Here is a 115343-nt window from a genome sequence, read left to right as displayed (position 1 = left end):
ATGCTTTGTCTATACCTCAGTTAAATGCTCTAATTACTGAAGCTATTAACCTTAACAAACATTGGATAATTGCTAACCATAACTTGCATAGCATTTACCTCTATCATCATGATCCTAAAATGCGAGCTTTTTACGATAAAGCGGATTACACCCATGTTGATAGTATGGCATTAGTTTTGCTTGGGCGCTTTTTGGGTCTTCCCTTAAAACGAGAACACCGAGTTACATACGCAGATTGGATAGAACCGCTCATAGCTGAGGCAGCTTACCAAGGATGGCGGGTATTCTATCTTGGTTCTAAGCCTGGAGTAGCTGAACAGGGAGCTAAGAACCTCAAAGATAGGTTTCCCAACTTAGAGATAGCTACGGCAGATGGATACTTCGATCCGACTATGGAGAGTTCAGAAAACTGCGATCGCTTGGCAATCATTAACGCTTATCAACCTCACATATTGATGGTAGGTATGAGTATGCCACGACAAGAACACTGGATACTCGATAACCTAGAACACCTTTGTGCTAACGTCATTTTACCATCAGGGGCAGCTATAGATTATGTTGCAGGTACAGTTCCTACTCCACCACGGTGGTCGGGAAAATGGGGCTTAGAATGGCTATTTCGACTAATAGCAGAACCGAGGCGATTATGGCGGCGCTACTTGGTTGAACCGTGGCTTTTATTGAAACTACTTTTATCAGAAGGATGGATAAGATTTAAAGGAGGTTAATCTTAGAATCTCACTATCGGCTTAGGTAGATTGCTAACAAGCAAAAATTATGGCGAAAAAAAATCTTTTCACAAGAAGGCAAACATTATTTTTTTGGTCAAGCATGTTTGTTAGTATTAGTGTTTTAACTAGTAAGAATGCACTCGAACCAAGGCAAATCTATCCTCTAAATAAAAACTTTGTAGCAAGTGGAAATATGTCTTTAGGTAAGCGAGCGCTGATTAAGGGATTATTGTATGGAGCAGCAGTTAACAAAGATTCCTTATCTGCAAATCCGCAATTGGTAGCAAGCGTTGCTAAAGAGTGCGCCATCATTGTTTCAGAGTGGGAATTAAAGTGGAATTTTCTGCGCCCCACATCTACTTCTTTTGACTTTATGCCTGCTGATTGGCTGGCTGATTTTGCCCGCACTCACGGGTTACTATTTCGCGGGCATACTTTAGTTTGGCATGAAGCTATGCCCAAATGGTTTCTCAAAACTATCAATAGCAAGAATGCTAAACAGTTATTACTAGAACACATTACTACAGTTGTTAAACATTATGCTGGAAATATCCATTCATGGGATGTGGTAAATGAAGCAATTAATTTACAGGACAGACGATCTGATGGGTTGAGGAAAACACCTTGGCTGCAATTTATAGGACGAGATTACATCGAAATAGCTTTTCGTGCAGCGGCAGAAGCCGATCCTAAAGCAATGCTAGTTTATAATGATTATGGACTGGAATATGACACTCCTGAACATGAGGCTAAAAGAAAGGCTGTACTGAATTTATTAAAGAATTTAAAGTCTAAAGGTACACCAATTCATGCTCTGGGTATTCAATCTCACTTGTCAGGCAACGAAACTCGCTTTAATTCTCAGAAGTTTCAAAAATTTCTCAGTGAAATAGCTAATCTAGATCTCAAAATCTTAATTACAGAAATAGATGTCAAAGATAAAAACTTGCCTGTAGATCTCAAAGTTCGCGATCGCATTGTCGCCGCCACTTATGAAGATTATCTGTCGGTAGTACTAGATGAGCCAGCAGTCATTGCAGTTTTAACGTGGGGATTGAGCGATCGCTATACCTGGCTCTCGGAATATCAACCACGGCGAGATGGTGCAAAGGTACGACCTTTACCGCTAGATGCCAATTTTAAACGTAAATTGGCATGGAATGCGATCGCCCGTGCTTTTGACAATGCTCCCTATCGTTAAAACACTTACGAATTTAGAAATCAATAAAAATTGAATTTTGGATTGATAAATTATGGAATCTAGAGAATCTATTGATTTAGACTTGAGCCAATATTGGTTGAGCTTAAAACGAAGATGGTTACCCACTGTCAGTATTTTTGCAACTACAGTTACCCTCAGTATTGTAGCCGCTGCTTTCATGAAACCATCTTATGAAGGAGAAGGAAAACTATTATTTAAAATTCCCTCGTTTAACGTCGTAGGTTCTAATCTCCTACCTAGTATTTCTGAAGGACAAGAAACAGGAGATTTGAGAGCGCTAGTCTCAACTCAGAATCCTATCAGTAGTCAAATCGAAGTTATATCATCTCCTACTTTGTTACAGCAGACGATAGACGAATTGCAACTCAAAAACGAGCGAGGTGAACCGCAAGAAGTTGAGGCGTTCAAAAAGGCTGTAAAGCTAAAAATCGTTGGTGGCACAGATGTATTACGAATTACCTATAAACACCACAACCCTGAGAAAGCAGCAGCAGTAGTTAATAAAATCATGGAGTTGTACTTAGAAAATGATATCCTTACAAGTCGCTCCGAGGCAGAAGCAACTCGTCTATTTATGGGAAAACAGCTTCCTAAATCTCAAGCCGCCGTTCACCAAGCAGAAGTAAAACTACGCATCTTTAAACAAAAAAACAACATTGTCGATCTATCAGAAGAGGCTAAAACAGCTGTTGCAAATATTGGTAGTTTAGATAACCAAATTGATAATCTTAAGGCTGAACTGGACCAAGCAAATACCCAAACTAAAGAGCTTCGTCAAAAAGTAGGTCTAAATCCTCAACAAGCAAGTGCAGTGAGCGCCCTCAGTCAATCGCCTGCGGTACAGGGAGTCCTTATCCAACTTCAAGATACAGAACGACAATTAGCGAGTCAGCGCAGCCGTTATTCGGATAACAACCCTGTAATTATCGATTTAACAGCGAAGAAATCTAACTTAGAGGCTCTCCTACAAAAACAAATAAAACAAACTGTTGGTAGTCAAACAAAAGTTGCAGCGGGACTATTGCAAATTGGAGAACTCAGGCAAGACTTGATCGAAAATTTGTTGCAATCAGATGTACAGCGTCGTAGTTTGGCTCAAAAACTAGCTTCTCTGTCTAATTCTCGTTCTACTTACGAACAACGAAAAAACACTATACCTCAATTAGTCCAAAATCAGCAGGAGTTAGAACGGAGACTTGTGGTCGCTCAGTCTACTTATCAAACTTTACTGAAAAAAATACAAGAATTACAGGTGGCTGAAAATAAAACTACAGCTCATGCGCGGATTATTGCTCAAGCTTTAGTTCCCGAAAAACCAGTATTAGAGCAAAAACTCATCATTTTAGCGCTGGGGATAATGTTTGGTGCTTTGTTGTCCACAAGTACTGTTCTCTTTCTTGAACTAAGAGATCGCTCTCTAAAAACACTTGAGGAAATTAGACAAAGGTTTAGATATACGTTGCTAGGAGTTATTCCCCTAGCTACTAATAAAGTCCGCTCCAATAATTGGGATGTGGAATCAACAAATCCAGAAATTTCTGTTAGAGATAAACCCTACTCCTTGACTAGCGAAATCTATCGCATGATTCAAGCTAATCTAAAATTTCTCAGTCCAGATCGGGCATTGAAAACTATTGTGGTAACTAGTGCTGTTCCTCAAGAAGGCAAGTCTACAGTTTCTGCTAATTTAGCAGCGGCGATCGCTCAACTAGGACGTAAAGTCTTACTCGTTGATGCAGACATGCGAGATTCTTCTCAGCATCATCTCTGGCAACTCACTAATGCAACAGGTTTGAGCGAGGTACTTGTAGGACAGGCTCAAGTTAGCATTGCCACGTCTAAGGTCATGAATAATCTTGATGTCTTAACTGCTGGAGTTACTCCTCCCAATCCACTAGCCTTGCTTGATTCCATACAGATGGCAGCACTAGTTGAAGGTTTTGCATCTCAGTATGACTTTGTGATTATCGATGCTCCTCCCCTTCTTCTTGCTGCTGATGCTCTGACTTTAAGCCAAATGACTGATGGAATTTTGTTAGTAGCTCGACCTGGAGTCATTGATGCTAACAGTGCCAATGCTGCTCAAGAGATGTTGGAGCGTTCAGGTCACAACGTCTTAGGTTTGGTAGTTAATGGGATCGTCGATCAAAATGAATATAGCAGTTATTTCTCTCATGCTAACGAAGGTAGTGTTAATGAGGTTATTGTATGGTGAACACATTTATCCAAATATTATTAATACAGAGTTAGAACTTAGAGAGCCTTCAGAGAATAAATGGGTGATAACTATTCTCTGCTCCTAGTAGTAACAGCAAAAAGAAATACGATCGCTAGCCTTGACTCAAGGAGACAAAATCATGAACCCTAACATTTCCTTCGAAACAGTACTTCAGCTTCTGACAATGGCTTATGTGGCAAGCGCGATACTCGTACTGCTAGCTTCCAATATTTGCTTAGCGGTAATTGAAACAATTGAAGAAGCTAGCGACAAATAAGCAAACTTTTGTCATATCTATAAACGAGGTTATATGACTCAACATCAAGAAACAAAACCAATGAACGCGCTGTCCGTACTTCCAGTACCCAATCCCACAAACATTATAGTAACTGAGTCACGCCCTTGGGGTTCTTTCACGATTTTAGAAGAAGGACGTGGATACAAAATCAAGCGCATAGAAGTTAAGCCTGGACACCGTCTCAGCCTGCAAATGCATCACCACCGCAGCGAACACTGGATTGTTGTCTCTGGTACAGCTAAGGTAACTTGTGGCGATCGAGAAGTGTTGCTGAAGAACAACCAGTCTACCTATGTACCTCAGTGTGCAGCTCACCGTTTAGAAAATCCAGGCATCATTTCCTTAGTTTTAATTGAAGTACAAAATGGTGAGTACTTAGGAGAAGATGATATCATCCGCTTTCAAGATGACTATGCTCGTACCGAAAACTAAATGCTGAATAATAAACCACTATGGAGGTGAATGATTCTACTGCAAAAGTTTTGGTAGAGTAGCGCCAGATTTTATAAATTATCGAGTAGAAAAGTCAAGGTTTAAAAGTCAGAATTTAAGTATTTACTAATATGATTTTTTTCCAATATTACGTGATTTAGATTTACGCATAGTTTTTGTTCAAAATTGCTTGTATATAAGTTCAAAATTATGGAAATTAGTAAATGAAAAATAGCAAAAAAAACAAAATCGATATTCTTATGGTGGGAGACAGCTTATCTAAGCAGGGAGGAATTGTAACTTTAGAAAAGCATATGTTGAAACATGCTCCTGCTAACGTGCAAATTCAACATATTGGCACGGCAGTTGATGGTTCGGCAATGCAAAAAGCTTTTGGGTTTGCGATCGCCCTGGTTCGGGTTATCTTGGTGCTATTAACGAAAAAAGTGGATATCGTTCACGCGCATGTAGCCGAGAGAGGCAGTGCTTATCGCAAATCAATTGTGATTCTAATTGCTAAATTCTTGTTTTGCAAACCCGTAATTCTACATTCTAATAGTCCTGAGTTTTATAAATTTTATCAGGGGTTATCGTTAAATGTCAGACAAGGATTGTTGCGGGCATTTAGTCAGTGCGATCGCTTCATTGCTGTTTCCGAGAGTTGGCGTAATTTCTACGTGGATAAATTTGGTTTAAAACCAGAACAAGTCTTGGTACTGGCTAATCCGATTGAATTACCAACTCAAGTTCCTCACCGAGAGCGATCGAACCAGATTAATCTTGTTTTTTTAGGACGCATCGGACAGCGTAAAGGCACTTTCGATCTGATTCGCGCTTTTGCCATGTTACCTGAGCCGATCAGAAACCAAGCAAATTTAACCTTGGCAGGAGATGGAGAGGTTGACAAAGCCCGCGATTTAGTCACGAGTTATAGTTCAAGAACTAGTACTATTTGCGATCGCATTACTATATACGATTGGCTCAATCCACAGCAACGAGATGCTTTATTAACTAAAGCACATGTCTTTATCTTACCTACTTACAATGAAGGATTACCCTTAGCTTTGCTAAAAGCAATGGGGTGGGGATTACCTGTCATCGCAACGCAAGTAGGGGGAATTCCCGATTTGATTGTCTCGGGAAAAAATGGTTTATTAGTCCAGCCTGGAGATATTCAACAACTCTCCACTGCCATTGAATCGCTAATTCAGAATCAAAATTTGAGACATTCTTTGGGTAGTGCGGCGAGGGAAAGCGTCACACCTTTGGATGTCAAAAGTTATTTCAGTTTCTTGTTGCCAATCTATGATTCAGTATTAGACTCTTAGAGAACTAAGTGAGTCAAAACTTCGCTATCAAGCATTGTTTTGACGAAATATTATCAACTACAAAAATAAATTCAGAATTCTTAGGAAGGTCAGTTTGATAAATGCGGGATTGTTTATTAATCTTTCAATAGTGCAAAACTTTCAGTAATGCTGGCAAAAGAAATGTTTCCTCAATTTTTGCTCGTACGCTAAAACTGATTTCACGACTCTTTTTAAGGCACTTTACTACTAAGTACTTAGCAACATAGTATTGCTGAAGTATTGCCTTCTGATATTCGCTGAACTGCCATTGGTAACCGATATTACGCTCCCAGAGGATCTGAGACCTCATTTCCTCAACCCAAGTTTGACCATTAGTACTCCACCATTCCTTGAGCTTTTCTTGGCTTTGTTGAGGGTTGGGTAGTTGTTCTCTAAGTTCTTCTAGTAAATTTTGCAATTTGGAGTGACAATCGAGATCTATCTTGTAAGGAAAGGCAGAGATTATAGCAAGAATTTGTTCCTCAGACGGGCGATCGCAGATAGTAAGTCCTATGGATAGCAAGCGTTTCAAAGCTAGATCCAAATATAGATCGTAAGTCAGCTTACTCGTAAGTCTTGGATCGATCTCAATGGAGAGAGACAAGTCGTAAGCTGGTTCTGATTCGCCGTGAAGCTCCAACGATAGATAAAAAGCACGAACTGCGGCAGGTTCGTAAGGTACTTCGACTGAAAGAGATTTCTGCTGAAGCCAGATCAGAAACTGCTGCAATTTCTCATCAGCATCTACCAGCTCATCGCTGCGTTGTTGCATTAACTGAATTAGAGGATCGGCATCTTCTATCATTTCCATAACGAATAGAAAAACTTCATGCCAGCGAGGATCGCTCATGTGGATAGTCAACTGCCTCAGATTTCTATTTAAAGCTTCTGGCTCAAGATTAGCAACAATATTTCTAGCCGTGAAATATTCTTGAAAAGTGGGATATGAGAATGAGTAGATTCCTTGAGCTTGTTCTACTATGACTCCATGTTCTACCAAGAGCGACCTTATCACTGTTTCACTAATGAAGTAAAGTTCTTCTGAATCAGATGGAGTATTGGGTAAAGTGCGAAGATAGTCTTTGATATAATGCAAGAGATTACTCTGCGTAAAATAGTAGTTGTCTTGCTCAAAGGTAATAGCGGCAATCTGGCTGAGTAGTTTTATCTTATGAGGTAAAGATAACTGATAGAGACTTTTATCTGGTTTAATTCCTCTGACGCGATCCCACCGAACTAACAAAATATCTAATGCTTGTTTGTATAACTCAGCGTGTTGAGCAGCAAAGCTTAAATTGGTTTGAAATAGAGAACAAGCTAGGTGCAGAAAAAGAGGTGTTCTAACAAGGCTATAAATTGACTGATTTTCAGGCAACATTAGTTCTTTTAGAACCCGATCTGCTTGTACTAACCCTTGTTCTCTGGGGTTATTGCTGACGTTTACAAACCACTGCTGAGCGAATGCTTCGACTTGAGAGAAGTTTAAATCAGCTATCTCAACATCAGTAAATTTCTCAAGCCAGTACCACGGTGTGGAAGTGCGACAGGAAACTATAAACTGATTTTTGTCATAATCTTTTGACAAAACACTAATCTGTTGCTGAACCTCTGCTCTATACTCTTCTTCTACTTCATCTAAGCCATCCAGTAGAAACAATGCTTGACCGTGATGAAGTAAAGTTTCAATTTGCGGCTCAGAAAATCCGATTTTACATAACTCTTGACTAATATAGCTGAATAAACTAAAGTGTTGAGTTTTGCTGGCATCCTCAGCAAAGCTTCTTAGTCGGATAAAGATTGGTAGCCGATCTGAAAACAAGCCACCTCGATTGCACTGAATAGCAATGTACTGCAAAAGTGTGGTTTTGCCAGACCCTGGTTTACCTAGAATCGTCAGCTTAGAATAAGTTTCAATTACTTGTGCTGCTGAGACGTGTTTTTGACGAACTTCATTACAACTCTGGCAGCTCGGATCTTCGATCCTAGGGCAATTTAAATGAGATTTGTCTAACCGTCTATTACTTGTAACGTCCTCGAATACATCAAGTTTAATATAAATATCTTCTAACTCTATTGGTCGGGCTGTATCTAATAACCGTATAGCCCCATACTCTGCTTGAATTTTATCGTGACAATGCGATCGCGCTGCTCGTACTAAGGTATCGAGATTTGCTCTCTCGTCGTTCTCGTTCTCTTCCTTTGTCGATATGCTATCAGTTGGTAGAGCTGCAATCTCTTGCCAATCTAAACCTAGACGAAAGCAAATTTCTAGAAATGTCTGCCGCTCAATCGGTTTGCCTGCGAAAAACTTCCATATTGGTTGGCGTGTTTCAATTCCAACTTCACATGCTAGATCTTCTTGCGTCCATTGCGTATGTCTAAAAGCCCTTTTCGCTTTTTCAATACCTATAGTAGATGCTTGTAGGGAGCGTCGTGCCATATGTCAATAAATATGAGGAATCAAAATTAAGTTGAATTGAATAGTTATGAAAAATCTACAAAAATCCATTTGACTAGTTGGCAAAATTCCTAGCCATGTAGACAGATTTAAAACGAACGCAAATTTAGTTGGATTGCAATAAGCATTTCCAGACAAAGCATTTAGTTGTCTTAAAGCGATCCAGTAGCTAATTTAAACAGCCCATATATCAATCATACTATAAAAAGTTCTTATTATTTGTTTTTTGATTTCTTTAATTAATGCCTTCATTTCATAACATACTCTATTGTTTTTTTCAGCGTTAGACAACAGAAAGTAGTATGGCGATCGAGTATTTAGCGATACTTATGATGAAATTCTAACTCATGGACATATTAAAACTAGTAATTTTCTTTTTGTTTTAGTAGTACATATCTTCTATTTTTTAGAGTACCCCCCTACAAGATATTATCCAAGCGAATGATAAATAGCGTAACAAAATTTTAAATTATATGCAACGACGTGTAGCATTATTGATATTATATAGTAAAAAATTGGTATTAAGATACTAATGCGTATGAAAATAATAAGCACTAATACTTTATTACTTAATTACTTAAGATACTTGAACGTCTTTTAATTTTTACTGACCAGAGCAGAGATTAGTTAACGTAGTAAGTGTAGCTACGTCGAGAGTATGCTACAAAACTCAAAGACGCTCGCCACTTGTCAGCATCAGCACGAGAAGCACTGCGGTATCGAGTCGTGAATGCAGATCGATTATGGTATGAGTAAATCCGTTGCAGCTCGCGTGTTTTAGGTGTCGCGCAGCAGTGCATCATTGAACGCTCGTCTGTAGCAAATGGTAATGCATCATCGTTGAAAGGGACGTGCCTCAAGCAAGTGTGGAATAAGCAGCAATATCATTCCAAGTCCAAGGACGATGCGAATGTCCTGCTGTTGCTGCCGCACTTGACGAGCGGCTTCGTTTTGGTCGATGATGCGATCGCTTCAAATTCCTGAACCTGACGCAGCATGATTTCAGCTCCAGGAATTTTACTTGCCCCTTCAGCAACGGCTGGCGCTAGTTTCCAGGTATAACCTTACATCGAGTAGTAAACAATTAGAATTTTCATGATTCCTCCTAAGTTAGTTTTGCTACGTTGCTGTCAGATTTAATTACTACCTTCAAAGGTGGTAATTAAACAAGTAAAACTTAGCGAGTGACTTCTGACTCCCGTGCTGGCTCTGATAATTGTTGTTGAGAACGTTTAGACTTGCGATCTTTATGAAACCAGCGATCGCCAAATGACTCAAATGTAATGTACAAAATCGGTACGACAAACAAACTCAAAACCGTAGCCACCAGCATTCCGCCAAATACAGCCGTACCTAAAGATTGACGACTACCCGCTCCCGCTCCGCTAGCTATCACTAAGGGGAAAATTCCCACTAGAGTAGAAATTGCCGTCATCAAAATCGGTCGCAAGCGTTCTTGAGCTGCTTCTAAAGCTGCTTGTGTAATTGACAACCCGCGATCGCGCAATTGATTGGCAAATTCTACAATTAAAATTGAATTTTTACTTGCCAACCCAATCAACATCACTAACCCAACTTGACCGTAGACATCATTAGGAAAACCGCGTAAAGTTAGAGCCAATAATGCACCCAGAACAGCTAGCGGTACAGCTAAGAGAATAATCAACGGATCGAGATAATTTTCATACTGAGCTGCTAAAACTAGAAAGACAAAAACGATCCCCAAACCAAAAATGATTGGTGCTTGTCCGCCAGACTCTAATTCCTCCGCCGTAATTCCCGACCATTCATAACCGATATTAGGTGGTAGCACCTCAGCAGCAATTTGTTCCATCTTTTGAATTGCTTCGCCAGAACTGAAGCCTTCAGCTGCCGAACCAGTAATTTCAATTGAGCGAAATAAATTGTAGCGATTAATTGTCTGCGCTCCAGTTGTCGGCGTAATTTTCACTAAATTAGCTAGAGAGATCGTGCGTCCCTGTGCCGATCGCACGTAGAGCTGGCGAATATCATCGGGGTTATTACGAAACTGTCCGTCTGCTTGTACGTAAACGCGATAGCTGCGCTGTTCTAAATTAAAATCATTCACGTACTGCGAACCTAAAAAAGTCTGCAACGTGTTATAAATATCGTCAATAGAAACTTGTAGTGCTTTAGCTTGGTTGCGATTAACTTCTACTATTACTTGTGGTGTATTAGCAGTAAAAGTTGTAAATACTCTTTGCAACCCCTCTGTTTGACTGGCTCTACCTATCAATTGATTAGCTGTTTGCAATAAGGTATCTAAACCAACATTCCCTCGGTCTTGTAATTGAAATTGAAAGCCACCAATGCTACCCAAACCAGGAATTGCCGGCGGATTTGTGGGAATAATTCTTGCTTGCGGAATTGCTGCTAATTGTCCGCCTAACTTCTGCGTAATTGCTTGAACTGATTGCCCCGTACCTTTACGTTCATTCCAAGGTTTGAGCGAGGTAAAAATAATCCCATTATTAGCAGTATTGCCGCTAAAACTAAAACCACCGACAGTAAAAGTCGATTGCACTTCGGGAATTTTGAGAATTTGCGTCTCGACTCGCCGCATCACATCATCTGTATAGTTTAAAGAAACTCCAGGCGGACCCTGCACCAATGTAATAAAATATCCTTGGTCTTCTTCTGGTAAAAAGGCAGTAGGCACAGTCACAAATAACCAAGCTGTAAAGGCGATCGCGGCAGCAAATAGCGCCAAAACAATGTATTTGATTCTGACTAGGCGATGGAGAATTTTTTGATAACCTCGCCGCAACCAGTCAAGAAAACGATTGATTTGGTGGAAAATTCGACCTAACCAGCCGCCTGTAGTTTGTTCTCGTCGCAGCAAAATACCTGCTAAAGAAGGCGTAATCGTAATAGCAAGAAAGGTAGAGATGGCGATCGAAAAGGCAATTGTCAGCGCGAATTGACGGTATAATGCCCCTGTAGTACCTGGGAAGAAAGCTACGGGAATAAACACCGCCATCAATACTAAAGACGTGGCAATGACTGCACCTAGTAGTTCGTGCATCGCTACCGATGCAGCTTGACGCGGCTCCATGTTTTCTTGTTGCAACAAGCGGGAAATATCTTCAACTACGACGATCGCATCGTCTACCACCATCCCTGTAGCTAAAGTTAGACCAAACAGCGTCAAGCTATTAATCGAAAATCCGAAAACTTTAATAAAAGCAAACGTACCGATCAAAGCTACAGGGATCGTAATCGCAGGAATGACAGCAACTCGCCAGTTTTGCAGAAACAGGAAGATTACGGTAATAACTAGGGCGATCGCAATTAATAGCGTAATTACCACTTCGGAAAGCGATTCTTGCACGAATAAAGTCGTGTCAAAGGCGACATCATACCTCATGCCTGGAGGGAAACTTTGTGACAGTCTTTGAATTTCAACTTTAACCGCACTAGCAACTTCCAAGGCATTACTACCTGGTAATTGATAAACCCCCAAGCCTACAGCATCTTGTCCCCGAAATCGCAAGAAGGAATCGTAATTTTCTGCGCCTAATTCTGCCCGTCCGACATCTTTCAGCCTCACCAGCGTTCCATCTGCACCCGTTTTGAGGACGATATTTTCAAATTCGGAGGCATCTTGCAGGCGACTTTGCGCCCGCACGTCGATTTGATATTGTTGATTGTTAGGAAGCGGCTGTTGACCCAATCGCCCCGCACCAACTTGAATGTTTTGTTCGTTGAGCGCCGCCACGACATCTTGTGCTGTGAGATTGCGACTGGCAAGTAAATTCGGGTCTAACCACACGCGCATCGCATATCTGCGTTCGCCAAAAATTGTAATATCGCCAACACCCTCGATTCTTTTGAGAGCATCTACGAGGTAGATATCGGCATAATTACTTAAAAAGATCGGGTCGTATTTGTTCTGTTCGGAAAACAGCCCAAGTGCCAACAACAGAGTGCTAGACCGCTTCGTTACCGTCACTCCCGTGCGCTGTACTGCTTCTGGTAACTGTGCCTGGGCGACGGATACGCGATTTTGTACGTCAACAGCTGCCAAATCTTGGTCGCGAGTCGGCTCGAACGTGACCGAAATCGAACTGCTACCATCGTTGTTACTGCTAGAACTAATGTACCTCTGACCGCGAACGCCGTTAATTTCCCGCTCTAATACAGTTGTGACAGTGTTTTCGACAATTTCTGCACTAGCTCCAGTGTAGTTTGCCGTGACATTGACTTGAGGCGGACTAATTTCGGGATACTGGGCAGCAGGTAGCGTGGGAATGCTAATCGCTCCTGCCAACAGAATAATGATGGTACAGACGCTAGCAAAGACAGGGCGCTTGATGAAGAAATCTACGAACATAACTAGGGAGTAGGGAGTTGGGAGTTGGGGGAAATTTTAGATTTTAAATTTTAGATTGCTCTTAGTTTCCTCTGCCCCTCTGCTCCTCTGCCCCTGCTCCCTGCTCTGGCACAGGGGCGATCGCAGCGCCATCTCTGAGGTTGAGTAAACCAGAGGTAACGATTCTGTCTCCCGATCGCAATCCCGATCGCACTTGGTAGCGATCGTCTTGAATCTCACCTAACTTCACTGGTTGCTGTCGAGCCGTTAGTTGAGTTTGTCCCGATGGGGATTTTGTTTGTTGTACCACATAGACAAATGTTTGCCCTGCAACTCGCGATACTGCTGTAGTAGGAATCAAAATTCCTTGTCGCTGGTTCCAAATCACTCTGGCGCGGACAAAGCTATCGGCTCGGAGCTGGGTTGGGGAATTAGCAAATAAGGCTTTAATTAAGACCGATTGCGTGTCGTTTGTCACTTGGGGCGAGATAAAAAATACCTTGCTCGTACCGATTTGCTCTCCCTGTTCGTTTAATAATTCTACTGGCGTACCGATCTCCACTTGTGCCACCCGTTCCCGTGGGATAGAGACGTTCACTTCTAAAGGTTGATTTTGAGTCACGGTGGTTAGTTGAGTCGAAGGCGTGACGAGATCGCCAACTTTGACGGGAATCGCGCCTACTGTACCTGCAAAAGGAGCGTTGACTTGGAAGTATTGCAGTTGCACTCGCGCCTGGTTAGTATTTGCCTCTGCTTGCTGTACGGCTTGTTGAGCTTGAGCGACTGCCGATGTCTGTGCTTCGATTTGCTTATCGATCGCATTCAAATTAGCGCGGGCTGTTTGCAGTTGGTTGTAATATTGGTCTCTCGTCTCTCGCGATACTGCTCCTTGACCAGCTAGTGCAGAATATCGTTTGTACTGCTCTTGGCTCAGTCTTAGATCGGATAGAGTGGCTTGCCTTTCTGCTCTGAGCGATCGCAGTGTAGCTTGTGCAGTTGCGACTTGAGCGCGAGCCGCTGCTGCTGCCGCAACTGCACCCGATACGGAGGCTTGTTGCTCGTCAGGATCGATTTGCACCAGTGGTTGCCCAGCTTTGACTTGAGTACCTGGTTGGACGTAAATTTGCGCGACTCGTCCCTGAACTTGTGGCAAAAGAGTCACCGACTGCCGCGATTCCAAATTAGCAATAAATTCCGAGCTTTCAACTATAGTGCCAGATGAAACTGTTGCCGTGTTGACGGGAACAGCACGCGGCTGGCTTTGTCCTGGTGGTGACTGACCTTGCTCTTGACGCTGCCACCACTGCCAACCCAAAAAGCCCCCACCCAGAAGGATAGCGATCGCACCTATAATTGATACCCACTGGCGCTTCTGTCTAGAGGAAGATTTTGTCCGTACTCGCTCGGGAGGGGAATTGTCTTGCACCTCACCAGTTTTTTCGACCGATACTACATTTCCAGAGCGAGATCCTGCATCATCCTCTTGCTTTATCGTTTGATTTTCTGGTTCCGTGCCTTTAGAATCCGAATAGCTCATTTATCTGATACTTTTTTTAAGAATATTTTCTTTAGAGTGCGTAGTAATTTATGCCAACTAACTCACCAGCCAAATGTCCCCTTCGAGCTTACATAGAAATAGTAGAAAACTGGTGTAGCCAAACGGTAGATATCGTCTGATTTATTGAGTCAAACTATCTGAAGGTAGAGATTGTACTAAGCTTAGAGTTAAAGGCATTTGACTAATAGACCGAGCATAATCAGCACTCAGATAGGGAAGGTATTGCTGCGAACCTGCTATGTAAGTCTCAAAAAAGCCACGCTCCAATTTCTACTGCTGCGGTAGGAAAGCGTAATTCATCAATGCCTAAAGCCTCACCAATCTCGGTAATATTGTCTTGGAAGTCGGACAGTAGGGTAGAGCCTGCTATTGTGGCAAGTCCTAGTGTAGGATTTCCTCTACCCAAAGTATTGATAAAGGAACCGCCTAACAGCGCGACGCTCTCTGCTTTGCTGCGATTCGGTTTGCCGATCGATTCTAGGTTATCCGCCAATTCACTCGCAGAACCCTCTACCACTGCTTGCACGCGCACGGTGCGAAAAGTGCCGAAGCTTGACGATAGGATTAGAAGGAGTGGGAGCGATCGCCTGCGCTTACAGATTTTCGTAAGTAAGTTCTTTGTTTGCCCAGTGAGTTTCTGCCAGAAATTCACTAAATGTAGTCAGGAGTGTGGGAAATTCCGCTTCTCTTAAGCGCCTAACATCGGCTTGATAGCCTTGAGTGCGATACCAGCTAATCAGGGCAAATAGTTCCCATCGCCAAAGCAGTAGAAATATCCATGCAGGTATTTCTCTGTAGACAACTGGCATGGACTGTGCTTCTGAGAAGCTCTGCGCCATTTGTAGAGGGGTTAGCACGTCGCCTGCCAGCTCGATTTCTTGACCAATGTACTTTTGTGCGTTTTTCATGACATAAGCAGCAATGCGTCCCATATCCCTAGTTGTAATTAGATGTAGCGGTCGGTCGGGCTGAAGCGAAAAGGAGAAGACCCCTTTGAGGATGGATGGTCGCGTGTACTTCTTCCAAAACTCTTCCATGAATAGACAAGCTCTGAGCATAGTTGTTGGCAAGCCAGCCTGTTTGAAAACTTGCTCCACCTGATACTTCTGCTCGATATGGCTGACTCCAGAATTTCTCTCTGCTCCACCTGCGGAGTTATACACCAAATGCTCGATCTTGGCATCAACAGCCGCTCGTGCCAGTCGGTGCGCTCTCTCGATCTCTTGTGGATCGGGTTTAGCAGCATCGGCAGACAAACCGTGGCAGTAGACAGCCGAAATTCCCCTCAAAGCTGCTTGAAGCGATGCTTCATCATCCAAGTTAGCCTCAACTAGCTCAACGCCTGCATCACTGATCTTTGACAAATTGGGGCGGCTCAGGTCGATTTTTCTAGTGATGGCGTGTAAGTCAGTAACTCCAGTATCGAGAAATCCCTTGACTGCGTTTTTGCCAGTGCCACCAGTCACTCCAATAAGCAAAACCCTACCAATTTTTGATTCCATGTCATTAGGGAAAAGCGATCGGGGAAATTCAAAATCTTTGCTTGTCATTCTATATAGCGATTCTATTTGAGTCATGAACCGATCGTTGTGGTGGTTGACTGTTAACAGTTGACAGCTAACCGTTAACCGTCAACCGTCAACCAGCAATATCCCAGATTCACAAATCATTTAGGCTCGCTATATATTATTGAGCCACAAAAAGCCCCCTTCTGGTGGTTTGGACTGCGAGAAAGACTGCTGGTAGATGGGCGATGGTCGCGACAAGCGCGTTTCACCCTCGGCATCGCGATGAAGACGAAGCAGCTGCGATGGGAGCAGGCTGACATAGATCGGTTTTCTCTCTACGATTTTCCTACCCGTCGCAGTGCGAATAGAGACACAATAATAAATAGAAATAACTTTTTGAGGTAAGCTATGTTTCCTTTTTGGGGTAGTAGCTGCTACGGTGGCGAACCTATGTCTCGCAAAAGCTTTTTAGAACGTAGGCTTCGGTTTCTCAAGTGGATGCGAGACGATCTAGAAACCAAATTAGCGGGCATTAATGCGGCGATTGGTAAAGTAGAACAGCAGTTAGGTGAAGATGAAACAGCTCAGGTTTGAAGTTAGAGCTTGAGGCTATATCCATACGCTACAGCTAATTAGGTAAATTCGAGCGTAGTCCCAGTGAAGCAACTGGGACTTTTCTATCAGCAGCAGGGTTCAGCAGAATAGCGATAACTACGCCCACACTGCGCTAGTTTTACCGACTGACTGTCTACAATTGCGGCAGTAGCTTGGGGAGATCTTTCTTGCTTCAAAAGATCGCTTAGTAAAACTTGTTTGCCGTAAGGCACTCTCATTAGTAGCAATATAGTGCTTTATCTTTATCAGATTCATTCGTTAGATAGGACAGAGCCTTGAACCGAAGGCTAACAAATTGCTCGTAAAAAGGATTTAGCTTGCATAGAGGTGGAATGTGAAATAAAGTACGACCAAAAAGCTTAATGTCTCGTTCAAAAGGACAACTTGCTGGGATCGACTGGCATAATAACTTAGCAAGCTTGCGATCGCGCACCTCCACCTGCTCGAACCATTGGTCAACCAAATCCCGTAGATTGAGAAGTTTCACCATAACGATCGCTCCTTGTAATCCAGTTGAATCATGTTTGGTTTTTTGAGTCTATTCATATAAAGATGCATACTCTCGAAAAATTGGTCTGACTCCACTTTTTCGCGTTACACCCCTTGATAACGGTTTTCAATTGGGTAAAACACGCGATCTATAGGGGCGCACGGCTGTGCGCCCCTACAAGTGTCACGCACGCAATCGAGAATTGCTATGAGTTATGAACGCTAATCAATTATTGATTAGTATTCATAGTATGAAAGCGGTCTGTTTGCGATCGGGTTCAATCAGATGTATAACTTCGTGTATAACTTCTGCTAGCGGTAGCGGATAATTTAAAAGTAGATATTGCACGGCAACGGACAGCAATAGAGGCGCATTTTAAACCAGAGCGTCAGGAGGAAATGAGATCTAATGCTCGCATCACTAAAAGCACTCCTCACCTCAGTTGTAGACTATGCCGGACTGTTCCCCCCAGCAAAGCTTGACTTGCGACAAGCAATGGAGAATTACGTCCAAGACTCGGCATCACCCTATGCTTGGATGCTCAATCGCTTTGTCATCCCAATTTCCCGTTTGTCGGAGTTCGCGGAACTCTTATCGGCGTTTTCTTTAAAGCATTGGTCGCTCAGTGTAATTCTTTCGGGACTACAATCGGAAATCGACCAGGTGCGATCCCTTAATATTGGCAACAAGGTAGCGATCGCAGCTCTCGAATTTTCGCCTCTTTCACCTTCAGCAATAGAAAGAGTGTTGCCCGATCTTCCTGTCGGAGTTGAGGCATTTTTTGAAATTCCCTTTAATAGCGACTTAAAGCCATATCTAAAGGTTCTGCGGCACACTAGTGCAGCAGCTAAAATTCGCACTGGTGGGGCAACCATCGATGCTTTTCCCAGCGTTACTCAATTGAGCCAATGCATCTTTTCATTTGCCGAAGCCCAAGTTCCTTTTAAAGCAACCGCAGGTTTGCACCACCCCTTACCAGCTCAATATCCCTTGACTAGCGAACCAGACAGTCCTGCCACATTAATGCATGGCTTCTTGAATGTGGCAACTTTAGCAGCACTCGTATACTGGCAAAAAGTCACGCCAACAGAAGCCTTAGAACTTCTCCAAGCATCCAGCAACACTTTCCAATTCAAACAAAATAGTATTTGCTGGCGCGATCGCTATATAGATATTTTAGAGATAGAAGCAGCTCGACAACATTTCTTCCGCTCATTTGGTTCCTGCTCCTTTCAAGAGCCAGTCAACGATCTTAAGCATATTTTTAATTGGTAAGAAAGTGGTGCGTGGTGTGTGAAATATTTTTGACTTTTGACTTTTGACTTTTGACTTTTGACTTTTGACTTCTGTACGGGCGGGTTTACCAATTGTCTTTGACTCTGACCAGTATTTCTGGTGAACCCGCCCCGACAATTTTTGACTTTTGACTTTTGACTTTTGACTTTTGACTTTTGACTTACTATGATCCGTCCCATCAATTCCACCCACAATCCAAATTTACGCAGTTGGGTTGACTCGGCAAATCAAAAGAACACTGATTTTCCGATCCAAAACCTGCCGTTTGGCGTGTTTCGACCTCGGAACAGCAATAATTCCCGAATTGGGGTGGCGATCGGCGATCGAATTTTAGATTTAACTGCGTGTTGCCAAGCTGGATTGCTGCAAGAACTGCCCCAGGAACTACAAGCAGCATGTACTGCACCTAAATTAAATCAATTGATGGCGATGGGAAGTAAAGCAGCCTCAGCATTGCGCAATCGCTTGAGTCATCTGTTACGAGCCGATGCCCAAAATCCCCCTTTGGAAAGCAAAATTCTTTGCTCGATGTCTGAGGCAGAACTTTTATTACCTGCGAATATTGGCGACTATACTGATTTCTACGCTTCGATCTTTCATGCCACTAATGTTGGTAAGTTGTTTCGTCCCGACAATCCACTCCTGCCTAACTACAAATACGTCCCGATCGCTTACCACGGTCGTGCTTCTTCCATCGTGCCTAGCGGCACTGCGATCGCGCGTCCCAAGGGTCAGAGGAAAAACTCTGGGGAATCAGTGCCAAGTTTCGGATTTTCTCAACATTTGGACTACGAATTGGAAGTTGGGTTCTTCATTAGTAATGGAAATCAGCTAGGTCACCCCATCTCAATTGACGATGTGGAGGAACACATATTTGGGCTTTGCTTGGTGAATGATTGGTCGGCAAGAGATATTCAAGCTTGGGAATATCAGCCCCTCGGTCCCTTCTTATCCAAAAGCTTCGCAACGACGATTTCTCCTTGGGTAGTAACCCTAGAAGCTCTAGCACCATTCCGTTGTGCATCTTTTCAACGTCCCCAGGGAGATCCGCTACCACTGCCTTATCTTTCCTCAGCACATGATACTAAACTAGGTGGCATTGACCTTACGGTAGAAGCACTAATCCGCTCAGAGCAAATGCGTGCAGCAGAAATGCAGCCGTTTTGCTTAAGTCGCGCTTCTTTCAAGTCGATGTATTGGACTTTAGCTCAGATGCTCGCTCACCACTCAAGTAATGGTTGCAATCTCCGCTCTGGAGATTTGCTAGCCAGTGGCACAGTTTCTGGTGCTGAAGCAGGAACGCAAGGATGTTTACTCGAAATCACTCAGCGTGGCTCAAAGCCGATTCAACTACCAACAGGCGAGGTAAGTTCCTACCTAAATGACGGAGATGAAATTGAGCTGCGCGGATACTGCGAGCAGGAAGGCTATGCCAGAGTTGGTTTTGGAGAGTGTCGAGGTAGAATTCTTTCAAATAGCTGACATTCCACTGATACTAAGTTTATTCGTGGGAATGGCAACGTATCTTTGAGAGTAGGTTGACAGTTATCCATTCGAGAATTAATGAGGTTTTTACCTATGCGAGAATGGTAACAATCTCCCTACGCATACATTTCATCGCTAGTTCCAGAGGGGTATCCCCATACTTGCTTCTAGTATTTAACTGTGCGCCCGCATCTACAAGTAGCTTGACCCCTTCAATATTATTTTGCACAACTGCATCGTGGAGCGCAGAATATCCGTTGTAAGGACCCTGAGCATTGAGATCGATCCCATATTCAATTAAAACTTTCATCACTGCTGGATACCTCAGATAAGAAGCGGCGTGCAGTGCAGTACCTTTCATGCTGGAGTCAACGGCACGAAGATTAGCACCAGAGTTAAGCAACAGCCTGACCATTTCAGAGTCACCATTGGCAGCACTAATTATGAGCAGGCTATTTCCATTACTGTCCATTTGGTTAATATCCGAGCCGCTAGCAATCAATTTCTTTGCTAATTCAAGGTTATTGTCGTTCACAGCAGCAACTAGACTGGTACTCGTAACTAAATTATTTTTCATTAGTTTGTCCTCATGTTTGCAGAATGTTTGCACTACCCATGTATGTAAGAGTGCAAATAAAATCTTAAAAAAATCTTAAGATAGAGAGCGTCAGGTTGCTAGGGTGAAACTTTTTGAGTGAGTTAGCATTTTTTTGATTGTATGCGGTATACAGTAATATCAGTTTTTGGTGCGTGACGCAAGGCGCGTAACACACCCTACTCATACTGAGATTTTTTCGATAATCAAATCGGATTCCTAATAGAACTGAAGACTCAAATGAAGTTCGACCGCAATAGACGTGTTGGGAAATCAGGGAGAATAGAGTCATACTTCGGCGTTAATTGTTAATTTAAAAAGTAACCTTGCTTAACACGCTTTATTGCTCTACTACTCGCGATCGACTTACCGAATGTTACAGTGCTACCAAAAGTGCAGCATAAAGACCTGCACCGAGGACAAAAGCCCAGAAGCGACTTTGACGTTCTTCGGGGAGTTCTTCTTTCAAAACATTAAGTACGACTCCTCCGGCGAGAAAAGCAAAGAGTAAAGCGATCGCCGCCTTAGACAGTTGAGTTCCCAGCCCGAGCGCCCAACCAAAAATAACTGCTGCTGCCAGTATCCAACGACCGATTTTCTTATAGGCACGCTTATGATGCTCGCGCAGTCCGTTGTCATTTACGACAAAGTGCAAAGCCATTGCAATAAAGAAAAATAAAAGACTCTGAATTTCTGGTTCCTCGCGGTGCAATAGCAGATAACCAATGAGGGCATTGTAGAAGGCAAACGAGGCAATATGCACCCAGAAAATTCCTTCGGAGGTCACATCTCCCTTGCCTACCTTGTGATTGCGCTGACGCGATAATTTGGCAGCTCGTTCTAAGCCATAAAACACGGCTAACCCCAATAATGCTAAAAGATATACGTGATGTTCTAGAAACAATAGTGCCTTGCCCACCGTACCCTTAATTGTCTCTTGTGCCTGACTCAATTCGGGCAGGATATGGACGAAGACATAGGCAACCGAGACACCGCCACTTACAGACAGCCAAATACTGCGAGGAGTTCTGTCGAGAAAGCGGAGTTGACCAGAAAACAGATGCACCAGAGCTAAAGTAACAGCAAATAGTGCCGATAACCAAACGATATTAGAATTAGATGTCGATGGCTCGGCAACTGCAAACAAAATTCTAAACATTTATCATTAAAGTCATTTTTCTAAGACCTGAGATTGCAAATGACTTGCATTGCAAGTCATTTCTTTCTTTAGGCTGAGCTGGTTGAAACAATATTGCTTCTGTCAATGAGTGGATCTTGCAGCGATCGCCACTGGTCATTTAAAGCACTTTCAAAACTGCTTGATATCGCTGTTCGATATCTTGCCGATCCAACTCTTGAGAAACTGCTTCGTGACTATCATGTAGAATCATGTCGGCGTGGCGGCGTAGTGCCGCACGGTCTGGCTCGTTTTGGGTATAACGCGCAATAGTAGCGATCGCTTCTAACATCCGAATTATGACTCCCACATCCGATTTGCCATACTGACGAATTTGGTTGAAAGCTGCATCAGTTAGTCCGGCAAAGTTGAACGGTTCGGCAATGACGCGCAGGTTGTTATCGTCGTCGTAGCGGTAGGCAGAAGGAATTTCTCTTTGCGCTAAATGAGATAATCCAGCACTTAGTTGGTCAATACACTGAATTGCCGTCGTCGGGTCGTTGATCCCAGGAGAAATGGCACGTAGAGCAATGTCAACTAATTGATTCACGGGAAACTCGACATCCTGTTGTTCGGTGCGTTGTCTGCCAAACATAAAAGCATCGTTGATGCGATCGCTCAGTTTCCGATTGACCTTATCCCCTGGAAACACCATGACTAAATCGCTGCCCTTGACCACAAACCTGCCTGGTCGAGATTTTATTTGCAATAGTAAAGAGCGACCGCCAGCGATTTGCATTAATTCTTCCTCGTCGATCGCTTGAACATAACCGCTACTCTTAGCTTTGACGGGATAAGCATCTACATCGAAATTAGCTGGGATAGCGCGATCGTGCGGCTTGGCATTGGGCAAACTCCGCCCTAGCTTTTCGGGAAACAAGCGATCGATGGCTTGGTGAAGCTCTTTACTAGCCTCCATAATGATATGGGATGCCTGAATAATTGTAGAGGCGTGATGGATAAAGTAAATCAGTACGCCAATACTGGCAAGTCCTAACAACAACCCAACGGTAACTGCAAGCTGCGGTACAAAAGAGTCGTAATCATCGCCATCACCGCGTACAGTTCGCAGTACCAGTAGGCTGTAGATGAACGTACTAATAAATGTTCCCAAGACAAGTTGATTGCCCGTATCCTGCATAAAGTTACGCAGCACGCGAGGAGTGTAATTAGACGCAGCTAGCTGAAGCGCCACGATCGTAATTGAGAAAGCAGTCGCAGCCACAGAAATCACCGAACCAGCTACAGATGAAAGCACTTCTCGCGCTCCGTTAGCACCACCTGTATAGATCCAGCCCCATTTTTCCAGCGGACCGTAGTAACCAGCGCGATCGAGATTCAGCATCGTAAATGCCAGGGCGATCGCGATAACTGCCATAATTGTCGGCAAGAACCAGTAGCTTGAGTGGAGCGAGTCCCAAATTTTGCCAATTTTGACGTTTTTCATCGGTTGTCGTCCGCTGTGAGATTTCGATCGCTGCCATTACCGTTTTTTGACGCTTGGATTTGAGCGATTCGTTTGAGAGAACCGCTAATGCTGCGCGGTTTGGGGACTTCTTTGTTGCCAGCAGGCCACCCTTCACGCTGACGAGAGCGATCGCCATCTGTCTCTTCGGTTTGGTCGTGGAATAAAATTTGGCGTGTAGGATAAGGCAAGTCAATCCCATTTTCCACGTAGAGCTTTTGTTTAATCGCAGAAATTACCTTGTCTCGCGAGTTGAGATCGTCTATCCGTCTTGGCGGTTTAATCCACCACCTCGCGCGAATATTAACGCTACTTTCGGCTAGTTCTAGTACCAAAACATCGGCAGCCGGAGATCGCAAAACATCATCCACGCTATAAATTGCTTCTAGCATCAATCGTTTTGCTTGGTTAACATCGTCACCGTAGCCAATGCCAACATCATATTCAATCCGGCGAGCATTAAAAGCAGTGTTAACAGTCACCGAATTTGTAAATAATTCGGAATTGGGAATGACAATTCGGCGACCGTCGTAAGTTCTAATTGTCGTAGCGCGTGTCTCGATGTTTTCTACCGTGCCTTCAAAGTCTTTGAAAACGATTTGATCCTCAATTTTGAACGGTTCGGTTAAAAGAATCAAAATCCCAGCTAAAAAGTTTTGTAGAATATCGCGGAAAGCAAAACCAATTGCTACACCACTAATACCGAGTAGCTGTACCAAATCTCCGGCTCTAAATGTAGGGATAACTATTGAAAGTGCGACAAACAAGCCCAGGAGAATGACAGCTCCCTGAGCCAATCGCCCCAGTACCATGCCTAAATTTCGCGCTTGCCGATGCCTGCGGGTAAGGCGTTTGACTAATAACTTCAGCCAGCGAGCAGCGAAGAAAAATATGATAAAAACAACGCTCGCCAAAACAATGTTTGGCAGCATGATAATAAAGCCGTCAATTAATCCGCCAATTTTCTGCCATGCTGCTGTTATTGCTGCTTGAAAATTCATATTCGTTTATCCTAATGCCTAAAATAACGCAGTAAATTAATGCTGTGAATTTTCTTTTGTATTACTAAAGCTATTCTCGATCTGAAGTGGAGGAAATCCGACAACATTATAAGTCGTCGTTGCAATTCTAATTCCAGCAGCATCGAAAGCTTTGAGAAGATCGCGGCTAACGGCATCTTTGAGATCGCGAATTCCGTGTTCTCTGACGACAAAACGGACAGTCAGTTCCAGCCAGTTGTTAGTAATGCGATAGTAAACCTTGGGTGTTAAATCGTGAGAATGGAGAAAATAGCGATCGCGCATCACTCTCAAAGATTCCTGACTCATCTGGTTAATATTTTCTGTATGACGGGCGGCGCATTCTAATAAAATTTGTTCGGCACGATCTCGGTCGGCTGTATAAGAAATGGGAATGCTAATTTCTTCCCAAAGATAGGGGAAATCTTGCGTGTAGTTGTAAACGGGCTGGTCAAAAATTTTGTCGTTGGTGATACTGACAACTCTGCCAGTAAATTGACGGCTTTTCACCCAACTCGCAGAAGTTGAATCTTGGAACGAAACTGGCTGTCCCATTTCCATAATTTTCGTATGGATAAAACCCAAAGCAATGACATCGCCGCGCACGCCACCCATCGTAATCCGATCGCCAACGCTAAAAATATTACTCCGCAAAATTACAAAATAACCCGCGATCGCCGTAATGACTTTTTGCAGGGCAAAGGCTACACCTGCTGTCACTAAACCGATTGCAGTAGCAAGCCGATTCGGGTTGTCAAACCAAATTTCGAGCAGCCCTAAAATTAACAATACTGCTGTAACTAAATTTAATCCCTGCCCTGCCCAAAACCAAATCCGCCCGTTGTAGCGATCGCGGATCGATTCTCGAATAAAAGCATTAGCGACACGACGCAGCAACCAGAGGACAATCAGGAAGGCGAGCGTAGCTAATACCTTTAGCCCAATTTCGGTATTGAAGCTAATCAATTTAAAAACTTGCTCCAACTGTTGCCTCCTGTTTCAGCCGCGATCGCCATTCCATTTCAAGAAATGTATAGTCTTGCAGAGCAGCGCGATCGATTAAAGTATCCCACAAGTAATTAACAGGCTGAATCTAGCTCAAGTTTTAGTTGGTGCTTCTAAGACGTTGACATCAATCAACGGTGTCACGTTAAAACCTTGTTCTAATAAGCGCGTTTGGATCTGACGGGTGAGCGCGGTGCGGATTTCCTCTGTTGATGCAGTGACTCCGGCGTGACGCTGGACGTAAACCACACCCAGCAGCGTATTCTGTCCTGGAATTTCCGAGCGAGTAAAGCGGATGTTAGCCTCGACTAAGTTGGCAGTATTATTTGCTTCTACCACTTGCTGAATTTCAGCCGTAGCTCGTTGGGCGCGGGTAGAACGTTGAAAATTTGGCGGATTGCTCAACTGCCAAGTTAATAATCCTCCCAGAGCTGCCACAGTCACAGCCAGAGTCGCCGCAAATACCCATTGCTTGCCCCGCCGATAGCGAGATCCTTGCGTAGATAAGCCAAAGACGCGAAATAATATCGTGGCAGTCAAATTGATTCCCACCAGTTGTAGCAAGAGGACGAACAATCCGCTCGTTGCCATATCCCACCTGCCGATCGCCACTGCCATTCCCACGAGTCCAGCAGGCGGTGCTAGCGAGGCAGCGACGAGCATTCCAACTGCTGCACCAGATACCAAGCTACTTCTTTGAGATTGCACAAGATTGAGCGCCCCAGCTGCGCCAGCTGCTAACGGCAGCAACACCGCCACTGAGGATAATTCGCTCGTTTGTATCATTTGAGTTGTGGGAATTTCCTGCCGCAGAATCAGGCTGAGGGCGAGAGTGACTAAAATTGTTACGCTCAAGGCGCTAAAGTAACGGATGATGCTGCGCTTGAGCAAAGTGATATCTCCCCGTGCCGTAGCGATCGCCAGATTCATTGCTGGACCCGCAAACGGTGCAATCAACATCGCGGCAACCAGTAGATAATTCGTATTCGTATACAAGCCAATCCAAACTACCACACCCGCAGCCGCCGCATATCCCAGAAAACCTTTCCAAGAGCCGACGCTTTGCAAACCCGCCAGAAAGATTTCAATCGGGCTGCGAAGTTCTACATTTGTGACTTGCTGCGGTGCTTCTTCTGGTGGTGGCTGGAGCGCCATCACTCCCTGCGGGATCAGCGTGACGTGTAGTTGTGGCAGAGATTCCAACTCTCCCAGCAGTCCTTCAACTTTGCTATTAGAGATGTGGGCGATCGCTAAATCGATCTCGCCATCGCTCCCCGTCGCCTCAATTAGTGTTAAGTTTGCTCCGTCAAATGCCTTGGCAATTTCCAAAACTTGTTTGCCACAGCCACGCGGAACCTGTATTAGTAACTGACGCACGTTATCCTTATATCTAATGCGATCGCTTCCATATTTCAATAGTAAAGAGCGTTGCGCGATCGCCGTAACGATTTAGCAATTTTTCCGGGAAAATCTTAACTAAATTGCTCATAAGACACGCAACGCCAGCATTTGTTGAAACAGGAGTTATGAACAACAGTTAACTCGGTTTAACTACCTGTGTTTTGAAGTTAGATCCAAATAGTGGAAAAGTCGGGGAGAGCGAGCGAAATTTTCAAACAATCGCTCTTAAAGTTTAGATAGACATAGCAACTTCCTGAATGGGTTAGCCACCAAATTCACGGTTCCAATTTCTGCTGAGATAGCGCCTGAATCTCTTGACGCAAAGCTGTAATTTCGGCGTGCAGTGCTGCTATAGATTTAGCTCCTGCGATTTCCGCCTCGTCATCATCGGCATCGCGACCGATAAAAAATGTGGCGATCGCAGCTGTCAAGTATCCAAATACGGCAAAAGCATACAGCGCCAGAAGGAAGCAAAGCACTCGTCCTTCGGGAGTTTGGGGCCAATACTCCGAACCCAGTGTGGTCATGAGCATTGCCGTCCACCACAGCGCCGAGCCGTAGTCATTTAGACCGCGCCCATCAGGAGGATTGCTTTCAAACGCATACATCCCCGCTGCTCCAACTAGGGTAATTACTAGCGTTGTTGTAACAACGTAGCCGAAACCGCGACGACCTAAACTCGCACCGATCGCCCGCATTCCCCGATTCGTGCGGGTAATGACACGTAGTAACCGAATGCCACGAGCTGCCCGTGCAGTATTTAGCACCCGTAAAACGCGCACGAACCTAAACAGGCGCAGTGCGGGTAGTGGGAGGGAAATAACTGTCAGCCAGTTGCGTTGCAGATAGGCAAGCTTATGTGGAGCTAGAGTAAATTCGAGGATGAAATCTAGAATAAAAATTATCCAAATCACCGTGCCGATCGCTTGGAGTAAAGGAGTCAAACCCCAAATTAACTCAACGACAAACAACGCCAACCATGCAAAACTGAGCAGGAGCATGGGTGTTTCCAGCCAGTCTTCTAGCTGTTGCAAAATCTCCTGCCGTTCTCGATTGAGTAGGTGTTTCTCTGAGGTTTTCATCTATCTGTGATGATTCATAGCTGCTGTCCCTTTGTCATTTTTAGAGCAATTCAGTGGCGATTGCCTGCTGTATCTTAGGGAAAAAAGGTGTAAAACTCGTGGAAACGAAATTTTCAGGGCTGGCTTGAGTGCCTGGGTATGTTGTCGCGACCGAGGGACAGGACGTTTAAGAAATTTTGTTTGAGCGATCGCCTGCTGTGTCTCTATTTAAATTAACTCAAGCCGTGACTCTCTAGAACTCGGTTTTGGCTTCAGAAATTTTTGGCAGTACGAGTCTCTGGATCGAACTCAAAGCGTTGGAAATAGTCTGTAACCCCGTAAAGGTTAAAAGTAATCGCAGGTTCTGTACCTAGAGGCTCAACGCTGTGAATAGCATCAGGCAAAAAGCCAATAATATCTCCAGGAACTAATATTCTTTCACCAACCAGATCGATCCCGTCGGGGTATTCTGGAGTAGGCGATCGCCGCCAAAATCGATTTTTTTCCTGTCCGCTAATTAAGGCGACAATTCCCCAAGTGGCATGGTTGTGAATTGGCGAAAAATTTCCTGGCAACCAAGCCACCATTTGCACTGTCAGAGGAAAGTCTCGATCCTCGTAGAGAAAACGCACTGACCAGCCAGGGTCAAGCGGTGGGTCGATAAATTCCATTTGCAGCCAGTAGGAACTGGTCAAGAGCTTTCGCACCAAGGGAGCGATCGCTTCTATGCGACTGCGATCGTCTGCTACGGTATCAAGAATGTCCTCTAGTTGAGTGAGAAATCGATACAGGCGATAAGGCTTTACTGGAGATTGAAGTTCATCTAGGGTAAGCGCAATACATTCGCCATTCTCAGTTACTAGCCAATCTTGACTCTCTACACAAAGACTATTTTCTTCCAGCACGATCGTCTCAGACCTAAATCAAATGTTGAGCAAAAAAATTAATTACCGTCTTTCGGCAGACAGCATTAAATCTGCGAACTCTGCATTACCACAGGTCCCGTGGGACGAGCAGAATTCCGATCGGTCTCCAGCGTTACGACGAGACCAGAAAACTGTGGATGATAGAAGTCTCTATACATTTCGGGGGTGAATGGTAATCTAGAGGTGGAGTCTCCCCAAGCATAAGGCTTAACTTCACCGCAGGGTAGCTTTTTATTATCGACTATTGCCCATAGTAAATAGACTTGCCCTGGAGGTGGAGCAGGCAGATTCTGGACAAGCATTACCACTTTTTGTTGTTCGGGATTCATTATAATGCTACCGGAAGCAGTATCTAATGAGTTAACTCCCTGGAAGGTAAACAGTCGAGTTTCGGCATTCTGGAGTAGGGTACTGACAGCATGAGCCTGACCGAGTTCCTGGCGCAAGCGGTAATTATCAAACCCCAAAGCCACCACAAACAAAGCTGCAAGGCTGCCAGCGATTCTTCTCCACGATCGCCCAGACCTTTCGATCGCAGCCATTCGACTCCCCGCAGCTTCAGCTTGATTTAGAATGTTTGGCAGCAGATGGGGTGGGGCTTCTACCTCGGTGAAGCCATCTAGCAACTGCCTCAAAACTTCCTGTAAGTCATCAATTTCTTGGACGAGTTCGGGATTGTTGACAAGCAACTGCCGGAACTCTTCAGCTTCTTCAGGGGTGAGGTCATCGGCGACAAACCCTGCTGCTAAGGCTTTAATGCGTTCGCGATCTGAAGATTCATTCATAGCTCAGATGCCAAAATCTAAGAGAATTTGTTTGAGTTTCAGCAAACCTTGACGGGTACAAGTCTTGACTGTCCCTAAGGGAATATCTAATCGCCGAGCGATTTCCACCTGCGTGAGTCCTTCATCGTAAGCCATCTCCAGCGCCTGACGTTGTTTGTCTGGAAGTTGGGTTAGGGCAGCGCGAATGCGTTGAGAACGTTCTGCTAAGGTAGCTCGCTCAACCGGAGTGGGAGAGAGTGTTTCTAAAGTCATGGTTTGTCCCCATTGTTCTAAGAGTTTTAGATGCCTGCCGCGAGAACGGAGTTTGTCGATCGCCCGCGATCTCGTCATGCTAATGAGATAGCGCCCGAAATAGCGACAATCAGGATATCTAGATGCATTGCGCCACAGTGCTAGAAAAATCTCTTGAGTCAGATCTTCTGCTTCTTGAGAGTTTTTCAGGATTTTCAACGCCAACCCATAGACAAGCCGACCGTAACGATTGAAAAGAATGCTCAGGGCGGAGGCATCCTTCTTTTTCAGCGCTTCAAACAATGCTTCATCCGTTAAAGACAAAGCCTCCGTCGGATTGGATTTGGGAAGTTGAGGCTCCATGTCTCAACAACAGGTTTGAGTTGATAATTTCCGCATCGGTAAGCATCTTGATTCCACAACTCTCCTCCATCAGAATAAAGAACACTCTATTTTATAAGACGCTTGACGTGACGAATTGGATTAGATGAATGCGATCGCCAAATGCTCAACGCATCTCAAATCCTAAATTTCGACTGATTTAAATCCAAAACTCATCCTGGTTCGTCTTGAAATACAGATGCTAAACAATCCAACGAGAGTCACCATGCACAAGTCTTCCAACTTACTACTCAATCTGTGCTTAAGCAGCCTGGTCTTCAGCGTATCCTTGCTAGCTACCACATCAGCTAGCAATTCTTCTACTCCGATCGAATCGGCGCTTACCCAGGTTGCTCAAGCAAATCCCTGTGCCTCGGCAAATCCCTGTGCCTCGGCTAATCCCTGTGCTGCCAAACGCAACTCTGTTGGAGGACCGCTCTCTAAAGAGCTACAGGGAAAACCTGTTGTGGTTGACATCTTTGCTAGCTGGTGTCCGGCTTGTAAAAATATCAAACCTACTCTGTCACAACTGCGGCAAGAATATGCCGGACGAGTCCATTTTATTGTCTTGGATGTGACAGATAAATCCGCTACCAGTCAATCGGAAAGTAAAGCCAAGCAGTTAGGACTGGGGCAATTCTTCGCTGCTAACAAATCTAAGACAGGCATGGTAGCGATCGTTGACCCAGCTACGGGCAAAATCTTGGCACAGCACAGCAACAATCCTGACGAGTCTGCTTACACTAGCGTACTCGACACGGCGCTGGCTAAAAAGTAGTAGAGAGTTCTTATGTCACGCATCCCAAAACCAGACCGGAAGCTTTTTCTTGCCAAAATTCCCAAACAACAAAAATTTTGGTTGCTATTTGGCGGGTTGGTACTGCTAGGATTAGTCATCGCTCTAGTTGCTACTGAACCAATCTCTAGGGAGATCGAACGCTCGATCTCGCTGATGGAAAACAGCTATCAGCAATGGCTAGACAAACAGGACACCACTAATCCACTGGTGCTTTTCCCCCTGGCTTTTATCGGCGGACTGATTGCCAGCATTTCGCCTTGTATCTTGGCACTGTTGCCAATTAACTTGAGCTACATCGGTACGCGAAATATCAAATCTCGTCAAGATGCATTGAGCAAGGCAAGCCTGTTCGTACTCGGTGTTGTGACTATTCTCAGCCTGTTTGGATTGGCTTCATCCTTTGCTGGTGCAGTTATGGTCGAATACCGAGGTTATATTAACCTCGGCGTTGGAGCAATTATTTTAGTGATGGGCTTGAGCCTGCTGGGAATCATTAAGCTACCCTTGCCAGAAGTTAAAGCCGATGCCTCCGGCTTTGGTCCCTATGGGGTCGGCGTGACATTTGCGTTAGTGAGTTCGCCTTGCGCCAGTCCAGTTCTGTTTGCAGTGCTGGCAGCGGCAGCGGCTACAGGCTCTCAGGTCTTGGGGACGCTAACGATGGTTAGTTACGCTTTGGGCTACACCATCATCATTTTTCTATCCAGCCTGATGGCGGGACTGGTAAAGCAAACCCGTCTTCTACTGGACTACTCGGAGTGGATTATTCGTATCGGTAGTGCTGCGTTGATTCTGGCAGGTGGATACTACCTGGTCGTCGGCAGTCTTTGGTTTTTCTGAGCGTTCTTAGGAGAGCAAACATGCAAGAATTTTATTCCTTCAATGAAACCTTTTATGCTGGTAGATCGGCTTGGGAAATGTTGATACAAAAGTCAGACAAGCCTATATTAGTCAAGTTTATTGCGCCACATTGCAGTTCCTGCGTCACTTTGAAGCCCGTGCTAGAACAGTTGGTAAAGGAACGCGCCGATCGCCTGCACCTAGTCGGGTAAGAGAGAGCAAGTCACCCTGTCTCCCTCCCCTCAGAACGGCTCGTGATACTTTCATATCAAGCCGCTCAAGCCTCTTGCTTCACAAAAACTCCACCTGCATGGATATGTTTATGGCACGCAACGTGCAAATGCACGAGGTTGTCGATTGAGTCGGTGCCACCTTCTTTCATGCTTTTGAGATGGTGAATGTGTAGTTTCTCACCGTTAAGCAGATGCTCTCCACAGATTGGGCATTTCCATTTCTGGTTTTCTGCCACTTTTCTGAGTTTTGAGCCGTTTTCCCACCGGACTTTGCCCAGTTTAGTGAGGCGTTTTAGCCAGTATGATTTTAAGCTAGGGTCATCTAGAGAGGCGGTTCCTTCGACTTTTACATGCCGTTCGATGGGGATCGTTGCGGCTTGTAGCAAGTAAATGAAGGTTGGTTCTCCTTGTCTATCACGCGCTTTAGCGAAAAATCTCCATTTTCGGTTTTGATGAGTGCGGAAGTATTTCTTCTGTACCCAGTGTCGACCTTTATTTGGATGTCTTCGTTTTGCCCAGCGCCATAGTGCCTTCCATACTTCTTTGTCGAAGTAAGACATGACCCGTTTGCTGCTGCCGATGCGGTAATAGTTTCCGAATCCCCGGATAATTGGATTGAGGTAGTTAATTAGCATTTCAGGACTGATTTGTTGGTGATTTTTCAGCCAAGTTCTGATTTCCCTTAACTTATGGAGAACTTTCTCTTTTTCAGGCATTTCCAAAGTTTTTCCCTTGAATTGTCTGATAGTGAATCCCAGAAAGTTTACGCCATCATTGATATTTTTGATGTTTGTCTTTTCTAGGTTTAGTTCCAACCCTCTTTCCCATAACCATCGTTGAATCGCGGGAACAATCGTCTCAATATCGTTCTTGTTCGTCGCAGTAATTAGAAAATCATCGGCATAACGAATATAACCGTATGCGTTGGATTTTTTATTCCTGTTTCTCACTTTCCCCCGACTTTTATCAAAGAATGGGGCTGGTTTGACTTTTTGATATCGAGACAAGAGTTCTTCTAATCCAGTCAGGGCAATATTCGCTAAAAGCGGGGAGCAAATCCCACCTTGAGCTGTGCCTTTCAACGTTGGATAGAAGATTTCGGATTCTACATAGCCTGCTTTCAGCCATTGTTTGACCAACTCTCTGCCTGGTATTGTCCCAAGAGCTTTGAGAATGGATTCATGACTGATATTGTCAAACGCACTCTTGATGTCCGCATCCAGAATCCAGCTGTCATGTCCTTTTCTTAGCCGATTGTGACATTGGACAAGGGCATCATGACAGCTTCTGCCGGGGCGAAAGCCGTAGCTGTTTGCTTCAAAACGAGCTTCCCAGCTAGGTTCAAGCGCATTTTTGACCATTGCTTGTGCGACGCGATCTTGCAGAACAGGAATTCCGAGTGGTCTTTGTTTTCCATTAGCTTTTGGAATATATATCCGTTTGGTTGGGCGGACTTTCCACAGCGTGTATTCCTGCATCTGGTGAACTAATTTCACTCGGTCACTAGGGGTTAATGCCTTTTGACCATCTATCCCAGCTGTTTTCTTGCCGTGATTTTCTAGAGTGACTCTTCGCACGGATTGTAGCAGGTTAGAGTAACTGCGTAGCATCAGTTTTGTCAGGCTTCTCACCTGGTTCCACCGATGATTCTGTGTTGCACGATAAATCCGCTGTCTCAGGTTTTTCACTCGCTTTTTGATTGGCTTCCATTGAATGGCTGTCCAATCTGTCAGCGGTTCCTTAGCTCCGATTTCAAGTTTGAATCTATCTTTCACTAGGGTTCAATTCCTTTTCTTTGGCTTATCGTTCGAGACCAACGGGAAGTCTGCCACCTTTCGGTGTGAGGCAAAGTTTGAACCTCTATCTTTTGCATTATCAAGAGCATTTGCTTTTTCCCGTTTCCTTTACCCGCTAGGTGGTTCTGTCTCCCTTGCGGTTGACTTACTCAAAGATTCGACCATCCTTCGAGAACCCATCGGGCTTACCCTTTTCATTGCGCTCTACATTCGCTTTGGACTTAGGTGCCAACTATATTCCGGTGAGACTTGAGACCTGCTTGTTCGCTACTTCGACAACCAGCGAACCTCTTCTGGGACTCTTTCGAGTGTTTCAGTTTGCTCACGTACCTTTTGGTTCAGGTGTAACAACCTCCTTTCACCTGTTAATCAATAACGGAACTTACGTTGATTCACAAATATTCACCTTATCCAGCTTTCCCTTGCCTTACCACCCTTAGAGGTTAAAGATGATTCAGGCTTTTGTGCCTTGCGCTCCATCAGTTTCATTACTTACTGCTGATGTAGGCGGGGTCAGCGACCCTTTTACAGGGGAATATGGGGCAGGAACCCAGAGGGAAGACGGCTTCCCAGTAAAGACGCAACGCTTAAGGTCGCGCGTCGAAATTGACATGGTTGAGGAACCCGAATTAGCGATCGACATGGGGGTCAGAAATGCTCCAACCGTGGTGCTATTTAAACAGCAGCAAGAATTGACTCGAATTGCTGGACTGAAGCCGAAAAAGCAATATCAGGAAATGGTGCAGCAGGCACTCTCAACTTAAACCCGACAATGCTGGTCAATCCATTGCACCGGATAACGAGATCGCTCCGCGCTCGCTTCGCTAACGCCTGCTTGCGTTAAAAAGTTATCGAGTTGCTGTAGCGTCAGCGGTTCTGGCATTGGGTAACGTCCCTCAAGTTTCTTCAAATCGGTGTAGTGGCGGGTATACGATGCTAAATCCCCAGGATAGGTCTGCTCGTTCACGCCAATAAACTGACCGCGATCGCGGGCGCGGTTGAGAATAGAAAGCCATTCCTCAATTGAAGCCTGACCGAGTGCTTTCAAACCGTTCGAGAACAAAGTCATGTAAATCTCATCGTATGACTTAGCAGAGTCCAAATAGTTATTGAGCCGCTCCGCTGACATGCGATCGTTGAAGACCGTCCAAAATGGTACTAATCCGAGGCGTAACGCCCACCACGGCTGGAGGTAAACAAACGATTCCACCAAGAGGCGATCGCTTGGTAAACCGCGTTCCTGATACCACCAACGATACAAATCAGCCACCAGTGGACTCAGATCTTGAGGAAAATCGAAAACAATCCGACGAACGCGAAAGCCATGCTGACGGGCAAATTGCTCTACATCATCGCGTAAAGCTCCTTCAAACCCCCACTCTGATTCTGGCAACCTACCATCTGGGGCGGGCGGTTCCCAATATCGGTGTTGAGATCCGTTCTGTTGCAGGAAGTCAGCGATCTGTTGGCTGTGCTGAAAATAATCATCTGGAGCTAATTTGCCTTTACCGCCAAACTGGAAGAAATGGCGATCGCTCACTTGTGTGGACAACCAACTATATTGACACTCTAGTAAGAATAGCGTCGCCCCTGGCTCCAAATTCTGCTGAAGAAACTGCTGGAATTGCGTGCCGAGACGAGTGCGCTTCAGCCGAAAGTAAGTGACGCGAGGAACCTTTAAGCGATCTTGGTTCGGGTCGTGCATTTGGTACACGCACAAATCGGGATTCCTGGCGAGCAGTTGTTGGGCTGGTGCTTTAGCCCACTCTAATTCCTGTTTTGGTTCGTCAGGATCGACAGGGTGTCGCAAAGAGACGAGGAGTGTTTGCGGCAACCAGGGAATACCAAGTGCCGCACATAGATGCACGGCAGCACCGTTTGAAGAACCAATAACGGCAGCAGGATAACGCCGTTGAGGATATTGGTTCACTACCCATTGGGACATAGTTTCTGCCCGCACGTCGTTTAGCACGTTAGGCGAGGATGCACTGACCCAGCCTGACACAGTAGACAAATCTTTCCCAAGTTCTTTAGGGAGATAGCTAACGGCATCTGTAATTGAAGCAGCAAGAGATGGTGCAAAGCCCCCCGATCGCAATTCCTTGCCATGCAGGAATTTAGCAGTTGCCCGCAATGCCGTCGTTGCCGAATCAAGATCCGTAATATATTTGGGCTTGACTCCCATTGATGCCAGTTGATTAGTTATTGTTAAATAGGGAGAGGGAAATTGCATACGCCTTCCTTGTAACTTACTGGCTGTTTTGTTATGACCTAATACATTCGTTGCGCTAAGAACACTTGACTTCTCAATCGCGCAAAATTTATCTAGAAGTTGTTTGTTATTCGTAGTATCTAAGTAAATGTTCTCATTAACTATGTATAGAAGAGTAGGCTTAAAATTGAATCGCTCCTGAGATAGATGGATAATTAATTCTTTGAGGAGAAGAACGACAGTGACTCAGTAATTAATCTGAAAAGAATGACTCAGTAAACCGCAAGCGATAGTTAAAATTCTGAGTTATATGAAGTATTTTATAGAGAACTAAGAAAAAGAAGCCCTTTGTTTCTCTTGAAATTCGTACTTGGGGCGATCGCGAGTTAATAATTACACATTATTTTGAAGAGTTAGGACAGTTTGAAAAGTTATGGCGTTTCTCAAACAGCTATCGCTGCAAATAAATTACGTTTTCAAGTCGCTGTTTTTTCTCCAGTATATACCGCACGCATTTTTCTATTCTTTAAAACGCGATCGCCTCCATCGTCAATATCTGACTGACTCCTCTGTAAATCCAGTTACCCAACCTGGAAAATTACTTCAAGCTAAAACAATAGATCGAGGTGCGTATTTCTATTTCGAGCAAGCTGAACTAGAAATTTCTTTTTTAACTCCCGATTTGGTACGAGTGAACTGGTCTACCGATCTGCTACCGATCCCCTATGCTGTTGTCGATCGCAACTGGGAGACGGTTGAAACAACCCTATCAGAAATGGGTAACGATTGGGCGATCGCCAGCGATGCGTTGAGCGTTACTGTTGGTGTAGATGGCAGCCTTAAGTTTTGCGATCGCGCAGGGCAAATCCTTAGAACAGAATTACCACCCCAGCGACAAGGGGAAAAATGGATACATCAATCGCAGTTGCGCTCGGAAGAACGCATTTATGGTTTGGGAGAACGCGCCTCCTCTCTAAATCTACGCGCCGCCAAGGACGAGCTACAAAAGCCTAAAATCTACCAGATGTGGAATAGAGATCCTGGTGGTAGGTATAATCCAGGCACAGATCCAATTTATATCTGCATTCCGGTTTACTTAGGGTTGCACGATGAGGGCAGCTACCTAATTTTCTATGAAAATTCTTTTCGGGCTGAATTGACATTTGCAGATATGGCGATCGCCAACTTTGCTGGTGGATCGCTGCGTTACTACATAACAATTGGCGAGCCATCACAACTGAGCGATCGCTATACCCAGTTAACAGGTCGTGCGCCGCTACCCCCGCGCTGGGCATTAGGCTATCATCAATCGCGCTGGGGATATCGCACGGAAGCAAACGTGCGCCAAGAAGTCAAGGCATTTCAAACTTATAATTTACCCTTGAGTGCCGTTCATCTCGATATTGATTGTCAAGTCGAACATCGCGCCTTTACGATTGACCCCAAACGCTTTCCCAAGATCGACAGTTTCACCCAAGAACTAGCAGAAACAGGCGTGCGGTTAATTGCAATTAATAACCCTGGAATTAAATTCAGCCGTAGGAGTAATTTATTTCTAGAAGGACAAGTCCTGAATGGCTTTTGCACGTACCCCACTGGAGAGTTAGCGATCGCCTCTGTGTGGGCGGGTCCGATGGCATTCCCCGACTTTACTAACCCCAAAGTTCGAGCTTGGTGGAGCCGTCAATACGCTTATCTTCTAGATGTAGGAATAGCGGGATTTTGGCACGATATGAACGAACCTGCGGCATTCGTTTCCTGGGGCGATCCCTCGCTGCCTCAAGTCGCGCAACATTGCTTGGAAGGCAGAGGCGGCGATCATCGCGAAGCACATAATGTCTACGGGTTACTAGAAGCCCAAGCCGCTTACGAGAGCATTCGTCAATATCGACCGCAGCAACGCCCCTTCATCGTGTCGCGATCGGGCTGGGCGGGATTGCAACGCTACGCTTGGACGTGGACGGGGGATACGATCTCGACGTGGGAAGCATTGCGCCAGACAGTAGCAACGGTGGTTGGTTTAGGAATATCAGGTATTTCTTATAGCGGTCCCGATATTGGTGGTTTTCAAGGCAATCCTTCAGCCGAACTGTATCTGCGTTGGTTCCAGATGGCAACGTTTTTGATGTTTTGCCGAACCCACAGTTCCACTAGCGTTGCTCCTCGTACACCTTGGACTTATGGCGAACCTTACTTGAGTATCGTTCGCAGCTTTCTGCAATTACGCTACCGATTGATGCCCTACTTCTATACCTTGGCGTGGGAGACAACTCAAAAAGGATATCCACCCGTGCGTCCTTTATTCTGGGGCAATCCGAGCGATCGCTCCCTTTGGGACGTGGAAGATGCGTTTTATTTGGGTGACGCGCTGCTTGTCTGTCCGATTGTAGAAGAGGGAAAGCGATCGCGTACACTCTACCTACCCAAAGGAGATTGGTACAACTTCTGGAATGATTCGACAATCAAGGGAGGAAAGACAATCGAACTAGATTCCCCCCTCGAACAAATTCCCCTGTTGGTAAAAGCAGGAAGTATTTTACCAATGGAAGACTCAAAGCAATTGATTCTCCACCTTTACCCACCCATGAAGAAAGCTGAAGAGAGGGAAATAGATTCTTCTCTTTGTGCCTTTGCGCCGAACACTGCGCTTCGCCTACGGCTGATGCGTGACCAAAATTCCTACACCCTATACACTGATGCCGGAGATGGTTATGGAGAATCTCGGTGCGATCGCTTCTACTTTATCCAGCATGAAGATAGTTTAGAACTTGTGTGGGAACAACAAGGAAACTATGGCTTCCCTTATCAAAGCGTACAATTGCACGTACATGGCGTGTCATTGCAGCAAGCTTGGGTAGACGATCGCGAAACAGCCTTACAAGGACAACAACTGCAATGCCATCTCTTTAAAACAGTTCGATTTCGCTGCGATTGATGAACTTATTATCGTCGCGAAGTTGCGATCGCGGGTTCGTATTCCAATGTTTTGCTGCGTTTACGAGCAATGTAACTCAAGATCGCTCCCTAAATTACCTTTGAAGTGATGTCTGCAACTGTGTAAATAATCTGTCGCGTCACTACACCCCAAGCAGAAAACCAAATTGCAGGTATGACGTAGGGCAGATCTATTTAAATCTAAAAAGGTGGAAAACTAGGGGAGAAGACAAAGTGATTTTTTCCACGAGATCTGCACCTTTTTCGGTCAAAATATATTCGCAGACACGTAAACCGAGCAAACATCTATCTAAAGGCGTAGCTTGGATAGCTTTACAGATCGTGCAAATCAAAAATCTTTAATTGTCAATTGCAGGACGCTCTTTATGAATTGGAAACATCGCTCAAAAGAATATTCAGCATTAACAATACCTTTCTTAACAGCAGCAATTCTTGCCACTCCCATGCTTTCCGTCAGTGCAATTGAATTGCGGGATAATACGTCTTCTAACTCAAAAGATCTACTAGCTGCTGAAATCGGAAATCAAATAGCACAACGCTCGTATAGTTGCAACCAAGTCATTGCTAAAAGAGGTTTGTACGTCCGAGAACAGCCCACAGTTTATAGTAATGCAGTTGGGATTATTGCCTACGGGCGTAACGTAGAAGTTGCAGGCGGGATTACGAATAACTGGGTTCCTATTTCTGCACCTTTGAAGGGATATGTCTATGCAGATTGGATCGGTCGCTGTCAAGCTAAAGCCCCACCACCCAGCAGTTGCCGTCGAGTCGTTGCCAATCGAGGAATTCCGGCAAGACAAGAACCCTCAAATGATAGCAAGGTAGTCGGTTATATTTCTAGCGGTCGCAGAGTCATACTTACAGGTAGAGGAGCAAATGGTTGGGTGCCAATTTCTATTCCTTTTAGGGGATATGTACCATCAGCTCAACTGGTTTACTGTCGGAATTTTCCTGGCTAGCTTGTTGGCGATCGCAGTAGTTACTAACTTATTGGGGGCGAATCAAGTCGAATGGAAAAGCATGTGGGAGCGATCGCCACAAACATCTGAAAGAAAATATTAAATCTAACTCCGAGGATGAATGTTAAAAAATAGCGAATTATTCTTGGCACACTCGCCTTTTCTTTAAACTGTTAGCAGTTGCATTCAACAATGCAAACTTGTCTGACGCAAGGACACAAAGCAGAGCGCCCAGATATGAAAACAGCAGACCTCATCGTTATCGGTAGCGGTCAAGGTGGCATTCCCTTAGCTGCTGATTGGGCAAAGGCAGGAAGCAAGGTGGTTCTGTTCGAGCGCGATGCTTTGGGAGGAAGTTGCATTAACTACGGCTGTACGCCCTCAAAAGCGTTTCTTGCTGCTGCCCATGCCGCAGGTCGCGCCCGTCAAGCTGCTAGTTTGGGCATCCAGGCTCAGGTACAAATAGATTTTCCTACCGTGATGGAACGGGTAAGGTCGATCCGCGATCGCTTCAATCAAGGGACGCACAAGCGTTTAGATACCGCAGGGGTTGAAATCGTCTGCGCTGAAGCTGCCTTTACTGGAGAACGCACGGTGACAGGTGGCGATGTGACGGCTGAGGCTCCAGTCATCGTCATTAATACGGGGACTTCGGCACTAGTACCCGACATTCCAGGTTTAGCCAACACCCCCTATCTCACAAATCGCAATTTTTTTGACTTGCAGGCGCTACCGCCCCGTTTGTTAGTCGTGGGAGGTGGATATATTGGGATGGAATTAGGGCAGGGATTGGCGCGTTTGGGCAGTCAAACTGATATTATCGTGCGGGGCGATCGCTTGCTCGATCGCGAAGAGTCGGAAGTCAGCGACACGTTAGCAGAAGCATTTAAGCGCGATGGAATTGGATTGCACTTTCACACTAGCGTGCAACAAGTTCAACATATAGATGGAGTATTTACTCTAAATTTGAGCAATGGCGAAACCTTAGAGGCAGAAGCTTTGTTAGTTGCCACCGGACGCAAACCGAATACGGATGCATTGAATGTAGCGGCGGCGGAAATTGAGTTGGATCCACAGGGGTATGTCAAGATCGACGATCGCTTTCATACAACTAACCCCCACGTCTATGCGATTGGTGATGTTGCTAAACAGCCCGCTTTCACCCATGTTTCCTGGGAAGACTATCGCCGCCTCAAAGCGATTTTGTGTGGCGAGGAGCGCACCAAGAGCGATCGCGTTTTGGGCTATGCCGTTTACACCGAACCCCAAGTAGGGCGCGTTGGCATGACGCTAGCAGAAGCAGAAAAACAAGGCATCAATGCCCGTGCGGTGACTCTACCAATGGCACATATTGCGCGGGGGATCGAGTGGGGACACGACCTGGGATTTTATCGCCTGGTTATCGATCGCGATACTGACAAAATTTTAGGTGCAACCTTGGTAGGTTATGAAACTGCCGAGTTAGTCCATGTATTCTTATCGCTGATGGAAGCGGGTGCAACGTGGCAATTATTAGAGCAATCCGTTCACATTCATCCAACCTACGGTGAGGCGCTGCCGAGTTTGGCGCGGCTGTTGATTGGCGAGGATATGCCTACTTGCCCGAATATGTGAGGATAAGGTCTGGATTTTTGAAGCTCTCAGCATCAAGGATGCTATCAACGATAACCAGTGCGATCGCTTGAATCGGGATCTCGATATGCAGTAGGTTCGCGATCTTCAATCATCCGATTTCCTAAGCGAGCGTCTCGTTCTATAACAGGTTCTTGGCGTTTGTTCTTACCTGCTAAACCAGCCAAACCAAATAAACCAATCAATCCCAGCCAGCCCCAATCAAAACCATCATCTTCGTCTTCGTAAATGTCTTCACGCTCGACATCAGGTGCAATAATTTGGGCGTTAGCAGGCATATTTAGGGGTAGGATTGTGGCACTTACTGCGATCGCACTTATGCCTAGAATTTTAGAAAAGCTGGAAAGCCGCATCGTTAATCTTCTCCTTGTTATGTATCTACTTCTTTATCAATTTAATGCTTATCAATTTAAAACAAATCGCTCTTTAGCGATAAAACTAACTTTGTAATCTCGTTCTAAAGAGATAGAATATTATTAGTATTTCTTTTGCAATTTATTTTAATGCTAGCCAAAAAAACATTTCTGAAAACTATTTTTTGAATGATAATATTTTTTTATTTAAGTTCGTTTAGTTTAATTTACTTAAACTTTGCAACCATAGCAAATCATAAACATCAAATTCTCTCGATTTAGACGATATTTTAATATTTATAGTCTACTTAACTCGCTTTCGTTGAATGTAATTTCCTATTAGATCGATTGCCGTTACAGAGTTGTTCTTTTTAGAGTGAATGCCTTTTAAAATCAACGATCGCGACAACAGCATTTAGGCAGATTCGCGGGCTGGCTGAAGTGCAAACAAAGTAATTTCAGGCGGGCAATTGATTCTGATTGGTATGATGCTAAAACCAATCCCTCGGTTCACGTAAAGATGGTTTCCTGGCTTTCCAAATCCATCGCTCCAGCCGTCAGCATGAACCCGATCTTTTTTAGTAAAAGTCAACCAAGACCATTCTGGAGTGAATGGCAAGCGAATTTGTCCTCCGTGAGTGTGTCCTGCTACAGCCACAGGTGCAGTATTGGCGGGAAACAGGGCAAAAGATTCGGGATTATGCATCATGACAAACCTGGGTGCTGAGTCTGGTACTTCAGCCAGTGCTGCTGCTGGTTTGTCCTCATTAGCCCAGTGCGATCCTACACCTACTAAATAGATGCGATCGCTTTTAGCTGATGTTTGGCTTCTATCTTGTGACGGTACGATCGCAACAGCTTCATTTTTCAACACTTGTACGCCTGCCGCTTCTAAAGACTCAGCTAAATTAGCGGCTAAAGTTACGTTTGGAGGAGCATCCTTTGCTTTCATGCCATAATCGTGATTGCCCAACACGGCATAGGTTGCGATACCGGAGGCAGGTAGCGGACGGACAAGCTCGATTGCTTGGTTAATTTCTTCGCTGGGGTTCTGACCTGGAGAGTAAATAAAGTCACCAATAATCAACGCGATCGCGGGACGCTCTTTAACTATTTGCCGTACAATTTGACGAATAGTAGGGGTGTTGTCCAGCCACATTCCTATCTGCCAATCACCGATAACTGCAACTTTTTGCCCTGACCAAGCAGCAGGTAGATTGGGAATTGCAGCAACTTGTGGTTCTACGTCAATTAGGTATGGTTCGAGCAAACCCCAAATCAGAATTGCACTAATTAAGCCTAATAAACTTAATAGAACGTACTTAATTTTTTTCATAGGTCGCTGGTGAATTCTATAGATGCAAACTAATTCATGCCGATCGCTGCATCCTTACGCCGCTCGATAGGTAGCGAAGCTGTCTGTCAAGCATTCCACGAACCAGGGACGTTGATGACCTGCTCAAAACCATGCTTTTGTAGAAGACTGGCAGCGATTGAAGCTCGATAACCACTGCCGCAATAGGTGGCAATAGTTTGAATCTTATCTAACTCGTCAAGATGCTCTTCTAAATGCGGTACGTAAATGTGGTTAGCACCAGGCACGTTACCGTTGCTGTACTCTTCATCCGAGCGGACATCCAACACCGTGACATTGGGATCGTCTTTGTGCTGGTTCAACTCATGCACAGTCCATTCACGCAGGTGTTTCAGGGGTAAAGAGTCATGCTATTTCTCCAAGCTCCTCGACATCAACTTTACAGCCAAATTGAATTGGCTATAGTTTGAAGATAGACAGAGATAGTGGAAAACTCGTGGAGAAAGTACGAACTCTAACTTAAGACCGATCTTGCCTCGTTCGCTAAATCGATTGCAAAGTGTAGAGATGGATTACCTTACCATCCAAGCATAAGGTAAATGTTGAACTGCAATCTCAGGCTAGTGCAGAAGTGTTACGAGCAAAAGAATACCAATTTTTTCAAAAAAACATCCTTCTGAGGACTATCGTAACTTGCACCTAAACGTCCCTCACTCAGAAATTACCATTGGCATTCCCGCTTATTCTGACTCTGAGGATAATAAAATACAGCATCTCCTCCTGATGCCCTTTGGGCAGCAACGCGACTACTGGCGCAGTGCAGACAACACAACTGTAGAGCGGAATCCAGCCTTATTGGGAGACGATGTGACTCAGATGGTGGATAGCGAGGATAGATCGGTGTATCAGGGCGATCGCGCCTGTAAGTTATAGCTAAAATCCCAGAGGCAGAATAGCAACAATAAACTGGCACTCAAGAGTAATAAGGAGATAGTCCAATGACTCTTGAAAGAAAAATCGATGTTCGGAGCTTTATTCATTAGCAGTAATTTGGGAGCGGTGTTGCTCAGTATAAACTTGAGTGAATTCTGCTCCCAATAGAAGTATTTGAGCTGAAAAAAAGACCCAAATTAATACGATAACTAAAGAACTTGCTGCTCCATAACTAGAGCCAATGCTGCTATTACCCAGATACAGCCCAATTAAAAATTTACCAAAATTGAATAACAAGGCAGTAACAGATGCTCCAATCCAAAGATTGCTCCAGGCAATTTTGAGATCGGGGAGAACTTTATAAATTAGAGCAAATAGCACTGTTGTTCCACCCAAAGAAAAAATAAAATTCAAAATTTGTCCCAGCCGAATCCAGGCTGGGAATAGATGACCAAAAAAGTTAGCAATCGCAGCCAGTACAGCACTGACAATCAGAGATACTATCAGCAAAAAGCCGATGACTAGTACCATTGCAAACGATAGCAGACGTTTTTGCACGAAGTTTTTAATATTTATTCCTGGCTGTGGTTGAACATTCCAAATCGTATTCAATGCCTCTTGCAGTTGTCCGAAAATACCAGATGCGCCTAGCAGCAGCGTGGCAATCCCAAACAGAGTTGCTAAAGTCCCCCCCGAACCTGGCTGCTGAGCATTTTGAATCATCACTTGAACGGCTTGCGCTCCCTGCTTGCCGATCAGTTCTTGAACTTGCCCTACAATTTGATTTTGGGCAGTTTCTCGACCAAATACTGCACCAGCAATGGCGATCGCAATTATCAGCAAAGGTGCTATGGAAAAAATCGTATAAAAAGCAATCGCGGCTGCCCACAGAGATACTTTATCCTTCTGCCACTTCGTTGTAGTATCCTTAAGCAGCAACCAAATAGTCTTTGCAGAAAAGCCGCGCTTCATCATTAAACCCCTACTCGATCTTGATGTTGAGTTCCCGACTTTTGACTTTTGACTTTTGACTTTTAACTTGTTTACTAGTTCAACGGTTGGGTTTGTGCCTGATAGTTAGATTCATTTAATCCTGCACCTCGATTTGCTTGTTGGGAGTCGATAATTTTTTCCAGTCTGGCAATGCGATCGCCTGTTGCAGGGTGGGTACTTAGAAATGTAGGAACCGATCGCTGGCTGCGTAACTTTTCTAGAAAGTTAATCATAGCAACCTGGGCGTAACCAGCTTTTCCTAAAGTTTGTACGCCTCTGGCATCGGCTTGGAACTCATCAGAGCGGCTATTGGGACGGCGCAAAGCCAGTTCTACACCTAATTGCACTGCCGTACTTTCATCTAGACCAGCAGCAGAAGCCAGACCGCGTGCGATCGCAGTTTCTCGCATCTGTTCGATTAGATGTCTTTCGGCGATGTGACCGATTTCGTGTGCCAATACACCCGCTAGTTGTGCTTCATTATCTGCGGCTTTGAGTAAGCCCGTAGTGACGTAAACGTAGCCGCCAGAAGTAGCAAAGGCATTGATACTGTCGTCCTTGACGACTTGAAACGTGTAGGGGATGTCTGGGCGAGTGCTGTTTTTTGCCAATCGCTGACCGATGCGATCGACATAGTTATTGATGCGAGCATTGTTATAAAGTTGAAACTGTTCGCCAACCAACTGCTGGTTAATCTGCTTGCCTAGCTGGACTTCTTCTCGATCGGAAACGTTGTAAAGTTGATAGACTTGAGCGCCGCGAAGCAGCAATTCCCACAAAGGAGCGGCTGGGGCAGGTTGAGGCGCACCGACAACGACACCAATTGCGACTGAAGAGGTAATTAATGGATAAAACCAAGGGCGGCGGGGAGAAATGTTAGACATAACTTCGAGGGGTGCTTGGGCGATCGCGCGTCAAGCTTGAGAAATAAGGTTAATTCCAGGTTGAACTAAAAAAGTGGAAAAGTTGGGGAGGACGCTAATTTTACTGTGAAACCAACGACGGCTAAACCCTACCCAGGTTTAGGATTAAAAGGGGATCGACGATTCCAGCGAAAAAGCAAACCAACCAAAGCGATCGCTGGTTCGATCCAATCGTCTAACTCTTTTATATCAAATCTATTTAATAATCTGACAGCATCTAGTTAGTTTCTTTGTGATGTATTACTTATTCAAAAAATAGATATGCAGTATTACATAGTAGCTCCCCTTCTTTTGGTAGAGCCAAGCTAAATCTACAGACTGATGTAAATTTTGGCTACAGCATAGAAGCTAGTAATAACGCGCTCGACTGCTAGGTCTGCAAGCGAGGAACTGCCATCTAGCCCGATACAGTTCCAGAACCAAAAGCCCAGACCAGTCAAAGATGGATGGTATTAACTAAAAGTCTGTAAGTAAAGATGAATTGCGAGAGTGGTTTTAAACACTGGCTACTCGGATTGACAAGATTTTTAAAAGTGAAGAACTTGCAGAGATTTATCTACTTTTTGTAGAAGAACGCGCTAAGGCTAATACTTAAAATCCTTAGTTCCATCCAGCAATAGCGATCGCGTAGAGACATTCATTTGAGTATTAGGAGGAAAAATGGCAACTCAACAATACAAACGTGCAGTTGGTGTATTTCGCAGCCGTAGAGAAGCTGAAAACGCACTGAACGCATTAAGAGATTCCGGTTTTTCAACGGATCGAGTATCCGTGTTGGCTAAAGACGCAGACCGCAACGAAGAGATTGCAGGCGTAGGCGTACAAGACCGCAACGACATGAAAGATCGCGGTGACAACGAATCACCAGAAGGCGCTGGGATTGGTGCTGTAACTGGTACTGCTTTGGGTGGTGTTGGCGGCTTACTAGTAGGTCTAGAAGCTTTGATTATTCCAGGTGTCGGTCCATTTCTAGCAGCTGGGACTGTGGCAACCACCTTAGCTGGTGCTGGGATCGGTGCAGCAGCAGGTGCAATTGTAGGCGCATTGACTGGATTGGGAATTCCTGAAGAGGATGCTAAAGCTTACGACAAGCGCATATCTCAAGGCGATTACTTGGTAATGATCGAAGGTACGCAGTCAGAGATCGATCGCGCAGGTTCCCTGTTAAGAGATCGGGGCATCCAGCAGTGGAACGTGTACGATATGGAGGGCGGCGATCGCGCTGATGTTACTACCTCTCCTGCGCCAATGAATCGGCAAACAGCAACTTACACGGATGAGAATGTAGGCGATCGCCGAACCATAGATCTAGACAAAGACGATCGCCCTGAAGTTGAAATTGTCGATAAGCGAGAAGAGATTCGCTAGCTTTGTGCTGTAAACCCAAGCTATTCGCAGTGTGATTGAAAAATAACACTGCTTTTTTATATCATTTTTGCTTATTGCAGCAACATTACTACCTTATTATCCGTTAAGCCAGCTTGGCGCGGCGCAACAGCACGGCATTAATTGCCACAATTACCGTAGAAAGACTCATCAATAACGCACCTATGGCAGGAGATAACAGAATTCCCCAAGCATACGCAACTCCAGCAGCCAGAGGAATTGCAATGACGTTGTATCCCGTCGCCCAGAACAGGTTTTGAATCATCTTGCTATAAGTCTTCTGTGCCAAATTTAAAGCTTTGACGGCATCGAGCGGATCGTCCTCAATTAGGACTAAATCTGCCGATTCAATTGCGACATTCGTTCCCGCACCGATCGCAATGCCAATATTTGCTTCTAAAAGAGCAGCAGCATCGTTGATACCATCCCCCACAAACGCAGTTGCTCCTTCTCGTTTCAACTGGCTGATAATTTTGACCTTTTCTTCCGGTAAAACGCGGGCGTAATAGCGATCGATCCCTAAATCTTGAGCCACTGTTTTTGCAACAGCTTGGGCATCGCCAGTAATCATCACGACTTGAATGTTCTTGGCGTGTAATTGATTCACGGCTTGACGCGCCCGTTCTCTGACTCGATCTGCCATCGAGATGACGGCAATAGCTTGGCGATCGTCCATCAACACGACCGCACTCTCACCTCGTTCGTCTGCTTTTGCTAATCCTGCTTGCAGAGATGCAGAGATGGGCAATTTTTGTTCCGATACCCATTCTGGTCGTCCAATTCGGTAGATTTGACCGCGAATCTTGCCCTCTACTCCCCTACCCGTTACCGTTTTGAAGTCAGACATCTGCGGTAAATCCAGCCTTTGTTGTTGGGCGGCTGTCACGACGGCTTTAGCTAAGGGATGTTCGGAAGGAGTTTCTAAAGCAGCAGCGATCGCTAATGCTGTCATCTCATCCACGCGATCGACGTAAACTTTTTGTACGCCAAACCGACCTTCTGTTAGGGTTCCAGTCTTATCAAATGCCATTGTTTTAATATCTTTTGCCCGTTCCAGCGCATCGCGGTTGCGTACCAAGATCCCGTTTTTGGCGGCTAGACCTGTAGAATTAGCAATCACCAGGGGAATCGCCAACCCCAAAGCGTGAGGACAGGTAATCACGAGTACGGTGACGCTGCGATTGATGGCAAATAGTAGATCGCTTAGCCACAGCCAAACGACAAACGTAATCGTACCAGCCGCGATCGCGATTAGCGTCAACCAATATGCAGTGCGATCGGCTAATACTTGGTAGCGGCTTCTCGATCCTTGTGCCTCCTCCACCAAGCGCATAATTTGACTAATTGTGGTTTCGCCACCAATACGGGTGACTTTAACTTGTACCGAACCCTCACCATTGACAGAACCAGCGACGACTTCATCCCCCTGTTGTTTGGTAACGGGACGAGACTCTCCTGTAAGAAAGGACTCGTCCACGCTCGTATCTCCTTCAATTACCACGCCGTCATTGGGGATCTGTTCCCCTGGACGAATCAGAATGATATCTTCTACAGCAATTTCACTCACAGGCACATCTTCGATTTTGCTGCCTTGCAATCGATGAGCTTGCGTTGGCACGAGTTCGGCTAGATTCTCTAAAGCGCGGCTGGCTCCTGCTACAGAAGCCATCTCAATCCAGTGTCCTAGCAACATAATATCTACCAGTGTTGCCAGTTCCCAGTAAAAAGGCATCCCAGGCAAACCGAGGGAAACGGCAATACTGTATACAAAAGCTACGGTAATAGCCAATGCAATCAGCGTCATCATGCCGATTTTGCTGTGCAGTTCGCTCCAGGCTCCGCGCAAAAATACCCAGCCACCATAGAAGTAAATGACAATACTGAGGATAGGACTAATCCAGTTAGAACCAGGGAAAGCGATCGCTTCGTATCCCAGCCACTCTTGCAATTGTGCAGAGAAATAGAGGATGGGGATGGTGAGGGCTAAACAGATAAAGAACCTTCGCTTGAAAATTGCCGGATCGTGATGTCCGGCGTGTCCCCCATGTCCAGAATGTCCGGCGTGTCCGTGATGAGGAGTATCTGCACGTTGCTCGTGCTGGTGATGAGCGTGATGTGGGTTATGCTCCTCATGATGCGATCGCTCTTGGTGCTGCGCCTGTCCCCTACCATCTCCTTTCATCTGTCTGTCCCCGAATGACTCTTAGTTCTGAATTCAGAGTTAACTAGGCTCGTGCTGCGGCAATGCCTGCAATCTTGCGATATTCTTCCACTGCTTGACGGCAAGCTTTAGCACAGTTCTGGCAGTGTGGGTTATCGTGCTTTTCGCACTCGCTAGCACAAGCTTCGCAGATATCTATGCAGGCACGAACGACATTCGGAATGAAGCGGGAACTGCGACTCATAAAACCTGCGATCGTCCAACAGATTTGAGCGCAGTCGCGGCACAGCCGAGCGCATTCTGGCATCGAACCCAAACACTCATCGGCACAGTGTTCGCACTCGTAAGCGCAGTGAATTGCAGCGTCAATACTAGTTTGATATTGTTGATGAGGCATAATATTTCTCCTTTTAAACGCTTACTTTGCGAATATATAAATTTCATATACTCTACATCTCTATCTGACGAAGTAACATTAATTTCTATCAGATGAAGGGCGGGTATTTCATCGTAATTTCATTTCTTTGTGCCGCGATCGCTAATTGTGTTAAATATCACATTTCAACTTAGTTCGTGAAATTCAGGTGAGGAGATATTTATTGAGAAATCTGTACTAAAACTAGATCGAATCAATTCAACCCATAAAATTCAAGCGGCTGGCGAGCAATGCCTACTCTACTCTCTCAAGTAATGAGCAAACAAAAGATTTTTTTAAGGCAATATCGTTAATAAAGTTAAAGTTTATTAATAGATGAATTTAAGTTGAGATAAACTAACAGAAGATAGAAGCTGCTCTTGGAGGCAATTGTAGATATATCGTGCGCTTAGATCGAATTTTTGCCTTAGTCATAATTGTTATTTGCTTGCTGGCAGCACTGGGAAATTGGCTGGGTGGTCGCACTCCTAGAGCTGAAACTGCCATGTCTCCAGGTGGGACAGGTAGCACAGCTAACGTTGCTTTAATCGAAATCTACGGCACAATTAGCGATCGCCCCACAACTCCTTTCGGTAGCGTTGATAATTCTAATTCTAATGCCATTATTAAATCGATTCGGCAAGCTCGTAAAGACGGAGTAAAAGCATTTTTATTGCACATTAATAGTCCTGGTGGTACTGCTGCTGCTTCTCAGGCTATTTATAACGAACTGATGCGAGTCCGCCAAGAAACTCCAATTCAGATTGTTGCCAGTTTCGGCGACGTTGCCGCTTCCGGAGGGTATTACGTCGCTAGCGCGGCTCATCATATTGTCGCTAACCCCGCCACTACGACAGGTTCAATTGGAGTGATTATTCGCACTCAAAATTTATCTCCTTTACTAAATAAAATTGGAGTGGAAACAGGTAACATCAAAAGCGGTCAGTACAAAGATATTCTCTCGCCATTTCGAGATCTTTCAACTGGAGAACAGACAATTTTACAAGGGATTGTCAGCGAATCCTATCAACAATTTCTGAATGCTATAGTTGCGGGTCGTAACATTTCGTTAGAACAACTGAAACCACTAGCAGATGGACGGATATTTACAGGCGCTCAAGCACAACAAGTTAAGTTAGTCGATTCCTTGGGAAATACCCACGATGCTTTAATAAAAGCAGCTCAATTAGCCAAAATTTCTGGAGAACCGAGCGTGCGTAACTACTCTTCTCCTGGCTGGCAAGATTCTTTGGGCATCTTTTTCTCAACATCCTTAGAACAGTTTCTTCCCAGTTATCGAGAATTGCAAATGGCTCGCTGGCAGAAAATTCCGCTAGCTTTATGGGAATAAGCGATGCTCAATTCTCTCTACACCACATTTTTTAAACCAGTTGAAATGAGATTTTCCGCTCAAGTTGCGATCTCAATTGGGTTGCTAATCATCTTTATACTGGCATTCAATGCAGCAGGTGCGGCAGGACTGGGTGTAGGTGGAATTATCGGATTTGCATTACTGTTTCTGTTTGCTGGGTTGTTGGGGTGGTTTTGGTTATCTGCGGCGGTGAATTTACTAGCACAGTTATTGGGCGGACGAGCAGATGGACGTGCCACCATGCAAGCGATCGCTACTGGTCTTTATCCCCTGATTTTTACTGCGCCAGCGATCGCGATGAGTCGATGGTCTGAGGCTTTGGGAGATTTGTTCTCTTTTCTCATCAGCATCGCCGTGTTAGTAACGCTGACAATTGCTATCCATCGCGTACATGAAATCAGTTGGTGGAAAGCTATTTTCTGTTTGGCGATCGCGATAACTGCTTCCTTTTTTGCCCTATCAGGTTTAATCCTCTGGCCAGTAATGATTATTCTAGGAATGTAAAGAGCGCGATCGCCAACAACTATCTAAGTCATTCCTACCTATTTAGCTGCTCTGGGAATTGCAGACTGATAGACAGATTGAACGACGAGTACGGGCTTTTGGCTGTATTCTGCTTCTAGCTGTTTTACAAAACCCTCATCCCAATTGAAATCATATTCTCTTTCGAGGTCAGCGACGACTAAGGGACGCAGTACACCTGTGACGGCAACTGTCTGATCCTCTTTAACTGCCGTGTTTGCTGTGTTGCCTGTTTTAGGATTTGCTACTAACACGAGTAAGTCGCTAGCGCCAAATAGTTGGTCTTCATCCAGGGTAAAAGTAGTTGGACTGAGGATTTCCTCAACTTCGCCCGTTACAGCTAGAGTTCTGCCGTAATATTGTTTTGGATTTGAAGTAATTTCCCCTGGTTCGGGTGCGGGCGCGATCGACTGAGCGATAATTGCTGGTTTGCCCTCGTAGTCTACATACAGGTTCGGCTCCAACTCCAGAAAATCGTAGTCTCGATTAACATCAGCTATTACAAATCTGCGTACCTCACCTGTGACTTGAACTTCTGCATCGTCAGTCGGGAGAGCTAAAGGCTGCCCTGAAGCATTAACAACTAGAATGTTTTCATTGCCAAAAAATTCCTCGTCGCTAATCGTGAAAGTGTTATTACCAACTTTTCTCACGGGTTCGCTTCTTACCGTTACAGTCTTACCGATCAGTTGGGCAGTATTATCGGTCACTTCGTCTGTGGTAACGTTTCCTGCTGGAGATGCAGGAGTATTTGCTTGTGGCTGTGTCGCAGTCTCTCCTGTGGGAGCTGCTGGTCTGTTTGTTTCTAGTTGATTCGTGCAAGCCGGAAGAACGATCGCGGCTAGTGCTAAGGCGATCGCGCTTTTAGTATTCCAGATCTTATTTAACATTGAGAAAATCTCCTTGCACCTGTTAGGTAAGTCAAAAGTTAAAAGTCAAAAGTCAAAATGTTTAAATACAGTTTTGACTAGTGCTAGATGATTGTGGGTACGAATTATCTAGCCTTTGCGGAAGTGAATTAGTTCAAGAAGACTTGACCATCTTTTTGAATTCTCAGAACGCCTTGGTTACGATCGCGGGGGTTCGCGTCCTCATCTAACGCCACCTCTAGCGTTCCATCTTTGGATGCAGACATGGGCATGACTTGCACAAAACCATCGTCTTGGCGCGTAAAAGTCACGGTTACGGGTACAGGCAGATTTTGCAGTACAGTTTCTTCTCCGCCTGGTAAAACTCGGCGTTGTGTATACCCGACTGCCTCATAAGTAACGATCGCATTGGTATTATTCTTCAGTCTAACGCTGACGTTGCCATCCATCAGCATGACTTTAGCAACTGCCTGAGAGCGGTTCTCTGGTAGAGGTGGCGTGACAGGTGGGTTTGTTCGATCGCGCATTCTTGGGGAGTAGTAAGGATCTGCTGATGTTGCTCCTGGACGAGCTGCTTCAGGCGTACCTTGTCCTTGCACTATTCTAGTTGCGGCATTAGGAGGACAGCCTTCAGGAGCTAGGCGCGTACTATTGAAAGGTTCTTCGTAGTAAATCCGAGGACAAGGATTGAGTACCTGAGATCCCTGTGCCGATGCCACTAGAGGAATTGCTGATATACCAATTAGTAAGCCACCAAAAATGGTTCCTACTATCCCAACTTTTTTAGGTTGAATTCTATTTTTATTATGCATTTGAAACTCCAATTAAAAGTGTTTTGGTTAGATTCAAGCAGTTTGCATTAGCTACAAGAGGCGATCGCGTGCTACTTTTTGACAAAACAACTCATGACGGTTTGTTTAAAGTTGCAGTAGTATTCAATACCATTGGATCGATTGGCGCGATCGGCCCTGGTTGAATTGAAGGATTGTTGTTTGCAGGATGATAAGCATTGCTGACGCGAGCTTCACGATCGCGGTCGAGTTTCAAATCGTCATTAAATTCAGGTAAATTCTCTGCTTGTTCTTTTGTTAATCCTTCAGCGTCCACTCTTCTTTCTACAGCACTTACTCGCGCTTTTTCTATTGGAAGTAAAACTTCTTTTCCAAAAATCCAAAAACCAAGATCGACAATCAGATATCGAAACTTTCCCGTGTCTTCATCCACTAAAATATCTTTGACTGTGCCAACTTTTTCGTCTTCATTTGCATACACAGTAAATCCAATAACAGCACTATCTCTCATTCTATTTATCATCTGCGGATAGAGATCTTTCAGTTTTAGTAAAGCCATTTTTTTAATTAGCGTTCCGTTTCAGCGATCGAATAGATTCTACGTAGGCAAGAGTATTAGCCTCACTCAAGTCAGGAAGCCTGCCATAGAGATTATTGTTTGCGATCGCATCTGACTATCCCAGGCAGTAAAGAGAAAAAGTTGAGCGCTCAACTGGGGGGTGTAAGTTCAATTGTTTGAACTGGTGTACAGTTCGATCGTTTCCGTTTCGACCGAATCTATTTTCAGATTAGATTCAAATAGTGGAAAACTCGTGGAGAAACCTAATTTCTCCACCATTTGCTACTTAAGATAGACTTTGACTCAACCAATTGGAGTAGTTGCTAGCCTCAAAGCATTTTTGAACCAAGTCCTAAAACGCTTGAAATCGGAACACATCCGCCTATTGAAGTTCACGATCTCAACTTTTAACTTTTAACTTTTGACTTTTGACTTTTGACTTGCTTAGTCTATCCATTCGAGTAGTCCTAAAGAAGTAAGACTACCAACTAAGTGAGTACCAATTAAATTGACATTAGCTAGGATGACAAGAATATCGAACGAACGAATCACATTTCCCTGCTGGTACACAGCTATGCCTTGGGGTACAGCTAAAGATTGTGATAGCACGGCGATCGCGCTAACCTCAGATGCGATAAAAGCTAACAACATTCCCACAAAACTCGCGATTAAACCAATCTTCAAAGCTTGAATTACTTCTTCTTTGCGCGGATGCACGGTGCGATCGCTCGACTGCAAGCGTCTGGCTAAAACTCGTCCTCTAAATGCCCAAAATATTCTAAAAGCAGCAAGTAATACGCCAATTACAGCAAAAAAGATACTAAAACCAATGGCTGCATTATTTGTGACTGCACTGAGGCTGCGGCTAAAGACGGCAAAGATTAAAATAATACCGGAAGTACTAGCTAACGCCAACTGTATCCAGAAGCTAAAGCGGCTGACAACGCGAAAAGTAGCAGCAAATCGCTGTTTCGTTGGGGTTGGAAGAGAATTTTGGATTAACTCAGACATGGTTTTCTCCTGCGAGGGTATGTCGCTTATGTTTATAAAAAGTTTTCAACAGAAAATAATTGCCTAGAAGTAGAGTTGACGATTTACAACCAAAAATCTTCTATCTGGAGGGAGATGGTAACTGTTCTGGTTTCAACGTTAGCTGTTGAGTCGAGCCATTACGATTGACTGTAACCTGTAATGTCTTGCCTAAATTCGTTGCTTCTACTGCGTCTTGTACAGAGTCAGCATTTTGAATTTCGGTTGAGTTAATTTGAGTAATAATGTCACCAGGACGCAAACCAGCACGCGCTGCTGGAGAGTTAGGAGCAACTTGTACGATTAAAACTCCCCGTTCTTGCGCGACTTTAAAACCAAGGTTACTTTGATTAATTTCCTGTTGAATTTCTGGTGTTAGTTCAATCAGTCGCACGCCGATATATGGATGTTCGACTCGACCAGTTGTAATTAACTGCTCGGCAATTCTTTGAGCTGTATTAATTGGAATCGCAAAGCCTAAACCTTGCGCTCCGCCAATGATTGCAGTATTCACGCCAACAACTTCGCCTTGAGCATTAAGTAAGGGTCCACCAGAATTACCTGGATTGATTGCTGTATCAGTTTGAATAAAATCAAGCCGTTTGTCGTTGACACCAATATCAGAACCACTGCGTCCTGTAGCGCTAATAATTCCTTGAGTTACGGTATTGTCTAAACCTAAAGGATTACCAATGGCGATCGCCCATTGTCCGACAGCAATATTATCGGAATTAGCCAGCTCAACTGTAGGTAAATTTGTCCCCTCAATATCAACTACTGCTACATCTGTAACTGGATCTGCACCCACAACTTTTCCAGCAAAACTCCGACCATCTCTTAACACGACTGATACTTTATCAGCTCCTTCTACCACATGGGCATTAGTCAGGATGCGACCATCTTGGCTGATAATAAATCCCGAACCGATACCGCGTTGAACTTTCTGTTCGGGAGGAAATGGATTTTCCCCAAAAAATCGCTCAATCAGAGGATTGCTAAAAGCTGTGGGAACTTCAACTGTACGGGTAGCATTAATCCGTACAACTGCCGCTCCTACATCTCGGACAACTTCAGTGACAAAGTTAGGATTATTTTGTAAATTTGCTGCTGGTTGGGTCGGTGAAGGTTGGACTTGAACTTCTCTATTTCCAAAAGATTCGCATCCTGCAGAACTGCCAATTACAAGTATGCCTAGATATAAGACTGGTTGTTTGAAAATTCGCTTAATTGTCTCCCCACGCCATTTTTGTGATTTCATGACTGCAAGCCTTTCTAAATAGCTTTAACTAACTCTGGATCTGAAGACAGAGCTAACTTCAACTTAGATTGCAATGGTGGAAAACTCGTGGAAGCCTCCCCTAATCGGTTGAGGAAGCTTGAAAAGCGATTGCGAGTGAATTGTAGAGATTACGCTGCGACTCCTGGGATTAATTCTACCTTCACCCAGCCTGGTTGTCGTCGAGCGAATGCCTTATAGCGTTTTTCAATTGGGTAAAATACACGTCCGTAGGGGCGCACAGCCGTGCGCCCTACCCGTATCACGCACACAATCGAAAATTGCTATTATACGCATCAATAACAGACACGCATTAGCAAAGGGAATCCGAGCGTATTCTGCTTGCAAGCCGTTAAAGAAACCAGTCTCGGCAGGACCACCGAAAAAAGCCGTCCCTGCACTACTACCGTTGGGATTAGAATTATCGCATTGAGAATGATACCCCGAACAACAATAAGAACAGTAGCCGCAAGCAATTGTTGAAGGAATGACAACCATTACAAATACTCCTAAATCATCAATTCAACAGCTCTCTTAGCGATTAAAATTGAAGCTAGCACGCCCGCTGTTTGCTACTTAAGTACGAGCGATCGCTACTACTACAGAAAAGAGAATCTAGCAATCTATGCTAAATTTTTCAACAAGATTTTTCGCCAAAAATTGAGTTTTTTAGATGGCATGACACCTACGATCGGTCACGCTAAAGCAGGCGAAGTCTTGTTTGCCAACTTTTGTATTATTAACATTACCAAGAAAATCACGTACACCAGTAAAATTTCAGATGCGATGGAAGATATTTATAAAGCGGGCAACTGCCGAAATCTAAGTATAGGTGTGAGCAGACAAATGTTTCTATTTAAGCTAAGGCTGCCTCCACTTGTTCGGCAAGCTTTAAAGGATTAAATGGTTTATTAAGTACACCTCTCACACCTAAATGGTCAAATTTCTGTTCGATAAAACGTCCTCTGGCCGTGAGTAAAATTACTGGAATCTTGCTAGTTCTTGTATTAGATTGGAGTTTTTTTAAAGTAGATAAACCATCTTCATCGGGCATCATAATATCTAAAAGAATTGCGTCTGGCTGGTTATCTTGGGCTAAATGAAAGCCTTCCCGACCAGAATGAGCAGTTATTACCTGCCATCCTCCCATAATTTCCAAGCAGGTTTGAACCAATTTTAGAATATCATCTTCGTCATCAATGACTAAAATTTTTTTGCTCATCACTATTTTCTTCTCCTTCTCAATTTCAAGCGAATTATTGCTGGATGCGATCGCTTGCTGTTTTTGCATTCAAAAGTTTTGATTTATTTAAAAAGAATACTACAACTCGAAAATTCACGTTAAATTTTTACATCTTCCGATTGTAAGTATTAATACATACTTACCTTCATGCTTGAATATTTGTTTGTTCTAATTTACCCAGCTCTTGCTCGTTGACGAAGTTTTTAGCAAAATGATTGATTAACGCACCGATCGCAAAGAGAGTAAATAGCGTAGTAATTGCCATAATAATACTCAGCATGACGTTACTAGGACGAGGATTTCGCATAAAAAACCATTTTTATTGAATTTTTAGACCGAATCGCTCAGAAATCATCAGAAAGCATCTTTACAGCGTGAATATGCTATGACTCATGCTCTAAACAACAAAGTTTGTTGATGTAAAGAGTCTGATTTGTTCTTTAATATAAGAGCTAAAAGTGGAAAAGTGGTGGAGATTTAGAGCGGTTAAAAATAACGTTTACGATTCTGAGCGATCGCTCACCGACTTAAACAACACTCCTAATAGACTAAGTACGGTAGCGATCGCTATCCAGAGCCACGGGTTAAACGAGATCCAAAATCCTTTGGGACTATTTTCCCAATTTAAAAGCTGTAAAGAATCAGTGCCAACTGTAAATGAAGGCACGTTTAAAAGATCGAATAATATAGGTAGGAGAAAACTGACGAAAATTATCAATCCAATTACTAAAACGGTCAAATCTAGCCATTTTTGGAATGTAGATTTAGTCATGCCGCGTTGTCGAAAAGGCAGGGAACGAGCATCGACATCAGCAGGCGCGTAAATAGCTACTCCTGTCTTACGGTCTTCCACTGTAACCGATCGCGGACAGCGCAGCAGTAGCGTTGCAATCCAAAGATCGCCACTTGCGCCAGCAGTATTGAGAATGGCTACCCAGCCTAACCAAGGCGCTTGAGGTAAAACAGCTAGTAACAGTATAGCGATCGCGTCGATCGCAAATAAAGGAGCCAGCGAAATGACTAAAAAAGCATTGCGAGAAAAACGCCTTCTCGGTGCAGTCGTGTAACCGTAGGGAAGAAAATGTTCGATTCCTATTCCAGATCGCGGTTTACCACCAAAGGCAATGAAAGCCAAACCGTGTATAAGTTCGTGGATCAGAAATGTACCGACAGGAATTGCGACAAAATAAACTAAAAACAACATAATTTGCCATGCTTGTTGAGAATAGACTGCGGCATCGAAAATCCACGATCGCTTATATCCGTGAATCACTTGGTAAAAACTACTAATAGCTGCTGCTGTGATGACAAACAAAATAATACTCAAGCTACTCCAACGCATGGCTAGTGAGGGAGTGAGGCAAAAAACATGAATTGGGCGATTGTCGGAAAACATCTGCCAAGAGATAGAATTCTAATTTTGCCTCATCTGGCGCGACAGCAGTACAGGTAGTACGAACCAGTCAGATGCACCAACACAAGAGCAACGATCCATCAGATCGCGATCGCGTGCGCTTTGCGCGATCGCCACCTGGATGAATATTGCTCGGTTGTGAGATTTAGAGTCATACAGACAGTTCTGCTGACTCTAGAGTTAGTGCCTCAATGAGCAGGAGTGTGTGTGAGATATACTACCTATACAACTGTCGAACTTCAGAAAAGGCGTAGGTCTTGAGAACCTTACGTTTTCTAAGGTAGGGTGCAAAAGTGGAAAAGTCGGGCAGAAAAGAATGACAAGCAAATTACCTGCGATGAGTCAACCGATTGCGCCAACATAGAAATGCCAGCCCAAATTGTAGAATATGCTCGGTTCGATACGTCACTTTAAGGGCTACGGCGTTGCTGTTATCGCCGTTGCTGTTGCTTTTCTCTTAACACAACTGATCTGGTGGCTGATCCAGCCTCATCTCTATCCACTATTCCTAGCTGCGGTGATGGTGAGTTCCTGGTATGGCAGTATGGGACCTGGATTATTTGCCATTGCATTGTCCTCTGTATTGTGTGCCTACTTCTTTGTTCCCCCATTTTATTCGCTGGCAGTCGAGCGAGATGGGATCGATGGGTTACTCCAGTTTGTGCTAGTAGCACTACTGATTAGCTACCTCAACACAAGATTGCGCTCTACCCAAGAAATAGCCGAACGCAATGCGCGGGAAGCCCAACAAAATTATGAGTTTTTACGTCAAAGCCAAGAAAGCCTGCGCCGCAGCGAAGAACGCTATCGCATATTAGTAGAAGGAGTCACAGAATACGCCATTTTCATGCTAGACCCAAACGGGATCTTTGCTAGTTGGAATGTTGGTTCGGAGCGGATGCTAGGCTACTCAGAGGCAGAAATCATCGGTCAACCTTTTGCGCGGATTTTTACATCAGAAGCAATACGGCAAGGCTTACCCGCCCAAGTGCTACAAATGGCGATCGCCGAAGGTTTTTCGAGAGAGAATCGCTGGCATATTCGTAAGGATGGTACGTACATTTGGACTCACTGCATCATCACTGTCTTGCGAGATGAGAGTGGAAATCTGCGGGGTTTTGCCAAAATTATGCAAGACATTACAGGGCGCAAGTTAGCTGAAGAAGAACGGGAGGAATTGCTACTACGCGAACAAGCTGCCCGCGCCCAAGCCGAAGCAGCCAACCGCGCCAAGGATGATTTCTTAGCTGTAGTGTCCCACGAATTACGTACTCCGATGACGGCGATCGTCGGTTGGGCTGGAATGTTGCAAACGGGTATGTTAGATGAAGGTCGAGCGACTCTAGCAATGGAGACAATCGAGCGCAATGCCACCTTGCAGATGCAACTCATTGAAGACCTGCTCGATATTTCCCGCATTGTCAGGGGAGATATTCCGCTCAATTTCGATCGAGTCGATCTCGCCAGAGTCATCACCGCAGCAATTGAAGTCGTAGAGCCAACTGCTAATGAGAAAGCGATCGCTTTGGAATTTATGCGGGAGTCGGGAGTCGGGAATCGGGAGTCGGGAGATAGCGATCGCTCATCCATTATCTGGGGTGACGCAGAACGCTTGCAACAAGTGGTGTGGAATTTACTTTCCAATGCAATCAAATTTACTCCTGAAGGGGGAAGAGTTGAGGTGCGGCTGGAAAAAGTCAAAAGTCAAAAGTTAAAAGTCAAAAGTTTAACTGAAGACCAACTACCTTCACGCAGTGTAGCGCCAGCGTCTACTACCAATTACCAACTACCAACTACCAACTTTGCCCAAATCCAAGTTACCGATACGGGCATAGGTATCAGTCCTGAATTTCTCCCCTACGTTTTCGATCGCTTTCGTCAGGCAGATAGCACGAGCGTTAGATCGAATAAAGGCTTGGGCTTGGGTTTGGCGATCGCCCGCCACTTAATCGAACTACACGGTGGCACAATTCGCGTCGATAGTCCAGGCAGAGGACAAGGTACTACATTTACAATCGAACTCCCCATTTCAGAAAGAGTATCTGGAGCAGGGGAAGCAGAAGAAAAACTTACCCCTCACTCCTCACTTCTCACTCCTCACCCCTCTCTTCATGGCTTGCGAGTATTAGTTGTGGATGACGAAGCTGACGCGCGGCAGTGGATTGCGATCGTACTGGAAGAGTCAGGCGCAGAAGTTATTGCCGTTGGTTCGGTGGAGGAGGCACTTGAGGCAATAGAACGACAAAGACCGGATGTACTCATCAGCGACATTGGAATGCCAGGGGAGGATGGCTATGCGCTGATCCGTAAAATCAGAGAACTGGAACCCCAACTGGGCGGAACTATTCCCGCCGTAGCACTCACAGGATATGCCAGAGAAGAAGATTACACCAAAGCCCTAGCAGAAGGGTTTCAGCTCCACGTCGCTAAACCAATCAGAGCAGCTGAATTAGTAGCTGTGGTGACGAGTTTAGCTAAAATGGCTGGAAAACTTTAAGAAGGGTGTGGGGTGTGGGGTGTGGGGTGTAGGGCATCCCTATCAATAAAATTGAGGAGATTTAATGTAGTATTCTATCTGTCTAAAGATTAAGCTGCGTTACTTTTGATAGATGTTTGGTGCAGCTAAAAAAGTCTTTAGTGGAGTTAGAGAGTCTACTGTTGTCACAAATAATTTCATCAGAGGTAGGCGATCGCCGATGAAAATTCTCGTGGTTGAGGACGATAATTCCATAGCTCAAGCTGTTGCGGCAACGCTGGCACAACAGCAGCATTGTCTTGTTGATATTGCCACTGACGGTCAAGAGGGCTGGGAATTAGCCACAGCATTCAGCTACGATTTAATTTTGCTCGATGTCATGTTGCCTAAACTAGATGGTACGAGTTTATGTCGGCAACTAAGGCAAAAAGGCGATCGCATACCAATTCTGATGCTGACGGCGAAAGATAGCAGCTCTGATAAAGTTGTGGGATTAGATGCTGGTGCGGATGATTATGTCGTCAAACCGTTTGATTTTCCCGAATTAATCGCTCGCGTCCGCGCTTTATTGCGTCGAGGTAGTACCGCTTTACCACCAGTATTAGAATGGGGCGATCTGCGGCTCGATCCGAGTAGCTGCGAGGCGACATACGGGCAGCAAGTTTTGCCGTTAACTCCAAAGGAGTATACACTGTTAGAGCTGTTTCTCCGCAACCCGCGACGGACATTTAGCCGCAGCGCGATCGTCGATCGCCTGTGGAATTTAGAAGACCCGCCGCAGGAGAACACAATCAAGTCTTACATCAAAAGCTTGCGTCACAAACTCAAAACTGCTGGTGCGCCCACGGATTTTATTGAAACAGTTTACGGTTTGGGCTATCGTCTCAAACCTCTAGATTCAGAAACTTCTCATCCAGAACCAACTGCGTCGGATTTGGATGAGATGCAGCAAGAAGTTTTATCAGTAGTCGTCAAATTTAGGGAAGTTTTTACAGCAGGAATCGGCGATCGCCTCGCGGTGTTAGAGCAAGCGGTAGAAGCTTTATGTCGCGGTACGCTTTCGCCTGAGTTGCAAAAACAAGCTGTGCGAGAAGCTCACAAACTAGCAGGTGCTTTAGGCAGTTTTGGTTTTACTCAAGCCTCGCACTTGGCTCAAGAGATCGAGTCTTTGTTAGAAGCCAAAAATGGCGTTAGCGAAACGGCTCCTCTGGAGCATCGCTCTACTAGTTGTCTGCGTTTGTGTCAGCTTTTAGAAGAGTTGGAGAAGCAAATACAGGAAACTCCCGACAAAACAGATTTAGGGAAATTGTTTCTCAATTAAAAATTATTTCAACTTCTCCACCAGTTTTCCACTATTACGACTTAACCTCAAGAAGATAGCTAGTTCAACAGATAACTCGATAGTTGATGCGATCGAGGTCGCTGGTGGATTATTCGAGTTGATTTTAAATTTATCAAACATTATCCAATTTTAACTAGAACATCACAAAAAAGGATTCCATGAAGAGTTTATTTCGTCGATCTGCTTTAAGCACCGCCTTGCTAGCTTTTGGGATATCAATTGGTGTTGTAAGTCCAAACACAATTTCGCAATCTGCTTTCGCACAAGATTCTACAACTCCTGCTTCTCCATCTCCCGCTCAAGGTACAACGACTAACTTTTCTGATGTTGGGGCTGACTATTGGGCGCAACCATTTATTCAAGCCCTAGCTGCTAAAAACATCATTACTGGCTTTCCCAACGGGACTTTCAGACCAGAACAGCCCGTACAGCGAGCTGAATTTGCTGCGATGATTCAAAAAGCTTTCAACCAAAAGTCAGTACGTCAGTTAACTGAACCTGGATTTAAAGATGTCCCACCCGACTACTGGGCGGCGGCGGCGATTGAGTCAGCATACGAAACGGGGTTTATGGGAGGCGTACCTGGAGGAGTTTTTCAGCCAGCGGAGGATATTACTAAGTTACAGGCGATCGTTGCTTTAGCAAATGGCTTAAATTTGACGAGCGATCGCTCTCTCCAGAATATTATCAGTACTTCTTATTTAGATGCTGAAGCAGTTCCAGCTTATGCTACAGGTGAAGTTGCAGCCGCAACCCAAGCTAACCTGGTCGTTAATTACCCCAATGTCAGACAACTCAATCCACAACAACCGCTGACGAGAGCAGAAGCCGCAGCTCACTTGTACCAAGCTTTAGTACGACTAGGGCAGGTACAACCGCTAGCTAGTAATGTAGCAGCAACTCAGTATATTGTGGGTCGCAATAGTAATGTGAGTCAAACCACCCCAAATACTCAAACTCCTCAAACTTCTAGTGCGACAGCTGCAAATAACTTGGTTGCAGTAGCAACCTCAAACGAATCTTTTTCCACGCTGACTTCTTTATTAAAAGCTACGGGGCTAGCAGAAAGCTTGCAAAAACGAGGACCTTTTACAGTTTTTGCTCCTACCAACGAGGCATTTGCAGCTCTACCCCAAGGAACTTTGAAAAAGTTGCAACAGCCAGAAAATAGTGAAGTTCTGATGCAAATTTTGATGTATCACTTGGTTCCTGAGCAACAAACCGCCAAAGAACTCTCGGCGGGAGAATTGAAAACGCTGGCAGAAAGACCTGTAAACATTCAAATCGATCCGGCTGGAAATCAAATTTCCGTCAACGATGCCAGAGTAATTCAACCAAACATTCAAGCTAGCAATGGAGTCATCCATGCAGTGAACGAAGTTCTCCTACCACCCAATTTAGATCTGAGTCAGTTGCAATAGTTCAAAGGAAAGATTAACAACTGCAAACAAATCGATCCTCAATATCCAGACCGAAGACTCGCTCTTTTCGGTTCTGGATTTGACTCCGGTACTTACGATTATTCTTCTGCAGCGATTGTAGGTAAAGAAGGGACAACTCTTGGTAACTATACTGCTAGTGAAGTAGAACGTAATTTTGTTTAATCTCAGGGAGTAAATCGTATGAATGCTAGCGATTCGATCGAACACATGGCATCTCAGAAAAATCTTCACAGAGAAACTACAAACCTAAAAAGCTTGGAAAGAACAAATTTAATTACAGAAAAACCAGAAGGGGGACAGCTAACTAGAGAAAAAATAGATGTAGTAAATCCCGCTGAATATACAGGAATTGTTTTACCTATTTACTTAGCAATAGCAGCAGGGGTACTAATTATTTTTCAGATCTCACGCAAAAGAGAACAAAGCCTTGCTAGCGATTTTTTGAGTCGTCTTCATCAACTTCCCTGCATGAATTGTCATTTTTATTGCATGAACCCGCATCTCAAGTGTGCGGTAAATCCATCTGTTGTTTTAACTAGGCGAGCTATCGATTGCCCAGATTATCGTCCTCGTAACGATACAACATCTTTTCGCTAAGTTGCACTCTACCAACTTTCTCGATCGCCAATAGCGGCGGTTGATGCATACAACTTTTCAGCAGTTAACATGCAAACGCGATCGCGTGTTTCTTTGCTCAAACAATCGAGAAATGGCGTATATCGAGAAATATCTGCTGCTAAAGTTTCAAAATGACCGAAAATATCTGAACCTAAATAGATGCGATCGCTATGTTTCTCCGTAATTTCACTCCAATTTGGATCGGGGTTGCCATCAGGACAAATATTGTCCATTTCTCGCAACAAAGCCTGAAAACCGTCAGTTTGTTGAATAAAATTAACGCCATGTAGGTGAGCGTCGAAGATAGCGTACTTACAATTGGGAGAAGTAGACGTATGGTAATGGTAGTGATGATTTTTGAATGAAACTCGCCACCAATCTTGAGCTGGCGGTTTCTGACTCCCGCAGCAGAAAGTCATGTTTACTGGTCACTGGTCACTGATTTAAGAGATGTTCGTCTGGGTTGGAATCAGTGAGAGCCAACCGCTCAAAAAAGCAATCTCTGGAGGTAGTATTGTGCGCTTAGGTCAATGGCTCGGCTTACTTGCCTTGGCGATCTCTCTTTATATTCTTTGGCAAATTCAGCAGGTCGTTTTACTGTTATTTGCAGCTGTAGTCTTAGCAACAGTTTTAAATCGAGTTGTGCGAAGAATGCAGCAATACCGCATTAAACGTGGATTTGCTATTGCAATTACAATTGCGGTTTTACTAGCAGTCATTGTTGGCTTTTTTGCGTTCATCGTGCCGCGCATTGTCGATCAGTTACAACAATTAGTTGGTGTATTGCCCCAAACATCAGAAAGAATAGCGGCTTGGTTGAATTGGTTGCAATCTACGATCCCAGGAGCAATATTTGAACAGCTCCGCGTATTGGAGAATATTCCACAACAGCTTCAAATATGGATAACACGATTATTAGGTAACTTCTTTGTCATCCTCAATAACTCGCTTACCGTTGTTCTTAGCTTGCTGCTATTCTTAGTTCTGACCATCATGCTATTGGCGAACCCCTCCCAGTACAGACGGGTTTTTATCTTAGCTTTTCCTAACTTTTATCGACGACGAATTGACGAAATTTTGTCAGAAACCGAGGAATCCTTAGTTGGTTGGATCGAAGGCACTCTTATAGCAATGGTTGTTATTGGTATAGTCTCTTTGATTGGGCTGTCAATTTTGGGAGTACCACTACCTTTAGTCAATGCTGCTTTAGCCGGATTGTTAGAATTCATTCCTAATGTGGGACCAACTTTGAGCGTCGTTCCTCCAGCACTGCTTGCCCTGCTTGATGCTCCCTGGAAGGCAGGAGCAGTTATATTACTTTATATTGTAATTCAGCAGTTTGAAAGCCTGGTTTTAGTTCCCTTAATTATGAAACAAGAGGTGAATCTAATGCCTGTGTTTACCATATTATCAGTGGTAGTTTTTGCCAGCTTATTCGGCTTTTTAGGTTTGTTTCTCGCTATCCCGCTGTTGATAGCGTTACAGATTTGGCTCAAAGAAGTCTTGGTTAAAGATGTGATGAATAAATGGCAAGGACGACAAAATAATTAGGAATAATTACCCGATTGAGTGCGAGCGAGATTTCTCCCACTCGCCATTTATCTATTGTTCAACTGCGGATGGATACACGTTATCGATAATCAGCACGGGTCTGTCAGCGTAATCTACTTCCAGTTGTTTTCGTATACCAGCGTCTAAAGTGAAGCCATATTCCCGTTCTATATCAGCGATAACCAGCCGATCTAGCACCCCAGTTGCAACTACTTTCTCACCTTGAGTCACTCTTTGTCTCGCAGCCTGTTTTGGATATGGATTCAAAACTAGCAAATTGTTTTCCAGTACAAAAGCATTAGGACTATAGACGCGCTCAACGTTACCAGGTACGGCAAGTCGTCTATTGTAGTAGGGGGTGGGGTTGCCAGTTATCTCCTCTGGTTCTGGAGCTGGAGCAACCGAGCGGGCAATAATTACCGGATCGTTCTCGTATTGAGCATACGTAGCGCGATCGAATTGCTGGTTGTATCTTTTTGCGATCTCAGCCAGCGAAAAACTCCGAACTACGCCTGTTGCTTGCACTTCTATGCCATTAGACGGAATATCTAGTGGATTGCCAGAAAGATTTACGATTAAAATCGGTTCAACGCCAAGAAATTCTTCGTCGGCAATAGTAAAGGTATTGTTCCCAATTTTTTCTAGAAACCTACCTCTGACGGTTACTCTTTTACCAACCATAGCTTTGAATTTATCAGCTAATTCTTCAGAGGTGACGTTCCGGCGCTCTTGTGGCGTTCTTTGATTATTGACTTGAGCAATAACGTTTTCTTTGTTTGTGCTTCGCGTTACTTCTCCGGCATTGAGATAACCTGTAGGCATAGCGATCGCGATCGCGGCTAAGGCAAATGCTCCTTTAGCACTCCACGATCGAACAGAGCGATCGCCCTTGCTTAAATGAGAACTCACACTTTTACGGTTCGGTTTCTTAAACACGATAAACTCCTGTTTACTCTTTACTTATCGACAGTAAGAATAAATAGTGGAAAATTCGGGGAAAATGTCAAACGCTAGCACAATTACGCCCAAAGAAGTAGTTAGTTTGACTTACTATTTTTCAGTCTGAATAATTCAAGTGTTAAAACTGAAATCCTAATAAATTCCAGTAGGTCAGAAAGGGAATAAACACTAAAGCAGCTAGAGTAATTAAGGAATAGTGCGATCGCCTCAAGGAAGACCAGTAATTATTCTGCCAAGCCAAAGCGGTAAAGATAAACAATCCTAGTGTCAAAACAGTGGTAAGTAAGGGAATGCAAAGAAATGCGATCGCCACAGGAGGCACGCCGTATACTAGTCGCCAAAAGCCATACAGCCAGATCGATAGAGGAAAGCCAATCAGGAAAGCTAAGTTTAAAGTACCGATTAAACCTGCTAGTATCCAAGCCCAACGCAACTGCCGCTTTACTTGAAACCGCTTACCACGCAACCGCCGAAATAAAGGCGCAACCGGATAAACCAAGATAGCTGATAGAAATACGACTGTACAAAATCCTAAGATCCCTAGCTGCACCCAACTTGTTTCATACCAAGGTACATGCTCGTAGGCTCCAATTTTAGCCCACAGGGGATTAAACGCATATTTAATCCAACCGCTTTCATCCGGCTCAAAGGCTGTGAAAGCATCATCATTAACTCGCCGGAATAGCAATGGTTCGATGGGAGCTAACTGGATCTTTGGAGCATCGCCAACGAAGAACAAACCAGGAGTGCTAACGAGTAGAGTACCGTTGTCGCCTTGCTTGATATTAATATGTGCAAACGGAGCGGTGAGCTTAGCGAAGGTATGGCGAGGATATTCTAGATCTCGGTAAGTTCCGGTGAATCGTTCGAGCTGCTCTGCACTTAAAGCCAGAGGTTTCTTGACTGTTTGTTGCTGGGGAGCGGGAAAATAGCGATCGAAAAACTGAGTCAATAGCTTGCCATGTATCCCACTAAAGCTATTGGTAGCAATGAAAATACCGATGTTGCGATCGCTCATGAGGGTGAGAGAGCTAGAATACCCCCGCAAACTACCTAAGTGTCCGATTGTACGGATATTATTTTCCAACCGTTCGCGAAAACTGTAGCCAGTACCAGGTAATAGGGGGTGGTGGGTGAAGTGCTGCTCGTGCATTAGCCTCACTGTATCTTCCTCTAAAATGCGGGAGTTTTCATAGCGACCTTGCAATAGGTGAGCCAGCATAAATTGAGCCATATCTGTTGCAGTAGCTTGCATTGACGCACCTGGAGCAATGTTGAGATACAGATAGGGGACGGGTTTAAACTTGCCGCTTTGGTACTGATAACCTACTGCCAAATCGTTAGCTAAAGGGGGTGGTGGCGGCTGAAGAAAGGTACTTCGCCGCATCTGGAGCGGTTGAAAAATGTTTTTATCAATATATTGAGCGAAGGGAGTACCAGAAATTTTCTCCACGAGATATCCCAACAAAGCAATGCTGTGGCTGGAATAACTGTATAACTCACCAGGTTGCCAGACAACAGGTGGCATGTGGTCGGCTAGATAGTCTCCTAGTGGCTCCATTTCCTGGGCAGTACGAGCGGCAAGTCCAATCCGTCGTTTTGTCGTACCATCTGTATGCAGCATCATTCTGGCAGCCGTGACTGGCTCAGAAAAAGGATTTTTGATTTGAAAGTCCGTCAGGTACTTGTTGACATCAGCATGTATATCCAGCTGTCCCCGCTCGTACAACTGCATTGCTGCTGTAGCTGTAAACAGTTTGGAAAGCGAGGCAACGCGAAACAGAGTTTTATCTGCTTCAACTGGGATTTTCTTTTCTAAGTTGGCATAACCATAACCTTTAGCAAAAAAGAGCTTGCCATCTTTCACTACAGAAATAACGCCGCCTGGGACATGAGTTTTTGACAACTCCTCTTGAAAGAAATTGTCTACAAATGCTTCAAACTCTTGCGGATCGTTTAATCCAGGCGCACTCGGAGCCGCAGGTACAGTTTGCTCTGGTTCAGTAATAGGCTGTTGGGGTTGGCGATCGATAACTTGTACGTCAGCTGGAGTGTTTCGCGCCCAACTCGGTAGTCCTGATAGCGATAGCAATAGGATAACGATCGCTACCCAAGAAATTAACTTAGAGGCAAACTTGCGTTTGGCGATCGCCTTGTTTCTTCTGTGTGGCAACATTTTTAGCCTATTGATTCAATTTTTTACCGTATGGCAATCTGAGATCGTGTACGAAAGCTGTCATCGGTCATCAGCAATTCACAAATGACCAATGACCAATAGTTGTCGTTGCAGCTGCCAAAGTAAACATTGTGGAATAGATTAAGCTTTTCATCAAAATTCTCCTTCTCAAAAACGTGAGTTTCATCGATCTGATGGTAAGGAATCTTGTTACTTTCATCTGCGGACATCACAAATGAAAATAAGTTTCGGTGGTATTACTGCTCGATCCTTCATCCCACCGAAGGCATAGTTGCGCTCCAGAAACTTCTGTAAATCAACAGCTTTACTAGCCTTGCGTTAAGAATAGATCTAGATAGTGGAAAACTGGTGGAGAGACTCGACTCAAATGTGGAATAATGGCGCAATCGCCTTGTTGCTTTTATCGGCTCTGACTGCCTGCAATATGACTAACTCGAATGGTTCCAATACTGGCATGACGATTAATGAAATTACCAACCGACCTAACGCCAACCTTATAGGCAAGACCGTGACAGTCAGCGGAGAAATCGAAGAAGTCATCAGTCTAAAGGCATTTATTATTGAGGGGGATGGCTTCTTTAACGATCCAGAATTACTAGTTGTAAATCTCAGTGATTCTCCCATAGTTAACGACAGTAACATCCAAGTAACAGGCACAGTTCGTCAGTTCTCTAAATCGGAAATTGAGAAACAGTTGGATTTGAATTTGGCTCAGCAGTTGGAAGCAGAATTTAAGGGTAAGCCTCTACTTGTCGCTACGGCAATTACCCTAACACCAGAGCCAGGTGAAGTTGCTGAGGAACCAGCCCCATTTATCGGTAAGAACGTTACCATCAGTGGCAAAGTTGAACGAGTTATTAGTCGCAATGCATTTACACTTGATGACCAAGAATTTATTGGTGGTAAAGAGTTGTTAGTTGTAGGCGCTACTGGTGCTATTGATACAGGTGAGACTGTCCGAGTGACTGGAACGATTCGCAAGTTCGTTGCAGCAGAGATTGAAAAAGATTTGGGTGTTAAGCTACAACCCGAACTAAAAGCAAAATATGAGGGCAGAGCTGCGGCGATCGCTCAGTCAATTGAGATTGTACAGTGAATTAGTAGACAAAACTACCCATACAGTCTCATCAGATCCGAATCCGTCGATACCGTGCCAGGATCAGCAAGTGGATGGCATAAGCAATCAGACCGACTGCAATAATACCCAAAAGCCAGCGACCAAATGTTTCTTCTGCTAGCGTTTGCAACGCCCCACCCAGTCCTTGAACTTCGTCTGGGTCGGACTGAACGGCGGCTTGAATCAGAAGCAGACCGATAACACCGAAAGCAACGCCACGGGCAGTAACACCAAATCTACCGATACCCATCGCCCATTTTACCTGGGCAGTACTCATTTGTTTTAATTGCAGCCGTTGACGGAATCGTTCGGTAAAGGCTACATACGCAAAGGAAACGCCTATGCCTAGCACCACGACTCCAACAATCCCGACCAGCCATTGTCCAAAGGGTTGTGCTAGCAAACGTGCCGTCCAGTCCTGTCTCCAACGATTGTCACTTGATACACCAGCAATAATCTGTACGGCAGTAACGGCTAGACCTGCGTAACTCGCGCCGCTAATCGCGTAGCCCAGGCGGGGGATAACTCTGTTAGCATTATTGCTTTGATATTCAGGATCTACAAACGCTTGAAAGAAACGCCAAACTGCATAGCTAGCTAAACCGACAGCCACTACCGTCAGCAAAAATTTACCAAATGGTTGCGTCACAATTATCTGGAGAACATCACTCGTCCCAGGTGCTTCGTCACCAATGCCGAGTGCTACAGGCATTGCTAGCAAACCGACAATTAAGTAAACCACTCCTTTAACTGCATAGCCGAACCTGGCTACTCGCTCAATCCACGAGTTGTCAGTATTGAGCTTTCGCATACTTTGCCGCACTACTCATTTATCTTAATACCTACAATTCTCCACGAGTTTTGCACTATTCAGAGCTATCCTCAAGAATACAATTAATTGAACTAAATTCATTCCAGCTATTGCTCGGATAACTCCTCTAGTACGCCAGTGCGAAGATTTTCTGAAAAAGTCTAATTTGCGATCGCGACTTACTACCATCACATTAATAGTAAGCGGAGCAAACCGATCTTCAAGAATACAGGTCGATCTTATGAAAAGAAAAAGGGTTTTCAAATTCGGTTCGCTCGCTATTTTATTGGCATTAATTATCCTATTTTTTGGCAGTTCAAAGCTTACAGGAAATCGAACTCATAACTGTCATTGGTCAGACATAAGTTGTAACCTATACTTTCAAAAATATACAGAAATCTTGACTGAAGAAACATGGGGTCAAGCAGGGATAGTAGCATATCAAGCCGCTGCTCGGTGGATGTATGCGAATAACGGTAGTGGTCGAGCATTAGACGATCTGCAAAAACAGTATTTACGCATCTATTTTGGCGATTTAGTCGATCGCGTGGCAATCGCCTACAATGCTAAATTGATGGATGGCTGGTTATATGCTGATTTCAAAATAGATATTGGACAAGTTGATGCGATTGCTCAGACTTATTGCGATCGCATTTACCTTGAAGGCTCCTATAAATCTGGCGATCCCGTTCAACTGGCATTATTAGCTCACGAACTCGTACATGCGCGGCAATGCGAGAGCCTTGGTGGGGAAACTCAGTTTGGATATGCTTACTTTAAAGAATTCAGAAGGGCAGGTCAAAGTTATAAAGATAATAAACTAGAAATAGAGGCTAAGGATTTTCAAAAGCAGTTTGCCGGATGGCTGACTCATCAATTAGCAACTGATGAAGTAGCACCAGAAGAAGGATAACATCAATTCTATTTTTATAACTGAGTTCGGATTGCTAGCTTTATTGAAATATCAGACTGAAGCCTATAGAACTCATATTCGATTTTTGAAATATACGTAGGGTGCGTTATGCCAAAGGCTAACGCACCACTATAAGTTTTTGGTGGGTTACGCGATCGCGTAACCCACCCTACCTGTACTTAGATTTTTTCAATAATCAAACTGAATTCCTATAGTAGGAGCGCACAGCTTTGTATTTATCCCTATAAATGTCATGTATGCAATCGAGAATTGCTGCATAAATTACCTATTAAATATTAAGACGAGGTAAAATTCAAGTTATATTTCTATTAATCTTATTAGCAAAATACGCCTTTTTGAAATATTTAGAACTAAAGATATAGATATTGCTTGCCAAACTTTAGTATAAATCTATCGCAAGCAAGAAGAACGGTAGCCAAACAAGCTTGATAGAATCTGCTTTGTTAGTTAGAAGTAAGATTAGACATCCTAGAACTCAATTCAGGCGGCAATATTTTAGCAATAAAGTTAGTTCTAAAATAATTAAAGTAGTCAATAACAGTTTTAAACAGCTTAATTCAATTTCATTATTGTATTTTAAAGTTTGTTACTTTTGACTTTTACTTGAGATGAAAAATGAATACTACAACTAATAACTCCCAGATGACAGCGCAAGAAGCGCGGTCTGGAACTGAAAAAACAATAGATCGAAGTTTTTTTTGGACTACACGAATACTAGCACTAGCTGTAGCTGGAGTTCTGTTGTGGATAGCCGGACAAGTAGCTTGGAATTCTATCCCTGCGATTCAACAATTTGGCTTAGAATTTCTCGCAACTGCTGCTTGGAATCCGGTTGAAGAACTCTATGGCGTACTGCCTATGGCTTATGGAACAGTAGTAAGTTCCTTCATCGCATTGCTATTAGCTGTTCCAGTTGGCTTAGCGTGTGCGATCGTTTTGAGCGAAAATTTTTTACCATTGTCAATTCGGACTTCACTGACTTTTTTGGTAGAACTGCTAGCAGCAATTCCCAGTGTTGTCTATGGCTTGTGGGGCATATATGTTTTGATCCCGTTTCTGCAACCGATTGGCAGGTGGTTCCACGATAATTTCGGTTATATACCCCTATTTGCCACACAGTACGCGGGACCAGGTATGTTACCTGCTGGAGTCGTCCTGGCGATTATGATTTTACCAATTATTGCAGCCATCTCCCGCGATTCCCTCGCTGCCGTTCCTAGCGAACTTCGATGGGGTTCTTATGGCATCGGCTCGACGCGCTGGCAAACAATTTTTAGCGTTCTAATCCCAGCCGCATTTTCAGGTATTGTGGGTGGTATTATGCTAGGTCTGGGGCGGGCGTTAGGAGAAACAATTGCTGTTACTTTGGTAATTGGAAATAGTAATAATTTAAGTTTTTCAATTTTAGCACCAGCAAATACAATCGCTTCTCTACTAGCTAATCAATTTGCCGAGGCATCTGGATTGCAAAAGTCCTCTTTATTTTATGCTGGGCTAGTTTTGTTTGTCATCACGTTAATTGTCAATATTTTGGCGTATTGGATTATTCAAAGGGTGAAAAAGTATTAATTGGTAATTGGTAGTTAACTTTGAGTGAAAAGCAAGCGATCGCTAATGAAGGAGAAGATGAAGCTTATGGCAACTAATAATATTGAGGATCGCTATGCCGAAGAATTTCCAACTCCGAAAATGGAGCATTCCTACACTACTCCTCGAACGGCGATCGGATTGGCGCTGACAGTATTAGCATTTTTACTACTAGGAGTTGCCCTGCTACCGCTGTTTTTGGTAATTGGCTTTGTCATTGTTAAAGGCGCAAATCGACTTAACTTTGAATTATTTACAGGCTCGATCCCCGTAGCACTACAACCAGGCGGAGGTATCGCTCCGGCAATTGTGGGAACGCTGATTGTGGTTGGAATTGCTACTGCAATCAGCATTCCCTTTGGCGTGCTAGCCGCAGTTTATTTATCAGAATTTAGCTCTGGTAGAATAGCTAGGTGGATTCGTTTTGCTACTAATGTTCTTAGTGGAGTTCCTTCCATCATCGTTGGTATTTTTGCTTATGGCGTTATCGTTCTGACGACCAATACTTACTCTGCTGTGGCGGGGGGATTTGCCCTAGCCATTCTCATGTTGCCAATTGTAGTACGGACTGCTGATGAGTCTTTGCAGCTCGTACCGCAAGAGATACGCTGGGCATCAGTTGGGGTGGGAGCTTCTAACTTTCAAACCGTGTTGACAGTAGTATTACCTGCGGCGATGGGGGCGATCGCTACTGGAGTGACCTTGGCGATCGCCCGTGCGGCGGGAGAAACTGCACCACTGATTTTTACAGCGTTGTTCTCTCAATACTGGCCTAGAGGTATTTGGGAGCCTGTCCCAACCCTCTCTGTTTTGATCTATAACTTTGCTGCCGTACCTTATCAGAATCAGCAAGAAATCGCCTGGGCAGCTTCCCTAATCCTGGTGCTTTTGATTTTGCTTGCCAGTATTCTCGCTCGCTGGGTAGCAAGTAGATCGACTTACTAAAAAGCTGACTCGTACAACTTACCATCCTCCCAACAATTGTTATGTACTCTAGAAATCAGACCGACGATCGCTTGGCTCAACCAGTGCCAGCCGATCCACGCGATATGGTATTACGGACAGAAAGAGTGAACGTGTACTACGGCGACACTTTAGCAGTGCAAGAAGTTTCGATGGACATTTTGAAAAATAGCGTTACTGCCTTTATCGGACCCTCTGGTTGTGGTAAAAGTACGCTAATTCGCTGCTTCAATCGGCTCAATGAACTCATTGATGGCTGTCGGGTAGAAGGTAAAGTGATTTACCGTGGTAAAGACCTTTATGCAGCCAAAATCGATCCAGTTGCAGTGCGGCGGCGGATCGGTATGGTATTTCAAAAACCGAATCCTTTCCCGAAGTCAATTTATGAAAATATTGCCTATGGTGCTAGGGTAGTTGGTTTCAAGGGCGATATGGATGAATTAGTCGAGCGATCGCTCCAGCGATCGGGTTTGTGGAATGAAGTCAAAGATAAACTCAAAAGCAGTGGCTTGTCGCTCTCTGGCGGACAACAACAGCGTTTGTGTATTGCACGGGCGATCGCGCTTAAGCCAGAAGTCGTCTTAATGGATGAACCTGCTTCCGCTCTCGACCCGATATCTACCCAGCGCATAGAAGAACTAATTCACGAACTGAAGCAGGAGTACACGATTGTCATCGTGACTCACAATATGCAACAAGCAGCACGAGTCTCAGATTACACTGCTTTCTTTAATGCCGAAGCAGGAGATAACGGGAAACGCTTTGGTTATCTTGTAGAGTACGACAGAACTGAAGCAATTTTTGAGAGTCCTCAGCAATCTTCTACTAAAGAGTACGTCAGCGGTCGCTTTGGTTAAGCAAAAGGTAAATAGATCGTCAGAAAAATTCAAAAGTCAAAAGTTAAAAATCAAAAAATAAGGGCGATATTTTCGCCCTTCAAAACTAACTTTAACTACCAATCTGCTCTACAGTTGGCGTGACTTTTTTGACAACTCCTTCCGGTAAAGGGATATAGCCTAGCTCTGCACTGAATTTTTGACACTCATTCAATGCATAGTTCACCACGTTTTCTATGGTTTGGGCTTTTTGTTGGTCTTGATATTGGTCGTAAACTAGCAGCCAGGTGTAAGTCACAATTGGATAAGATTGTTCTCCTTGAGGATCTCTAGCAAAAGAAACCAAGTTCTCAGGTAGTTCGATCGATTCCAAGGCATTAGCAGATGTTTCTGGTGTCGGTTCGACAAAATTGCCGGAATTATTTTCTAAAACAGCTACAGGTAGCTTATTCTGCGAAGCATAGCCGTATTCCACATAGCCAATTGCTCCTTTGGTTTGCTGAATCTGAGCCGTTACACCTTGGTTTCCTTTTGCTCCAATACCGACGGGCCAACTTACAGTTTTACCCGCCCCGACTTTACCTTTCCACTGCGGGCTAATTTCACTCAAGTGTTCGGTGAAAACGGCTGTAGTCCCGCTACCATCAGAGCGATGGACGACTGTAATCGGTAAGTCAGGCAAATTTACGCCAGGATTAGCTTCGGCAATTTGGGGGTTATTCCAATTCTTAATTTCACCCGTAAAAATTGCTGGATAAATTTCCCGTGGCAATCGGATGGGCTTTTCTACACCAGGTAAGTTGTATGCCAGGACAATTGCCCCCGCACTCAAGGGGATCGTCAGCGCCCCCCGTTCGATCTTTTTCCTTTGTTCCTCTGTAATTGCTACGTCGCTAGCGCCAAAGTCCACAGTTCCTTGAGTAAATTGCTCTACACCAGCTCCGCTACCCACAGGTTGATAGCTAACTCGTACATTTGGATTTTTTTGGTTGTACTCGGCAAAACACCGTTGGTAAAACGGAGCCGGAAAAGTTGCTCCAGCACCAGTTAAGGTGACATTTTCACCTGCTGCGGTATCTGCGGCTGGAGAGGTAGCGGGATTAGCTCCAGGTGTGTTTTCAGCAGTGTTCGGCGGTTGACAAGCAGCAGTCCCCAGAGAGATAGCAATTAAGGGTAGAACAAAGGTTCGTCGGATCGCAGAAAGTTTAGTCAGCATAAAATGTCCTTTTTGTTTTGCAGAAAAGTCACGTCTACGTTTGACTGGTTCGGGATCTGTAACGGGAAAACTGAGTGGTGTCAGCTCTTTTGAGCGATTCTAGATCCGCTAGTAGTTTGGATTGGGCGATCGCAGCAGCATACATCTAGCGATCGAACCCCTGAAATTCTTGCCAAAACATGACTCAAAAATGAAGCTTGCAACAAGTCTATTAGAAAAGGAGAGCAGTCAACCTTATTTAACTAATTTGAATTATTATCTTTAGCTAGAAGATAGTAATTCAACTGTCAAAAGCTTTGTGACGACAGTAACATTTTGAAAAAATATACAATTTGAATCAAGTATCAATAGAGCTATTTCTTATGAAATAGTATTGCTGAAAAATGTCGTTTCCCTGCAACATTGCTAATACACAGTCAATCCTCTTTTAGGAGAATCAGAGTTAAAATTTGGTTAAAGTTTGAATATTAAATGGTTAATTCATTTAATTAATGCCTCTTAAGTCTATCCACTCTAGTTGACATTTCTTGTTCTGCTTGCATTTCTTCAATTTCAAAAAAGCTAACAATGACACCAGTTATGGGAATTGCCAGAAAAACACCTACTATTCCCGCAACTCTAGCACCGACAAGTATAGCCAAAAAAGTGACTACAGGATTAATATTGACTGCATCTTGCATGACTTTAGGAGCAATTAAGTTATCTTGAATCTGCTGAAGCACAAAACAAACTCCTAAAACTTTTAAGGCTAGCCAAACGCTTTGAGATAAAACGATTAAAAAAACTATAGTAATTCCTAATATTGCTCCAATTTCAGGGATAAGATTGACAAAGCCGAGCATGAGTGACAAAATTAATGAAAATGGAACTTGTAAAACTAAAAAACTACAAAACTAGAAAATGACAAAAACAAAACTAATAGAAACTGTCCTCTAATAAAAGCTAGAATGCGTGGCAAGAAACGACTGAGCCAACGAACAGGATAGCTGAGTACAAAAGCTAAAATTGCCGCAAAAGCAAAAATAAAGATAATAGTTTCAAAGTAAGATATTAGCTGGACTAAAGCCCAACCAGAAGCAAATAATAGTAGAAAGCGAACTAACACCGGATGATGAATTTGACTCCACAATCTCTTTCTCGGCTCCCTCATGTAATATTTCTGTAGAGATACGCTTTTTTGTAAATTTTATCTAATCAAATTGGCGATCGCGTATCCTGTATCGTGCTTTAATTCAAGCTTTCTATTGCTGCAAAAGTGCGCGATCGCGTTGAGCTTGCCGTTGGACAGAGCGTAACATTGCATCCAGCCCGACATCGCTACAGCAGAAAGAAAAAATGGGTAGATAGTTGGTTGAAGCTGCCACCACAACCATTCTGTGAGTAGCATTGCTACGACGGTGCTGAGGATAGCAATGCTATAACGCTGTAGTTGGGAGCGTTTCAAGTTCAGCTTCTCCTGTTGTTTTTGCCTGTCTGCCCGTGCTGAAGCAGTTAAAGAGCGCGAAATTGCAATGCGATCTATATGACAAATGACAACTCTTAACTGGTCACTGGTCACCGATCGCTGATTCAATCTTCTTTCTACCCAAGTTTTCCACTTTTATACCCTAGCTTTAGAGGTAGACAACCAAACTGGATTTCCTGTATGGAAACCTAAAACTCTATGCAAAGTAAAAATACTTTAGTACAAAAACATACGCGATCTTTTGTACTAAAGACTGTAAGTTTTGACTTTTCAACGATAGTAACAATGAGCAATTGAGTTTCAATTTTGACTATAACTTTAGTTCGATCGCTCAGCCAACTTCAAATTGCAAAACACAATACTTGTTCGCGACTCCCCATCATTCAGGAAAGCCATCCAATGTCTAAACAACTAATTTATCTGACATTGCCAGCGATCGCCGAAGTCATTGAAGATGTTTTAGCTACAGAACCCTATCGTTTCTATCAAAATTTTTTTGTCATTCCTGAATTACAGCAAAAGCTGATTGCAGATATTTTCAGACAAATTCGCGATCGCTACACGGTTTTGATTGACGATACTCAACCCTCATCCAACTACTCCACAACTGCTCTATCCTCCCAACAGTGGTTAGATATGAAAGAGATTGCTCAACAGAGGATTTATCATCTTCTTCAAGAAAACCGTTGCGAGTGGGAAAAATTAATGAGCGATCGCGCAAACGTTGTAACTGAATTGACTGAAAAAAATAATATTGATTGCTAGTTTTTATCCTTTCTCATTGTGTATTACTACCTTCATTGAATAGGAAATTGAGATAATGTCAACTGAAACTGAAATTGTCAGTTATATTCCCCCACAACTTTATCAACGTGTAGAGCAGTTTAAAGAGCAGCAGAGTTTAAACTCGATTGCTGATGCTGTAAATGTCATCTTAGAAGACTACTTTGGATTGCATTCTTATCAAACTCCCACGGATAAAACTCTCACGACAATGGTGGAGGACTTAAGCGGTGAAGTTAGCGATTTGAAAAGTCAGTCGCAACTACAACAGCAAAATTTCAGCGATCGCCTAAACCAATCTAGCAACACGAACAGCCAAGGCGATTTATTGGACAGAAAGCAATTGGCTGAGCGACTAGGAGTTGACCAGACGGCGATCGCGCAACACGAAACCGATGGTAAGGAGTTTGTGGAATGGTCGAAAAGCAAAGATCCAGCGCAAATTGCTTGGAGATATGCAGGAGCTAATCTGTTTCGGCGAGTTTGAAGTTAGTGTTTTTGAGTTCTCCACTAGTTTTCCACTATTGGGGCTTATCGTCAAAATATTGGTTTTCATCAAAGTATAAGAGATTTTCATGATAAGCAGATTTAGCAACACAACTTCTCATCGCCCACGTAAACTCACCCAAGTTTTCGGAAAAACTCAAGGAGCGATCGCCCTAGCACTGTTTGCTTTAGTGCTTCCTGCTTGTACTGGTACTGACTCCGACTCAGCAGGTCGCGAAGCTGGTACTACTACAAGCGAAGTCGCCGATCGATCGAATTCTAATCTCATTGGCAAGACTGTAACTATCAGTGGTGACATTCAAAGGCAAGTCAGCCAGCAGGCTTTTACGATTCAAAGCGATGAGTTTGTCAACGGTCAAGAAGTATTGGTTGTCAATGCTAATAAAGTTCCAATTGTCGAAGGGACTCTGACACAGGTGACGGGTACAGTTCGAGATTTAACTATAGTTGACGTAGAAAAAGAGTACGGCTTCGATCTAGACCCAGGTTTGGAAGCAGAAATTAGAGAACAACCCGTCATTGTGGCTACCCAAGTTGCTCTCAATCCTAATTTAGAGAAAATTACCAAAAACCCAGTCCCGTTCTTGGGTCGCACAGTCGCCGTTGAAGGCGATGTCGAGAGAGTGATTAGCCCAACTGCTTTCATGGTTGACAACAACGAAGTGCTTGGGGACGATGACATACTGATTGTCAGTGCCAAGCCAGCCAAGAATATTACCGAAGGTAGCCGCGTCCAAGTCACGGGAAATGTCCGTAAGTTGACGACAAGAGATTTAGAGCGGGAATTTAACTTGGGTCCGGCTAAGGAGTATGAAGTGTACGTCCAGAAACAGCCTGCAATTGTTGCTCAGACAACTCAAGTCGTGGGGCAATAAGTTACCAAACTCATACAGCATAATGTTTCGCTCCAGTCCCATTCAGATATAAAGATGACAAACTCCCCCCGTCGTCCACCAGAAGCAAATTCTCGTCGGCGTTTGTGGCTGTTGATATTGAGCCGCAGCAGTATTGCTGTCGGAGCATTTCTACTCGTAGCAATTGCAGGAGGCGTGTCGTGGGGTTGGATCTTTGTCAACCGAAGGTTAGTACCGCTAGTTGAAAGGAATTTAGAGCAGATCCTGGGAAGACCTGTAGATATAGGGTCAGTAGAAAGGTTTTCGCTCAACAGCTTGCGATTTAGTTCGGCATCCCTGCCAGCAACTTCTACCGATCCCGACCGATTAGTAGCAGAAGCAGTAGAAGTCCAGTTCGATCCTTTGCCGCTCCTATTCAACCGCAGACTGGAATTAGATGTGACGTTGGTTCAACCGGATGTATATGTCGAACAGGCGAAAAACGGACAGTGGGTTTCAACCCAAATTAAAATTCCCGAAGGCGGTGCTGGTTTCATTCAAACTGAGTTAGAGACAATTCGGGTACGAGATGCCGATATTGTCTTAGTACCAAATCCAGCCCCAGATAGACCATCAGGTGCAGTCGCAATCGCAGATGTGAGTGGAGTTGCCCGCTTTTTAGACCAAAATCAACGCATTCAGTTCGAGCTGACTGGTCAACCGAAAACAGGAGGCAAACTAGCGATCGCTGGAGAAACGCGCCCTGCGGCATTGCAACAGACGACTCTCAATATCGAGGCAGAGAATTTACTTGCCAGCGAGATTAGTCGGTTAATCGATCTGCCCATCAACCTACAAGCAGGTCGGGTAGATGGTGACTTAAGAGTGCAGTTGCAACCTGAAGGACAACAACCCGCGATCGCAGGGACGGCTAGCTTGAGTAACGTCACTGCCAAGATTGAAAACGTACCGAATCTATTTACTAATATCCAAGGAAAACTGTTATTTCAACCGGATCGGACGATCGCCCTGCAAAATGTGACAACGCGCTATGGCAAAATTCCGGTTCAGCTCGGCGGGTCGCTCAATACTCTCAAAGGTTATAACTTATCAGGTCGGGTGAAAGCAGCTAGTGTCAATAATGTTTTAGACGCGCTAGATGTTGAATCTCCCTTTCCAACAAAGGGAACCGTCAGAGCAGATCTTCAGTTACAGGGTGCGATCGACAAACCCATTCTGAGCGGCACTGTCAGCACGATTAAAACAGCACAGATCGATCGCATTCCATTTAAAGATATTAGCGGTCGCTTTCGGTTAACAACAGGTGGAGCAACACCAGAAATTACATTTACCAATATTCAGGCAACTCCCACGGTGGGGGGCAAAATTACAGGTAAGGGTCAAATTCAGCTAGGAACTCAACCCCAAGTTGCATTTAATTTTCAGGGGCAAAACGTACCAGGGAATGCTATAGCCAAGCTTTACGGCACTACACCCCCAATTCAAATTGGCGATGTCGCAGGAACGGCAAAAATTTCTGGCTCTCCTGGTAATATTCGTACTGTCGCTCAATTGCAAGCACCTGAAGCTACTTATCCTGGTACGGCAGAAGTCATCGTTACCAACGAGGGAAATACGCTAATCCGAGATGCAGTTTTCCAGGTTGCAGGTGGTACGGTGACAGCAAACGGTCAAATTAATAGAAATCGTCAATTCCAAGCGGTCGTAAATGCCAGTGGAGTGCAACTTAAATCCTTTTCTCCTGAGTTGCGGGGAGAATTTAGTGCCAATAAAGTGCGCGTGACCGGAAATTCGTTCGATCTAGCCGAGATTCAAGCCCAAGGACAAGTGCGCTTTTCTGAAGGTTTAGCCGTTATCGAGCAACCCCTGACAGCTCAAGTTAGGTGGAATGGAGAGCGAATTATCGTTCAAAAAGCAACTGCACCAGGACTGAATGCTAGTGGAACTGTTGACGTGCGCTTACCAGAACGAGCAGCGCCAGAAATTGCTGGGTTCAACTTGGACGTGCGAGCGCGAGATTACGACTTGCAAGACTTCGGTTTGGAGATTCCTGGTAACGTAATGCTAGCAGGGCAAGCAGATTTTACCGGAAAAGTTACAGGCACTCCTGATGCTCCCAATGCAGTTGGAAATCTGGGTTTGCAAAACTTGAGAGTCAACGGTTTAGCCTTCGATCCAGTATTGACTGGCAAATTAAATTATCAGGCAGAACAGCAGACTCAACTGCAAGTCAGCGGTAAACAAGATAGAATTGCCTTTACTTTAGATGAGAATAATCGCCCCGTTTCATTTTTCGTGCGGCGAAACCAAGCGGTAGCTAGAGGTACAACCCAAGGCGAAAACTTAGTTGTCAACGTCCAAGACTTTCCCGTAGCGGTGCTGCGAAGCGTAATTGGGGGCGATCGCCTCAAGCAAATTGGCGCGATTGGGGGGGAAGTATCGGGCAAGTTAGTTGTTGACTTAGCCGAGAATATAACCGAGTCTACTGTAGTAGGAGATTTAGCAATTGCGCGACCGAGAGCAGGCAGGTTTTCAGCCGACCGAATTCAAGCCCGCTTTCGTTATGATGCAGGGGCTTTCTCTTTGACCCAAGGCGAGTTGCAACAAGGTGAAAGCCGCATCTCCTTAAGTGGAGATTTACAAGCTGAGGACGACAGACAATTTCAATTTCAGCTCGACTTTGACTCTGCCAGAATTGAAAATGTGTTGCAAGCACTGAGTATCTTCGGTTTTGAAGACTTAGCAGGTGGCTTGTTACCCGAAGATCTCCCTGGAGCAGAGGCATTACCAACCGTATCTGTGGGTTTACCAAAACAATCCTTACTTGCTCAACTGCAACTATTTTCGGAAATTAGAGCGTTAATCGCACAACAGCAACAACAAGAAAGAGCTTCAGCCAAATTACCACCAATTTCAGCTTTAAACGGTACGATTAGCGGCGAAATTGCCGTAACAGGAGCATTAGCACCTGGTTTACAGCCATCGTTTGACGTTGACTTTGAACTACTCGGACAAGATTGGCAATGGGGGACTTATACAGTCGATGAAGCGATCGCCAGAGGAACTTTTGAAAATGGCGTTTTGACGCTGCTACCCTTGCGACTCGATCTCGGTGACGGACTTATTGCCTTTACCGGACAACTAGGAGAGGAACTTTCTGGACAATTGCGCGTCGTCAGCCTACCTGTAGCAACTTTACAGCCTTTTCTAGACCGCTTACCACAAGCATTACCATTTGATGTCACCGGACAGTTGAATGCCCTCGTCACCTTAGCAGGTAGTTTAGAAAACCCCCAAGCGATCGGTGAGGTATCGCTGGTGGAAGGAAGTTTGAATCAACAACCGATTCAGGTAGCTGGGCTAAGCTTTGATTATAATGAGGCGCGGTTGAGTTTTGCCAGCGATGTATTGATAACAGGGACTCAACCAGTCGAAATTACAGGCAGTATTCCCGTAGCGTTACCGTTTGCCTCCGTCCAGCCCGATAGTAACCTTCTTAGCATCCGAGCAAACGTACAAGATGAAGGTTTGGCGTTATTGAATTTATTCACCGAGCAAGTTGCTTGGGTAAAAGGTCAGGGACAAGTCAATGTCGAAGTGCAAGGAACTTTAGATCGACCTGTGGTGACGGGGGAAGCTGTCGTCAAGAATGCCACTTTGAAGGCTCAAGCTTTGCCCGAACCGCTGATGGATGTAACGGGGACGGTGGAGTTTAATGGCGATCGCATTGTCGTTCCTGGTGTTACAGGACAGTACAATTCAGGTAAAGTGACTGCTGAGGGAACTCTCCCGATTTTTGCCACTCAACAGGGACAACCAGCGACAAATCCCCTCACAGTATCCCTAAACGATCTCAATGTAGATATCGAGGGACGCTATGAGGGCGGAGTCAGCGGCAACGTCGTTATTACCGGAACAGCCCTATCTCCCGATCTTGGGGGTAAGATTCGATTGGCGAACGGTCAAGTCTCTTTGGGAGGAACTGAAGATACTCCTACTACCGCAGCAGTCACACCCGCAGGTAGTACGGCTACAAGTAGTACAGCGACAAATCGTAACACCACAGAGGAATCTCCGATTGAATTTACCAATTTGCAGTTAATTCTCGACAACGACGTGCGGATCGTCCGCCAGCCTTTACTTAGCTTTGAGGCAGAAGGCGACCTGGCGATTAATGGCACTTTAACCAACCCTCGTCCCCAAGGAGTGGTGCGTCTGACAGGCGGACAAGTCAACTTATTTACGACTCAGTTCACCCTAGCACGGGGCGAAGAACAGACGGCTCGCTTCACGCCCAAGGGAGGACTAGATCCCATCCTTGATGTCACCCTAGTCGCAACTGTACCAGAGACAACTGGTGGTATTGGGCGGGTTCCCACTTCACCTTTTTCTGGCGAGATCCGTGACGTTCCCGCTACAAGCTTCGGCACTTTCCGCACCGTGCGCGTGCAAGCAGCAGTAGAGGGACCCGCTAGTGAATTGGCGGATAACTTAGAGCTAACTAGCGAACCGAATCGCAGCGAAGCAGAGATCGTCGCACTGTTAGGCGGTTCCTTTATCAATACCTTGGGTAGAGGAGATCCTGCTCTAGGGCTTGCCACAATTGCAGGATCTACCTTACTGTCCAACTTCCAAGACAATATTACCGAGATTGGCGAGGCTTTAGGTATCGATGAATTACGCTTGTTTCCTACGATCGTCACCGAACCAGAAGAAAACGTTTCTGTCCTTGGTTTAGCAGCAGAGGCAGTGTTTGACATCACGAACGATTTTTCTCTCTCCCTCTCGCGGGTATTTGCTGCTGACGATCCCTTGCGTTACAACCTAATTTATCGCCTCAACGACCAAATCTTGGTACGTGCCTCTACCAATTTGAGCGGTGAGAGTCGGCTGCTGGTGGAGTACGAAACCAGATTTTAGTTTACGTCATAACCGTGTTGCAAAAACTTTTCACCTCAAAACTGCTCAAATCCGCGAGCATTGCATCCTTATTATTATTTCCAGCAACGGGGCTTCAAACCGCAGTCGCAGCCGATCGCATTTACGCGACATACGGTGCTTTTGAAAGTTCGGTGGCGATCGAAGATTTGGCAAAGTTTGCCAAAACAGGCGAAATTGAAGGCGGACTGATCGATTACGCCCGCAGACTCACCCCCGCACAGCTGGAGCGACTGCGAGGTATACTGACTACACCAGTCGATCTGAGTCCGGTAGCAATCTCTCAATTTCTTTACTCCTCAATTGGCGAAACTTTATTACAACGACTGGGACAACTGATTCGGACTGAAGCAACACTTCCAGGATTTTACGCCATTCGCTCGGCTCTGATCTTAGCAGCAGCAGAAAATCGCCAAGGCTTTACCTTACTTGATGTCTTGCGTCAGTTTCCCACGAATGGAATTCGAGTCGATCTGGGGCAAAGTTTAGAAATTGTAGAAGAATTGCAAGCTGTCATCAATCGCACAAACGAAGCGATCGCCCTAGTGCAGAGACAATCAGCTGCCGCTGCGATCGCCCAACAGCCTGCCAATTTCTCCCAGCTACCAGACTTGCGCCAACGAGGAAGATTTACTTGGACGAAACGCACCTTAGAACTTTACGACAGCAGCCGCGATCGCGCCTTTATTGCCGATCTTTATTTACCAAACTCTTACCTCTCGCCTCCTTCCCTCACCCCTCACTCCTCACTCCTCACCCCTGTCATAGTCATCTCTCACGGTTTAGGTTCAGACCGCAACAGCTTTGGATATCTCGCTCAGCAGTTAGCTAGTTATGGTTTTGCCGTTGCCGTTCCCGAACATCCAAATAGCAATGCCGAACAATTGCGATCGCTCCTGAATGGTCGCGCTACTGCCGTTACGCCTCCAAGGGAGTTTATCAATCGTCCGCTGGATGTATCGTATTTGCTCGATGTTTTGGCACAACTCGATCGCACCGATTCATCTTTTGCCCTCAATTTACAACAAGTCGGAGTTGTCGGGCATTCCTATGGTGGTTATACAGCCTTAGCTTTAGCAGGTGCTAAGTTGAATTTCAACCAATTACAACAAGACTGTGAGAATTTGGGCGAGACTTTTAATTTGTCTTTACTGCTCCAGTGTCGGACGCTGGAACTACCGCGCACCCAGTATAATTTGCGAGACAAAAGAATTAAGGCGGCGATCGCGATTAATCCTATTGCCAGCGCCCTTTTTGGTAAAGCTGGTTTAAGTCAAATAAAAATCCCCGTGACAATTGCCAGCAGTAGCGACGATAAAGTTGCACCAGCTTTACCAGAGCAAATTTTGCCCTTTACATGGCTGACTGCTCAGAATAAATATCTCCTTTTACTCGCAGGTGGAACCCATTTTTCCGCTGCCGATAAATCCGATCCAGGTAGCGAACCCTTACCCATTCCCGAATCAGTCATCGGTCCAGATCCGTCCTTGGCTCGTCGCTATCTGGGGGCTTGGAGCGTGGCTTTTTTTGAGACTTACGTAGCAGGTTCGCAGCAATACCGTCCCTATCTGAGTGCTGATTACGCTCGGTTTATCAGTCAAATGCCTTTAACTTTGAGCTTAGTGCAATCTCTACCTTTGGAAAGCCTAACTCAGTAAGCAAGTTGAGTTGGCTGTATCGTTAGTACAGAAAAATTTAAATCATCGATTTGGGAGGAATAATGAAAATTCTGGTTGTTTACTACGCGAAAGGCTGATATTGGTGTAGCAATGGGGCAACGGGGAATGCAAGTCGCAAAAGAGGCGGCTGATATGGTGCTTCAGGATGATGCATTTTCGTCCATTGTGGCGGCGGTCGAACAGGGACGAGCGATTTTTAACAATATTCGTAAGTTTACAGTCTATCTGCTCTCTGACAATGTCGGTGAGATTATTGCCGTCACCGTCGCCTCGCTATTGAACGCACCCTTACCACTGCTGCCACTTCAGATTTTATATATCAATGTTGTGAATGATGCCTTTCCCGCGCTGGCGCTTGGTGTCGGAGAAGGCGGAACTGCCTTGATGCAGCATCCACCTCGGCGGGCAAAAGAGCCGATCCTAACGCGCCGTCATTGGTTGGCGATCGCGGGTTATGGTTTAATCATTGCCGCTACTTTAGAAGCTGCCTTTATTGTTGCCCTGACCTGGCTGAGCATGACACAACAGCAAGCCGTCACGGTTTCTTATAAACCCTCCTAAATAATATATACACAACAACAACAACAACAGGGATAAGACTCTGTTTTTTTATTTTGTGTAAGTTTATAAAACTTATCTTACACATCGTAGCTATCACTTATATAAAACGAATAGCAAAACGAAGTGGCAGCCGCTGTGAAATTACAAAAAGGTAAGACACCAGAAGGTAAAACGGTAGTTTTGGTGCTGAATGACAACTATGAGCCTGTAGGGATAGGTGTGTGGGCTGTTGACGCTGAAATGTACCGCTCCACAATGACAAACAAGAACCGAGTAGCAGCATGGTGCTGTCCTTTGCTAAATTTGTCAGTTCAGAATAGATTTTCTGGAATCGGGCGTGTGAGTGATGGAGTTATCTAATAACGGTTCAATTCTAAATATAAAACTTTATGTTTAAACTGGGGTGCAATCCGATACTGCACCCCTTATTATTTACGATTGCTCTAATACTCTAGACTGCTGCAAGCGCACTTAACAGTATCACTCAAGAAAAACGACAACTTAAGACTACTCTAATAACACTTTTATCAATTCAAATAAAGCAGCAGAGGCAGAATTGCACCAACACATTTAGGAGGGAATTATGACGGGAATAATGGTTGCAGGTAAATGGATAACTGATGAGAACGAGCAAAATCAAAGCGGTGAGTTCCATGAGATTCCAACAACGTTTCGAGAGCGCGTGAGTGCAGGTGGAAAGAGCGGGTTTAAGGCAGAAGCTCTACGCTATCACCTCTACGTTTCCTTGGCGTGTCCGTGGGCGCACCGCACCTTAATCATGCTCCAACTCAAAGGGTTGAATGATGTCATCTCTGTCTCTATTGTCGATCCAATTATGAGCGATAAAGGCTGGATGTTTAGTGATGCGCCAGGAGCCATTCCTGACTCGGTGAATCACGCTCAATATTTGCAAGAGATTTATCTCAAAGCCGATCCCAATTACACAGGGCGAGTCACTGTTCCCGTTTTGTGGGATAAGCAATCTCAAACCATTGTCAACAACGAATCTCGCGAGATCGTGCGGATGTTTGACGTAGAGTTTGCTGCATTGGCAACGCAGAAAATCGACTTATACCCACGCGACTTACAACAGCAGATCGATGAAACTATCGATGCAATTTATCTACCAATTAATGCTGGTGTTTATCGCGCTGGTTTTGCAACTTCGCAAGCAGCCTACGAAGAAGCCGTGACCCAACTGTTCGAGAGTTTAGATCGATGGGAAACTGTTCTGGGCAAGCAGCGTTATTTATGTGGCGATCGCCTCACGGAAGCTGATATTTGTCTATTTGCAACGCTTTATCGCTTCGACTCGGTGTATTACGGTCACTTTAAGTGCAATTTGCGGCGAATTATCGACTATCCGAACCTTTGGAATTATCTACTAGACCTATATCAGCGTCCCCAATTCAAAGTGACGTGCAATCAGGACTATATCAAATGTGCCTATTACATGAGTATGACCGAGATTAATCCCAATCGAATTGTGCCGAAGGGTCCAATCGTCGATTTTGACCAACAGCACGATCGCGATCGCTTTGGGAGTGCATAGGGAGCGATCGCTCCCTATGCACTCCCAAACGGCTGACCCCATTGTCTAAGTACGTAAATTGAAGATTTCCACTAGCCCGATAACAATTAGATACACTGCCACAATGTAATTGAGTAGTCGCGGGAGAAAAAGAATCAGTATCCCTGCTATTAAAGCGACAACTCCGTTGATACTGATACTGAAAGCGATATCAGAAGACTTTTGTGCCAAAAGCGGAAAGTCAAGCATAGCTAACTCTACGGGTAACAGCCTTGTTTCTAATTTTACTTTCCTTTATCCGCTGCCGAACGGTAAATTTGAGATGCCGCTACAGTTTTCTTTAAGAGTGGATGGCGATCGCTACTCGTCGCGTTTAACTTCCTCACTAAAACTTTCCCACTCGTCAACGGTAAACCCTTCCTTGACTTCCCCTGAAAACCAAATAGCCATCCTATCCCAAGCTGACTCTGCACTGTGCCTTGCAGGGATGAGTTTATTCAAACATCTGTACCACTTGGAGCTTGTTGGTGAAAAATCTTTGTTCGTAGACCATTTTTAATATTCCTAGTATTCATAGAATGCCTGCTGAATTGTTTTCGGATCGTTTGTTTTCGTCAAAGCTAGCATTAACAGGACGCGAGCTTTTTGTGGATTCAAATTATCGGCTACGACAAAATTTAATTTATCATCATTGACTTCACCGTTCCGCGCTACGATCCCACTACCAGTACGAGAACTTCTGACGATCTCCACCCCCTTTTTTTGTGCGTCTATCAGTCCTTGTTCAATTTCACTAAATAGGCTACCGTTTCCCGTCCCCGCATGAACTAAGCCTTTTGCACCAGCTGCAACGGCAGCATCTAGCATGACACGGCTGTTGTTGGCATAACCATAAAGGATCTCAACTCGCGGTAACGAATTGAGACGAGAAACATCAAATTCACTTGCCGTTGTGTGCTTGCGGGTTGCTTGTCTGTAGAAGTGGGGTACGCCTGCTTGAATATATCCTAAGTAGCCTAGATCTGGAGTTTGAAAAGTTTCTATCAGCATGGTACTTGTCTTGCTCACATCTCTGGCGCTACTAATCTCGTCATTTAAGCATACTAATACTCCCTTGCCTTTCGCTTGCTTACTACCTGCCACAACTACTGCATTGTATAAATTTAAAGGACCATCGGCACTAATTGCAGTCGAGGGACGCATCGAACCAACTAATACTACTGGCTTATCGCTTTTCACAACCAAATTGAGAAAATAGGCTGTTTCTTCTAGCGTGTCAGTGCCGTGAGTAATGACAATTCCATCGACATCATTTGATGCTAAAAGTTGATTGACTCGCTTAGCTAGTTTAAGCCAATGGTCGTTAGTGATATGTTGACTGGCAATTTGAAATAGTTGTTCGCCTTTGACATTGGCTACTTTCTTGATTTCAGGAACGGCGTTCAGCAGTGAATCGATTCCTACCTTAGCGGCAGTATATCCTACTGTTGTCGTGCTAGTCGCCCCCGTACCTGCGATCGTGCCACCAGTTGCAATAATAACGACATTTGGCAGTTGAGGCTGAATGGTGGTATTGGTGCAGGTAGCATCGGTCAAGCGATCGCCCTTCGTGCTAGTGCATTCGATCTGCAAGTCTTCTCACGAGTGTCTGCGTCCATTGCTAGCCACACCCACTGCTTGTCCCCGCCCGTCCACAAACGACCATAACTCATCCATCTGCACTGTTAGACGGCGTTTCGGCGCATGTCGCGCACCTGCACCTTCTGAGTCACTTGCTGGTATTTCTGGTTGACGTATTGTTGTACCCACAGTTCGGAAATTTGTAAGGCAGGGGCAATGCCAGCTAGTGACAGTTTTTCCAGCAGCAATCGGTCAATGATACCTTTAGTTTCCTCGCTAATCATCCGCCACTGTGGATTTTTGACGAATTGCCGCCCACAGTCTCGGCGCTTGTAATTTTGCTTTTGATGTCGAGTTCGATCGTTTTTGACCACATCTTCAGACTGACAACTGGGACAGGCAGGCAGAGCAGTAAACATCAGCACACTTAATCAAATGACAACAATGATTTCATGTTCTCATCCTTTCCTCTTTAGCACTACCAAAAACAGACAGTGAGGAAAGTACGCAGCTTTTGTGGCAATTTTCTCTCTTCAATCTACTGAGCAAGAATATATGGCCTAAGTGTATCATGGTGCGAATTAGTTTAGGATCTCAAAGCATTTCGATCCGATTCTTGAAAACTGAAACACCACAAGGATAAGAGCGAATTTACTGACAAATTTGGTGAATGTGATGTAGTCTAAAGCTCTTACTGTGCAAAGATTCTAAATTTCAAGCTCGCGCAGGATTTGAGTTCTAAAACCAATTTGATTTCGACGCGCTTATTAGAGAAAATCTAGCGATGTAGAATAACTGCCTCGCACCCCTAGAGAGCAACCCGTTTAGCGGAGCGGAGCCAGCACCAGGCGAATTTGCCCAATTGTGTTATTTGCTGGAGCTTGGCACATGATATAAACGATATACTTGATGATACAGCTGATGACACTCATCGGGAGAGAGTTGTATGATCGCCCTACCTGGAGTTGCCATCTTAAGCAAAATCTATGAGAGTTCGGCATCTCTAGTGTATCGGGGCATCAGAGAGCAAGACGAGCGGGCGATCGTCGTCAAACTGCTCAAGCAAAATTACCCCTCTCCCCAAGAATTAACCCGCTACAAACAGGAATATGAAATTACCCATTCCCTCAGCATCGATGGCGTAGTGAAGGCTTACAGCCAGCAGGACTATCAGCGCACGCTCGTCATCCTGCTAGAAGACTTTGGCGGCGAGTCTTTAGAACGGTTGCGGCAGCAGCAATCGGACTTTTACCCCATGCCTAGTGCGAATTTTCTTAGGCTAGCGATCGCCATTACTGACATTCTAGGCAAAATCCATGCTGCTAACATCATTCATAAAGATATCAATCCTAGCAACATCGTCCTGAATCTAGATACTGGCGTGGTCAAAATGATTGATTTTGGGATTGCCACCCGATTCAGCCGCACTAACCCAACGTTTAAAAGTCTCCATCTTCTGGAAGGAACCCTTGCCTACTTATCTCCAGAGCAAACTGGGCGCATGAACCGGATGCTCGACTACCGCAGCGATTTTTACTCGCTGGGCGCAACATTTTACAAACTTTTGACCGGACAGTTGCCGTTTCCCACCAGCGACATCCTAGAACTAGTTCATTGCCATATTGCCAAACAGCCCGTTCCCCCACACGAACTAAATTCTACAATTCCCAAACCTGTTTCCGACATAATTTTGAAATTGATGGCGAAAAATGCCGAGGATCGCTATCAAAGTGCTTGGGGCATTAAAGCAGATTTAGAACGCTGCGATCGGCAACTAGCCCAAATTGGTCAAATTAACTCCTTCCAATTAGGTCGGCAAGATGTTTCCGAGCAGTTTCAAATTCCCCAAAAACTGTATGGGCGAGAAGGAGAGATTGAAGCATTATTAGCGGCGTTTGACAGAGTAGCCGCAAGGGAAAATGCAGAGAATTCTCCACAATTCAATGTCGAAATGATGTTGGTTTCTGGTTACGCTGGAATTGGTAAATCGGCATTGGTGCAGGAACTTTACAAACCCATTACGGCAAAGCACGGCTATTTTATCTGGGGAAAGTTTGACTCTTTCGAGCGCAATATTCCCTACAGCGCGATCGTCGATGCCCTGCAAAAATTGGTACAGCAACTACTAGGCGAACCTGACGAGCAGTTGCAACAGTGGCGATCGCATTTACTTGCGGCATTGGGCAGCAACGGACAAATCATCATTGATGCAATCCCAGAAGTTGAGCTAATTATTGGCAAGCGGCCGCCCGTACCGGAAGTTGGAGCAACTGAAGCTCAAAATCGCTTCAATCTAACGTTTCAAAAGTTTGTGCGGGTGTTTTGTGACAAGGAGCATCCCCTGGTCATCTTCTTAGACGATTTGCAGTGGATCGACTCCGCGACGCTGAAGTTAATCGAGCTAATATTACTCGACGAGCAAACCCAGTATCTATTTTTGATTGGAGCCTATCGAGATCATGAAGTAACTTCAACGCATCCACTAATACTAACGCTGGAGAAACTGAGAAAACAAGGGGCAGTGCTTCAGGAGATTATCTTAGCGCCCTTAACGCCTGATCCGTTAAGTCAATTGATTGCCGAGACGCTACATCACAATGTTGACACCGTGCGTCCCCTCACCCAATTAGTGTTACGTAAAACCGAGGGTAACCCTTTCTTCTCATGTGAATTTTTACGAATGCTGTATAGCGAAAATCTGCTGACTTTTGATGCAGATCGCTTATGCTGGCAGTGGGACATTGCCCAGATTGAAACCCAAGATATAACTGATAATGTGGTGGAGTTGCTGCTGCTCCAGTTAAAGAATCTGCCACAAGAAACACAGCAAATTCTTCGTTTAGCCGCTTGTATCGGAGCAGAATTCGATCTAGATACTCTCGCACTTGTTTGTGAAAAATCGCCGCCAGCAATTTCTCTAGATTTACTAGCTGCAATCCAAGCTGGATTAATTCAACCTCTATCTGAATTAGATGAAAACTTGTTAGTTCAAGAGTATAAGTTTTCGCACGATCGCGTACAGCAAGCTGCTTATGCTTTAATTGATGAATCTCAAAAACAAGTCGTTCATCTCCAAATTGGTCGCAATTTACTTGAAAAAACTTCAGCAGAGCAACAATCTGAGCGACTGTTTGAAATTGTCGATCATCTCAATCGGGGAATTGAGTTGGTCAGCGATCGCGCAAAACGAACTGAAATTGCTTTCTTGAATTTAATCGCAGGTCAGAAAGCAAAAGCCGCCATCGCCTATAGTATGGCTCAAAATTACTTAGCCACAGCTCGAGAATGGCTGGCAGCTTCTAGCTGGCAAACAAATTATCAGCTAGCATTGGATTTATCTTTAGAAACAACAGAAGTCGCATACTTGTGTGGCAATTTTGAGCAGGTAGAATACTGGACACCGATCGTTATACAAGAAGCTAAAACAATTCTCGACATCATAAAAGTTTATGAAGTCAAAATTCAAACTTACATCGCACAGAACCAGCCATTGAAGGCGATCGATACGGCATTGCAAGTTTTGCAGCAACTAGGGATCGATTTTCCCAAAAAGCCCACTCAGTCAGATATTCAGCTTGAGCTAGATGTAATTTTAAGCCTTCTCAGTGGAAAAGCGATCGAGGGCTTGATTCATTTGCCCCAAATGACCGAGCCAGAAAAGTTGACGGCGATGCGAATCCTATCCAGGATAACGGTTGCTGCCTGGATTGCTGCTCCCGATCTAATGCCTCTACTGGTGTCTAAACAGGTTAACTTGTCAATCCAGTATGGCAATGCACTGGTGTCTCCCTTTGCATACGCCTTGCATGGATTAATTCTCTGTGGAATAGTCGGAAACATCGAGTCTGGCTACCAGTTTGGACAGCTTGCTTTGAAGCTCTTGTCGCAGTCGAATCTTCATTCACTTAGAGCTAGAACATTGTTCGTCGTGAACATCTCCATCATTCACTGGAAAGAGTATCTTAGAAAAATATCCAAGCCATTACTAGAAGGCTATCAAAGCGGGCTGGAGACTGGGGATTTAGAGTTTGCTGCCTATTGCGCTCAGGGTTACTGCACTCACTCCTTTTTCATGGGGAAGGAACTCGCGGAAGTTGAGGGCAACATAGCAACCTATAGCGAAGCAATCCGCCAAATCAAGCAAGAAGTAGCACTCACCTGGATTCAAATTTTTCAGCAGACGATTGCCAATTTGATGGGACGATCGAGCGATCCCTACCGTCTAGTTGGCAAATTCTACAATGAGGAAAATGGATTACCACAACACCAAGCAGCAAATGATGGAACTGCAATCTTTTGTGTCTATTTCAGCAAACTTTTCCTATACTATCTATTTTCTGAGAATGCTCGTGCAGTTGAATACGCAGATATAGCGGAAAGTTATTCAAGCTGCGTCACAGCGGCTACCATTTTTGTTTTGTACTACCTCTACAATTCTCTAGCAAGACTTGGAACCTATTTTGAAAGTAGCGATCGAGCGCAGTCGGAAATCCTTGAACAAGTTGCTCATAGCCAGGAGAAAATGAAACAATGGGCGCATTATGCCCCAATGAATTATTTGCATAAATACGATCTAGTTGAGGCAGAAAAAGCGCGAGTCTTAGGGCAATTTTTTGAGGCTGAAGAGTTTTACGAACGAGCGATCGCAGGTGCTGCTGAGAATGAGTTTATCCAAGAAGAAGCACTAGCTTATGAATTGGCGGCTAAACATTATTTGATGCGAGGTAGAGAAAAATTTGCCCAAACCTACATGAAAGAAGCCCATTACTGCTACAATCGCTGGGGTGCAAAAGCTAAAGTTAAAGATTTAGAAAATCGCTATCCACAATTTTTTTCTCAGTTGTCTAAGGTAACTCTCACGTCAGTATCTACCACTTCTGAAACTAGCTCTAGTCGCTCGGATATTGCTTTAGATTTAGCGGCGATAATGAAAGCTTCACAAGCGATTGCTCGTGAAATTGAACTAGAGCATTTGCTGCGTTTATTAATGCAGATATTAATTCAAAATGCTGGCGCACAAACCGGATATTTAATTCTAGAAAACTCAGGAGGGTGGGTAATTGAAGCGACTGGTCAACTAAATGATGGTGATGGTGAGAATGTCTATATTACGCAAGTGCTGCAATCCGTTCCAATTATAGATCGCTTACCCGAAGCAATTATTAATTATGTTATCCGCACTCATGAATCTGTCATTTTAAATGAAGCGATTGGTGAAGGAGCTTTTATCAATGAGTCATACATTCAACGCAACCAAACTAAATCTATTTTCTGTTTGCCGCTACTCAATCAGGCTAAACTGGTTGGCATATTGTATTTAGAAAATAAATTAGCAGTTGGAGCATTTACAACCGAAAGAACGCAGGTTTTGAACCTATTATCGACACAAACAGCAATCGCGATCGAAAATGCTTTCCTTTACTCCAAGCTGCGGAAGAGCGAAAGCAAGATCGCTCAGTTTCTCGAAGCGGTTCCGGTGGGAATTGCGATCGTGGATGCGACTGGTCGCCCTTACTATGCCAACCAACGCGGCATTCAGCTCATGGGGAAAGGAACCGATCCCTCCGTAGCACAGGAGCAAATTTCAGCAGTTTATCAGTTTTATGAAGCGGAAACGGATCGAATCTATCCGACAGAGAAACTGCCAACTATCCGAGCGTTAAAGGGCGAACGCACCAGGAGTGAAGATCTAGAAATTCGGCAAAACAACACCACAATTCCAGTTGAGGCATGGGGAACGCCAGTTTATGACGAACAGGGCAATATAACTCATGCGATCGCTGCTTTTCAAGACATTACCCAGCGCAAACAAGCAGAGAAACTGCTAGCCGATTACAACCGCACTCTTGAGCAACAGGTCGCCCAACGAACGGCAGCGTTACAGGCAAGCGAAGCCGCACTGCGCGACCGAGAACAGGAATTACGACTCATCACCGATGCTCTTCCTGTTTATATCAGCTATGTGGATGCAGATCGACGCTATCGGTTTGTTAATCGTGCCTATGAGGTTTGGTTCAAGCGTAGTCGAGATGAAATTCTGGGCAAACATGTTCGTGAGATTGTGAGTGAGGCGGCTTATCAGATTGCTGAGCCGTATATTAATCAAGTGCTGGGAGGGCAAAGCACCACTTTCGAGGCAGAAATTCCCCCAGGTAGCAAAAATTATATCAGTGCTACCCACATCCCCGATTTTAGTGCCAATGGTCAAGTCCAAGGATACTATGGTTTGATTAGGGACATTAGCGACTGCAAACTTGCAGAGGCAGCCCTACAGCGCAGTGAAGCCAAGTTCCGCAATATCTTTGAAAACTCACAGGTAGGTATCTACCGCACCCGCCTCTCGGATGGATTAATTCTCGAAGCCAATCAACGCCTTGCCGATCTGTTTGGTTTTGATTCACCCGATGAAATGATTGGGCTTGAACATACTGTAAACTACTATGTGAATCTCAGCGATCGCTCCTCAGCGATTGAATTGCTAACCCGTGATGGTACAATTCAAAGCTTTGAAGTGCAGATGCGAAAACGAGATGGTACGCCGTTTTGGGCACTTTACTCTTCTCGTCTGAATGATGAATGTGTAGAAGGAGTGGTTGCAGATATTAGCGAACAGCAAGCTGCGCTACGCGAACGCAAGCAAGCAGAAGAAGCCCTACAAGCCTCAGAGACAAAGCTACGGACTCTAATTGAGGCAATTCCCGATCCATTATTTGTACTGACTGCTGAAGGGCGATTCCTTGAAATAATCGTACAGGAACCAAATCTGCTATGGCAACCCATTGAGGAGATGATTGGTCAAACCATGCATCAACTCGGAAAGGAACAAGCCGATGAATTTCTAAGCTATATTCAGCAGGTGCTGGGAACCCAACAAATCCTTACAGTCGAGTACAGTACGTTTCTAAATGGACGAGAAGCCTGGTTTTCGGCTCGCATTGCACCAATCGATCGCGATCGGGTGATTTGGCTAACGCGAGATATTACGGCGCTGAAGCAAGCAGAAGCCGCCTCAATTTTAGAGGAGCGCAACCGCATGGCACGCGAAATTCACGATACACTCGCTCAGGCGTTTACAGGTATTCTGGCTCAGGTAGGCGCTGCAAAACAGGTGCTAACGGATGATTTAGAAGCAGCTCAGGCACATCTAGACCTGATCAAAGAATTGGCGCGAACTGGATTGACTGAAGCGCGGCGATCGGTCGTCGCGCTCCGTCCTCAGCTTTTGGAGTCGGGCAGTTTACAGAGCGCTCTCCATCGTCTCGTCGCTCAAACCAGAGCTGCTGCAACTGACACCACCTTATATTATGAGATTGAGGGTGCAGTGTATTCTCTACCCACTGAAGTCGAGAATAACCTACTACGGATTGGGCAGGAAGCATTAACGAATGCGATCAGACACGCCAATGCTGACGAAATCCGAGTGAAGCTAGTCTACGATCTCGAGCGGTTTTGCTTGCGTGTGAAAGACAATGGGCAGGGCTTTGGAGTTGGGAGTATTCCATGCTCTGAGGGGTTTGGCTTATTAGGCATGAGCGAGCGGGCAGAGCGCATCGACGCACAACTGACGATTAGGAGTCAACCTGGGCAAGGAACAGAGATTATTGTCACCGTCAACCCTTGGGTAGCACGATGAGCCAAGCCACGACGATTCGAGTTCTGATTGCGGACGATCATGCTATTTTTCGGCAAGGATTAGCTACGATTATTAACCGTGACTTAGAGATGCAGGTGATTGCCCAAGCCGAAAATGGGGAACAAGCGATCGTTCTATTTGAGGAACACCAACCGGATGTGACGCTCATGGATCTGCGAATGCCTGAAATCGAAGGGGTTGCCGCCATCGGTGCAATTCGTGCTAGTGCTAAATCTGCTCGGATTATTGTCCTGACAACGTATGATAGCGACGAAGATATCTATCGGGGATTGCAGGCAGGTGCAAGAGGCTATCTGTTGAAAGAAACTGAACCGGACGAGCTTCTGAATGCCATTCGCACCGTTCACCGGGGTCAGCAGTATATTCCGCCCGATGTGGGAGCAAAGTTGGTACAGCGCCTCAGCAATCCAGAACTGAGTGAAAGAGAACTGGCGGTACTCCGCTCACTGGCACAGGGGATGAGTAATGCCGAGATTGCGGATGCTTTGAGTATCGGTGAAGGCACTGTCAAATCTCATGTCAATCGAATTTTGAATAAGTTAGATGTCAGCGATCGCACCCAAGCTGTGATTGTTGCCGTTAAACGCGGCATTGTCAATTTATAGGATGTACTTTCGATAGAATTGGGATTCTAACTTAAGTTAGAACCAGCCTTCTACTCCACGATGGCATGATTGCTCTATCAATTTATACTGCAAAAGTTTTAACTTGCTGTAGACGACAGCTTGGAGGCGATCGCCTATATTGAATTTATGCAAACAGTCATGCAGGCAATGAATTGAGCAAGTTAATTGCAAAGTTCCATGCTTGATGCAGATGTAGAAAGATGAACGACGATTGTAACCACAGTTCCTTACTTGTACCACCTTCAACCCAAGATCGTATTCAAGGTGTGTTGAGTGCCAAGGTAGTGCTGGTGATGTATGGAGACTATCAAGACTCCAGAAGTGCGGACGTTTACAAGCTGATTCAAGTCATCAAACGAGAGCTTAGTGCTTCCTTTGGAGAGGATTATTTATGCTTGATCTTCCGTCACTTTCCGCAAACACAGATTCATCCTCATGCTCAACGGGCTGCCCAAGCTGCCGAAGCCGCCGCTGCCCAAGGACAGTTTTGGTTAATGCACGATACTTTATTTGCCCATCAACAAAATCTGGAGAATGGTTATCTTGTCGAGTACGCCAATGATTTAGGGCTTGATATTCCTCAGTTTCTCAAAGACTTGCCTAAACAAGCGCGTGTCGATTGTATCAATGAAGACATCGAAGGCGGAATACAGAGTGGAGTAACGACTACTCCAGCCCTGTTTATCAATGGAATTCGGTATATCGGACACTGGAACACGACCCAGTTGATGGCAGCCATGATTGCTGCAAGTAATTAAGTTAAATCAGACAAGAATCCAATGCAGTATTTATAGGAGATTGCAATGCCTTACGTTACTGTCGGTCAAGAAAATTCTGCAACCATCGATCTCTACTATGAAGATTTGGGAACAGGTCAACCGATTGTTCTCATTCATGGGTTTCCCCTCAACGGTCATTCCTGGGAAAAGCAAGTATTAGTATTACTGAATGCGGGATATCGAGTCATTACCTACGATCGCCGCGGATTTGGCAACTCCAGTCAACCCTCATCTGGCTATGACTACGACACCTTCGCCGCCGATTTGAATACACTCATGACTAGGCTTGACTTGCAAAATACCGTGTTGGTTGGCTTCTCAATGGGGACGGGTGAAGTCACGCGCTATCTTGGCAAATATGGCTCAGAACGGGTGCAAAAAGCGGTTCTGATGGCTCCTGTGCCACCATTTTTGTTAAAGACGAATGACAATCCAGAGGGCGTTGACCAAAGCGTTTTCGATGGCATTATGAAAGCGATCGTTGAAGATCGTCCAGCTTACTTTTCTGAATTTTTCAAAGCGTTCTTCAATGTGGATGTGTTGTTGGGCGATCGCATCAGCAATGAAGCAATTCAGGCAAGTTGGAATGTGGCAGCAGGCGCTTCTGCTAAAGGGACTTTGGATTGTGTTCCGTCCTGGCTCACCGATTTCCGCGCCGATCTGCCCCGCATTGACGTACCGACTTTGATCGTTCATGGCGATGCCGATCGGATTTTGCCGCTTGAGTCCACCGCAGCAAGACTCCCGAAGCTGATTAAAAACAGTCAACTGGTTGTCATTCCTGGTGGACCACACGCGATCAACTGGACTCATGCCGATCGAGTCAATCCCGTGTTGCTTGACTTTCTGCAGCAGGAATAATCAGTGACCTTTTCTCCTCCAAAATTCACAGATCCTGAAATCGAGCCGATTGTGTAATTGCAAGCCTAAACTTATGCTGATCCAAAAACTAAACGACTGTGAAGAAATTATCGCTGGAGATGGAACTATTCTGCGCGAACTGCTTCATCCTGACAAACAAGACATCAACTTGCGTTACAGTTTGGCGTATGCGATCTTGCCTGTTGGCAAAACTTCGATTCCCCATTCCCTAAAGACTTCTGAGGTTTATTACATCATTAGCGGTGTTGGAGAAATGTCGATCGACAGTGAAGTTCGTCGCATTGAACCAGGCGATGCGGTTTACATTCCTCCAAATGCAATCCAGTTCCTTCACAACTACGGCGATGAACCCATTGTTTTCGTTTGTCTAGTCGATCCAGCTTGGCGCAAAGAAGACGAAACGATTTATGCACCTGAAATTGAAGCAACCGCATCACTCTAATCCAATCGCTCAAAACTATGAATTCACAAACAGCTCAAACCACCACTACGGCTGACGAGTCCGCAATCCGTCTTTCCATCACCATCGCGTAGCGTCTTGAACTCACCGCATCTAGCGGACAGGCACCCTGGGTGTGATGTGCTGGATAGACGCGCAACTCGTAAGAATCTGACGAATCATTGTAAGGATCTGAAAGAAGTAAAGCATTGGAATCAATGCAGTTTAGATAGAACTTAGGAGAATTCAACATGGTCAAAGAGCAAACAGCAGACAAACAGGCAGTACAGGCAACTCCAAGCCTGACACCCGCTCAGGAAGCCTTGCAAGCGGTCTGGGAAGAGCATATCGGGCACGAGTTTGGTACTCACAGCCCTGAAGATGCTCTCGCTACTATGGTTGAGGACGCTTATGTGAATAACATTCCAGTGATGACTGGGGGAGTCGGAAAAGCAGCAGTGGGTGAGTTTTATTCCAAAGACTTCATTCCCCAGATTCCGCCAGACCTCGAGCTAGTTCCGATTTCGCGCACGATCGGGATGGATCAACTCGTTGATGAAATGGTGGCTAAGTTCACGCATACGCTTCAGATGAACTGGATGATCCCTGGCGTTGCTCCGACTGGGAAACGGGTTGAAGTGCCAGTGGTGGGGATTATTCGGTTTCGTGATGGCAAGATAGCCCATGAACACCTCTACTGGGATCAGGCGAGTGTCTTGGTTCAAATCGGCTTGTTGGATGCTGAAAAACTGCCTGTTGTGGGCGTTGATAGTGCGCGTAAATTGATGAATCGGAACTTGCCCTCGAATACACTAATCGATCGTGCTAGTCATAGCAACTAAATGTTAGAGCAAGCTTTTCATCAATAGGAACACCATGAAAAAGCCAGAGTTTTTTGTCACCCCTGGTTATGGGGAATACATGCTGAGTAGATTGCACTACTCGCAAGCGGTAAAAATTGACGATCGAGTAGAGATATCAGGTCAAGGTGGCTGGGATGACAATCTGCAAATTCCCAAATCGCTCGCAGACGAAATTGCTCAGGCGTTTCGGAACGTAGAGCGAACCTTGGCGACTGCTGGTGCGGGTTGGGATCATGTTGTCCACATCAATTCTTACCATGTTGGCGGGTTTCCCCCAGAGGTTAACGAGGTGATGGTCAAGCTATTTCGTCATTACATGCCCGATCGCGCCCCAATTTGGACAGAGGTAGGAGTCGCGGCGCTTGCGCTTCCAACGATGCGGATTGAAATCCGCGTGACTGCAATTGTTCCGTGAATTTTGCACAAGCGGCAACGGGGTGATTCGGCGACTACGTTGAGGAGAAGGACGCGCCCCTAATTTCAGGTTTCACATCAGCCTCAATCATTCTGTTCACCGTTGTCTCCTATCAAAGATACCAAAAAACTATGACCTGCGAACATCTCAACAATCTAACTGCGGAAAACCTGATTTCTAAAGCAGCTTATCCCGTATTTCGTTGTGAAGAGTGCATGAAAATAAATAGCCGCTGGGTACACCTGCGGATTTGCCAAACCTGTGGTAAGATGCTGTGCTGTGATTCTTCTGAGCATCAACATGCTCGCCGTCATTATGAGGCAACCAGTCATGCAGTGGTTAGTTCGGCTGAATTGGGAGAGCAGTGGTTATGGTGTTTTGCAGATAAACAGGGAAAAGACTATTGATAGCGATTGATAGCGATTCTGATTTCATCTAGATTCTCTTCTCACTTTTTAGCATATTTTCCTCAAGTGAAGGCTTCTTATGGCAGTTTCTGTTCAAGGTACTCCCATTGACATCGTTTGGCCCAGTTTGCCCCTAGCAGCCTGGCAGGATACATATACAACCGTCCATTTATGGACACAAATCATCGGTAAAATTCGGTTGGCACTAGCTCCTAAACTCAACCACTGGTGGCAATCTACTCTCTATGTCACACCGCGTGGACTGACAACCGCTTCAATCCCTTACGAAACTCGTAACTTTCAAATTAGCTTTGATTTTCTCGACCATCAACTACAAATCGACACTAGCGACGGCATCACTAAAAGAATTGCATTGGCTCCTCGCTCTGTTGCAGATTTTTACCAAACGGTGCTGACCACATTGAGCAACATCGGCATCGAAGTCCGAATCTGGACGATGCCGCAAGAAGTGTCAGAACCAATCCCGTTCGAGCGGGACGATCGACATGCAGCTTACGATCCGGAATATGCACAACGGTTCTGGCGAATTCTCGTGCAAGTCGATCGGGTCATGACCTTATTCCGTTCGCAGTTTATTGGTAAATCCAGCCCTGTGCATTTCTTTTGGGGCAGCTTCGATCTCGCTATGACTCGTTTCTCCGGTCGTCGTGCGCCAGAGCATCCAGGGGGAGTTCCGAATATGGCAGATTGGGTCACACGAGAAGCCTATTCACACGAAGTCAGTAGTTGCGGCTTTTGGCCAGGGGGTGGGTCAATTGTGGAGCCTGTTTTTTACGCTTATGCTTACCCTGCGCCGGAAGGGTTCCGCGATTACCCTGTTCAGCCTAAGGAGGCATTCTATAGCTCGGAGTTGCAAGAGTTTATCCTACCCTATGAGGTAGTAAGACAAGCTGGCGAACCAGATGCGGTACTCCTTGCTTTTCTCCAAAGCACTTATGAAGCAGCAGCAAATTTAGGACATTGGGATCGAGTCGCCCTGGAACGCACCCCAACTGTGTAAGGCTAACAAATTGCTGAAACGGATGGCTTAGCGATCTTGATACGAAGTTTGAGGCGATCTGCTGCCACTTAGCGATACTGATGGATGGTGGATAACCGGACAACCATTTTTGCAAACGGCAGTTATACAACGCGGTAAGCAGACAAGGAGCATACCCAAAAGTGGTTAAAGGTAGGTTAGAAGCATTCAGTGATGGGGTAATTGCTATTATTATCACCATTATGGTATTGGAGTTAAAAACACCTCATAAGTCAGATTTAGCTGCGCTACGTCCGCTGATTCCAACCTTTCTAAGCTATGTGTTGAGTTTCGTGTATGTTGGGATCTACTGGAACAATCACCATCACCTGTTTCAGGCAGTCCGACAAGTGAATGGTTCAACTTTGTGGGCGAACCTACATTTGTTGTTCTGGTTATCATTATTTCCCTTTGCCACCGCATGGATGGGTGAAAATCACTTTGCTGCGTTGCCTGTTGCGCTTTATGGTGTGGTTCTATTGTTGGCTGCGATCGCCTACTTCACTCTGACCCGCACGCTGATTTTTCACCACGGTCAAGGTTCCACACTTGCAAACGCTCTGGGTCGGGATTTTAAAGGCAAGTTATCGGTATTGATTTATGCAGTTACAATTCCACTTGCTTTTGCAACTTCTTGGCTTGCCTGTGCGTTATACGTTTTGGTTGCAGTCCTGTGGCTCATTCCCGATCGCCGGATTGAAAAGACGTTGAACTCATAAAGTTCCATGTTCGATGCAACAAAAACCAGCTAACAAACCCTCTGCACCAGAACGAATATAGGTTGTTGGTCACAGGCACAGGTGATCTGCGTCCGGTAAGCGGGAACGTTATGCCGCTTAAACCTAAGACGGGAAGGTGGCTGATTCTCGTACTGCGATATCTGGCGTTTTCGCGGCGACAAGATGGTCGAATTAAGAGCTTTCGTCATCAAAACTGAGGTCAAGGCTGAAACCAGCAGCGCAGCATAAATCATCTGCAAAAGCTACCTCCTGTGAGGTATGTCATTTAGTGACAAAATGTCATTAAATGACAAATATGACAAGAAAGACGGTCATGACGAGTGATGGTGACAGCAACACGAGGAGCAATCACAAATCAGGCAATCGCAAATCAGGGGGGATGAATGCACAACGGCAACAGCGGGTACGTCTGGAGATTTCGCGGGAGGCAGCGCGTTTGTTCTGGGAACACGGTGTTGCTGCCACGAGCGGCGAGCAAATCGCAAGCGCGGTTGGAATCTCGGTGCGAACCCTCTGGCGGCACTTCCGCAACAAGGAAAGCTGTGCTGAGCCGGTCTTGGCGCAGGATGTCGAGGAGTTTGTGGCGGTGTTGCGCCGCTGGCCTCGGGAGGTTTCCCTCGAAGATCACCTCGTCGAGTGGGCGACGAACCGACCCCGAGATCCCGATCGGCAGTCCTATGACGAGGCTGTGATCAAGATGACCGTGCTGGCTGAAAAAGAGCCGGATCTGCGTGCGGCTTGGCTAATGACTAACGATCGAATAGAGCGCGAGATGGCTGAGATCATCGCGGATCGCCTGCGCCGTTCGGCTGACGATATCGAGGTGCGGCTGCACGCGGCAGCAGCCACCGCAGTCTTGCGGGTCATTAGTGAAGATGTCAGTGCCGCGCTGATGGCGGGAGCAGATCGCGCCTCTATCGGCAACCCGATCAAGCACATGGCCCACGCCGTGCGTGTAGCCACTGGTGGGGTGGTCGGTGATCCCGTCGAACCCGGAAAACAATAGCAGAGGCAACTAGCGACCCGATCCAAGCACTACGTATACGAGTAAAGGAGACAAAGATGAAGATCAAAGCAATCAAAAGAAAGCAGGGAATCGGAACGGAAGTGAAAGACGCGACTTACGTGGAGGCTGCCCGGTGGGGTAAGTATCGGTGGTGGCGGTATCTTCTAGGGCTGATGATCATCCTTTTTGCATGGATGGTCGCCGCTAACTTCGCCAGTGCGCTCGTCGCGCTTGCGCTCAGCGGTCGGGAGGGTGTTGCGGCATTCAGTCGGCTGGATTACGCTGCGTTCGGTTCCGTGGGAGGCTTCGTCGTGGTCATGGCGGGTTTTCCGGTGTTTCTCGCGGGAATCCTCATCGCTGTCTCCCTCATCCACCAGCGTCATCCCCGGACGCTCGTCACAGCGCGGGAGAAGATCAGTTGGCATCGCGTCGGTCACGGCTTCGTGGCTGGGTTCGTGCCGTGGGTGCTGCTAGGCGGGCTGGGGCAGTACCTCCTTTACCCCGATAGCTTCTCCTTCAACTCCGACCTCAAGACGTTCGCGCTCTTCGTGCCGATCGCACTGGTCATCACTGCGATCCAGACGACCACCGAGGAGCTTTTCTTTCGCGGGTACATCGTGCAGGGCGCGAGCCTGATCTGGTCTAACCGCGTGTTTCTGGCGATCGTTTCGGCTGTAATCTTCACCCTGCCGCACGCCACCAATCCGGAGTCACAGGAGGGTGGCTGGATTGGGATGTTCCTCGGACTCTTCGTCGGCACGGGTCTGCTGTTTGCGATCGTTTCACTGATCGATGGCACGACCGAGCTTGCGATCGGCGCACACTTCGCCAACAACATTGCGTACTTTCTCTTGTTCAACTGGTCTGGAAGCTTCTTCACCACGCCAGCCCTGTTCAGCATCAGCGAGTACCATGCGAGATTCTACGACATCACATCTCTCGTGCTGATTCCCGTCTTCCTGGTGATCGTTTTCCGGTTGTTCAAACGCGACGAAGCATCCGAACCCGTTTCCTAGAGCCATCAGAAGGGTCGTTGGTGATCTCATCAGTTCGTACAACCATAAGCAAATGTACCAAAGGAGTTGATCATCATGTCTAAATTCTCTTCTAACCACCCGCAGGAGTCAGAAGATACTGCCGAGTTCTCTAGTCGGCCTGCACACAACCGGCTCACACGTCCAAAGTGGCCCGAAGCCATTGTTGGTCTTGTCGTCTTTTTCGTAGTCGGGATCGGCGGTGGCTTGCAACTCTCGCGGCTTGGACTCGATCCCGTGGTCTACGGACTGGTTTTCACCGCGCTGTCTGGCATCGCTGGCATCGCCGGGTTCGCCGCCGCTGTGCTGCTCCGTATCCGTTCCCTAAGCCCCTTCGGTGTCCGCCCGACTTCTCGGCGGTGGCTGCTCATCGGAGTCGCAGCAGGAGTGGTTGCTTTTGTCCTCAAGAGTCTGGCGGCTCTGGCCTGGATTCAGATCACCGGGGACAGCACCAACGTCCAGGCTATGTACGGGGAAGGTGGCAGCGGCGGGATACTATCCCTGATCCTGGCGACGGTGTTCCTCGGACTTCTCACACCCCTGGGCGAGGAGTTGCTCTTCCGGGGTGTCATCACCAATGCCCTGCTTCGACATAGTCCGGTTCCTGGGGTTGTGGGCAGCGCCTTGATCTTCGCGATCGCCCACGGCATCAACACCGTCTTCCCCGTAGCCCTAATAGTCGGTCTCATCACCGCCGAAATCTTCCGCCGTAGTGGATCGGTCTGGCCCGCTGTTGTCGTTCACGCCGTCGTCAACCTGCCCACGATCCCAGTGGTGGTTGCCGCTGGCATAGGCTGATAGGACGGATCATTTGGAGAATGAACTACCCCGCCGCAAGCGGACGGGGTATCAGAATCAAAAGAGAGATAATTGCTCATCTCGATGCAATTTGAGATAGTCATTCCCCTGTTTTTTCACATACCTGGCAATCATCCCTTCATCACCATGTTTTCCAACTGTACTCGCAAAATACCCATCACTCCAAAACTCGCCGCCCCACAGCTGTTGTTTCACTTGCGGACAGCGTTTAAATACTTCTCTGGCTGTGAGACTTTTGAGCATTGTTACCAGCTTGGTCACACTATAAGTTGGCACTGACTGTACTAAGAAATGCACATGGTCTTTGTCCACACCAATTTCGACAAACTTGATTTCATAGCGTTTCTCAATCTCTAAACACACCTCCCTCAAAACTGCATCTACCTGTTCGTCGAACACAGCTCGTCTATACTTTGCGGGAAACACCAAATGGTAAAGCAACACCGTAACGTTATGACTTTTATGAATATATTCGCTCATTCCTCACATTTTACGCCGCAGAGCGGCGGGGAATTTGACCCGCAGAGATTAAACCAATGGCAATTCTGAAACAATTCGGGATTTTATTTGTATTGGGCAGTGTGGGAATTGTGATGTTCACGATCGCGTCTATTCCTTTAGTCGAGCAACAGTTAGCGAAACTGTCGCCAGAAATACTGGAAAAAGTACCTCCATTGTGGATTTTAATGCTTCTGCAAGGACTACAGTATTCAATTCTATTGGCAATCAGCATTCTGATCGGAATTGGTTGTGCCTATCGTGTTGGATTATGCTCCCATTTTATCGATCGTTGGGTGTTTCACACCGCTAAGTCTCCATCTTTTGTCGTTGAGATGAAGTGGAGCTTGGGTGTGGGTGCAGCGGCAGCGATCGTTCTCTTGTTGCTCGATCAGTTGATGCAACCTGTCCTACCTGAAGCGCTACGGGCAGCCAATAATACAGAGCCAAGTGGGTTGAATTTGCTCACAGCAATGTTCTATGGCGGCATCACTGAGGAAATTTTGATGCGCTGGGTTTAATGTCGCTGTTTGTTTGGATCGCGTGGAAAGGGCTAAAACAAGGCGTTACGTTGCCAAGTCAAGGGATTTACCAGGGTGCGATCGTTCTAGCCGCGTTGGTATTTGGACTACTACACCTGCCAGCGACTGCCGCGATCGTTTCCCTCACTCCAGTTGTGATTATTCGGGCGTTGTTACTGAATGGGATTGTGGGGATTGCGTTTGGCTGGCTCTTTTGGCAATATTCGCTAGAAGCTGCAATGTTAGCCCATATCAGCTTTCATGCTTTCACCTCTGTTCTTAGCGGTTTACTGGCAAGGTTGCCTTAAGTTTTGGAATAGATCTCGTAGGGCTAGCACTGCCCACAAAGCTTTACCGTGAAAAGTTTTACAAAGAAAGGTTTTAAAAATGGTGGGCGATGCCCACTACTTGAATTGATGCTCAACTCTACAGTTTTAAGGTGGTAAATCAAATGATTCAGTGCAAAGATTTTGCGCCTCGGATTACAGAACGGGGACCCTTCGGGGGAGCTTCCGAGTATGAATCCTTCTCTGAGGTTGTGAGTGTTGTCAATCAGTGGATCGGAAGTAGAACGATCCAGGCGATCAATGTTGAAACCGTTGTTTTACCCGATCGGATAGAAGGCACAAGTGATGGTGACTACGGATTGACAACCAGTAATGGCTTCTACCCAGTGATAATCAGTCAAGGCGTTACAATCAATTGCTTTCAATCTGTGCGGGTCTGGTACAGAGAATAAGCTTTATTGGAGAAAGCAATGAAACGATTTACCTTGTTTACTTTCCTGTATCTCGCGCTGGGAATTTGTCTGACCGCGATCGCGCTGGGATACCCAAACCTGCCTTCGGGTCTTCAAACCAGCCTGTTCGTCAGTGCAGGAGTATCCTACCTTGTTTGCCTCTTCAGTACTTTCCCATTTTGGCGTGAGATGACGATCCGCTTCTATCGCAGACGGAATTCAGCGGTCATTCTACCCTGGTTGGTGATTGGATTCAACATTGTTGTGACGATCTGGGAGGTTCAGAGTCAGAACTGGGCGATGGAAGCCATTTTACAAGCGTTTTCGCGGCTAATAGTTGTCTTACTGTTTGCAGAAATCATTGTTGTTACATGGCAAGTGAATCCTGAACGTTAATGTCAGTTGTGGATGATGCCGAAATGAACTAGAACCAATCCATCAGGAGAACAATCATGAAACCTCGAACCATTTTCGGATTACTAACGCTCGCTATCGGATTGCTCGGAGGCGCCTTCACTCATCGGGCGATCGCACAAAGCATTCCTTCACAACAACCATCACCGATTCTGATTGCAACTGCCTACACTGATTTAACCTTACCCACCTTGCGCCAAGGAGATCGCGGCAGAAACGTACAATTGTTACAACGCATTCTTCAAGACAATGGCTTTTTAGGAGCCGCAGGCGTGAGATTAGGCAATTCAAATGGTGCGATCGTCGATGGCATCTATGGTGAGATCGCAGCTTCTGCGATACGAGATTTACAGCAACGGTACAAAATCCCAGTCACAGGGCAAGTGAACCCTACAACTTGGGAAGTCCTGGATATGCGCGAAAACCTCTACCGATCGCCGCTTCCCTGGCAACAATAGAGCCTCACACATCCTACACAATCTTGAACAAAGGAGAGATCCTGATGTCAGAGAACAATAAAGCAATCTTAGAAGCGGCAAACGCGGCGATCGCGCTAGGCAACTATGAAGGATTCTTGTCGTTCTGCACCGACGATACGGAATGGACATTTATCGGCGACAAGTCCCTGAAAGGAAAAGTAGCCGTTCGCCAATGGATAGCAACGACATACATAGAGCCACCAAAGTTTATGGTTGCTAACTTAATCGCTGAGGGTGATTTCGTCACGGCACTGGGCGACCTCACAATCAAGGACGAAGACGGGAACGCAACTCATTACTCCTACTGCGATGTCTGGCGCTTTCGCGGCGGCAAGATGGTCGAATTAAAAGCTTTCGTCATCAAAACCGAGGTCAAGAATGAAACCAGCAGCGCGGCGTAAATGATTTGCAAAAGCCAGTAGGGTGGGCAGTGCCCACAAAACCTTACTGTGAAGGGTTTTACAAAATGGTGGACGATGCCCACCCTACTACTCTGTTTTTGTGCATGAAATCTGAAATTCAAGACGTGTCAATAAATCGTTCATCCTTGTTGTATTCAGGAGTCTAATCAATGCTGATTCAAAAATTGAGTGAACGCAAAACCTTTGCTGCTGGAGATGGTACTAAATTGAGAGAGCTTTTACATCCTGATAAGCAACCTCTTGAGTTAAGCTACAGTTTAGCGCACGCAATCTTACCAGTAGGAGAAACTTCTAAACCGCATTCTTTAAAGACCTCTGAAGTCTACTACATCCTCAGCGGTGAAGGAGAAATGCATATAGACAATGAAAGTGAGACAATAGAACCAGGTGACACAGTTTATATTCCACCCAATTCTAAGCAATTTGTTCGTAATTATGGTGTTGAACCTTTGGTATTTCTATGTATCGTAGATCCTGCTTGGCGCAAAGAAGATGAAATCGTATATGTTGATTAATTCTTAAGTTTGCTGCCAATGAACTATATTCAACAGCTTTTTCCATTTTTTCAGGAGGTGAAATCACCGATGTCTACTCGCAACACGTTCCGAAATTCATTTGTTCTACCTATTACTCCGGCAATAATTGAGAGTGCATTTTTGAAGCTAGAACCTTTGAAAAACCTAGACTTCTTTTCGTACCTTTCATTGCCGGTTTAATAAGTAGGCAAGGGTTCCTTCTAGAAGATGGAGACTTTTAAACGTTGGATTGGTGCGGCTGAAACGAGTAGCAATCCCAAAATCAATCATTTTGACAACGCCAGTCTTCGGATTCAGGACGATATTGCTTGAGTTGATATTTTTATGAATCACATTAGCGGCATGAATTTTGCCTAAAATATCGGTAATGGCGATCGCCAGCCTCAGAAAATTCGCACTAGGCATGGAGTAGAAGTCTGATTGCTGCTGTCGCCAGCGTTCTAAAAACTCGCCGCTAAAGTCTTCTAGAAGGATGACCAGCGTGCGTTGATAGTTTTGCTGGCTGTATGCCTTGACCACACCTTCTAGGTTGAGGGAACGAGTAATTTCATATTCTTGTCTGTAGCGGGTTAATTCTTGGGAGGAGGGATAATCTTGCTTGAGGACTTCAGCGACAACTGCACGACGATCTTGCTCTCCAATCCCCTGATACACAAGAGTTGCTGAACTTTCATAAAGCTTGGCTTGGATGATGATACCAGGTAGGGTAATCATATAACTCTTGAGATGAGTATCATGCCGCCATAACTTAAACTATAGAAGATTTAGAGCGATTTTCAACCGTAACTATCTTCCTATCTTCTCCATCGAAGTGGTATTGTCATTTATTTGAGATAGGCTGGAATGACAGCAGCACAATACTATAGTCATCAGCGCCCAGATTTTGAACTTTGGACAGCAGCTCTTGTCACTGCACTAGCAAGTCTCGTCAACTGATCATTTGTTGACACACCTAGTTTGGATGAACGAGTCAAGTTAATTAGGGCTGTGTTTTCATTTGAGGTACGAGCTGGCGCACATTAATTTCCAGAAATTTACCCTCAAAGAAAAAGCCGAGAAGAATTAGCGCTCGGTAATGAATAAACTGACCAAACTAGGATACACCGTTCAATTCCACTAACCACCCATCTCGGTAACACGGCTCAAACAACTTCGTGTAATAAGTGACGAATATATACAAATGATGCACGGTTTGGAAAAAGGTAGTGGTGAGTATGGCGAAGCGTGTCACTACAATTGGGGATATCGGTTAGCACAAATGTCAAAGTGCGATCGCGTCCGGTTATGAGCATCTTCACCGATTTGTTTACTAAGAGTATTGACAGCCTCAAGTCAGTGCGTTAACAGCGACTCTATAACTGGCGTAGTTTGCAGACGTACGCTCGTAGTCCAGTATTATCGGTTTGGCAAGTTGTACAATACAGAAGATTGTCATCGGCTTTGCGTTTATGCCTTCGCCCTTTCCAGGGATGGACCCTTATCTTGAGGGATACTTGTGGTCGGACGTGCATTCGGCATTGGCAAACAAGATTCGCCAAGTGTTAGTGCCGCTACTGCGTCCCCGTTATACGGCTAGGCTGGAAATTTATTTAGTGGAAGATAACGCTCCAGAAGCCGAAGTCGGGATTCTCTACCCCGACGTGGAAGTACTTCAGGTTCGTACCGCTCCAACTGGTGCGCTATACTCAAACCAGTCTGGTGCGATCGCTACGACACCCGCTCAACTAACGCTGCCCGTGCTGCAACCAGTTGAAGTCCGCGTGCCAACTGTGGAAATCCGCGACACCGCACTCAACGTCTTGGTAACTTGTATCGAAATTCTGTCTCCCGTCAACAAGCGCGAACCAGGACTGGCTGGATACCGCCAAAAACGCCACCGCCTTTACCAAGCAGGAGTCAACTTAATCGAACTGGACTTGCTGCGCCGAGGTAGTCGCCCTTTCAACCATCCGCGTTTGCCAAGCGTGCCATATTTAATTGAGCTAACTCGCGCCTCCTCCGGCGTGGTAGATGTTTGGACGTTGGGGTTGCAAGATCGGTTGCCCGCGATCCCCGTGCCACTGCGCCAGCCCGATCCTGACGTACCCCTCGATCTGGCTGCTGTCTTGAATGCTATTTACGACGAGGCAGCTTACGATCTGTCAATCGACTATCGCACCTCACCACCGCCTCCACCGTTATCCGAGTCGGATAACCTTTGGCTGGAAAACTTACTCGCACCGTTGAGGGAGGAGTGATGTCTCGCCCCAGCCAGGAAAAATGCAGGTTATGCTCGAAGTTGAGCGTCACTGAAGCCAAGCTCAAACACGGACAAGAAGGCGATCGCTGTTGGGATGACGAGCGCTGTCACAATCGCCGCTCCTACTACCGCCATCGAGGAGTGCGAAACTACAATCGCAAACAACACCGCCGCCAATCGATCGCGCCAGAACTTTCGCAGCCAACGCATACAGCAATTCTGGAAATTCCCGCTCCCGCCCTTGGAGCAGCAATTGCTCACTTCTACCGAGAAACAAAAGACTCGCCCCTACACGCAATTGGAGCCGAACTGTGGATGGGCAACCATCGAGTGGCAAAAATTGAACCAGTACATTGTTTGGGGCTGGCAGAAGCACAAGTGAGAATGTTATTGATGAGGATATTAGAGGGATTTTCTAGTCATAGTAGAGTCAAGATCGAGCGCTTCCGTTCTACGGTAGAACTGCATCCAACCAACTGCCCGATTCGCCCTTGTCCAATGCATCCCAATAGCTAAAAACGTGGTGGAAATCGTACAGCTCGAATTGGATTTGTGGCAGGCATTGGATGTTGCAATCGAGTCCCCTGAGTCGGCGGACGTGCGATCGCTGCTGCTGTCCTTAGATCGGGTGATGGAGCATGGCGATCTGGCACAACAGTTAGCGATCGGAGCTGAGGGGGTAGCGCGAATCGCAGCAGTTTACGCGGCACGGGCAGAGTCACTAATTTGGGAATGGGAAACCCAATACAATCCAACCGAACCAGTTGTAGATGTCGATGAATGTGCCGATCTATTCGTGCAGTCGCTCCATTTAGATCTATCCGATTTTATTGAACCACCCCAAGCAGTACAGTATCCCCAAAATCGACAGCCCCCAACTGCGATCGCTACCAATAACTCTCTTGTCGGACAAGTAGATAAGTCAGCAGTATTGGCAATGGTAAGACAACTAGAAGCAGAAGATAATTCAACCCTATCTGATGCAGAGCAAAAAGATTTCATAATTGCGCTTGCCCATACTGAAGATTTTTCGATGTGGCAGCGTGCGATCGCCGATTGTTTTATAAGTGCGTCAGTTAGGTGTTTACCATTGATTGAGCTGGTAGAACAAATACAGTCTTCATCTACACTAGAGTCAGATCGAAAAGTGCTATTAGTCAAAACTTGGTTAGCTGTTCTGTCAGGTGATTTTGAGTTGGTGCAGCGGGAAGATTTCTACAGTCAAACTGGAGTTTGGGTTTCTTTGCCTGTTATTAATGCCTAAGACTTCAGCTTTGAATTGCCCGACCGCTTGTCTATGTAAATGCTACGTATCGAAATCGATTCGATGACGATGACGATGACGATTTTGATGATGAAATTCAATGACTGGATCGCAGTATGCATTCTGCGTCGATCTAGGTGAATTTACGCGGAATATACTCTAAGCAATATCCCCGAGGATCGACTTTGTGTTCTGCTAGCGGGCTGTCGCCACATTCGCAACAACCGCTTTTTTCGTTGAAGTACTGGCATTTTACGCAACATTCCTGTTGTGATGTCGCAGCTTCTTCGTATTCTTTTTTCATGACCAGGTGTAGATTGTTAGCAGCACATAACCTGAGCGAAACGCCTTCCCACTTGGCTTTAACTACCCCATTGCCTGCTAATTTTTGCCAGCGCGGATCTGATTCGACGACTGATTCTGGGACTCGCAGCCACGCCCCTTCTGCCTCCGCCAACACTTCTAGCTCAAACTCCTGCTCCGCATTAATTACGGCTTGTTGGTAACTTTTCAAGTTCTTGGGA

Annotated in this window: 108 protein-coding genes and 2 pseudogenes (1 of these 110 running past the window's edge); 61 read left to right on the top strand and 49 right to left on the bottom strand. The window is 45.2% G+C overall.

Going from position 1 to position 115343, the window contains the following annotated elements; translation table 11 throughout:
• The 5 genes from QH73_RS22775 to QH73_RS22755 form a co-directional block, all read left to right on the top strand.
• Window positions 1-728, top strand: partial view of a WecB/TagA/CpsF family glycosyltransferase gene (locus QH73_RS22775; RefSeq protein ID WP_052289931.1) — the 3' portion only. Its footprint begins 64 nt before the window's first position; 728 of the gene's 792 nt are visible here — the last part of the coding sequence; its start codon lies off the left edge, out of view; its stop codon occupies window positions 726-728.
• Window positions 729-777: 49 nt separating this feature from the next.
• Window positions 778-1932 carry an endo-1,4-beta-xylanase gene (locus QH73_RS22770; protein ID WP_039714334.1) on the top strand — a complete coding sequence of 385 codons (1155 nt, stop codon included), beginning with the start codon at window positions 778-780 and terminating at the stop codon, window positions 1930-1932.
• Between the two features lie 52 nt (window positions 1933-1984).
• Entirely contained in the window at window positions 1985-4168 is a 2184-nt protein-coding gene (locus QH73_RS22765; RefSeq protein ID WP_039714335.1) for a GumC family protein, read from the top strand.
• 313 nt (window positions 4169-4481) lie between these two features.
• Window positions 4482-4901: a phosphomannose isomerase type II C-terminal cupin domain gene (locus QH73_RS22760; protein ID WP_039714336.1), complete on the top strand. Its 420-nt coding sequence runs from the start codon at window positions 4482-4484 to the stop codon at window positions 4899-4901.
• A gap of 224 nt (window positions 4902-5125) precedes the next feature.
• Window positions 5126-6229: a glycosyltransferase family 4 protein gene (locus QH73_RS22755; RefSeq protein ID WP_039714337.1), complete on the top strand. Its 1104-nt coding sequence runs from the start codon at window positions 5126-5128 to the stop codon at window positions 6227-6229.
• Window positions 6230-6353: 124 nt separating this feature from the next.
• Here QH73_RS22755 and QH73_RS22750 read toward each other — a convergent pair whose 3' ends face one another.
• The 5 genes from QH73_RS22750 to QH73_RS22730 all read right to left on the bottom strand — a co-directional run bounded on the left by QH73_RS22750 (window position 6354) and on the right by QH73_RS22730 (window position 16149).
• Window positions 6354-8690 (bottom strand): NACHT domain-containing protein, encoded by a 2337-nt coding sequence (locus tag QH73_RS22750; protein ID WP_039714338.1) that lies wholly within the window; start codon window positions 8688-8690, stop codon window positions 6354-6356.
• Between the two features lie 1195 nt (window positions 8691-9885).
• Complete coding sequence (locus QH73_RS22745; RefSeq protein ID WP_039714339.1) at window positions 9886-13062, bottom strand: efflux RND transporter permease subunit; 3177 nt, start codon at window positions 13060-13062, stop codon at window positions 9886-9888.
• A 61-nt stretch (window positions 13063-13123) separates the two neighbouring features.
• Window positions 13124-14578 (bottom strand): efflux RND transporter periplasmic adaptor subunit, encoded by a 1455-nt coding sequence (locus tag QH73_RS22740; RefSeq protein WP_132867488.1) that lies wholly within the window; start codon window positions 14576-14578, stop codon window positions 13124-13126.
• A 268-nt stretch (window positions 14579-14846) separates the two neighbouring features.
• On the bottom strand, window positions 14847-15251 hold the full coding sequence (locus tag QH73_RS22735; protein WP_309476520.1) for a translocation/assembly module TamB domain-containing protein: 405 nt from the start codon (window positions 15249-15251) through the stop codon (window positions 14847-14849).
• Window positions 15193-16149, bottom strand: a complete 957-nt coding sequence (locus tag QH73_RS22730) for an NmrA family NAD(P)-binding protein (RefSeq protein ID WP_236147137.1) — start codon at window positions 16147-16149, stop codon at window positions 15193-15195. Before QH73_RS22730 ends, QH73_RS22735 begins: the two co-directional genes overlap by 59 nt.
• A gap of 366 nt (window positions 16150-16515) precedes the next feature.
• Between QH73_RS22730 and QH73_RS22725 the strand changes: the two genes are divergently transcribed.
• Window positions 16516-16701 carry a hypothetical protein gene (locus QH73_RS22725; protein ID WP_039714341.1) on the top strand — a complete coding sequence of 62 codons (186 nt, stop codon included), beginning with the start codon at window positions 16516-16518 and terminating at the stop codon, window positions 16699-16701.
• A 238-nt stretch (window positions 16702-16939) separates the two neighbouring features.
• On the opposite strand, the gene QH73_RS22720 is transcribed toward QH73_RS22725, so the two are convergent.
• Window positions 16940-17212 carry a Mo-dependent nitrogenase C-terminal domain-containing protein gene (locus QH73_RS22720; RefSeq protein WP_039714342.1) on the bottom strand — a complete coding sequence of 91 codons (273 nt, stop codon included), beginning with the start codon at window positions 17210-17212 and terminating at the stop codon, window positions 16940-16942.
• Between the two features lie 408 nt (window positions 17213-17620).
• Here QH73_RS22720 and QH73_RS22715 point away from each other — a divergent pair, with 408 nt between their 5' ends.
• On the top strand, window positions 17621-18487 hold the full coding sequence (locus QH73_RS22715; protein ID WP_039714343.1) for a hypothetical protein: 867 nt from the start codon (window positions 17621-17623) through the stop codon (window positions 18485-18487).
• Between the two features lie 186 nt (window positions 18488-18673).
• The gene (gene fahA, locus QH73_RS22710; RefSeq protein WP_039714344.1) at window positions 18674-19990 is read left to right on the top strand and encodes a fumarylacetoacetase; all 1317 of its coding nucleotides are present in this window, start codon (window positions 18674-18676) and stop codon (window positions 19988-19990) included.
• Window positions 19991-20084: 94 nt separating this feature from the next.
• Here fahA and QH73_RS22705 read toward each other — a convergent pair whose 3' ends face one another.
• The 10 genes from QH73_RS22705 to QH73_RS22660 form a co-directional block, all read right to left on the bottom strand.
• On the bottom strand, window positions 20085-20570 hold the full coding sequence (locus QH73_RS22705; protein WP_039714715.1) for an ankyrin repeat domain-containing protein: 486 nt from the start codon (window positions 20568-20570) through the stop codon (window positions 20085-20087).
• 394 nt (window positions 20571-20964) lie between these two features.
• A complete protein-coding gene (locus QH73_RS22700; RefSeq protein ID WP_052289883.1) occupies window positions 20965-21747 on the bottom strand; it encodes a hypothetical protein in 783 nt (260 codons plus the stop codon).
• A gap of 139 nt (window positions 21748-21886) precedes the next feature.
• Window positions 21887-23212 carry a DUF2254 domain-containing protein gene (locus QH73_RS22695; RefSeq protein WP_039714345.1) on the bottom strand — a complete coding sequence of 442 codons (1326 nt, stop codon included), beginning with the start codon at window positions 23210-23212 and terminating at the stop codon, window positions 21887-21889.
• The gene (locus QH73_RS22690) at window positions 23209-24231 is read right to left on the bottom strand and encodes a mechanosensitive ion channel family protein (protein ID WP_039714346.1); all 1023 of its coding nucleotides are present in this window, start codon (window positions 24229-24231) and stop codon (window positions 23209-23211) included. The genes QH73_RS22695 and QH73_RS22690 overlap by 4 nt, the downstream gene beginning before the upstream one ends.
• A 36-nt stretch (window positions 24232-24267) precedes the next feature.
• Window positions 24268-25233 carry a mechanosensitive ion channel family protein gene (locus tag QH73_RS22685; protein ID WP_039714347.1) on the bottom strand — a complete coding sequence of 322 codons (966 nt, stop codon included), beginning with the start codon at window positions 25231-25233 and terminating at the stop codon, window positions 24268-24270.
• Window positions 25234-25347: 114 nt separating this feature from the next.
• Complete coding sequence (locus QH73_RS22680; RefSeq protein ID WP_039714717.1) at window positions 25348-26631, bottom strand: DUF389 domain-containing protein; 1284 nt, start codon at window positions 26629-26631, stop codon at window positions 25348-25350.
• A 299-nt stretch (window positions 26632-26930) separates the two neighbouring features.
• Window positions 26931-27737: an ion transporter gene (locus tag QH73_RS22675; RefSeq protein ID WP_039714348.1), complete on the bottom strand. Its 807-nt coding sequence runs from the start codon at window positions 27735-27737 to the stop codon at window positions 26931-26933.
• A 251-nt stretch (window positions 27738-27988) separates the two neighbouring features.
• Window positions 27989-28621: a cysteine dioxygenase family protein gene (locus QH73_RS22670; RefSeq protein ID WP_309476519.1), complete on the bottom strand. Its 633-nt coding sequence runs from the start codon at window positions 28619-28621 to the stop codon at window positions 27989-27991.
• A gap of 65 nt (window positions 28622-28686) precedes the next feature.
• Window positions 28687-29427, bottom strand: coding sequence for an anti-sigma factor (locus QH73_RS22665; protein WP_039714349.1), 741 nt, complete (start codon window positions 29425-29427; stop codon window positions 28687-28689).
• 3 nt (window positions 29428-29430) lie between these two features.
• Window positions 29431-30021: a sigma-70 family RNA polymerase sigma factor gene (locus tag QH73_RS22660; protein WP_039714350.1), complete on the bottom strand. Its 591-nt coding sequence runs from the start codon at window positions 30019-30021 to the stop codon at window positions 29431-29433.
• A gap of 244 nt (window positions 30022-30265) precedes the next feature.
• Here QH73_RS22660 and QH73_RS22655 point away from each other — a divergent pair, with 244 nt between their 5' ends.
• Genes QH73_RS22655 through QH73_RS22645 form a run of 3 tightly spaced genes read left to right on the top strand, consistent with a single transcriptional unit; the run spans window position 30266 to window position 31887 of the window.
• Window positions 30266-30817 carry a TlpA family protein disulfide reductase gene (locus tag QH73_RS22655; protein ID WP_039714351.1) on the top strand — a complete coding sequence of 184 codons (552 nt, stop codon included), beginning with the start codon at window positions 30266-30268 and terminating at the stop codon, window positions 30815-30817.
• Between the two features lie 12 nt (window positions 30818-30829).
• Complete coding sequence (locus QH73_RS22650; RefSeq protein ID WP_039714352.1) at window positions 30830-31675, top strand: cytochrome c biogenesis protein CcdA; 846 nt, start codon at window positions 30830-30832, stop codon at window positions 31673-31675.
• Window positions 31676-31695: 20 nt separating this feature from the next.
• Entirely contained in the window at window positions 31696-31887 is a 192-nt protein-coding gene (locus QH73_RS22645; protein WP_052289884.1) for a thioredoxin domain-containing protein, read from the top strand.
• A 65-nt stretch (window positions 31888-31952) separates the two neighbouring features.
• Here the strand turns inward: QH73_RS22645 and ltrA are convergent, their stop codons facing one another.
• On the bottom strand, window positions 31953-33683 hold the full coding sequence (gene ltrA / locus QH73_RS22640; protein ID WP_039710068.1) for a group II intron reverse transcriptase/maturase: 1731 nt from the start codon (window positions 33681-33683) through the stop codon (window positions 31953-31955).
• A 470-nt stretch (window positions 33684-34153) separates the two neighbouring features.
• Here ltrA and QH73_RS22635 point away from each other — a divergent pair, with 470 nt between their 5' ends.
• The gene (locus QH73_RS22635) at window positions 34154-34468 is read left to right on the top strand and encodes a thioredoxin family protein (protein ID WP_132867487.1); all 315 of its coding nucleotides are present in this window, start codon (window positions 34154-34156) and stop codon (window positions 34466-34468) included.
• On the opposite strand, the gene QH73_RS22630 is transcribed toward QH73_RS22635, so the two are convergent.
• Window positions 34465-35937 (bottom strand): hypothetical protein, encoded by a 1473-nt coding sequence (locus QH73_RS22630; RefSeq protein ID WP_039714353.1) that lies wholly within the window; start codon window positions 35935-35937, stop codon window positions 34465-34467. The two genes, QH73_RS22635 and QH73_RS22630, sit on opposite strands and share 4 nt — an antisense overlap.
• A 412-nt stretch (window positions 35938-36349) precedes the next feature.
• Between QH73_RS22630 and QH73_RS22625 the strand changes: the two genes are divergently transcribed.
• The 3 genes from QH73_RS22625 to QH73_RS22615 all read left to right on the top strand — a co-directional run bounded on the left by QH73_RS22625 (window position 36350) and on the right by QH73_RS22615 (window position 41444).
• On the top strand, window positions 36350-38851 hold the full coding sequence (locus tag QH73_RS22625) for a glycoside hydrolase family 31 protein (RefSeq protein WP_039714354.1): 2502 nt from the start codon (window positions 36350-36352) through the stop codon (window positions 38849-38851).
• A gap of 385 nt (window positions 38852-39236) precedes the next feature.
• The gene (locus QH73_RS22620; protein ID WP_132867486.1) at window positions 39237-39830 is read left to right on the top strand and encodes an SH3 domain-containing protein; all 594 of its coding nucleotides are present in this window, start codon (window positions 39237-39239) and stop codon (window positions 39828-39830) included.
• 192 nt (window positions 39831-40022) lie between these two features.
• Window positions 40023-41444 (top strand): dihydrolipoyl dehydrogenase family protein, encoded by a 1422-nt coding sequence (locus QH73_RS22615; RefSeq protein WP_236147136.1) that lies wholly within the window; start codon window positions 40023-40025, stop codon window positions 41442-41444.
• Between the two features lie 44 nt (window positions 41445-41488).
• Here QH73_RS22615 and QH73_RS22610 read toward each other — a convergent pair whose 3' ends face one another.
• The 3 genes from QH73_RS22610 to QH73_RS22600 form a co-directional block, all read right to left on the bottom strand.
• Window positions 41489-41815 carry a WGxxGxxG family protein gene (locus QH73_RS22610; RefSeq protein ID WP_132867485.1) on the bottom strand — a complete coding sequence of 109 codons (327 nt, stop codon included), beginning with the start codon at window positions 41813-41815 and terminating at the stop codon, window positions 41489-41491.
• Window positions 41816-42230: 415 nt separating this feature from the next.
• Window positions 42231-43151 carry a metallophosphoesterase gene (locus tag QH73_RS22605; RefSeq protein WP_039714355.1) on the bottom strand — a complete coding sequence of 307 codons (921 nt, stop codon included), beginning with the start codon at window positions 43149-43151 and terminating at the stop codon, window positions 42231-42233.
• An 86-nt stretch (window positions 43152-43237) separates the two neighbouring features.
• On the bottom strand, window positions 43238-43501 hold the full coding sequence (locus tag QH73_RS22600; protein WP_039714356.1) for a rhodanese-like domain-containing protein: 264 nt from the start codon (window positions 43499-43501) through the stop codon (window positions 43238-43240).
• 322 nt (window positions 43502-43823) lie between these two features.
• Between QH73_RS22600 and QH73_RS22595 the strand changes: the two genes are divergently transcribed.
• Window positions 43824-44063: a hypothetical protein gene (locus QH73_RS22595; protein ID WP_201278295.1), complete on the top strand. Its 240-nt coding sequence runs from the start codon at window positions 43824-43826 to the stop codon at window positions 44061-44063.
• Between the two features lie 99 nt (window positions 44064-44162).
• Here the strand turns inward: QH73_RS22595 and QH73_RS22590 are convergent, their stop codons facing one another.
• Together QH73_RS22590 and QH73_RS22585 are read right to left on the bottom strand one after the other, a co-directional pair.
• A complete protein-coding gene (locus QH73_RS22590) occupies window positions 44163-45038 on the bottom strand; it encodes a YihY/virulence factor BrkB family protein (protein ID WP_039714357.1) in 876 nt (291 codons plus the stop codon).
• A gap of 71 nt (window positions 45039-45109) precedes the next feature.
• Entirely contained in the window at window positions 45110-45940 is an 831-nt protein-coding gene (locus QH73_RS22585; protein ID WP_039714358.1) for a M48 family metallopeptidase, read from the bottom strand.
• A 699-nt stretch (window positions 45941-46639) separates the two neighbouring features.
• Between QH73_RS22585 and QH73_RS22580 the strand changes: the two genes are divergently transcribed.
• The gene (locus tag QH73_RS22580; protein ID WP_039714359.1) at window positions 46640-47347 is read left to right on the top strand and encodes a general stress protein; all 708 of its coding nucleotides are present in this window, start codon (window positions 46640-46642) and stop codon (window positions 47345-47347) included.
• Between the two features lie 103 nt (window positions 47348-47450).
• Here QH73_RS22580 and QH73_RS22575 read toward each other — a convergent pair whose 3' ends face one another.
• Window positions 47451-49547 carry a heavy metal translocating P-type ATPase gene (locus tag QH73_RS22575; protein ID WP_039714360.1) on the bottom strand — a complete coding sequence of 699 codons (2097 nt, stop codon included), beginning with the start codon at window positions 49545-49547 and terminating at the stop codon, window positions 47451-47453.
• A 43-nt stretch (window positions 49548-49590) separates the two neighbouring features.
• Window positions 49591-49923, bottom strand: coding sequence for a four-helix bundle copper-binding protein (locus QH73_RS22570; protein WP_039714361.1), 333 nt, complete (start codon window positions 49921-49923; stop codon window positions 49591-49593).
• A gap of 421 nt (window positions 49924-50344) precedes the next feature.
• On the opposite strand from QH73_RS22570, the gene sppA reads away from it, so the two are divergent.
• Both sppA and QH73_RS22560 read left to right on the top strand, forming a co-directional pair.
• On the top strand, window positions 50345-51292 hold the full coding sequence (sppA, locus tag QH73_RS22565) for a signal peptide peptidase SppA (protein WP_052289885.1): 948 nt from the start codon (window positions 50345-50347) through the stop codon (window positions 51290-51292).
• Between the two features lie 3 nt (window positions 51293-51295).
• Window positions 51296-51817, top strand: a complete 522-nt coding sequence (locus tag QH73_RS22560) for a YIP1 family protein (RefSeq protein ID WP_039714362.1) — start codon at window positions 51296-51298, stop codon at window positions 51815-51817.
• Between the two features lie 38 nt (window positions 51818-51855).
• Here the strand turns inward: QH73_RS22560 and QH73_RS22555 are convergent, their stop codons facing one another.
• The 9 genes from QH73_RS22555 to QH73_RS22515 all read right to left on the bottom strand — a co-directional run bounded on the left by QH73_RS22555 (window position 51856) and on the right by QH73_RS22515 (window position 58998).
• Window positions 51856-52725, bottom strand: a complete 870-nt coding sequence (locus QH73_RS22555) for a hypothetical protein (protein ID WP_039714363.1) — start codon at window positions 52723-52725, stop codon at window positions 51856-51858.
• Window positions 52726-52853: 128 nt separating this feature from the next.
• Window positions 52854-53516 carry a hypothetical protein gene (locus tag QH73_RS22550; RefSeq protein WP_132867484.1) on the bottom strand — a complete coding sequence of 221 codons (663 nt, stop codon included), beginning with the start codon at window positions 53514-53516 and terminating at the stop codon, window positions 52854-52856.
• 91 nt (window positions 53517-53607) lie between these two features.
• Window positions 53608-54054 carry a PRC-barrel domain-containing protein gene (locus QH73_RS22545; RefSeq protein ID WP_132867483.1) on the bottom strand — a complete coding sequence of 149 codons (447 nt, stop codon included), beginning with the start codon at window positions 54052-54054 and terminating at the stop codon, window positions 53608-53610.
• Between the two features lie 444 nt (window positions 54055-54498).
• Window positions 54499-55065: a DUF3611 family protein gene (locus tag QH73_RS22540; protein WP_039714365.1), complete on the bottom strand. Its 567-nt coding sequence runs from the start codon at window positions 55063-55065 to the stop codon at window positions 54499-54501.
• A gap of 100 nt (window positions 55066-55165) precedes the next feature.
• The gene (locus QH73_RS22535; RefSeq protein ID WP_039714366.1) at window positions 55166-56341 is read right to left on the bottom strand and encodes an HhoA/HhoB/HtrA family serine endopeptidase; all 1176 of its coding nucleotides are present in this window, start codon (window positions 56339-56341) and stop codon (window positions 55166-55168) included.
• A gap of 225 nt (window positions 56342-56566) precedes the next feature.
• Window positions 56567-56857 carry an alcohol dehydrogenase catalytic domain-containing protein gene (locus QH73_RS22530; RefSeq protein WP_236147135.1) on the bottom strand — a complete coding sequence of 97 codons (291 nt, stop codon included), beginning with the start codon at window positions 56855-56857 and terminating at the stop codon, window positions 56567-56569.
• Window positions 56858-57215: 358 nt separating this feature from the next.
• Window positions 57216-57584: a response regulator gene (locus tag QH73_RS22525; RefSeq protein WP_039714724.1), complete on the bottom strand. Its 369-nt coding sequence runs from the start codon at window positions 57582-57584 to the stop codon at window positions 57216-57218.
• Between the two features lie 163 nt (window positions 57585-57747).
• Window positions 57748-57909, bottom strand: coding sequence for a hypothetical protein (locus QH73_RS22520; protein ID WP_165587766.1), 162 nt, complete (start codon window positions 57907-57909; stop codon window positions 57748-57750).
• A gap of 192 nt (window positions 57910-58101) precedes the next feature.
• Entirely contained in the window at window positions 58102-58998 is an 897-nt protein-coding gene (locus QH73_RS22515) for a DUF3267 domain-containing protein (protein WP_039714367.1), read from the bottom strand.
• A gap of 303 nt (window positions 58999-59301) precedes the next feature.
• On the opposite strand from QH73_RS22515, the gene QH73_RS28975 reads away from it, so the two are divergent.
• From QH73_RS28975 to QH73_RS22495, 5 genes are all read left to right on the top strand, one after another.
• Window positions 59302-59430 carry a hypothetical protein gene (locus QH73_RS28975; protein ID WP_286194168.1) on the top strand — a complete coding sequence of 43 codons (129 nt, stop codon included), beginning with the start codon at window positions 59302-59304 and terminating at the stop codon, window positions 59428-59430.
• Complete coding sequence (locus QH73_RS22510) at window positions 59405-61513, top strand: hybrid sensor histidine kinase/response regulator (protein WP_039714368.1); 2109 nt, start codon at window positions 59405-59407, stop codon at window positions 61511-61513. Before QH73_RS28975 ends, QH73_RS22510 begins: the two co-directional genes overlap by 26 nt.
• 112 nt (window positions 61514-61625) lie before the next feature.
• The gene (locus tag QH73_RS22505) at window positions 61626-62813 is read left to right on the top strand and encodes a response regulator (RefSeq protein WP_132867482.1); all 1188 of its coding nucleotides are present in this window, start codon (window positions 61626-61628) and stop codon (window positions 62811-62813) included.
• Window positions 62814-62992: 179 nt separating this feature from the next.
• Window positions 62993-64255, top strand: a complete 1263-nt coding sequence (locus QH73_RS22500; RefSeq protein ID WP_039714369.1) for a fasciclin domain-containing protein — start codon at window positions 62993-62995, stop codon at window positions 64253-64255.
• 201 nt (window positions 64256-64456) lie between these two features.
• Window positions 64457-64873 carry a hypothetical protein gene (locus QH73_RS22495; protein WP_132867481.1) on the top strand — a complete coding sequence of 139 codons (417 nt, stop codon included), beginning with the start codon at window positions 64457-64459 and terminating at the stop codon, window positions 64871-64873.
• 8 nt (window positions 64874-64881) lie between these two features.
• Here the strand turns inward: QH73_RS22495 and QH73_RS27920 are convergent, their stop codons facing one another.
• On the bottom strand, window positions 64882-65313 hold the full coding sequence (locus QH73_RS27920) for a hypothetical protein (protein WP_039714370.1): 432 nt from the start codon (window positions 65311-65313) through the stop codon (window positions 64882-64884).
• Window positions 65314-65344: 31 nt separating this feature from the next.
• On the opposite strand from QH73_RS27920, the gene QH73_RS22485 reads away from it, so the two are divergent.
• Window positions 65345-66445, top strand: coding sequence for an AI-2E family transporter (locus QH73_RS22485; protein ID WP_201278294.1), 1101 nt, complete (start codon window positions 65345-65347; stop codon window positions 66443-66445).
• A 51-nt stretch (window positions 66446-66496) separates the two neighbouring features.
• Here QH73_RS22485 and QH73_RS22480 read toward each other — a convergent pair whose 3' ends face one another.
• Window positions 66497-67381, bottom strand: a complete 885-nt coding sequence (locus QH73_RS22480) for a hypothetical protein (RefSeq protein ID WP_132867480.1) — start codon at window positions 67379-67381, stop codon at window positions 66497-66499.
• 142 nt (window positions 67382-67523) lie between these two features.
• The gene (locus QH73_RS22475; RefSeq protein ID WP_201278293.1) at window positions 67524-69581 is read right to left on the bottom strand and encodes a serine hydrolase domain-containing protein; all 2058 of its coding nucleotides are present in this window, start codon (window positions 69579-69581) and stop codon (window positions 67524-67526) included.
• A 388-nt stretch (window positions 69582-69969) separates the two neighbouring features.
• Here QH73_RS22475 and QH73_RS22470 point away from each other — a divergent pair, with 388 nt between their 5' ends.
• Complete coding sequence (locus tag QH73_RS22470; protein ID WP_052289887.1) at window positions 69970-70698, top strand: hypothetical protein; 729 nt, start codon at window positions 69970-69972, stop codon at window positions 70696-70698.
• 31 nt (window positions 70699-70729) lie between these two features.
• Here QH73_RS22470 and QH73_RS22465 read toward each other — a convergent pair whose 3' ends face one another.
• Window positions 70730-71530, bottom strand: a complete 801-nt coding sequence (locus QH73_RS22465) for a DUF1206 domain-containing protein (RefSeq protein ID WP_039714373.1) — start codon at window positions 71528-71530, stop codon at window positions 70730-70732.
• A gap of 400 nt (window positions 71531-71930) precedes the next feature.
• Between QH73_RS22465 and QH73_RS22460 the strand changes: the two genes are divergently transcribed.
• From QH73_RS22460 to pstB, 4 genes are all read left to right on the top strand, one after another.
• Entirely contained in the window at window positions 71931-72443 is a 513-nt protein-coding gene (locus tag QH73_RS22460) for an eCIS core domain-containing protein (RefSeq protein WP_236147134.1), read from the top strand.
• A 636-nt stretch (window positions 72444-73079) separates the two neighbouring features.
• Window positions 73080-74033 (top strand): phosphate ABC transporter permease subunit PstC, encoded by a 954-nt coding sequence (gene pstC / locus QH73_RS22455; RefSeq protein WP_039714374.1) that lies wholly within the window; start codon window positions 73080-73082, stop codon window positions 74031-74033.
• Between the two features lie 66 nt (window positions 74034-74099).
• Window positions 74100-74996: a phosphate ABC transporter permease PstA gene (gene pstA, locus QH73_RS22450; protein ID WP_039714375.1), complete on the top strand. Its 897-nt coding sequence runs from the start codon at window positions 74100-74102 to the stop codon at window positions 74994-74996.
• A 41-nt stretch (window positions 74997-75037) separates the two neighbouring features.
• A complete protein-coding gene (gene pstB / locus QH73_RS22445; RefSeq protein WP_052289889.1) occupies window positions 75038-75871 on the top strand; it encodes a phosphate ABC transporter ATP-binding protein PstB in 834 nt (277 codons plus the stop codon).
• A 91-nt stretch (window positions 75872-75962) separates the two neighbouring features.
• On the opposite strand, the gene pstS is transcribed toward pstB, so the two are convergent.
• The 3 genes and pseudogenes from pstS to QH73_RS22430 all read right to left on the bottom strand — a co-directional run bounded on the left by pstS (window position 75963) and on the right by QH73_RS22430 (window position 78624).
• Entirely contained in the window at window positions 75963-77066 is a 1104-nt protein-coding gene (gene pstS, locus QH73_RS22440) for a phosphate ABC transporter substrate-binding protein PstS (RefSeq protein ID WP_039714376.1), read from the bottom strand.
• 488 nt (window positions 77067-77554) lie between these two features.
• A pseudogene (locus QH73_RS22435) lies at window positions 77555-78216 on the bottom strand (AI-2E family transporter).
• A gap of 36 nt (window positions 78217-78252) precedes the next feature.
• Window positions 78253-78624: a hypothetical protein gene (locus QH73_RS22430; RefSeq protein WP_132867478.1), complete on the bottom strand. Its 372-nt coding sequence runs from the start codon at window positions 78622-78624 to the stop codon at window positions 78253-78255.
• A gap of 306 nt (window positions 78625-78930) precedes the next feature.
• Between QH73_RS22430 and QH73_RS22425 the strand changes: the two genes are divergently transcribed.
• The 8 genes from QH73_RS22425 (at window position 78931) to QH73_RS22390 (ending at window position 89405) form a co-directional block, all read left to right on the top strand.
• Window positions 78931-79296, top strand: coding sequence for a hypothetical protein (locus QH73_RS22425; protein ID WP_052289892.1), 366 nt, complete (start codon window positions 78931-78933; stop codon window positions 79294-79296).
• 55 nt (window positions 79297-79351) lie between these two features.
• Window positions 79352-79801, top strand: coding sequence for a hypothetical protein (locus tag QH73_RS22420; protein ID WP_039714378.1), 450 nt, complete (start codon window positions 79352-79354; stop codon window positions 79799-79801).
• Between the two features lie 88 nt (window positions 79802-79889).
• Window positions 79890-80696 (top strand): hypothetical protein, encoded by an 807-nt coding sequence (locus tag QH73_RS22415; RefSeq protein WP_039714379.1) that lies wholly within the window; start codon window positions 79890-79892, stop codon window positions 80694-80696.
• 54 nt (window positions 80697-80750) lie between these two features.
• Window positions 80751-85595: a translocation/assembly module TamB domain-containing protein gene (locus QH73_RS22410; protein WP_039714380.1), complete on the top strand. Its 4845-nt coding sequence runs from the start codon at window positions 80751-80753 to the stop codon at window positions 85593-85595.
• Between the two features lie 14 nt (window positions 85596-85609).
• Window positions 85610-87271 (top strand): alpha/beta hydrolase, encoded by a 1662-nt coding sequence (locus QH73_RS22405; protein WP_039714381.1) that lies wholly within the window; start codon window positions 85610-85612, stop codon window positions 87269-87271.
• 75 nt (window positions 87272-87346) lie between these two features.
• Window positions 87347-87853: a cation transporting ATPase C-terminal domain-containing protein gene (locus QH73_RS22400; RefSeq protein ID WP_236147133.1), complete on the top strand. Its 507-nt coding sequence runs from the start codon at window positions 87347-87349 to the stop codon at window positions 87851-87853.
• Between the two features lie 123 nt (window positions 87854-87976).
• Window positions 87977-88213, top strand: a complete 237-nt coding sequence (locus QH73_RS22395) for a hypothetical protein (RefSeq protein ID WP_132867476.1) — start codon at window positions 87977-87979, stop codon at window positions 88211-88213.
• A gap of 220 nt (window positions 88214-88433) precedes the next feature.
• On the top strand, window positions 88434-89405 hold the full coding sequence (locus QH73_RS22390; RefSeq protein WP_039714383.1) for a glutathione S-transferase family protein: 972 nt from the start codon (window positions 88434-88436) through the stop codon (window positions 89403-89405).
• Window positions 89406-89450: 45 nt separating this feature from the next.
• On the opposite strand, the gene QH73_RS22385 is transcribed toward QH73_RS22390, so the two are convergent.
• The 4 genes from QH73_RS22385 to QH73_RS29350 form a co-directional block, all read right to left on the bottom strand.
• On the bottom strand, window positions 89451-89633 hold the full coding sequence (locus tag QH73_RS22385) for a DUF3096 domain-containing protein (protein ID WP_039714384.1): 183 nt from the start codon (window positions 89631-89633) through the stop codon (window positions 89451-89453).
• Window positions 89634-89668: 35 nt separating this feature from the next.
• Window positions 89669-89857, bottom strand: coding sequence for a hypothetical protein (locus QH73_RS22380; protein WP_132867475.1), 189 nt, complete (start codon window positions 89855-89857; stop codon window positions 89669-89671).
• A gap of 91 nt (window positions 89858-89948) precedes the next feature.
• Window positions 89949-91016 carry a type II asparaginase gene (locus QH73_RS22375; RefSeq protein ID WP_132867474.1) on the bottom strand — a complete coding sequence of 356 codons (1068 nt, stop codon included), beginning with the start codon at window positions 91014-91016 and terminating at the stop codon, window positions 89949-89951.
• Window positions 91017-91108: 92 nt separating this feature from the next.
• The gene (locus QH73_RS29350) at window positions 91109-91423 is read right to left on the bottom strand and encodes an IS1/IS1595 family N-terminal zinc-binding domain-containing protein (RefSeq protein WP_039714385.1); all 315 of its coding nucleotides are present in this window, start codon (window positions 91421-91423) and stop codon (window positions 91109-91111) included.
• Window positions 91424-91950: 527 nt separating this feature from the next.
• Between QH73_RS29350 and QH73_RS22365 the strand changes: the two genes are divergently transcribed.
• From QH73_RS22365 to QH73_RS22345, 5 genes are all read left to right on the top strand, one after another.
• Window positions 91951-98637 (top strand): PAS domain S-box protein, encoded by a 6687-nt coding sequence (locus QH73_RS22365; protein WP_039714386.1) that lies wholly within the window; start codon window positions 91951-91953, stop codon window positions 98635-98637.
• Window positions 98634-99263 (top strand): response regulator, encoded by a 630-nt coding sequence (locus QH73_RS22360; protein WP_039714387.1) that lies wholly within the window; start codon window positions 98634-98636, stop codon window positions 99261-99263. The genes QH73_RS22365 and QH73_RS22360 overlap by 4 nt, the downstream gene beginning before the upstream one ends.
• Window positions 99264-99484: 221 nt before the next feature.
• Window positions 99485-100042 (top strand): DsbA family protein, encoded by a 558-nt coding sequence (locus QH73_RS22355; protein WP_039714388.1) that lies wholly within the window; start codon window positions 99485-99487, stop codon window positions 100040-100042.
• A gap of 45 nt (window positions 100043-100087) precedes the next feature.
• On the top strand, window positions 100088-100924 hold the full coding sequence (locus tag QH73_RS22350; protein ID WP_039714389.1) for an alpha/beta fold hydrolase: 837 nt from the start codon (window positions 100088-100090) through the stop codon (window positions 100922-100924).
• 73 nt (window positions 100925-100997) lie between these two features.
• Entirely contained in the window at window positions 100998-101387 is a 390-nt protein-coding gene (locus QH73_RS22345) for a cupin domain-containing protein (RefSeq protein WP_039714390.1), read from the top strand.
• Window positions 101388-101421: 34 nt separating this feature from the next.
• Here the strand turns inward: QH73_RS22345 and QH73_RS22340 are convergent, their stop codons facing one another.
• The gene (locus QH73_RS22340) at window positions 101422-101637 is read right to left on the bottom strand and encodes a hypothetical protein (RefSeq protein ID WP_132867473.1); all 216 of its coding nucleotides are present in this window, start codon (window positions 101635-101637) and stop codon (window positions 101422-101424) included.
• Here QH73_RS22340 and QH73_RS22335 point away from each other — a divergent pair.
• The 8 genes from QH73_RS22335 to QH73_RS22300 all read left to right on the top strand — a co-directional run bounded on the left by QH73_RS22335 (window position 101636) and on the right by QH73_RS22300 (window position 107686).
• Complete coding sequence (locus QH73_RS22335) at window positions 101636-102226, top strand: ester cyclase (RefSeq protein WP_052289894.1); 591 nt, start codon at window positions 101636-101638, stop codon at window positions 102224-102226. The genes QH73_RS22340 and QH73_RS22335 overlap by 2 nt on opposite strands.
• A gap of 34 nt (window positions 102227-102260) precedes the next feature.
• Window positions 102261-102662: a RidA family protein gene (locus tag QH73_RS22330; protein ID WP_039714391.1), complete on the top strand. Its 402-nt coding sequence runs from the start codon at window positions 102261-102263 to the stop codon at window positions 102660-102662.
• A 131-nt stretch (window positions 102663-102793) separates the two neighbouring features.
• Entirely contained in the window at window positions 102794-103069 is a 276-nt protein-coding gene (locus QH73_RS22325) for a UBP-type zinc finger domain-containing protein (protein WP_132867472.1), read from the top strand.
• Between the two features lie 79 nt (window positions 103070-103148).
• Entirely contained in the window at window positions 103149-104090 is a 942-nt protein-coding gene (locus QH73_RS22320; protein ID WP_039711380.1) for a DUF5996 family protein, read from the top strand.
• A gap of 161 nt (window positions 104091-104251) precedes the next feature.
• A complete protein-coding gene (locus QH73_RS22315) occupies window positions 104252-104827 on the top strand; it encodes a TMEM175 family protein (RefSeq protein ID WP_039714392.1) in 576 nt (191 codons plus the stop codon).
• 334 nt (window positions 104828-105161) lie between these two features.
• Window positions 105162-105854 (top strand): TetR/AcrR family transcriptional regulator, encoded by a 693-nt coding sequence (locus QH73_RS22310; protein ID WP_039714393.1) that lies wholly within the window; start codon window positions 105162-105164, stop codon window positions 105852-105854.
• 56 nt (window positions 105855-105910) lie between these two features.
• The gene (locus QH73_RS22305) at window positions 105911-106870 is read left to right on the top strand and encodes a CPBP family intramembrane glutamic endopeptidase (RefSeq protein ID WP_039714394.1); all 960 of its coding nucleotides are present in this window, start codon (window positions 105911-105913) and stop codon (window positions 106868-106870) included.
• Window positions 106871-106945: 75 nt separating this feature from the next.
• Window positions 106946-107686: a CPBP family intramembrane glutamic endopeptidase gene (locus QH73_RS22300; RefSeq protein WP_039714395.1), complete on the top strand. Its 741-nt coding sequence runs from the start codon at window positions 106946-106948 to the stop codon at window positions 107684-107686.
• A 57-nt stretch (window positions 107687-107743) separates the two neighbouring features.
• Here the strand turns inward: QH73_RS22300 and tnpA are convergent, their stop codons facing one another.
• Entirely contained in the window at window positions 107744-108187 is a 444-nt protein-coding gene (tnpA, locus tag QH73_RS22295) for an IS200/IS605 family transposase (RefSeq protein ID WP_039711384.1), read from the bottom strand.
• A 56-nt stretch (window positions 108188-108243) separates the two neighbouring features.
• Between tnpA and QH73_RS28415 the strand changes: the two genes are divergently transcribed.
• The 7 genes from QH73_RS28415 (at window position 108244) to QH73_RS22265 (ending at window position 111295) form a co-directional block, all read left to right on the top strand.
• Complete coding sequence (locus QH73_RS28415) at window positions 108244-108726, top strand: hypothetical protein (RefSeq protein ID WP_236147132.1); 483 nt, start codon at window positions 108244-108246, stop codon at window positions 108724-108726.
• Window positions 108726-109034, top strand: a complete 309-nt coding sequence (locus QH73_RS28410; protein ID WP_236147131.1) for a CPBP family glutamic-type intramembrane protease — start codon at window positions 108726-108728, stop codon at window positions 109032-109034. Before QH73_RS28415 ends, QH73_RS28410 begins: the two co-directional genes overlap by 1 nt.
• A 143-nt stretch (window positions 109035-109177) precedes the next feature.
• Window positions 109178-109465, top strand: a complete 288-nt coding sequence (locus QH73_RS22285) for a hypothetical protein (RefSeq protein ID WP_039710281.1) — start codon at window positions 109178-109180, stop codon at window positions 109463-109465.
• 18 nt (window positions 109466-109483) lie between these two features.
• Window positions 109484-109861, top strand: coding sequence for a hypothetical protein (locus QH73_RS22280; protein ID WP_039710282.1), 378 nt, complete (start codon window positions 109484-109486; stop codon window positions 109859-109861).
• 56 nt (window positions 109862-109917) lie between these two features.
• A complete protein-coding gene (locus tag QH73_RS22275; RefSeq protein WP_039710283.1) occupies window positions 109918-110337 on the top strand; it encodes a peptidoglycan-binding domain-containing protein in 420 nt (139 codons plus the stop codon).
• Window positions 110338-110381: 44 nt separating this feature from the next.
• The gene (locus QH73_RS22270) at window positions 110382-110759 is read left to right on the top strand and encodes a nuclear transport factor 2 family protein (RefSeq protein WP_039710284.1); all 378 of its coding nucleotides are present in this window, start codon (window positions 110382-110384) and stop codon (window positions 110757-110759) included.
• 170 nt (window positions 110760-110929) lie between these two features.
• Window positions 110930-111295: a cupin domain-containing protein gene (locus QH73_RS22265; protein WP_039710285.1), complete on the top strand. Its 366-nt coding sequence runs from the start codon at window positions 110930-110932 to the stop codon at window positions 111293-111295.
• Window positions 111296-111481: 186 nt separating this feature from the next.
• On the opposite strand, the gene QH73_RS22260 is transcribed toward QH73_RS22265, so the two are convergent.
• The gene (locus QH73_RS22260) at window positions 111482-112030 is read right to left on the bottom strand and encodes a protein kinase domain-containing protein (protein WP_039710286.1); all 549 of its coding nucleotides are present in this window, start codon (window positions 112028-112030) and stop codon (window positions 111482-111484) included.
• Window positions 112031-112764: 734 nt separating this feature from the next.
• Here QH73_RS22260 and QH73_RS22255 point away from each other — a divergent pair.
• The 3 genes from QH73_RS22255 to QH73_RS22245 are packed head-to-tail and all read left to right on the top strand — an operon-like array spanning window position 112765 to window position 114819.
• Window positions 112765-113553 (top strand): DUF4058 family protein, encoded by a 789-nt coding sequence (locus QH73_RS22255; RefSeq protein ID WP_039710287.1) that lies wholly within the window; start codon window positions 112765-112767, stop codon window positions 113551-113553.
• Entirely contained in the window at window positions 113553-114071 is a 519-nt protein-coding gene (locus QH73_RS22250; RefSeq protein ID WP_039710288.1) for a hypothetical protein, read from the top strand. The genes QH73_RS22255 and QH73_RS22250 overlap by 1 nt, the downstream gene beginning before the upstream one ends.
• Before the next feature lie 7 nt (window positions 114072-114078).
• Entirely contained in the window at window positions 114079-114819 is a 741-nt protein-coding gene (locus QH73_RS22245) for a hypothetical protein (RefSeq protein WP_039710289.1), read from the top strand.
• Between the two features lie 133 nt (window positions 114820-114952).
• Here the strand turns inward: QH73_RS22245 and QH73_RS22240 are convergent.
• Window positions 114953-115343, bottom strand: a pseudogene (locus tag QH73_RS22240) (hypothetical protein); the annotation flags it as partial.

Origin of the sequence: Scytonema millei VB511283 (genome assembly GCF_000817735.3) — a bacterium.
Taxonomy (GTDB): domain Bacteria; phylum Cyanobacteriota; class Cyanobacteriia; order Cyanobacteriales; family Chroococcidiopsidaceae; genus Chroococcidiopsis; species Chroococcidiopsis millei_B.
This window is presented reverse-complemented; position numbering and strand designations above follow the sequence as displayed.

Excerpts from the sequence above, each read along its gene's own strand:
- QH73_RS22770 (WP_039714334.1), top strand. The coding sequence starts at position 778 with ATGGCGAAAAAAAATCTTTTCACAAGAAGGCAAACATTATTTTTTTGG.
- QH73_RS22765 (WP_039714335.1), top strand. The coding sequence starts at position 1,985 with ATGGAATCTAGAGAATCTATTGATTTAGACTTGAGCCAATATTGGTTG.
- QH73_RS22760 (WP_039714336.1), top strand. The coding sequence starts at position 4,482 with ATGACTCAACATCAAGAAACAAAACCAATGAACGCGCTGTCCGTACTT.
- QH73_RS22755 (WP_039714337.1), top strand. The coding sequence starts at position 5,126 with ATGAAAAATAGCAAAAAAAACAAAATCGATATTCTTATGGTGGGAGAC.
- QH73_RS22750 (WP_039714338.1), bottom strand. The coding sequence starts at position 8,690 with ATGGCACGACGCTCCCTACAAGCATCTACTATAGGTATTGAAAAAGCG.
- QH73_RS22745 (WP_039714339.1), bottom strand. The coding sequence starts at position 13,062 with ATGTTCGTAGATTTCTTCATCAAGCGCCCTGTCTTTGCTAGCGTCTGT.
- QH73_RS22740 (WP_132867488.1), bottom strand. The coding sequence starts at position 14,578 with ATGAGCTATTCGGATTCTAAAGGCACGGAACCAGAAAATCAAACGATA.
- QH73_RS22730 (WP_236147137.1), bottom strand. The coding sequence starts at position 16,149 with ATGACAAGCAAAGATTTTGAATTTCCCCGATCGCTTTTCCCTAATGAC.
- QH73_RS22725 (WP_039714341.1), top strand. The coding sequence starts at position 16,516 with ATGTTTCCTTTTTGGGGTAGTAGCTGCTACGGTGGCGAACCTATGTCT.
- QH73_RS22720 (WP_039714342.1), bottom strand. The coding sequence starts at position 17,212 with ATGGTGAAACTTCTCAATCTACGGGATTTGGTTGACCAATGGTTCGAG.
- QH73_RS22715 (WP_039714343.1), top strand. The coding sequence starts at position 17,621 with ATGCTCGCATCACTAAAAGCACTCCTCACCTCAGTTGTAGACTATGCC.
- fahA (WP_039714344.1), top strand. The coding sequence starts at position 18,674 with ATGATCCGTCCCATCAATTCCACCCACAATCCAAATTTACGCAGTTGG.
- QH73_RS22705 (WP_039714715.1), bottom strand. The coding sequence starts at position 20,570 with ATGAAAAATAATTTAGTTACGAGTACCAGTCTAGTTGCTGCTGTGAAC.
- QH73_RS22700 (WP_052289883.1), bottom strand. The coding sequence starts at position 21,747 with ATGTTTAGAATTTTGTTTGCAGTTGCCGAGCCATCGACATCTAATTCT.
- QH73_RS22695 (WP_039714345.1), bottom strand. The coding sequence starts at position 23,212 with ATGAAAAACGTCAAAATTGGCAAAATTTGGGACTCGCTCCACTCAAGC.
- QH73_RS22690 (WP_039714346.1), bottom strand. The coding sequence starts at position 24,231 with ATGAATTTTCAAGCAGCAATAACAGCAGCATGGCAGAAAATTGGCGGA.
- QH73_RS22675 (WP_039714348.1), bottom strand. The coding sequence starts at position 27,737 with ATGAAAACCTCAGAGAAACACCTACTCAATCGAGAACGGCAGGAGATT.
- QH73_RS22665 (WP_039714349.1), bottom strand. The coding sequence starts at position 29,427 with ATGAATGAATCTTCAGATCGCGAACGCATTAAAGCCTTAGCAGCAGGG.
- QH73_RS22660 (WP_039714350.1), bottom strand. The coding sequence starts at position 30,021 with ATGGAGCCTCAACTTCCCAAATCCAATCCGACGGAGGCTTTGTCTTTA.
- QH73_RS22655 (WP_039714351.1), top strand. The coding sequence starts at position 30,266 with ATGCACAAGTCTTCCAACTTACTACTCAATCTGTGCTTAAGCAGCCTG.
- QH73_RS22650 (WP_039714352.1), top strand. The coding sequence starts at position 30,830 with ATGTCACGCATCCCAAAACCAGACCGGAAGCTTTTTCTTGCCAAAATT.
- QH73_RS22645 (WP_052289884.1), top strand. The coding sequence starts at position 31,696 with ATGCAAGAATTTTATTCCTTCAATGAAACCTTTTATGCTGGTAGATCG.
- QH73_RS22635 (WP_132867487.1), top strand. The coding sequence starts at position 34,154 with ATGATTCAGGCTTTTGTGCCTTGCGCTCCATCAGTTTCATTACTTACT.
- QH73_RS22630 (WP_039714353.1), bottom strand. The coding sequence starts at position 35,937 with ATGCAATTTCCCTCTCCCTATTTAACAATAACTAATCAACTGGCATCA.
- QH73_RS22625 (WP_039714354.1), top strand. The coding sequence starts at position 36,350 with ATGGCGTTTCTCAAACAGCTATCGCTGCAAATAAATTACGTTTTCAAG.
- QH73_RS22620 (WP_132867486.1), top strand. The coding sequence starts at position 39,237 with ATGAATTGGAAACATCGCTCAAAAGAATATTCAGCATTAACAATACCT.
- QH73_RS22615 (WP_236147136.1), top strand. The coding sequence starts at position 40,023 with ATGCAAACTTGTCTGACGCAAGGACACAAAGCAGAGCGCCCAGATATG.
- QH73_RS22610 (WP_132867485.1), bottom strand. The coding sequence starts at position 41,815 with ATGCGGCTTTCCAGCTTTTCTAAAATTCTAGGCATAAGTGCGATCGCA.
- QH73_RS22605 (WP_039714355.1), bottom strand. The coding sequence starts at position 43,151 with ATGAAAAAAATTAAGTACGTTCTATTAAGTTTATTAGGCTTAATTAGT.
- QH73_RS22590 (WP_039714357.1), bottom strand. The coding sequence starts at position 45,038 with ATGATGAAGCGCGGCTTTTCTGCAAAGACTATTTGGTTGCTGCTTAAG.
- QH73_RS22585 (WP_039714358.1), bottom strand. The coding sequence starts at position 45,940 with ATGTCTAACATTTCTCCCCGCCGCCCTTGGTTTTATCCATTAATTACC.
- QH73_RS22580 (WP_039714359.1), top strand. The coding sequence starts at position 46,640 with ATGGCAACTCAACAATACAAACGTGCAGTTGGTGTATTTCGCAGCCGT.
- QH73_RS22575 (WP_039714360.1), bottom strand. The coding sequence starts at position 49,547 with ATGAAAGGAGATGGTAGGGGACAGGCGCAGCACCAAGAGCGATCGCAT.
- QH73_RS22570 (WP_039714361.1), bottom strand. The coding sequence starts at position 49,923 with ATGCCTCATCAACAATATCAAACTAGTATTGACGCTGCAATTCACTGC.
- QH73_RS22560 (WP_039714362.1), top strand. The coding sequence starts at position 51,296 with ATGCTCAATTCTCTCTACACCACATTTTTTAAACCAGTTGAAATGAGA.
- QH73_RS22555 (WP_039714363.1), bottom strand. The coding sequence starts at position 52,725 with ATGTTAAATAAGATCTGGAATACTAAAAGCGCGATCGCCTTAGCACTA.
- QH73_RS22550 (WP_132867484.1), bottom strand. The coding sequence starts at position 53,516 with ATGCATAATAAAAATAGAATTCAACCTAAAAAAGTTGGGATAGTAGGA.
- QH73_RS22545 (WP_132867483.1), bottom strand. The coding sequence starts at position 54,054 with ATGGCTTTACTAAAACTGAAAGATCTCTATCCGCAGATGATAAATAGA.
- QH73_RS22540 (WP_039714365.1), bottom strand. The coding sequence starts at position 55,065 with ATGTCTGAGTTAATCCAAAATTCTCTTCCAACCCCAACGAAACAGCGA.
- QH73_RS22535 (WP_039714366.1), bottom strand. The coding sequence starts at position 56,341 with ATGAAATCACAAAAATGGCGTGGGGAGACAATTAAGCGAATTTTCAAA.
- QH73_RS22530 (WP_236147135.1), bottom strand. The coding sequence starts at position 56,857 with ATGGTTGTCATTCCTTCAACAATTGCTTGCGGCTACTGTTCTTATTGT.
- QH73_RS22520 (WP_165587766.1), bottom strand. The coding sequence starts at position 57,909 with ATGCGAAATCCTCGTCCTAGTAACGTCATGCTGAGTATTATTATGGCA.
- QH73_RS22515 (WP_039714367.1), bottom strand. The coding sequence starts at position 58,998 with ATGTTTTCCGACAATCGCCCAATTCATGTTTTTTGCCTCACTCCCTCA.
- QH73_RS22510 (WP_039714368.1), top strand. The coding sequence starts at position 59,405 with ATGCTCGGTTCGATACGTCACTTTAAGGGCTACGGCGTTGCTGTTATC.
- QH73_RS22505 (WP_132867482.1), top strand. The coding sequence starts at position 61,626 with ATGTTTGGTGCAGCTAAAAAAGTCTTTAGTGGAGTTAGAGAGTCTACT.
- QH73_RS22500 (WP_039714369.1), top strand. The coding sequence starts at position 62,993 with ATGAAGAGTTTATTTCGTCGATCTGCTTTAAGCACCGCCTTGCTAGCT.
- QH73_RS22495 (WP_132867481.1), top strand. The coding sequence starts at position 64,457 with ATGAATGCTAGCGATTCGATCGAACACATGGCATCTCAGAAAAATCTT.
- QH73_RS27920 (WP_039714370.1), bottom strand. The coding sequence starts at position 65,313 with ATGACTTTCTGCTGCGGGAGTCAGAAACCGCCAGCTCAAGATTGGTGG.
- QH73_RS22485 (WP_201278294.1), top strand. The coding sequence starts at position 65,345 with ATGTTCGTCTGGGTTGGAATCAGTGAGAGCCAACCGCTCAAAAAAGCA.
- QH73_RS22475 (WP_201278293.1), bottom strand. The coding sequence starts at position 69,581 with ATGTTGCCACACAGAAGAAACAAGGCGATCGCCAAACGCAAGTTTGCC.
- QH73_RS22470 (WP_052289887.1), top strand. The coding sequence starts at position 69,970 with ATGTGGAATAATGGCGCAATCGCCTTGTTGCTTTTATCGGCTCTGACT.
- QH73_RS22465 (WP_039714373.1), bottom strand. The coding sequence starts at position 71,530 with ATGCGAAAGCTCAATACTGACAACTCGTGGATTGAGCGAGTAGCCAGG.
- pstC (WP_039714374.1), top strand. The coding sequence starts at position 73,080 with ATGAATACTACAACTAATAACTCCCAGATGACAGCGCAAGAAGCGCGG.
- pstA (WP_039714375.1), top strand. The coding sequence starts at position 74,100 with ATGGCAACTAATAATATTGAGGATCGCTATGCCGAAGAATTTCCAACT.
- pstB (WP_052289889.1), top strand. The coding sequence starts at position 75,038 with ATGTACTCTAGAAATCAGACCGACGATCGCTTGGCTCAACCAGTGCCA.
- pstS (WP_039714376.1), bottom strand. The coding sequence starts at position 77,066 with ATGCTGACTAAACTTTCTGCGATCCGACGAACCTTTGTTCTACCCTTA.
- QH73_RS22425 (WP_052289892.1), top strand. The coding sequence starts at position 78,931 with ATGTCTAAACAACTAATTTATCTGACATTGCCAGCGATCGCCGAAGTC.
- QH73_RS22420 (WP_039714378.1), top strand. The coding sequence starts at position 79,352 with ATGTCAACTGAAACTGAAATTGTCAGTTATATTCCCCCACAACTTTAT.
- QH73_RS22415 (WP_039714379.1), top strand. The coding sequence starts at position 79,890 with ATGATAAGCAGATTTAGCAACACAACTTCTCATCGCCCACGTAAACTC.
- QH73_RS22410 (WP_039714380.1), top strand. The coding sequence starts at position 80,751 with ATGACAAACTCCCCCCGTCGTCCACCAGAAGCAAATTCTCGTCGGCGT.
- QH73_RS22385 (WP_039714384.1), bottom strand. The coding sequence starts at position 89,633 with ATGCTTGACTTTCCGCTTTTGGCACAAAAGTCTTCTGATATCGCTTTC.
- QH73_RS29350 (WP_039714385.1), bottom strand. The coding sequence starts at position 91,423 with ATGTTTACTGCTCTGCCTGCCTGTCCCAGTTGTCAGTCTGAAGATGTG.
- QH73_RS22365 (WP_039714386.1), top strand. The coding sequence starts at position 91,951 with ATGATCGCCCTACCTGGAGTTGCCATCTTAAGCAAAATCTATGAGAGT.
- QH73_RS22360 (WP_039714387.1), top strand. The coding sequence starts at position 98,634 with ATGAGCCAAGCCACGACGATTCGAGTTCTGATTGCGGACGATCATGCT.
- QH73_RS22355 (WP_039714388.1), top strand. The coding sequence starts at position 99,485 with ATGAACGACGATTGTAACCACAGTTCCTTACTTGTACCACCTTCAACC.
- QH73_RS22350 (WP_039714389.1), top strand. The coding sequence starts at position 100,088 with ATGCCTTACGTTACTGTCGGTCAAGAAAATTCTGCAACCATCGATCTC.
- QH73_RS22345 (WP_039714390.1), top strand. The coding sequence starts at position 100,998 with ATGCTGATCCAAAAACTAAACGACTGTGAAGAAATTATCGCTGGAGAT.
- QH73_RS22335 (WP_052289894.1), top strand. The coding sequence starts at position 101,636 with ATGGTCAAAGAGCAAACAGCAGACAAACAGGCAGTACAGGCAACTCCA.
- QH73_RS22340 (WP_132867473.1), bottom strand. The coding sequence starts at position 101,637 with ATGTTGAATTCTCCTAAGTTCTATCTAAACTGCATTGATTCCAATGCT.
- QH73_RS22330 (WP_039714391.1), top strand. The coding sequence starts at position 102,261 with ATGAAAAAGCCAGAGTTTTTTGTCACCCCTGGTTATGGGGAATACATG.
- QH73_RS22325 (WP_132867472.1), top strand. The coding sequence starts at position 102,794 with ATGACCTGCGAACATCTCAACAATCTAACTGCGGAAAACCTGATTTCT.
- QH73_RS22320 (WP_039711380.1), top strand. The coding sequence starts at position 103,149 with ATGGCAGTTTCTGTTCAAGGTACTCCCATTGACATCGTTTGGCCCAGT.
- QH73_RS22310 (WP_039714393.1), top strand. The coding sequence starts at position 105,162 with ATGACGAGTGATGGTGACAGCAACACGAGGAGCAATCACAAATCAGGC.
- QH73_RS22305 (WP_039714394.1), top strand. The coding sequence starts at position 105,911 with ATGAAGATCAAAGCAATCAAAAGAAAGCAGGGAATCGGAACGGAAGTG.
- QH73_RS22300 (WP_039714395.1), top strand. The coding sequence starts at position 106,946 with ATGTCTAAATTCTCTTCTAACCACCCGCAGGAGTCAGAAGATACTGCC.
- tnpA (WP_039711384.1), bottom strand. The coding sequence starts at position 108,187 with ATGAGCGAATATATTCATAAAAGTCATAACGTTACGGTGTTGCTTTAC.
- QH73_RS28415 (WP_236147132.1), top strand. The coding sequence starts at position 108,244 with ATGGCAATTCTGAAACAATTCGGGATTTTATTTGTATTGGGCAGTGTG.
- QH73_RS28410 (WP_236147131.1), top strand. The coding sequence starts at position 108,726 with ATGTCGCTGTTTGTTTGGATCGCGTGGAAAGGGCTAAAACAAGGCGTT.
- QH73_RS22285 (WP_039710281.1), top strand. The coding sequence starts at position 109,178 with ATGATTCAGTGCAAAGATTTTGCGCCTCGGATTACAGAACGGGGACCC.
- QH73_RS22280 (WP_039710282.1), top strand. The coding sequence starts at position 109,484 with ATGAAACGATTTACCTTGTTTACTTTCCTGTATCTCGCGCTGGGAATT.
- QH73_RS22275 (WP_039710283.1), top strand. The coding sequence starts at position 109,918 with ATGAAACCTCGAACCATTTTCGGATTACTAACGCTCGCTATCGGATTG.
- QH73_RS22270 (WP_039710284.1), top strand. The coding sequence starts at position 110,382 with ATGTCAGAGAACAATAAAGCAATCTTAGAAGCGGCAAACGCGGCGATC.
- QH73_RS22265 (WP_039710285.1), top strand. The coding sequence starts at position 110,930 with ATGCTGATTCAAAAATTGAGTGAACGCAAAACCTTTGCTGCTGGAGAT.
- QH73_RS22260 (WP_039710286.1), bottom strand. The coding sequence starts at position 112,030 with ATGATTACCCTACCTGGTATCATCATCCAAGCCAAGCTTTATGAAAGT.
- QH73_RS22255 (WP_039710287.1), top strand. The coding sequence starts at position 112,765 with ATGCCTTCGCCCTTTCCAGGGATGGACCCTTATCTTGAGGGATACTTG.
- QH73_RS22250 (WP_039710288.1), top strand. The coding sequence starts at position 113,553 with ATGTCTCGCCCCAGCCAGGAAAAATGCAGGTTATGCTCGAAGTTGAGC.